Below are 115,343 nucleotides of genomic sequence, written 5' to 3'. Positions count from 1 at the left end.
GGACTTCGCCGTACAAAAGAATATAACAAACTTCTAAATAATCAGCGTTATTCGCTAATTGGTCGATTGGGTAGCCACGGTGAAGCAGCACGCCTTTATCGCCGTCAATATAAGTAATTTGAGATTCACATGATGCAGTGGCTAGAAAACCTGGGTCGAATGTGAAGTAACCGTTAGCGCCAAGTTTACGCACATCGACTACATCTGGCCCTTGTGAGCCCCCGAGAATCGGCAGTTCGACTGGTGCTTCCCCTTCAATGTGAAGAGTAGCTTTCTTGTCTGCCATAACAATCTCCTTTGCTTTTTTATAATCCTAATCCAAAGCGGATGTGCATTTGTTGTACCGATTGAGACGCCATTTGTCAATTTTTGTGCCTGTTTGTGTGCGCTTGTTAATAACTTTGGTTGAAAACGTGCAAAATTTCCAAATCGTGTTAGAGGTCATGTAACGGGATTTGTAATTGGTTGTTACGGGGCGTATACTCGCCGCAGGTCTCTGGTTCTGCAGCTGCCAGGAACGAAAGCTTAAGTTGTCAGCAATATTAGTCACTTAGGTTGCGTTTTGTTTTTAGGTCCCCGTTAAAACATTATTGCAACCAAAGGTTACAAAGATGTTAAGTTTGTATTTTCTGGCTTAAGCGGATCGGAGAATTCTATAAAAAAATAAAATGCTTCAATGGAGCTGAGTGGGCAAACCGTGAAAGTAAATAAGCCAAGACCTGTCAACCTCGACCTACAGACGATTCGCTTTCCTCTGACGGCGATTGCGTCAATCCTGCACCGTGTATCAGGCGTGATCACATTTGTTTCTGTTGCCATCCTACTTTGGCTATTAGGCCTTTCCCTTTCCTCCCCAGAAGGTTTCGCAAGTGCTGCCAACATTGTTGACAGTTTTTTTGTGAAGATTGTTTTGTGGGGTGTACTGACAGCATTGTTCTATCACATTGTGTTGGGCGTGCGTCACTTGATGATGGACATGGGATATTTTGAAGAGATGGATTCCGGTATTGCGAGCACCAAAGTGAGCTTCGCAATCGTAGCGGTTCTAGCTATCTTCGCTGGAGGCCTAGTATGGTAAACAACGTATCGACAATCGGCCGTAATGGTATACACGATTTTATTCTGATTCGCGCAACGGCAATCATTCTAACCCTTTACACCATTTACATGGTCGGATTCTTCGCCTTTGGCCCGGATCTAAGCTATGAAACATGGACCGCGTTTTTCGGCAAGCTGAGCACCAAGGTTTTCACCATGCTGGCGCTGCTGTCGGTTCTGATCCATGCCTGGATCGGTCTGTGGCAAGTGCTGACTGACTATATTAAACCTGCCGCCCTACGAGCAGGTATTCAGTTTGGTGTTGTAGCTGTCCTTTTTGTCTACCTGTTTTCAGGTTTCTTCATTGTGTGGGGTGCGTAAGTGAGCATTGCAGTTCGTGAGTTTGATGCCGTAGTAATCGGTGCTGGTGGTGCAGGTATGCGTGCCGCACTACAAATTTCTGAACAAGGCCTGAAATGTGCCCTGTTGTCTAAAGTTTTCCCTACCCGTTCACATACCGTGTCGGCACAGGGCGGGATTACCGTTGCGCTAGGTAATTCGCACCCGGATAACTGGCAGTGGCATATGTATGACACTGTGAAGGGCTCTGACTATATTGGTGATCAGAATGCCATTGAATATATGTGCCAGAACGGTCCTAAATCGGTGATCGAGCTGGAGAAAATGGGTTTGCCGTTTTCTCGTTTTGATAACGGTACGATTTACCAGCGTCCGTTTGGTGGCCAGTCCAAAGAGTTCGGTGGCGAGCAGGCGGCACGTACTGCCGCGGCGGCTGACCGTACCGGTCATGCCTTGCTTCATACGCTTTATCAGCAGAATGTTAAGCACAAGACCACGATTTTCTCTGAGTGGTATGCATTGGATCTGGTGAAGAATCAGGATGGAGCGATTCTGGGCTGTACTGCGCTTTGCATGGAAACCGGTGAAATTTGCTACTTCAAGTCGAAGGCCACTATCTTGGCTACCGGTGGTGCAGGCCGTATTTATGCCTCGACCACTAACGCCCACATCAATACTGGTGACGGTGTCGGTATGGCACTGCGTGCCGGTGTACCGATGCAGGATATGGAAATGTGGCAGTTCCACCCGACAGGTATTGCCGGTGCCGGTGTACTGGTGACCGAAGGCTGTCGTGGTGAAGGTGGTTATCTGCTGAACAAAGACGGCGAGCGCTTTATGGAGCGTTATGCGCCGAACGCCAAAGACCTTGCCGGTCGTGACGTTGTTGCCCGTTCGATGATGGTCGAAATCCGTGAAGGCCGTGGCTGTGACGGACCATGGGGGCCACACATCAAGCTGAAACTGGATCACCTTGGCAAGGACGTACTGGAATCTCGTCTGCCGGGGATCTGTGAGCTGTCGCGTACCTTTGCCCACATTGACCCGGTGAAAGAGCCTATTCCGGTGATCCCGACCTGCCACTACATGATGGGTGGGGTACCAACTCAGGTATCCGGACAGGCAGTGAAGCAAAATGCTGCTGGTCAGGATGAGGAAGTCCAGGGCTTGTTTGCTTGTGGTGAGATAGCCTCGGTATCGGTTCACGGTGCCAACCGCCTGGGTGGTAACTCGCTGCTTGACCTTGTGGTATTCGGCCGTGCAACGGGTCTGCACCTTGGTGAAACCCTGCTGGCACAGGCTGAAGCCCGTCCTGCAACCGAGTCTGACATCGAAGCTTCCCTTGAGCGTGTTAACCGCTGGAACAGCACTCAGAAGGGTGAAGACCCTGTTCAAATTCGTAAAGATCTTCAGTCGTGCATGCAAAACAACTTCTCGGTATTCCGTGAAGGTGATGCTATGGCAACAGGCCTGGAAGAGCTTAAAGTTATCCGTGAGCGTCTGAAGGAAGCCCGTCTGGATGATACCTCTACCGAGTTCAATACCCAGCGTATTGAATGTCTGGAGCTGGAAAACCTGATGGAAACGGCCTACGCAACGGCTGTTGCAGCAAATTACCGTACCGAAAGTCGTGGTGCCCATGCCCGGTTCGACTTCCCTGAGCGTGACGATGCAAACTGGTTATGTCATTCAATTTACAATCCTGAGACAGAGCAAATGTCGAAGCGTGATGTAAATATGTCACCTGTTCATCGAGAGGCGTTCCCGCCTAAAGCACGTACTTACTAAGGGAGGGATGAAAGATGAATTTGAATTTCTCGATTTACCGCTATAACCCAGATGTAGACAGCGCCCCCCACATGAAAGGCTACACCCTTGAGGTGCCTGAGGGGTCAGACATGATGGTATTGGATGCATTGATCTTGCTGAAAGAGCAAGACCCGACACTTGCCTTCCGTCGCTCATGCCGCGAAGGTGTCTGCGGCTCGGACGGCATTAACATGAACGGCAAGAACGGCCTGGCGTGTATTACACCGTTATCGGCACTGACAGGCGAGAAGACCATAGTGATCCGCCCGCTGCCCGGCCTGCCGGTTATCCGTGACCTGATCATCGATATGGATCAGTTCTACTCTAACTATGCCAAAGTGAAGCCGTTCCTGATTGATGATGATGCACTGCCGCCGTCACGTGAGAACCTGCAGTCGCCGGAAGATCGTGCCCATCTTGATGGCTTGTATGAGTGCATTATGTGTGCGTGCTGTTCGACATCATGCCCATCGTTCTGGTGGAACCCGGATAAATTTATCGGGCCGGCAGGTCTGCTGGCAGCCTACCGTTGGCTAATTGACAGTCGTGATACTGCAACAGATGAACGATTATCAGATCTTGACGACGCTTTTAGTGTTTTTCGTTGCCATGGCATCATGAACTGTGTAAATGTTTGTCCTAAGGGATTAAATCCAACGAAGGCGATAGGCCACATTAAATCAATGTTGCTAAAACGCGCGGTATAAATTAGTCGAATTATCGATATGCTGGCTTCTTGACTCGCTATCGGAAGCCAGCTTTAAAGCCCGGGCTAGAGACCGGCGCAAATGGCGATAACTAGTGGTTAAGGGAAAAAAATGCAGAACGGCGTTATGAAGGCTTGGCTTGAGTCTTCACACCTGGCTGGCGCCAATGCAACTTATGTAGAAGACCTCTACGAGTTGTATCTTAGCGACCCAGAATTAGTCGACGAAAAATGGCGTCACGTATTCAGTGATTTGCCTGTGGTGAGTGAAGTTGCTGTCGAGCAACCGCATTCGCGTGTTCGTGATTACTTCCGACGTCTGGCTAAAGAGACAACCCATCTAAGTGCTACCGTCAGCGACCCAGATGTTGATGCGAAACAGGTTAAGGTATTGCAGCTTATCAACGCATACCGTTTCCGTGGCCATCAGCATGCAAACTTAGATCCGTTAGGACTATGGCAGCAGGAGCGAGTGCCTGATCTCGAACCTGAATTCCATAACCTGACCGCAGAAGATTTCAACGAAACTTTCAATGTCGGCTCTTTCGCTATCGGCCAAGAGACGATGAAGCTTTCTGAAATCTATGATGCGCTGAAAAAAACCTATTGTGGTTCGATTGGTGCTGAGTACATGCACATTACCAATACTGATGAAAAGCGCTGGCTTCAGCAGCGTCTGGAATCGGTAGTGGGCCAAGGTGCATTCTCGAAAGACGAAAAACTGACTTTCCTCGATGAGCTAACAGCTGCCGAAGGTTTGGAGCGTTATCTGGGAGCCAAATTCCCGGGTGCCAAGCGTTTCTCCCTGGAAGGTGGGGATGCGCTTATTCCGATGGTGAAGGAACTTATCCGATACGCCGGTACCAACGGCGCCCGCGAAGTGGTCGTCGGTATGGCGCACCGTGGCCGCCTGAATATGCTGGTTAACGTGTTGGGTAAAAAGCCGCAGGACTTGTTTGACGAATTCGCCGGTAAGCACGGTGAATCTTGGGGAACCGGTGATGTAAAATACCACCAGGGTTTCTCTGCGGATTTTGCAACGCCAGGTGGTGATGTACATTTAGTTTTGGCATTCAACCCATCTCACCTTGAAATTGTGAACCCCGTGGTTGTCGGCTCTGTGCGTGCAAGACAGGATCGCCTTGGCGACAAAGACGGCTCGCAGGTCCTGCCGATCACCATTCACGGTGATTCCGCAATTGCTGGCCAGGGCGTGGTCGCTGAAACATTCAACATGTCTCAGTCACGAGGTTACCGAGTCGGTGGTACGGTTCGAATTGTGGTCAATAACCAGATTGGTTTTACGACCTCGAATCCGAACGATACCCGCTCGACGCAGTACTGTACTGACATTGCGAAAATGGTCCAGGCACCAATTTTCCACGTCAATGCCGATGATCCTGAAGCGGTAGCCTTTGTTACTCGTATTGCACTCGACTTCCGAAACACCTTCAAGCGTGATGTTGTGATTGATCTGGTCTGTTACCGCCGCCATGGCCACAACGAAGCTGACGAGCCTAACGCCACTCAGCCGTTGATGTACCAGAAGATCAAGAAGCATCCGACTCCGCGTAAGATCTATGCCGATGCGTTGACAGACAACGATACCGTTGATCTGGAAACAGCGACATCACTGATCAACGAATACCGTGATGCACTGGATCGTGGTGAGTGCGTAGTGAAAGAATGGCGTCCGATGAAGCTTCACTCTGTCGATTGGGCTCCGTATCTGGGTCACGACTGGACGGTTGAATGGCCTAATACCATTGAACCATCTCGTCTCACAGAACTTGCCCAGCGTGTCTGTCAGTTCCCGGAAAGCCATAAGCTGCAAAGCCGGGTCCAGAAACTGTATAACGACCGACAGGCCATGATCGCCGGTGACAAGCTGGTTGATTGGGGGATGGCTGAAACATTGGCCTACGCTACCCTGGTTGATGACGGAAACCGTATCCGGATCACCGGTCAGGATTCGGGGCGTGGTACTTTCTTCCACCGCCATGCTGTTTTGCATAATCAAAGTGATGCCAGTACCTATGTTCCGCTTGCCAATGTTCACGATAAGCAGGGTGCATTCCAGGTTTTTGACTCGGTATTGTCAGAAGCTGCGGTATTGGCCTTCGAATATGGCTATGCGACGGCTGAGCCTGGTGGCTTGACGGTTTGGGAAGCGCAGTTTGGTGACTTTGCCAACGGTGCCCAAGTGGTCATTGATCAGTTCATCAGCTCCGGTGAGCAGAAGTGGGGCCGTATGTGTGGCCTGACGATGTTGCTACCTCACGGCTATGAAGGCCAGGGGCCGGAACACTCGTCTGCACGCCTTGAGCGTTATCTTCAGCTTTGTGCGGAACAGAACATGCAGGTGATTATCCCGTCGACACCTGCGCAGGTTTATCACATGCTTCGCCGTCAGGTGCTTCGTCCGATGCGCCGTCCGCTGGTTGTAATGTCGCCGAAGTCTCTGCTTCGTCATCCTCTGTGTGTTTCGACGATGGATGATTTGGCTATCGGTAATTTCCTACCGGCGATTCCAGAAATTGATGACTTGGATCCGAAGCAAGTTAAACGCGTGGTGTTCTGTTCCGGTAAGGTTTACTTCGACCTGCTAGAACAACGCCGTAAAAACGAGCAGACAGATGTAGCTATTGTTCGTATCGAACAGCTATACCCATTCCCGAAAGAAGACGTTGAAGCCGCGTTGGCTGATTACCAGCACGTGACAGACTTCATCTGGTGTCAGGAAGAACCGCAAAACCAAGGTGCCTGGTATTCAAGCCAGCACAACTTCCGTTCGGCAATACCGCAAGGTGCTGCCTTGAACTATGCGGGCCGTCCGGCATCTGCTTCACCGGCTGTAGGTTACATGTCGGTTCATTTGAAACAACAAAAAGCGCTCATCGAATCAGCGTTGACCATAGATTAACAAGAACTGGAACAATAAGGACAAAACCGATATGACGATCGAAATTCTGGTTCCCGATTTACCTGAATCAGTTGCAGATGCGACAGTGGCAACTTGGCACAAGCAGCCTGGTGATGCCGTTACGCGTGATGAAGTTCTGGTTGATATCGAAACAGACAAAGTGGTGCTGGAAGTTCCGGCACCTGAAGACGGTGTTCTGGAAGCAATTCTAGAGACAGAAGGCACTACTGTATTAACCAAGCAGTTGATTGGTAAAATTAAAGCCGGTGCTGTTGCCGGTGAACCTACGGCCGATGTTCCTGCTGAAGCAGAAGCCTCGCCTAACAAGCGCAATACTGCATCACTGTCTGAAGAAACGAACGAAGCACTGAGCCCGGCGGTTCGCCGTCTGCTTGGCGAGCACAGCATCAATGCTGCTGACGTCAAAGGTACCGGTGTTGGCGGGCGCATCACCCGTGAAGATGTCGAAGCGTTTGTCAAAGAGGGTAAAGCACAGGCTCCTGTTGCGGCACCTGCACCTGCTGTCGAGGCTAAGGCAGAAGCGCCTCTGGCTCATCGCAGTGAAAAACGTGTTCCGATGACCCGCCTGCGTAAGCGTGTGGCAGAGCGTTTGCTAGAAGCGAAAAACAGCACAGCGATGCTGACTACCTTCAACGAAGTGAACATGAAGCCAATCATGGACCTTCGCAAGCAGTACAAAGACATTTTTGAAGAACGTCATGGCATTCGCCTGGGCTTCATGTCTTTCTATGTCAAGGCTGTTGTTGAAGCGCTGAAGCGTTACCCGGAAGTGAATGCATCGATTGATGGTGATGACATTGTTTACCACAACTTCTTCGATGTGAGCATTGCGGTATCAACGCCACGCGGCTTGGTGACTCCAGTCCTTCGTGACTGTGACAAGCTTAGCCTGGCGGAGATCGAGAAAGGTATTCGTGAGCTCGCTATCAAGGGCCGTGACGGTAAGCTAACCGTTGATGAGTTGATTGGTGGTAACTTTACTATCACTAACGGTGGTGTGTTCGGTTCGCTGATGTCTACCCCGATTATCAACCCGCCGCAATCAGCTATTTTGGGTATGCACAAAATTGCTGACCGCCCAATGGCCGTTGACGGCAAGGTTGAAATCCTACCTATGATGTACCTGGCATTGTCTTATGATCACCGCTTGGTTGATGGTCGTGAGTCGGTTGGGTATCTGGTAACGATTAAAGAACTTCTAGAAGACCCGACACGTCTGCTACTGGACGTTTAATACTTAAAGCTAAGCCGGGCAAGGCTCGACGCCCGGCTTGAACACGGCTTTAGGTATCATTGACGAAGAAATACCCAAGAGTATTTCAGATGGAATAACAAGTCCCAAAGGGATATAAAACGGATAGAACATCATGAATCTGCATGAATATCAGGCAAAACAGCTGTTTGCTGAGTACGGTCTGCCAGTTCCAGAAGGCTATGCTTGTGATACACCACAAGAAGCTGCTGAAGCTGCCGGTAAAATCAGTGGTGACAAGTGGGTCGTTAAGTGCCAGGTCCACGCTGGTGGTCGCGGTAAAGCGGGCGGTGTTGAGCTGCACGATACCAAAGAAGGCATTAAAGAGTTTGCTCAGAAATGGTTGGGTAAAAACCTGGTGACTTACCAGACAGATGCCAATGGTCAGCCGGTAACGAAAATTCTTGTTGAAGAAGCCTCAAATATTGCCAACGAACTGTACCTGGGCGCGGTTGTTGACCGTGGTACTCGTCGCATTGTGTTCATGGCATCGACTGAAGGTGGTGTTGAGATCGAGAAAGTTGCGGAAGAGACACCGGAGCTTATCCATAAAGCCGCAATTGATCCCTTGGTCGGCCCTCAGCCATACCAAGGCCGTGAACTGGCATTCAAACTGGGTCTTAAAGGCGACCAAATCAAGCAGTTCACCAAGATCTTCCTGGGCCTTGGCAATATGTTTGCCGATTACGATTTGGCATTGCTTGAGATCAACCCGTTGGTTATCACTGGTGATGACAATCTGCTGTGTCTTGACGGCAAAATTAATATCGATTCAAACGCGATGTACCGTCAGCCTAAGCTACGTGAAATGCACGATCCTTCGCAGGAAGACGAGCGAGAAGCACATGCGGCGCAGTGGGAACTGAACTACGTTGCCCTGGACGGTAGCATCGGTTGTATGGTTAACGGCGCAGGCCTGGCGATGGGTACGATGGATATCGTAAACCTTCACGGTGGCCAGCCAGCCAATTTCCTGGATGTCGGCGGCGGCGCAACCAAAGAGCGTGTAACCGAAGCATTCAAGATCATTCTCTCCGACAGCAATGTAAAAGCTGTATTGGTTAACATCTTCGGCGGTATCGTTCGCTGTGACCTGATTGCTGAAGGTATTATCGGCGCCGTTGAAGAAGTGGGTGTCGAGGTACCGGTTGTTGTCCGTCTTGAAGGTAACAATGCCGTACTGGGCGCAGAGACACTGGCTAAGAGTGGCCTGAATATTATTGCTGCGACTTCCCTAACTGAAGCAGCGGAAAAAGTAGTTGCTGCAGCGGAGGGTAAATAATGTCAGTTCTAATTAATAAAGATACCAAAGTAATTTGTCAGGGGTTCACCGGTGGTCAGGGGACTTTCCACTCTGAGCAGGCGATTGAGTATGGAACGCAGATGGTTGGCGGTGTCTCGCCTGGCAAAGGCGGTACCAGCCACCTTGGCCTGCCTGTCTTTAATACCGTGCGTGAAGCCGTTGAAGCGACTGGCGCAACAGCAACCGTAATCTATGTACCGGCACCGTTCTGTAAAGATGCCATTCTTGAAGCGATTGATGCAGGTATCGAGCTGATCGTGACGATCACCGAAGGTATTCCGACGCTTGATATGCTGGATGTCAAAGTACGTCTGGACGAAGCTGGCGTGCGTATGATTGGTCCTAACTGCCCGGGTGTGATCACGCCGGATGAATGTAAGATCGGTATCATGCCGGGTCACATCCATAAAGCCGGTAAGGTCGGTATCGTGTCGCGTTCAGGTACCCTGACTTATGAAGCCGTTAAGCAAACCACAGATGAAGGCTTCGGCCAGTCAACTTGTGTTGGTATCGGTGGCGACCCAATTCCTGGCGCAAACTTTATCGATGTTCTGGAAATGTTCGAGAAAGATCCAGCGACTGAAGCCATTGTCATGATCGGTGAAATCGGTGGTACGGCTGAAGAAGAAGCGGCTGCCTACATCAAAGAGCATGTCACCAAGCCTGTAGTTTCGTACATTGCTGGTGTTACAGCGCCTCCGGGCAAGCGTATGGGCCATGCTGGTGCAATCATCTCCGGTGGTAAAGGTACCGCTGATGATAAATTCCAGGCGCTTGAGTCTGCCGGTGTTAAAACCGTGAAGAGCCTGGCTGATATCGGTAAGGCACTGCGCGAAGTTACTGGTTGGTAATATTCGCTGCAAAGATAATGAAAACCCGCCATCTGGCGGGTTTTTTTGTTTGGTATTACCCTCAAGTTTGTACAAGCTTGGAAATAAGCGAAGAGGGTAGGCATAAATGAAGTGGCTGAGCAGTATTATCGTTATTGCTGTTAGCTTGCACGTCGGTGCGAAAGAAGATAAGGCCGGGTATGAAGATTGTGTACTGGCGCATGTATCCGGAACCGAGGATGCGCTGGCAGCCAACTTGATGACCTGCGCTTGTCACCGCCTATATATCGATAATTTTATGCTGTCCGAGCAGGATCAGGGCTATTATCAGTGCCTGCTGGACTACATGCCTGATGCCAAGAAAGCTGAGATTACACTTCAAATAAAACGCACCTGTAACGACAAGCACCGAAGCTTGTTTCGTTAATTGATTTTAATAATACTAAAAAGCCTGCAGAGACTGTCTGCAGGCTTGATAATGGTCGTGATGAATGTAAGCCGGGTTAGCCGTCGGCTCGTTTAAACTGGCTGAGCATAAACATCGCGGCGGCGGCAACCACCACGGAAGGGCCGGCAGGTGTATCGTAATGCCAGGACATGGCAAGACCGAGCATCACTGCAACGGAGCCGATAGCAGATGCCAGACCGGCCATAAACTCCGGGCTATGGGAGAACCGCCTTGCTGTTGCGGCAGGAATAATCAGCAGTGAAGTAATAATCAGTGCACCGACAAACTTCATTGCCACCGCAATCACCATACCGACCATCAGCATCAGCATCAGACGCATCAAATCGACATTGACGCCTTCTACCTGGGCAAGCTCTTCATTGATCGTCATTGACAGCAACGGACGCCATAGGAAAACCAGCAAGCCCATCACTACAGCGCCGCCACCATAAATCCATAACAAATCGGTCGTGGTTACTGCCAGTAGATCACCAAACAGGTAGGCCATTAAATCGATGCGAACATGATCGAGGAAGCTCACGGCAACCAAACCGAGTGACAAGGCGCTGTGGGCGAGGATCCCCAGCAGGGTGTCGGTTGCGACATACTTTTGTTTCTGCAGGCTTACGAGGATCACTGCCAGTGCCAGGCAGCAGATCACCAGGGCCAGATTGAGGTTGATATTGAACAGAAAGCCGAGGGCAATACCCAACAATGAGGCATGAGATAGGGTGTCGCCGAAGTAGGCCATTTTGCGCCAGACGACAAAGGAGCCCAGTGGTCCGGCCAGGACGGCAATGCCGATGCCTGCAATCAGAGCCGGGAGAATAAAATCAAGCATTGTGTTTCTCTTGTTGCTCGTGGTGATGGTGCTGGCATGGGCCTACCGGACTGCCTGCAAGATCGTGTTCGTGGTTGTGGTGGTGATGGTAGAGTGCCAGTTGCTCACTCTGCTGAGTCCCGAATAGAGCTACGTATGACGGGTGGCTGGTGATAGCTTCCGGCGCGCCTGAACAGCAGACATGATGGTGCAGGCAAATTACGTTGTCAGTTTTTGCCATGACCAGATGCAAATCGTGCGAGACCATTAAAATGGCACAATTGAGCTTATCGCGTAGCGATTGGATCAAACTGTACAGCTCGAGCTGGCCGTTGACATCCACACCTTGTACCGGCTCATCAAGTACCAGTAGATCCGGGCTCTGGAGCAGTGCTCGCGCCAGTAGGACACGTTGCATTTCCCCACCGGAGAGTGAATGCATATTACTGTGGTGCAAATGCGTACCACCGACCAGTTTGAGGGCCTCGATCCGGTCGTTATTGCTATATCGGCCGGCCAGTCGCATAAAGCGATCTACGCTGAGCGGCAGTGATGCGTTCAGTTGTAATTTTTGCGGCACATAGCCTATCCGGAGTCCTTTCTTACGAATGACCTTTCCTGCTGTGGGTTTGCGCAGACCGGTGATGACTTTTACCAGGGTCGATTTGCCTGCACCATTGGGGCCGATCAGAGTTGTGATCTGGCCTCGTTCAAGTTTGATTGAAACTTGATCAAGCACGTGCCGCTCCGAAAAAGTCACGGTAACAGTCTGTAATTCAACTAAGGTTGTCATAAAAAGTGCTTCAAGGTATTTGCCAAAGTGAGATGTTATAATATAACATTTCCACTCTACTTGTAATCAATTATTATTTCGGAAACCATTATGCGCCGTTTGTTTCTTTGCCTCTGCTCTGTTGCATTGCTGTTCTCATCAACCCTTTCTGCTAGCGAGTTTAAGGTAGTGACAACCGTTAAACCCCTGAACTTAATTGTACAGGAGTTAACTGACGGCGTCGCAACCACTGAGACCTTATTGCCGCCAGGCACATCCCCTCATGATTACGCATTGCGCCCGTCAGATGTCAAAAAACTAAGAGACGCGGATCTGGTTGTTTGGGTTGGACCTGAGCTGGAAATGTTTCTGTCAAAAGTGCTGGATGCGAAAGGTAACAGCTTGGCACTGACAGAACAACATACAATCGATCTTCGCTCGTATGAAGAGGGGGCTGAAATTGACCACGGTGATCACAGTCATAGCCATGACGGGGTTGATCCGCACCTGTGGCTGGGGCCAAAGCAAGCGATTCAGGCGGCGAAGGTGATTTCTGAGGCGCTTATCAAATTTGATCCATTGCATAAAAATAAATATGAAGATAATCTTTCTCGGTTCGTGTCTGAAGTGGAACTGGCCATTGAAGAGCTGAACACTGAGCTGAAGCCACTAGCCAGTCGCGGCTATTATGTTTTCCATGATGGTTACGGCTATTTTGAAGCACAGTTCGGACTCAATAATCTCGGGCACTTTACCGTTGACCCTGATCGTCGTCCGGGCGCGAAAACATTAGTTTCTATCCGTCGAGCATTACAAGACAAGCAGGCACAGTGTGTATTCAGTGAGCCGCAATTTTCACCGGCGGTAGTAAAGAGTGTCGTTAGTGGCACAGAAGTCAATATTGGAACCCTTGACCCGATGGCAACGGAGATTGCAGAGGAAAAGGGAGGTTATGTCCGATTTTTGCAAGAATTGGGGCAGAGTTTTACCAAGTGTCTTAAATAATAATGAAAATATTCAAGGTTGCGGCCTTAACAATTAAACAATTACCCCGCCAGCATCGAATTGCTTTAGCCTCAACCTCATTGATCGTCGTGGCTGCCTTGGTATGGCAGCCTTCATCGCCGCTTCAGCAGGCTGTAACCTATCAGTCTGATCAACGTATTGACGTTGAGCTCCCGCTTGAAGAGTTAGATGTCCTGTCTGAGCAAAACAGCGAGCCGATGGGCGCTGTGCTTGATCCCGAAGATCCGGAATTTCTGGCGCCGAAAGATGAGCTGGAGCAACAACTCGAAGAAGTGGTTGATATCGCCCATAACCATAAGGTGGCTTCTGGCGAGACATTAGGCGCGATTTTCTCGCAGTACGCGTTGCCCCTGGCTGATATGTACCGTTTGATCAAGGTGAACAAGTCGATCCAGAACCTCCGCGTGGGCCAGATGATTGAATGGTCTGTCGATGATGAGGGCCGGGTCAAAGAGTTCAGTATTAAGCGCAGTGCAAAATTGACTGACTTATATACGCTTGCTGGGCCGGGTTATGAGTTCAAGCAGCTGGAAGAGAACGGCGAAATAAAGCCGGTGATGCTGACTGGACGGATCTCCGGCAGTTTTTATCAGTCAGCTCGCGCCGCTGGCCTGACGCCCAACCAGATCCAAACCGTGGTTCAGGCCCTGCAGTGGCGGTTTGACTTCGGCCGGGAGGCACGTAAAGGCGACCGGTTTGCTGTTTCTGTCGAGCGTGAGTTTATTGATGGCAAAGCGGTAACACGGGGCGATGTGAAATCGCTTTACTATTTGAGTGGTTCTCGCGAAGTGTTCGTGATGCGCCATGAGGACGGCTTGTTCTACGATGCCGACGGCAAGAGCCTGAATCGTGCGCTGCGCCGGATACCGTTAGCCAAGCGTTACCGAATCAGTTCGTCGTTTAACCCAAGGCGTAAACACCCGGTTACCGGGCGAATATCTCCCCACAACGGAACAGATTTTGCCACACCGGTAGGCACGCCCGTGCTTGCTGCCGGTGATGGCGTGGTCGTCAAAGCAAGAAAACACCCGCTAGCCGGCAATTATGTGGTAATTAAGCATGGCCGGGAATATATGACTCGTTATCTTCACTTACATAGATTGCTGGTGAAGGTTGGTGACAAAGTGACTATGGGCCAGCGTATTGCGCTGAGTGGCAATACCGGGCGGTCAACCGGACCTCACCTTCACTACGAGCTGATCAAGAAAAATCGTGCGGTAAATGCGATGAAGGTTCCCTTGCCACAGGCCGAGCCTGTCTCGTCAAAACAGCGAGGTCGTTTTGTTCAGCTTGCCAGCGACGAAAGACAGAAGCTACTGGCGGTAATGCCGGGCTGATGAAAAAGCGCACAAAAGTGCGCTTTTTTTATGTCTCACCACTCATTTTATAAAATCATTCTTATACAACAAGTCAACTTACTTCATAATGTTTCGTTACGCTGTTGTGAGTTATTGCAGGGATACGCTGTACCAATAGTTCCTGGTTGTTATGAATAAAGCCTTTTTCATATTTTCCTTCTGCCTGTCAGTACTGTTGCACTGTAGTTTTGCTACAGCAGAAAACAGTCATGCCTTTTATCCGCTTCCTCATCAGGAACGTGGAAGCTTTGTGGCAGCACAAAAGGTCATTGCCAATACCAACGGCGGACTGTGGTTCGTTGATGCTCAGGGATCGCTGATTTTCTATGACGGAGAGCGGTTAGACAGGGCGGTAGACCAAACCGGCGAACCGATCACCGGTGTCACAGACGCTGTTATGCAAGGGCAGACGATGTGGCTGGTAAAAGACGGCTATGCCTATCGCTTCCTCCCTACAACTGCCGAGCTAAAGCGGTTGAAGTGGCAATCGGCGCCGCTTAGATATGTTATCAGCCATCAGGCCGGCATCTGGTTTGCCAGCAGCGAAGGTTTATATACCCTTACAGATGAACACCGCCAGCCGGAATTTGTGCCGGTTCCAGAGCCAGCCTCGGTTACTGGTCTCTATAGCGTGGGCGATTCAATATTTGTTGCTGGGGAACTGGGCATCTATGAGTTTAGAGATCGCCAGTTCTTAACCCCGCGTTTGTATCCGCGGCACAGAGTCACAGCGGTTTTCGAAGACAGCACAGAGCAGTTATGGTTCGGAACTCGGTCCGGCTTGTTTTTATCCCGCCAGGCGCGCCCCGTTCTTTCTTCTCAAGATTCATCAAGACATCAGCTTTCGGTTTCAGCGATTGCTGAAACAAAATCCGGTATCTGGGCGGGGACTGCGCAGGGGCTTAAGCTGATTGATAAGGCGTCATTGGCCGTGAGCCATTATCGTGCTGACGCTGAGGATGAATATACGATCAATAACAACCGCGTGATGGCACTGCTTGGGGATGAGAAGTACGGACTGTGGATAGCCACCGAGAGCGGTATTAATTATTTACCGGCCTCCACGTCGGCCTTGAAAAGGTTTCCTTATGGCTCCGGGGGAAATAATGCAGTAAAGATAGGTCGGACTAATCAACTTCAGCAGATTGAAGATGGCAGCATCTGGCTTGCGACCGACAAAGGGCTGACAGAGCTTGATGATCGTTTGGAGATTGTGCGCCAGCTAGCTTTATCGGGAGGCGTTGACTCTTTTGCTTATAAGAAGGGGACTTTCTGGCTTGCAACCAGAACGGGCCTGAAAGCCTATTCGTTAGTAGATAATGAGTGGCTGGCACTAAATCTGCCGAGCTGGTTTGATGGTCAGGCGATCACAAGCGTGATGGTTGATCACTACAATTCGGTCTGGATAGGTATGGAGTCGCATCTTTACCGTTACTGGCCAAAAACGTCAGAGCTTAATTCGTTTGGTAGTCATTGGTTTCAGGCTCCTTACGGCAGCGAGGCTGTCACTGTCTTGTTCGAAGACAGCCATCACCATATTTGGGTCGGCACGGATTACGCTTTGTACCAGTTTGATACCGGGCTGCTTAGTATGGTTGAGAAAACGGCTAGTCTGGGCGGCGTGATCGACATTTATGAAGATATACTGGGCCAGCTATGGGTGGTAAATAACCATAGCCTTCAATATTCACCGAAGCAGGACAAGTTGCCACTTGAGCCGATTGTTCTCAATGGAGCCTATGCCAAGCCATATTGTATCGATGGTGACAATGGCGGGAGTTGGGTGACAACGAGCCAAGGGCTGTCGTACTACTCGCTATCCGCACAGCTGAGGTTGCACCTTCCGCCCTTGGTCGGCGGGGTTGAAAAAGAATCGTATTCACAAGCGTGTGAAATCTTGCGATCAGGAAAATTATTGCTCGGGGGAAAGAAAGGACTGCTTGAAATTGATCCGAAGAAGTTGCTTGCTTCGGAAAAGCAGCAGTTTTCTATTATTGTTGGCAATATTCAGATAGATAATCAGCTGGTACGTTTGGCTGGTGGATCTGAAACCTTGCTTACCGTGTCGTACGGTTCATCGGTCAGTTTTGATATTGGCGTGCTGCCGTTTTCCGGATATACCAAGTTGCAATATCGCTTGATAGGGGAGCGGGAATCGCCTTGGGCAAGCGTTAGTCATTCCTCATTGTTTTTTGACAACTTGAACCCCGGTGATTACCTGCTGGAACTGCGCTTTGATGGCGAAAACCCGCAGGATCAACCCGAGATACGTTATCCTTTCCGAGTATCTGGCCCCTGGTACCTATCTTACTGGTCAACCTCGTTGCTGGTTGCGTTATTGATCCTGCTGCTGTTTCTCTTGATTGGCTGGCGAGCACGCGCTTATCACCGCCAGAATTTAGCGCTCAAGCAGGCGGTTTTTCGCAGTACGGCCAGAATAGAACTGCATAAAAAGCAGCTCTACGCCAGTAACAAACACCTGCAGCGTATATTGCATATGCGGCAGAATTTTATGGCCCAGCTATATAGTGAGCTGCGATCGCCTTTGTCTTTGATCCTCGGGCCTATTCGGAAGATGCAGGCAACCAGCCATGGCGAAGAGAATGAACAGCTTCACCTGGTCGCCAACAACATAGAACGCTCGCTGCATTTGGTCGAGCAGCTACTTACTCGCGATGCGCAAGCTTTTATCGAGCCTGAAAAGCGATGTGAACAATGGATCAGCCCGATCATCCAGGCCTGTTGCCTGAGTTGGCAGCTAGAGGCCGAGCAGCGGGGGATTGCGCTCTGCCTGGAGGATGAGACTGACGGGGTGAGTGTGAAGGTGGCCCCGTATCACCTTGAAATTATGCTCGGTAACTTGTTATCCAATGCCCTGAAATACACCCCCCAGCACGGCTGCATCAATGTGGCGGTGAAGAGTGTCGATCACAGGCTGGTGGTGTCGGTTAGTGATACCGGCAAAGGGATGTCAGAAGACGTCAGGGACAACATTTTTGATAGCTACTTCAAAGAGGACACCGACTTTAACCCTGAGGCCGGCTTTGGCCTGGGGCTGAGTACCGTCAAGCAGCTTGTCGAGCTATATGAAGGCGAGATTTCCGTTGTTAGCTACCCGGGAGTCGGCAGTGAATTTGTGATAACCCTGCCTTTGTACCGTGAAGGCTGTATGAGAACCTTGGCTGGTGAAGACAATCCGGAGGTATCTGCTGCGCCACAGGACGATCTGCCCAAGCTGTTGGTAGCCTCGACGGACGAGGAGGTTGTAGCATGCCTGACGGCCTTGCTTGAGGAATACCCCCTGTTAGTTGCAAGCGACGGTTATGAGGCGGTTTTTTTAGCGAAGGAAAATCAGCCCGACATGATTTTGTGCGACTTGGACTTACCCGGGCTTGGCGGGCTTCAGGTACGTGAAAGGCTGCAGGAAGAGCCGAGAGAGTGCCAGCCTGCGTTTATACTCATGGTTGATAATAGCCCTCAGGAGCATATAGCAGCGGGCGTTGACTCAGTACTTACTAAGCCTTTTGAGCCAGATGCTGTCCTTAATCATATCCAGTATTTGCTCAACGGTGAGTGTCCGCCGTTTCAGGCACTGCTCTCCAGCCAGGCCGGGCTTCCTGCTGAGGTTGTTGAAACCTCCTGGCGGCAGAGTGTGATGAGCTTGGTTGAGGAGCAATTTGATCAGGCGAACTTCGGTACCGCCATAGCAGCCAATGCCCTGTATATGTCGGAGCGTAGCTTACAGCGGAAGTTTAAGCTGGAGTTTGGTATGTCGTTTAAAGACTATGTTAGTCAGTTCCGTTTTGAGCAGGCCAAGCGGAAGCTTAAGCAGGGGGAACGAGTTTCGGATGTGGCGCTTTCCTGCGGCTTCAATGATCCGTCATATTTCAGCGCACGCTTTAAAGGTAACTTTGGTATCACACCTTCCCAATATGCAGCCCAGTATCAGCACTGATAGCCGATGACGGTACCTCTGACGTAAAGATCCCAATACTGAAAAAAGAACGTGATATGGTCAGCCCGACCATATCACGGGTACCAATGGCACCTTCGCTTGCTGCCGGCAATATGACGGGCGCCATATTGCCTTAGGAATAGGAGCAGGCCTCATTGCCTGTTGGTGGCGCACTATACCGCTGTTGATACTAGGTAGCCATGAGATATGCGACATAATGCATTGATAGTGCGCCAATACGCCAAATGCAGGGGGAGCAGCTGCTGCGTTAAAAACAGCGAGTGGGTGTTAACAACGTCAATTTCGTCATTTTCATGATATTTCAAAATGTGATAGGCCGGTATTGATAGCCTTAATAGACATACAAACACCATGGTTTTTTGATTTAAGACAATACGCAAGATGTTTCAAATTGTGTAATATCGCGTATAGGAATAAAAATAATTCTTATTAAGGTGTGAAAATGAAACTGTCCGAGTTGTCGTGCGGTGCTAACGGAATCGTAACCAGCTTGTCTGAGCTTCCTTCCGCAACGCGCAAGAAGCTAATGGTTATGGGGATGTTGCCTGAAACTCAGGTGACTGTTGTTCGTTTGGCACCGTTGGGTGATCCCCTACAGGTGCGTGTCCGTGGTGTCGATATTGCTCTGCGTAAGCAGATTGCGGCCAATATCGAAGTGGAGGTACGCTGATGCAATATAATATTCTGACTGTTGGTAACCCAAATAGCGGTAAAACAACATTGTTTAACGGTCTGACAGGCGCCAAGCAGCATGTGGGTAACTGGGCGGGTGTGACGGTCGAAAAGAAAACCGGTAACTACCAGTGTGCCGGTGACGACTTTGCCCTGACGGATCTGCCGGGGATCTACAACCTGGACAGCGCCAACGATGCCAACAGTTTAGATGAGGCCATCGCTTCTCGCGCCATTTTGACCATGCCGGCAGATGTGATCATCAATGTGGTTGATGCCTCTTGCCTGGAGCGCAGCCTGTACATGACCTTGCAGCTGCGTGAGCTGGGTCGCCCGATGATTGTCGTACTTAATAAGATGGATGTACTGCAACGTCAGCGTCAGGTGCTGGATATCAAGGCTCTGGAAAAAGCGCTGGGTTGCCTGGTACTGTCCCTGTCTGCAAACAACCTTAAGCAGGTACAGGAGTTCAAGACCCAGCTTCACAAGATGCTGGCACAGGGGATCGCGGTTAACGATCTCAGCCTGAACTACGGCGATCAGTTCGAGACTGCGATTGGCGAGCTTGAGTCAATGTTTGGCAGTGAAACATTGAATGTGCGTGCCCAGGCGATCCGCGTACTTGAAAACGATACGCTGGTGATTAACGGTTTGTCTGAAAATGAGAAAAACAAGGCGTGTAACATCCGCAACAAGCTGATGGTTGATGTCGACCCGGATATCCAGGTTGCCGATGTCCGTTATACCTATCTTCACCAGTTATGTCAGAAGGTACGTCGTCAGGAAGGTAAACTAAGCCGTAGCCTGAGTGACAAGATTGATCGGGTCTTGTTGCACCGCGCTTTTGGTATCCCATTTTTCTTTATTGTCATGTACCTGATGTTTATGTTCTCCATCAACATCGGTAGCTCGTTCATTGACTTTTTTGATATCAGTGCAGGGGCTCTGTTGGTTGATGGCGGTCATTACCTACTCGATGATCATCTGCCGGTTTGGTTGGTAACGATCATAGCCGATGGTATCGGTGGCGGTATCCAGACAGTAGCCACCTTTATTCCTGTGATTGCCTGTCTGTATCTGTTCCTTGCGGTATTGGAAAGCTCGGGTTATATGGCGCGAGCCGCTTTCGTACTCGACAAAGTGATGCAGAAAGTCGGCCTGCCGGGCAAAGCGTTTGTCCCGTTGGTGCTGGGTTTCGGTTGTAATGTTCCTTCTATCATGGCAACCCGTACCTTGGAGCAGGAGCGTGAACGTAAGCTTGCGGCAGCAATGGCACCGTTCATGTCATGTGGTGCACGCCTGCCGGTATACGCGTTATTTGCAGCAGCGTTCTTTCCTGAAAGCGGTCAGAATGTCGTGTTTGGACTCTACCTGCTAGGTATTTTCGCCGCTGTAATGACCGGCATGATCCTGCGCAGTACGCTGTATCCGGGAACGAGTGACAGTTTCATTATGGAGATGCCGGACTACGAATTGCCGACAATGCGCAATGTGGGTATCAAAACCTGGCAGAAACTGAAGAAGTTTGTCTTGGGGGCCGGTAAGACAATTGTTGTCGTGGTTGCTTGCCTGAGTTTCTTTAACTCGCTGGGGGCTGATGGCTCGTTTGGTAACGAAGATACCGAAAATTCGGTACTGTCCAAGGCTGCTCAGGTGGTGACACCGGTATTGGCGCCAATTGGTGTGAAGGAAGATAACTGGCCTGCAACGGTCGGTATCATCACGGGGATATTTGCCAAAGAAGCCGTAGTCGGTACGCTAAATAGCCTGTATGCACCGTCAGAAGGCGAAGAGGGCGGTGAGTATGATCTGCTGGCAAGTCTGCAAGAAGCGGTTGAGACGATTCCTGCTAACCTGGCTGATCTGAGTTATTCTGATCCTCTGGGGATCGAAGTTGGCGAGCTGACGGATCTTGACGCTGTTGCAGAAGAGCAGGAAGTCGAAGCATCAGTATTCGGCAATATCCAAGCGCACTTTGTGAGTTCGTCGGCGGCGATGGCTTATCTGGTCTTTATTTTGCTGTACACACCTTGTGCCGCTGCGATGGGGGCCTATGTGCGTGAGTTCGGTCAGAAGTTCTCGGTCTTCATTGCCGGCTGGACGATGTTGTTAGCCTATACCTTCGCGACAGTCGTGTATCAGGTGGCCCATTTTGCAGAACATCCTGTCACCAGTATGCTGTGGATTGGCTTCTTTGCCCTGATTAATGTTGGCCTGTATATCTTGTTTAAGCGTCAGGGACAGAAACAACCGGAAGAGGTGTTGGTACTGTGATCCTTCAGCAACTGAAACAGTATATTGAGCAGCATGGCCGTTCCAGCAGAAAGGATCTGGCCCATCACTTCGGCATGAGTGAGGACGGGGTTGATACCATGTTGGATGTCTGGGTACGCAAAGGTACAATCAGCAAAGAGCTGATAGGCTGTGGCAAAGACATTTGTTGTCAGAGTGCCGAAGACGTCTGGTACCGAAGCCAGAAGGCCGATGAGCTGTCGGTGACTGTTTTGCGTTGATGAAAATACAGAGGCAGCCCTTGGGCTGCCTCTGTTTTATTTACCTGAGGGCAAATGGGTTCCGCTAAATAGCCGTAAACCCGTCAATATTGGCAAGCTCGTCCCGGAGCTCTTCTGCCAGTGCTACCTGAATTCCGTCTTCTCGCTGCGTCCCGTCAGTATTCCCCCATATTGGACCTGGCCAGGCAATGTCCGACTGAAACCTGGCAATATGGTGAACGTGCAGCTGGGGAACCAGGTTGCCCAAGGCACCGATGTTGATTTTATCTGCCTGGTAGTCGGTTTCCAGCAGGCTGGCAACCGCGCTCGATTCGCGCATCAGCTGAAGCTGATCCTGTTCGGGCAGGTGATGAATTTCGGTGATCTCGTCCCTGCGCGGAACCAATATCAGCCAGGGACCCAGTGCTTCTTTTGACAGTAGCACCCGGCATAGTGGCAAGTCGCCGAGAACCGTGGTATCTGCTGCCAGTCTCGGATGGAGTGAAAAATGCATCGCTGTATTCCTTAAATGTATTGTGCGGCTCACATGCTGGAATATTGTTCATCGTTATCAGTGGAGGCTGCTGTATGCTGGTAGTGCCACAGAAGGATAAACAGTCTTCTAACTACTCATGTCATGGTAATACCAATTGAAATAAAGACCAGTATTGATAACCACAGATTGATGAAATTGGTGGTAGTTGGGCGGTGGCGAACACATTGAGCGTGCGATAACCGTTGGGGGGTAAAGTATGGTCGCGGAATATCAGGAAGTCTTGGATTTTTGGTTTGGTGAGCTTGGTGAGGAGGTTCCGGCTACCGATCGAAATTCGCTCTGGTTTCAGGGAGGAGAGGAAACGGATCAGCTTATTGCCAAACGTTTTCAGCCTCTGGTGAGCCGGGCCGGGCTTGGTGAGCTGAGTCACTGGGCGGAGGAGCCGAAAGGGGCATTGGCCATGATTATCTTGCTGGACCAATTTACCCGCAATATCTACCGCGGCCTGAGCGCGGCGTTCCGTTATGACTCCTTGGCGCTGGCAATCTGCAAGCGAGGGCTGGCCAACAACTTCGATGAGCAGCTGAGCCCTATTGAGCGCGTTTTTTTCTATCTCCCGTTAGAGCATTCGGAAACGGTAGAAGATCAGGAGGAGTGTGTGTTTCGTTTTGACCGTTTGCGCCAGTCTGTCTCGCCGGCACATGCCGTTGTTTTCGAAGGGTTTTACCAATATGCCGTGAGTCATCACGATGTGGTTAAACGCTTCGGTCGTTTTCCGCATCGCAATGCGGTTCACGGGCGACTGTCTACTCAGGAAGAGCTTGACTGGCTCCATGGCGGGGGCCAGCGCTTCGGGCAGTAAAAAGCGGCCATTCAATAACACCACCACACCTGGAGATACTAGGGAGAGGGTGGTGTTTTTGTTTCAATCTGCTGTCGGGGGGAAACAATAATCAGTTGATGGGAAGTACCCGGTTTCTTCCCAGTTGCTTGGCTTGATTGAGGTGGCTGTCGGCGCGAGCAATGACATCGGCGGTGGTTTCGTCTTCCTGCTTGGTGGCAATACCAAACGAGGCGGTAACAGAGTTGATCCGCTGGCCTGATTTTCTATCCAGCACCGATATTTTTTCGATGGCGCGACGGATAGTTTCGGCCTGCTGCCTTGCCGAAGACAGTGTTTTGTGCGGCAAGATGACAATAAACTCCTCACCACCAAAGCGATAGGACTGTGCATAGTCACGGCTGCATTCAATTAGCCGGCGGGCCACGATTTTGAGGACCTGATCACCGAGCAGGTGGCCGAAGTTATCATTGAAGTCTTTGAACTTGTCGATATCCATAATGATAAGGCTGTAAGGAATTTGGTTATCGGAATAACTGTGGATATCTCGCTCAAAAGCCCTTCTATTGTTAAGACCGGTCAGGGCATCCTGGTTTGCTTCTTTTTGGCTTTCACTCAAAGCTTCCCTTAGCGCGGCAATCTCTTGCTGGGCATTACTTAGCTGGCCTTTAAAGGTGCCGGTTGTTAGCTGGATCTGACGGGATTCCCGAATTAGCTCGCGCACCAGTGTCATGGTGTCTTCCAGTGACAGACCTTCTCTTTCGGCCGACTCCAGCTTGTTGAAAGTATGGCTCAACGCCCCTTGGAATGTCTCGGCGTTAGACAGCGTATCTGACATCGTACTGGTTAGCTCCTGCATCATTGCCGTCAGGCTTTGCTTGAGCTGAGCCATGTCCTTATCGGTCTGGCTGGCCAGGTGTTCCTGATACAGGCTGTCACACAGCGTCGGCGTGCAGTGCCCTAATGCCTCGATTCCTTGATCAACCGCGTGGTTGAGCGTCGGTTGTTGCTGAGTCGCATAGGTATACCAGAGCGCATAGTTGGTCGGGGTCGTTGGTACTTTGTGTTTGATCATCAGGGGAACCGTTTTTTTCAACGTTTCCGTCGATTCCACAAAGCTGTCTTTGCTCATACTTTGAATTCCATTTTTGTCGCAAATACAAAAGCAAACTGATTGAATGCTGGTAGCATAAAAAAAGCCTTCTAAGGATACCCTAGAAGGCTTCGGATTTTTAGTATGTAACAGGTTATTTCTTTGAATGAAATAGCAAAAATTACATACGTTCTAGTGTTTCGATACCTAGCAGATCAAGACCCTGCTTGATAGTGTTAGCTGTTAGTAGAGCCAGTTTCAGACGGCTTTGCTTCACTGCTTCCTCGGCATTGAGGATTGGGCAGGCTTCATAGAAGCTAGAGAACTTGCCGGCAAGCTCGAACAGGTAGCTACACATTACGTGTGGGTGACCTTCGCGAGCAACGGTCTGAACGGCTTCCTCGAACTGAAGCAGGGTGGACAGAAGTGCCTGCTCCTTTTCTTCGTTAATCACAACAGGGTGCGTCAGATCAGCAAGCTTAACATCGGCACGTTTGAAGATAGAAGCAACACGGGTGTATGCATACTGCATGTATGGTGCCGTGTTACCTTCGAAGGCCAGCATGTTGTCCCAGTCGAAGATGTAGTCAGTGGTACGGTGCTTGGAAAGATCTGCGTATTTAACTGCAGCCATCGCAACAGTCTTGGCAATGTTTTCTTTTTCCGCAGCATCCAGATCGGGGTTCTTCGCTTCGATTAGCTTCGCTGCGCGCTCTTCTGCTTCGTCCAGAAGATCGGCAAGGCGAACGGTACCACCCGCACGGGTCTTGAACGGACGACCGTCTTTACCCAGCATCATACCGAAGGCGTGGTGCTCCAGGGTAACTTCTTCTGGTACATAGCCGGCCTTACGAACAATCGTCCATGCCTGCATCAGGTGCTGGTGCTGACGTGAGTCGATGAAGTAAAGCACACGGTCAGCGCCAAGCTGCTCGTAACGGTATTTGGCACAGGCGATATCGGTGGTGGTGTATAGGAAGCCGCCATCACGCTTCTGGATGATAACACCCATAGGCTCGCCGTCTTTGTTCTTGTATTCCTCAAGGAAGACAACCTGTGCGCCGTCGTCTTCAACCGCCAGACCTTTTTCTTTAAGGTCGGCAACAATGCCTGGTAGCATGTCGTTGTACATGGATTCGCCCATGACGTTATCACGGGTCAGGGAGACATTCAGGCGATCGTAGTTATGCTGGTTTTGGACCATAGTAACGTCAACCAGCTTCTTCCACATTTCAGCGCAGTACTCGTCGCCGCCCTGTAGCTTAACAACGTAGTTACGTGCGCGCTTTGCGAACTCTTCGTCTTCGTCGTAAAGTTTTTTGGATTCGCGGTAGAAGGCTTCAAGGTCGGACAGCTCCATCGACACTTCGCCAGATTCTTGCTGAACACGCTCCAGGTTGGCAATCAGCATACCAAACTGAGTGCCCCAGTCACCGATGTGGTTGGCACGCACGACTTTGTGGCCCAGGTGCTCAAGGGTACGAACAACAGCATCACCAATGATAGTTGAACGCAGGTGGCCCACGTGCATTTCTTTGGCAACGTTCGGCGCTGAGTAGTCAACAACGATAGTTTTCTGCTCTTCTTTGGCAACGCCAAGACGTTCGTCAGCCAAAGCTTCTTCCGCACGCTCGGCCAGCCAGGTTTTGCTTAGGAAAATGTTGATGAAGCCAGGGCCTGCGATTTCAACTTTCTCTGCGATACCGTCAAGATCCAGTACGTCGATAACTTTTTGTGCGAACTCGCGAGGGTTAGTGCCAAGCTTTTTGGCTACGCCCATGACACCGTTAGCCTGGTAGTCACCAAACTGTGCTTTCGCAGACTGGCGAACCGCTGCTGGGCTACCTGCTGGTGCGCCTGCGGCTTCTAATGCCTGAGATACTTTATCGTTAATTAGTGCTTGAATGTTCACACGCTTATCCTTTAAATCATTTAGTTCGCCAGTAGACTGATTGTACTGGCGAGGCAAAAACGTCACGGTATTCAAGAGCTGCCAGAAGCAAAACCGTCAAAAATAATCACGCAAGCAGGCCACATCAATTGCAGCATAATGAATGCTGGTGGGGATCACATGAGTATTTTTGACGGGACACTCTCTTGGATCAGAGGTGTTATCTTGAATACGTACATTGCATTGCCTTAATAATACCCACAAAGTTAGGTGTTTTGGCAACCCGAAAAAGGCATTGTTTGCGATTTTTTTTTCGTTTTGGATAGAACGTGAAAATTATGCACAAATCAAGCAGCAACAAGGCCTGTCGTCACCTTAGACGGGGTTTCTCTCAACCTAAAACTATGGATAATTATGCGTTCGTTTCCCGATGCAGTAATAACTGGAGAAAAAACATGCAGAAGCTAATTGATGACGGTCTTCACCCCGAACAAATGCTGGCCGGGCTGCCTGCTTTTGTCGCGCGTATCGAGTCACTGGCACAAGAGATGAATATATCGCTGTCTGGCTACCGGGCTGATCATATTGCATTACGGGTTAATGACCTTGAAGTGGCCAGGGCGTTGCACCAGGCCTGGCTGGAATACGGCGAGGAATGGTCGAACAATGAAATCAACGGGCGACCGATTATTGTGATCGGTTTTCACCAGCCGCTTGAGGTAGGGTGTTGGCGTGTAGAGGCTCTGGAATTGCCGTATCCGGGCGATAAGATCTACCCGCAACAAGGCTGGGAGCATATTGAGTTTGTTATTCCGACCAGGGCAAGCACTACCGATGAGCTTAAAGTCAGACTGGATGAGGCGTTTCCGCTGTTGCCGTGGGATAAACTGGCAGAGCAAGATATTAAGGTGAAGGTCAGCATGCCGTCGGGCGAGAAAGAGCGCCTGCCAAATCCGACCTATGCCTTTAAAAAGGAAGGGGTGTGTATCAAGCTGCATCCGTGCTCGCTAAAAGAGGTGATTGACAGCGAAGAAGAGTCGGGGGAATAGATTCCAGGAACAACAGGTCTTAGCTTCCAGGGTAAGCAGGAGATCGACTCTACCGTGAGGTTTTGGGTCCTGCTTGCAGAACCCAAAAAATCTATTACAAAATCACCGTTCGGTTGCCATGTACAAATACCTTGTCATCCACCACTAAGCCAAGTGCCTTGCTCAGAACTGATTTCTCGACATCACGTCCCGAGCGGGCCATGTCGCTGGCACTGAAGTTATGATCAACGTTGATGACATTCTGGGTAATGATCGGGCCTTCGTCTAAATCGTTGGTAACAAAGTGGGCGGTCGCCCCGATGATTTTCACCCCGCGCTCAAAGGCCTGCAGATAAGGCTTGGCTCCGATGAAGGCCGGCAGGAAACTGTGGTGGATATTGATGATCTGGTGCGGGAACTGGGCGACAAAGTTTGGCGTCAGGATCCGCATATACTTAGCCAGTACGACATAGTCGGGATTGTACTGCTTGACGGCCTCAAGCATTTTTTCCTCATGGGCCTCGCGGCTCAGCCCTTCGTGGCAGACGTGATGGAACGGGATATCAAATTTCTCGGTTAGCCCGGCCAGCGTATCGTAGTTGCCGACAACAGCGGCAATTTCAACATCTAAAGTCCCATCAAAGGCTTTGACCAGAATATCGCCCAGACAGTGTGCTTCTTTGGTGACCATAATCACAATGCGTTTGCGGGCGGAGCTGACCAGGCGGCGGTAGCTGCCTTCTGGGAGAGCGCGATCAAGATCAAACAAAAAGGTTTCGTCATTAAATACGCCTTCCAGTTCTGTGCGCATAAAAAAGCGGGTATGGGAGTGATCAACAAATTCATTGTTATGAATAATGTTTAGCTGGTGTTTGTAACAGATGTTAGTGATTTTCGATATTAAACCCATTGCATCTGGGCAGTCGGTGAGAAGGGTTTTGGTTTCCATGTGCTTCCTTGAACTACTATATTTATATTTCCATTCTCTTTTATTTACCGCGTATTTATTTCAGGGTCAAAACAAAATTCGAATTAGTTTCAGTGATAGTTGCCATTTGAGCAAAAACCTAACTAATGAGTAGCATTATCTAGGAGGAAGCTATGTTGTCACAACGGCTGACATATTTTTTGAAAACCCTTTTGCTCACCCTACCGTTGCTTGGTATCGGATTCGCCTATGCTGACAGTCATTCCCAGGACACCAAGTCGTTGTATACCCGGCTGGGGGGGCTGCAGCCTATTTCGGTTGTCGTCAGCGATTTTATCGATGTGATAGTGGTCGATGACACTCTTAATGCCAACCCGGCAATTGATGCGGCACGAAAAGTGGTTCCGGCGCCCTACCTGAAATATCAGGTCACGGCGATGGTTTGTAATGCCACCGGCGGCTCGTGTAAATATCAGGGGCGGTCAATGAAAGATGCCCATGCCCACTTGAACATTTCGGAGAATGACTGGCAGCAGATGGAGGTCTTGCTGAAAGGGGTACTGGACAAACATGGCGTGCCGGAAAAAGAACAGCAAGAGTTGATGGAAATAGTTGGCTCGACTAAAGCTGACATTGTTACAGCACCCTAATTAGCATCTCTGGTTGCTGATATGGCAACCAGAGATCTGCTCGTCTAACTCACTGGCATCCCGGGTATAAATAACCGTAGTCGCAGGCTGGCAAACTTGGCATAATGTTGTTTCTCTACTGTATATATAACCAATAAGTTCGTTGGAATGATTGCCAAGTTTTTCGCCTCAGGTGGCGCACTCGACAAAGCCATACCCGGTTTCCAAGCTCGCCAGCCGCAGATTGACATGGCTCAGGCTGTCGATGATGCAATTTGTGAACAGACCCAACTGGTGGTGGAGGCGGGGACGGGTACCGGCAAGACCTTTGCCTATTTAGTCCCGGCGTTGGTTCGCGGTAAAAAAACCATTATCAGTACCGGCTCGAAGAACCTGCAGGAGCAGCTTTTTCACCGGGATCTACCTTTAATGGCCGATGCCCTGGGCTTTACCGGGTTGGTCTCCCTGCTGAAGGGACGGGCCAACTACTTGTGCCTCGACCGTTTGAGCCGCCAGATCACCGAAAGCCATGGCACGCATGTCGATCCTACCTTGTTGAGCCAGTTGGTGAAGGTCCGCAGCTGGTCTTCGACCACCCACACTGGCGATCTTGGCGAGTGCGAAACGATTGCTGAAGACAGTCCGGTGATCCCGATGATCACTTCAAACAACGACAATTGCATCGGCCGGGAATGCCCGTCCTATGAGGATTGCTTTGTTGTCAAAGCGCGCCGCAAGGCGATGGAAGCGGATGTCGTCGTCGTGAATCACCACCTGTTCCTGGCGGATCTGGCTATCAAGGAAACAGGGTTTGGTGAATTAATTCCTGAAGCGGAAGTCTTTATCTTCGATGAGGCTCACCAGATGCCGGATATTGCCAGCCAGTATTTTGGCCAGAGCCTGACCAGCCGCCAGGTGCAGGAACTGGCAAAAGATGTCGAAATTGGCTATCGCACTGAAGCCAAAGACATGCGTCAGCTGCAGAAAACGGCCGATAGGTTGGCCCAGTCGGCCTCTGATTTACGTATCGTGCTGGGCGAACCCGGTTTTCGAGGCAACTGGCGCGAAGCGGTAACCAGCCCGGCGATTCAGCGTGAGCTGACCCGGTTAAATGACGCGCTTGATCTGACCCATGAGGTGCTCAAGCTGGCCCTTGGGCGCAGCCAGTTACTCGATGCGGCTTTCGAGCGGGCGACCTTGCTAAAAGCTAAGTTGGCCAGACTTTCCGATACCTCTATCACCGGCTATTCCTATTGGTATGAATGTACCCCGCGTCATTTCAGCCTGAATATCACCCCGCTGTCGGTGGCGGAAAAATTCCGTGAACAGATGCAGTTGCAGCCGGGAGCCTGGATATTTACCTCAGCCACCCTGGCGGTCGATGATGATTTTAGCCATTTCAGCCACCGCCTTGGGTTAGAGCCCAAGCAGCAGTTTGCGCTGGAAAGCCCGTTTGACTATCAGCAGCAGGCCCTGCTGTGCGTGCCCCGTTTTCTTCCCGAACCCAATAGCTTTGGTATTGCCGACAGGCTGGTGGAGATGCTGGCTCCGGTTATTGAGGCCAACGATGGCCGCTGTTTCTTCCTATGTACCTCGCATCAGATGGTCCGTGAGCTGGCAGAAGGGTTTCGGGCGGTACTGGATTTGCCGGTACTGGTTCAGGGGGAAACCACCAAGCAAAAGTTGTTGGCGGAATATCTGGAGCGTGGTAATGCCTTGTTGGTAGCGACGGGGGCATTTTGGGAAGGCGTCGATGTTAGAGGACAAGCCCTCAGCTGTGTTATCATCGACAAATTGCCCTTTACAGCACCGGATGATCCGTTGCTGAAAGCGCGAATCGAGGATTGTCGCCTGCGTGGCGGGGACCCCTTTTCGCAAGTTCAAATACCCGATGCAGTGATCACCCTGAAACAGGGTGTTGGGCGTCTTATTCGCGATAAGCAGGATAAAGGCGTGTTGGTCATCTGCGATAATCGTTTGGTAACGCGTCCGTATGGCGCGGTATTTTTAAGAAGCTTGCCACCAATCCCACGTACGCGGGATGTTGATGGTGTCGGGCAGTTTTTGTCTGCAGTGAACGGAAACGCGAGTACTGTTCAGTGTGACGACCAGCATTCAGAGGCTTGAATGAGCACCAAAATCCTTGCAGTCGATACTGCAACCGAAAATTGTTCTGTTGCCCTAATGGTAGGCAACGATGTCATTTCACGTTGTGAGTATGCCCCGCGTGAGCATACGACGAAGATTCTGCCGATGGTGGATACCGTTCTGGCCGAAGGCGGCCTGAAGCTCAACCAGCTAGACGCACTGGCCTTTGGTCGTGGACCGGGCAGCTTTACCGGTGTCCGTATCGGTATTGGCATTGCTCAGGGTCTGGCCTTTGGCGCAGACTTACCGATGCTTGGTGTCTCGACGTTGGCCGCTATGGCTCAGGGATCCTATCGCCTGCATCAGTCTGAGCAGGTACTGGCGGCCATTGATGCCCGTATGGGGGAGATCTACTGGGGGCAGTACCAGCGCCAGGCTGATGGCGACTGGCGCGTCGTTGACAATGAGTTGGTGATTCGTCCTGAAGGGCTGCTTGAGCAGTTCCGCGCTGAGAATGGCCCTTGGTTCACAGCCGGTACAGGTTGGGAGAGTTACGCTGAACCTCTCGCTGAGCTGAAGGTCCAAATGGAGAAAGGAACTGTTTTATATCCGGATTCTCAGGATATGGTTCACTTGGCGAAATTTGCGCTGGCTCGAGGCGAGGCCGTTGATGCCGAGCATGCCAGCCCGGTTTACCTGCGTGACACGGTTACCTGGAAGAAGCTGCCGGGCCGTGAGTAATAACTAGAATTTGGGTGCCGGGCTTCGAAAGCACAGCACCCTGATCTTAAGTGCCGGAATGAGCCCTGTCTGGCTCCTCTGACGGCCTTTGCAATCAGCTGAAGGATCCACACTGCCGATAGGTATTGCATTATGGTTTCAATTCAACGTTTACCAACATCAATACATTCCCCGCACAAGCCCCGGGTCAATAAACCGGTACAGGCACCTGTGGCTGCCGAACAGACGGTGGTCGCAAAGGCGGTGGCCAAATCGGTCCGTGATCCGGAGCTGATCCAAGATGCCCATTCCAAAATTCAGTATGACGAACCTGAGGGCAAGAACCGCCAGGCCCTCGATTCCTACATGGGTGTAATGTACCAAAATCGTAAGGAAGAACTGTCCTCCCTGGTTGGTGTCGACGTCTACGTTTAGCCTGTCTGACAATCTGTAAAGTTGACTGGATAATGAGCATTTGTCTAGGAGTATCTGATGTTTAGAGTGCTATTTCTTGGGCTGTTAACGGTCTTTATGGTAGGCTGCGCCAGCGTGCCTGAAAGCTTGCGCACTCAGTCAGAGAGTCCCATCACCGACTTTATGCTTATACGCGATAATCCTGCGATTGCTCAGGAGCAGGAAGTTCGACTCGGTGGCGTTATCGCTGCTATCCACAATGAGAAGCGACGTACTCGGATCGAGATAGTCAGCCTGCCTTTGACCAGCGACGGCAGACCCAAGATAGATGCGAAACCGCAGGGGCGCTTTGTCGGATATGCCGAAGGATTTATCGAACCGTTGGAGTATCGCCCCGGTCGGCTACTGACCGTGGTCGGCAAAGTCAGCGGTCAGGAGCAGGGGACTGTGGGCGACTTTGACTACCAGTTTCCTGTCGTGGATATTTCCGGTCGGCAGTTATGGCAGGTCAAACAGGAAATTCGGATTGATGATTTTGCCCGCTACCATGACTGTATCGGTACACGATGCTCGTTTATGAGCTATGGCGTGGGCTTTACCCGGGGCGAGGTCACGCAACGGGTGACCAAGTAGATTGAGAGTGTTGTGTCGAGTGTAATGTACAATACACGCTTCCGGCTGGCGGAGATAACGCTGGCAGGATTGTGTTCATTTCAGCATCCGGGCGAGATTGTTTCACCTTCATCGCCGCTGTCCTACCCGTGTGATCAAAAGCCGATATTACTGTTCTTGCATGGTTGGCAGGATAATGCCGCCAGCTTTGACGCCTTGTTTGTGACATTGGCTGAAAAGTGTCATTTGATTGCAATTGATTGGCCGGGCCATGGTTATTCTCAGCCTAGGAGCAAGGATAACTATTACCATTTTGTTGATTATATTGACGATCTTAATCAGCTGATGGCTTTGTTGCCAGACCGGGAGGTTTTTCTGGTCGGGCATTCGCTGGGGGCGTTGGTTGCCGGTTGCTATGCGGCTGTCTTTCCGGACAAGGTTGCCGGGGCTGTGCTGATTGAAGGGCTTGCCCCGCTGCATGAGTCGTCGGAGCTGGCGGTACAGCGCCTGCGTGACGGGATTGCCAGCAGGCAGCGCTACCGTCGTCGGGCCGAGCGATGGGGAAAGGGCAGGGGAATGTCGTCGTTCCAGGAGGCCTTGCAGTTACGCTGTGTGGTCAACCACCTGTCGGCCGAACAACTTGCCCCTTTGGTGGCGAGAGGCACCTATCAGGACGGTTCGAGCTGGTATTGGCGCCATGATAATAAATTGCGTTGTGACTCCCTGTATCGCATGGCCAAAGAGCACGCCAAGACATTGGCGTCACAGATCCAATGTCCGGTGCTGTCGATTCTCGGCCAAAGCGGATTTGAAACCCTGAGCCAGCCAGCTGGCGGGAGATATTGGTTGCAAAATGGCTCTCAGGTAGTCGTTGACGGTGGTCATCACTGTCATATTGAAAGCCCACAGGTGGTTTGTGAACACATAGTGGTATTCACATCAAATTTCAAATAACTGGTCCAATCAGTTGTTGTTAATTCTTTGTTAATTGTGTTGTAATGGCGGTAACAAACACTTGTTTGAATGAGTCCCCCTACAACAAGCATTGGGCGATGACGCCAGAAAAAATAAGGAGAGTGCAAAGTGGATAAGGTTTGGCTTAACCGCTATCCGGAAGATGTACCGGCAGAAATTAACCCGGACTTGTACCCGTCTCTGGTAGAGATGTTTGAGCAATCTGTACAGAAATATGCAGATCAGACAGCCTTTATCAATATGGGGCAGGTCATGACCTTCCGCAAGCTGGAAGAGCGCAGCCGTGCGTTTGCTGCTTATTTGCAAAATGAGCTCAAGCTGAAAAAGGGTGACCGTGTTGCAGTGATGATGCCGAACCTGCTGCAGTATCCGATTGCCTTGTTTGGAATTTTGCGTGCCGGTTGTGTGGTGGTTAATGTTAACCCGCTTTATACCCCGCGAGAACTTGAGCATCAGCTAAACGATTCCGGTGCCAAAGCGATTGTTATTGTTTCGAACTTTGCACACACTCTAGAAAACGTGGTGAAAAACACCGGTGTCCAGCACGTTGTCCTGACAAGGCTGGGCGATCAGCTCTCACGGCCGAAAGGTACGCTGGTTAACTTTGTCGTGAAGTACATTAAGAAGATGGTGCCGAAGTACCACCTTCCTCATGCTACCTCCATGCGCTCGGCGCTGAGCAAAGGCCGCCGGATGCAATACGTCAAGCCGTTCATGTCCGGCGACGATACCGCCTTCCTGCAATATACCGGTGGGACAACCGGTGTCGCCAAAGGGGCGATACTGAGCCATCGCAATATGCTGGCCAATGTGATGCAGGCCAAAGGTGCCTACGGACCGGTACTGACCGAGGGGCGCGAGCTGATTGTGACGGCACTGCCGCTTTATCATGTCTTTGCGCTGACGGTGAACTGTCTGCTGTTTATTGAGATGGGCGGTCGAAATCTACTGATCACTAACCCGCGTGACATTCCGACTTTTGTCAAAGAGCTTCAACGTTATCCGTTTACCGCGATCACCGGGGTCAATACGCTGTTTAATGCGCTTGTGAACAATGAAGACTTCCACGAACTTGACTTTAGCAACCTGCGCCTGTCGGTGGGCGGTGGCATGGCCGTACAGCGAGCCGTGGCTGACAAGTGGAAGCAGATGACCGGCAATTACTTGCTGGAAGGATACGGTTTGACGGAATGTTCTCCGTTAGTGGCTGCTTACCCGTATGATCTGGTTGATTACAATGGTTCAATTGGCTTGCCGGTACCGTCTACTGAAGTGAGAATGGTAGATGACGAAGGCAATGTGCTGGGTAACGATCAAACTGGCGAGCTGCAGGTGCGTGGTCCTCAGGTTATGCAGGGTTACTGGCAGCGTCCGGAGGCGACTAAGGAAGTACTGACGGACGATGGCTGGTTGTCCACCGGTGATATCGTTCGCTTTGACGAAGACGGTTTCCTGCATATTGTTGATCGCAAGAAAGATATGATTCTGGTGTCGGGTTTTAACGTTTACCCCAATGAGATTGAAGATGTTGTTGCTCTGAACAGCAAGGTGCTGGAAGTGGCCGCGATTGGTCTGCCGCATGAAGTCTCCGGTGAAGTGGTGAAGATTTGCGTGGTCAAGCGGGATCCGAGTCTGACGCGCGATGAGCTTCTGATGCACTGCCGCGAGCACCTGACCGGGTATAAAGTGCCGAAGGTTGTCGAGTTCCGTGACGAGCTGCCGAAAACCAATGTCGGTAAAATCTTGCGCCGAGCTTTGCGTGAAGAATCGGATAAGCAGCCGCAAGAAGCATAAGCTGTCAATTCAGGTTACAATGAGATTAATTCGAGTGCCGGCTATAACGCCGGCACTTTCTTTCGGTTAGTCATAACTGATAAAAAAGGTTTGCTGTGAATTTTGAAATCATAACAACAACTGAGCGGTTGGAAATTGTCTGCGAGCATGCCCGCACCAAGGCGGCAGTCATGCTTGATACGGAATTTGTCCGCACGCGCACCCTGTACCCCAAGCTCGGATTGATCCAGCTGTTTGACGGGGACAGTTTGGCTTTGATTGATCCGCTGGAAATTGATGATCTAGAGCCGCTATGGGCCCTGCTCCGCGACCAGTCAGTCACCAAGGTACTGCATGCCTGCGGCGAGGATCTGGAAGTCTTTCAGCATTACGCCGGCTGCCTGCCGACACCAATGATCGATACCCAGGTGATGGCTGCGTTTCTCGGCTATGGCGTCTCTGCCGGTTTCGGAACCCTGGTTAATGACTTTCTGGGGATAGAGCTGGATAAAGGCGAAGCACGCACTAACTGGCTGGCTCGTCCGCTATCGGCAAAACAGCTCGACTATGCTGCGGCAGATGTGTTTTATCTGCTGCCGCTGTACCAGAAGCTCTCGGCACAGGTTGAAGAAAAAGGGTGGCAGGACGCATTGGTGCAGGAGTGTGCTGCGCTGATGCTTAAGCGCATTAAGCCGGTTGATCCCGAAAAAGTGTATCTGGATATCAAGAATGCCTGGCAGCTTGAGCCCAAGCAGCTGGCCGTGTTGCAGAAAGTGGCCAAGTGGCGTTTGCTGGAAGCCCGCAAGCGGGACTTAGCCCTGAACTTTATTGTCAAAGAGCTGCACCTGTGGAAGCTGGCGCGCTATAACATCCGCTCCAAGGCCGTTATGGCCAAAGAAGGTTTTGATAATATGGAGATCCAGCGCCATGCCAATCGCCTGCTGAAAATGGTGCACGATGTTGATGATATGCCTCCTCAGCAGTATCCGGAAAAAGTTGTTCGGCTTGTTGATCTGGCTGGCTACAAGCAGCTGGTGAAGCGGATAAAGGATGAAGTCGCGAAAGTTGAGAAGGAAACAGGTCTTGCCCCGGAGTTTCTGGCCTCCAAGAAGCAGGTCAACCAGCTGATTTCATGGGCGTGGAAAAAGCAAAGGCCTGACGATGATCGTCCCGATATGCTCAAGAACTGGCGAAAAGAGCTGTTCGAAGCGCGTGTTCTCCCTTTGTTGGACAGATAAAAAAAGCCCCGGTTGTAGTAACCGGGGCTTTTATTTTGAATGACGGTTATTTTTCTTCTTCCGGCAAGGTGACATTGAGCTCCAGAACAGAGAGATCTTCTTCTTTCTGATCCAGGTTGACACTGACTTGGTCCGGAGTGATCTCAACATATTTGCGGATCACCTCAAGAATGTCTTGTTTTAGCTGCGGCAGGTAGCTAGGCGTGCCTTGGTTGGCCGTACGCCTTTCGGCAACGATGATTTGTAGCCTTTCTTTGGCTACGCTCGCCGTTGTTGGTTTCTTGGGGCGGAAGAACTCTAGCAAAGCCATAGTGAATTAGCCTCCAAACAAACGTTTAAGGAAGCCTTTTTTCTCTTCCTCTAGGAAACGGAACGGGCGTTCTTCACCCATTAGACGGCCGACGGTATCTTCATAGGCCATACCTGCGTCGGATTCCTTGTCGAAAATTACAGGCTCACCTTTGTTGGAGGCATTCAGTACCGCCTGACTTTCAGGGATCACGCCCAACAGCGGAATGTGCAGTATCTCCTCGACATCACCGACACTGAGCATTTCCCCCAGTGTCACGCGAGCAGGATTGTAGCGGGTCAGAAGCAAGTGCGTTTTCACCGGCTCCAGCGAGTTTTCCGCGCGGCGCGATTTAGAATCGAGAATACCCAGGATACGGTCGGAATCTCGGACCGAAGAAACTTCCGGGTTAGTCGTTACAATCGCTTCATCGGCAAAATACAGTGCCATCAGCGCACCGGTTTCAATACCTGCCGGTGAGTCACAGATAATAAAGTCGAAGCCCATCTCATCCAGATCATTGAGTACACGTTCGACACCTTCACGGCTGAGGGCGTCCTTGTCACGTGTCTGGGAGGCTGGCAGCACGAAGAGGTTCTCGACGCGCTTGTCTTTGATCAGTGCCTGGTTGAGGTTGGCTTCACCGTTGATCACATTGACAAAGTCATATACGACACGACGCTCGCAACCCATGATCAGGTCAAGGTTACGCAGGCCGATATCGAAATCAATGACTGCAGTTTTTTTGCCGCTTAAGGCAAGGCCCGATGCGATAGCTGCACTGGAGGTTGTTTTACCAACGCCACCTTTCCCCGAGGTAACAACGATAATACGTGCCATCTATAAATTCCTTATCAAACGTTATAAAGCCAAATGCTCTATGTTTAAATTATTTTCAGCAAGTGAGATAACGACACCTTTACCCCAGAACTCAGCTTCAATTTTATCACTTAGCCAGTAGTTTCCGGCAATGGAAATCAGTTCAGATTGCAAATTTTGACAAAAAATACGCGCCTGTTGCTGACCGCTGGCCCCGGCAATTGCCCGGCCGCGCATTGTACCGTAGATATGGATACAGCCATCGGCAATAATTTCCGCACCGGCACTGACATGGTTCATGACTACCAGATCACAGTTTTTGGCATAGATTTGCTGGCCTGAGCGTACTGGTGTGCGAATAATCCTGGTTGGCTCCATGGCCGTTTCGGCCGCTTTAGTTTGTCGTGCAGCATTCATGATAGCAAACCCGGCGCGCTTTGCCTGACTTTGCAATTGAGTATCTTTACAGCCACTTATCCCTACAGGGATCATTCCTGCCTTTTGCACTTCCGATTTTAACGTACTGAAGTCGATGTTGTTGCCGGCTTGGCTAATGTCGATGACGACGGGTGCAGCGGCGAAGAAATTGGGCGCCTGACTGACTTTCTCTTTTAAGAAGTCCGTCGCCTTTTCGATGTCCCCATCAACAAGATGCAGGGCCGAGAGCGTGAAAGAGCTCCCTTTCAGTTCTGCTGGTTTTGTCATACTCATTTAATGACTGTCGCTTAATTAGCCGTTAAGGCTCGTTATCACATAGATACTTGCATGTTATATTCCCAAGGGTATATCAGCAAGCTATCCTTGCTTTAGCGTTGGAAATTCAGACAAGCGTCCCATCTGTGCCGTCTTAGACTGGCTATTCGAGGGAATGATTTCGCAAAATCGCGGTCTGAATGAGATGAAAGCTTTAACGAACAGGCTATTTTTAATGTTTTGTGCAATCTACAAAAGCCCTAAGAAAGAAAACACATATCTATATATCAATACTAAAGATGACTTCTCAGATGTTCCTGAGAGTCTTATGGCAACCTTTGGTACCCCGCAGTTTGTGATGGTACTTAAGCTTGATAATGGACGTAAATTAGCACTGGCTGATGTGGAGAAGGTAAAAGAAGCTCTGGCGACAGTTGGTTATTACCTTCAGGTTCCACCGCCAGTTACGAATTTGCTTGAGAAATATAAGGCCGACAAAGTCGGAAAAGATGCAAAAGGGTAACTATGCGTAAGAGATTGATGTCGGCCCTGGTGGCCTTAGGTTTAGGGATCTCGTCATCGGCCTTTGCGGCCGATGCAGGGTTTGACGAATATGTACTCGGGCTGAAAGCTGAAGCCCGGGAAAATGGAATTTCAGAGTCGATAATCAACTCTGCTTTTGACGGTATTACATTTACTGAGCGTGCCGTTAAGGCTGATAAAAACCAGCCTGAAAAAAAGCTGACCTTAGATGAATATATCCCTCGGGCTGTTCCTGAATGGAAAGTTAAGCAAGCAAACCAGTTATATCGGAAGCACAAAACGGCATTGGATAAAATTGGTCGGCAGTTGGGGGTACAGCCAAGGTTTATTGTCGCCCTGTGGGGCGTAGAAAGTAATTTCGGTCGTCTGATGGGAAATTACAATGTGATTGAAGCGCTCTCTACATTAGCTTATGAAGGGCGCCGAGAAGCTTTTTTCCGTGGTCAGGTGATGGCGGCGCTAGAAATTTTGGATGCCGGACATATCACCCCAGCGAAGATGAAAGGTTCCTGGGCGGGAGCAATGGGGCAGCCTCAGTTTATGCCGACGTCATTTTTAGCCTATGCGGTCGATGGAAATAATGATGGTCGTATTGATATTTGGAACACGGAGGCAGATGTATTTGCTTCAGCAGCCAATTATCTGAGCAAGTCAGGCTGGGATGATAAATATACCTGGGGGCGGCAGGTGAAAATACCGAATGGTATAGGTGAGTCACTTCTGGGTATTGAAAAGGATAAAGGTCGCCCTCTGGCAGAATGGCAACAGCTAGGTGTCAGAAGATTAAATGGGCAGTCTTTACCCAAGGCTGATATTAAAGCTTGGCTTATTCAACCCGATGATAATCATGGCAGGGCATACTTGGTATACGGAAATTACCAGACGTTGCTAAAGTGGAATCGATCACATTATTTTGCGCTCGCCGTCAGCCACCTGGCTGATCAAATACGATAAGGTTGAAAAGAAAGCCAGACATTATGTCTGGCTTTTTTATCTCTGATAAAACACGCTGAGTACTCTCGTCAGAGTTATTTATTCACTGAATGGTATTTGCTTTCCGCCCAGCAGCTAGCCCTTTATAGGGAGGCCTGACAGGCATGTCTTTGAAGGCCAGATACAAAAAAGCCCGGAATTATTCCAGGCTTTTGTCAGCTTATATTCAGCGATTATTTGATTTCGAAATCTTCTAGAGATTTGCCTTCATCAAGTGCTTTCTTCAGTGCACTTGGTGTACGGCCTTGACCTGTCCAAGTCTTTTCTTCGCCGTTTTCATCAAGGAATTTATATTTAGCAGGACGAGCAGCACGTTTTGCTTTAGGAGCTTTGCTTAGTGTTGCCAGTAATTCTTCTGGGTCGATGCCGTCAGCTAGAAGCATTTCACGGTACTGAGCCAGTTTCTCGTTACGTTCATTTTCTTTTGCACGTTCTTCAGCTTCAGCTTCTTCACGTTCAGTAACGACAGTTTGTAGTTTCTCAAGAGCTTCTTGAAGTTGTTCTAGAGTATATTCACGAGAAAGAGCGCGAAGGCTACGTAGGTTTAACAGCGCTTTCATTGCATCAGACATTTTTAATTTCCTGTTGGCCTAAAACTATTTTAAATAATAATAGCAGTCTCAAATCAATAATTGCAATAATAATACTTTTAATACCCTGATGCCAAATAAAATATCCACTCTCTATTTGAATTTTTTCTAATTGGGTTCAAATAATCTCATTTGTAATAACATCTAATCCATGCTGTTAGTGCAATTAATCAAGAGAATAGTGGTATTGATCAGAATAATGAAGTGCGTGCTATTTCATATTGAGGCAATATAGAGGCTCGATAGTTGGTTGTTTTTTCGGCATGTAAGCAAGATTATTCACTATTCGTGTTAATTTTTTCACTTGAAGTTGTTGCAAATGAATCACTATCCCGTAGAATTAGCCATTCCTTGACTAAGGGTAGAGGCGCATTGTCTATAAGTAGCAGGTTGGAGGGTGATTCCAATGATGATCTGCAAAAGGAGCCAGTGCCGAAGTAAGTAAGGATTATCACTCCTTCTTGCTGGGGTTGTCACCGAATAGGGGCAACACTGCCATAGTATATAATTACATTAACTATGGAGCGCTACTGTGGGGTCGGAAAAGGTAACATCCTCTTCTTATGCTCTTTTCTCGCGACATTGTCGTGTTCAGCAGTAGATCTCCAACCAAAATCGGTTGTTATTGAGATCATGAACATTGTAGATTTTTCCCATTCTTCTATTTCGCTTTTACCGCCACTGGTGGCGTTAGGTCTAGCGATTTTAACTCGCCGCGTTTTGATTTCATTAGGCGTTGGTGTCCTTCTTGGCTCATTGTTATTGACTGACTTCTCCTTTGGTGCAACGGCAGGATATGTCGGTACTACAGTGAAGGGACTCTTCATTGATGACGGAGCAATTAATAGCTGGAATATGAGTATCGTCGCCTTCCTTATTTTACTGGGGATGACGACGGCATTATTGACGCTCTCGGGCGGTACCCGTGCGTTTGCCGAGTGGGCGCAGACTAAAATTAAAAGCAAACGTGGCGCTAAGCTGCTGGCTGCTTTCCTGGGTGTATTCATTTTTGTCGATGACTATTTTAATAGCTTGGCAGTCGGCTCGATTTCCCGTCCGGTAACTGACCGTTTTTATGTGTCCCGTGCAAAACTGGCCTATATTCTCGATTCAACGGCTGCGCCGATGTGTGTGCTGATGCCGGCATCCAGCTGGGGTGCTTATATTATTACTCTGATTGGCGGTATTCTGGTTTCACATGGCATCACTGAATATTCAGCATTAAGTGCATTTATTCAGCTTGCTCCAATGAACTTCTATGCCGTCTTTGCACTATTAATGGTATTTGTTGTCGCCTGGTTCCAAATGGATATCGGTGCAATGAAAAAGCATGAACTTCAGGCGAGCCATGGCCATGGTTTTGACGAAGGCGATGATGACAGCCAGGCAAAAGATCTGAATGACGAGCTGGAAATTGAAGAAAGCGACAAGGGCCGTGTATCCGATTTGATCATGCCAATCGTTGCCCTGATCTTTGCAACCTTCTTCTTTATGATTTTCACTGGTTACCAGGCACTGGCTGCCGATGGTATTGCCTTTAATATTCTGGGCGCGTTTGAAAATACCGATGTTGGTATGTCGCTGGTATACGGCGGTATTGTCGGTCTGCTGGCTGCGCTAGTATCAGTATTGCGTCAGCGTCTGCCAATGGCTGATGTTGCCAGTACGATGTGGATTGGTGCGAAGTCAATGTTTGGGGCCATCCTGATCTTGTTGTTTGCCTGGAGTATCGGTAGCGTGATCAGCGATATGGCAACGGGTAAATACCTCTCGACCTTGGTGCAGGGCAATATCAATCCGATGCTACTTCCGGCAATCCTGTTCCTGCTGGCTGGCCTGATGGCGTTCTCGACCGGTACCTCTTGGGGGACATTCGGTATTATGCTGCCAATCGCCGGTGACTTGGCGGGAGCGACTGAGATTGCTCTGATGTTGCCGATGCTGGGCGCAGTACTGGCCGGTTCGGTGTTTGGTGATCACTGTTCGCCAATCTCGGATACGACAATTCTGTCTTCGACCGGTGCACGCTGTCACCATATTGACCACGTTTCAACGCAGCTGCCATATGCTGTAGCCGTGGCGGTAGTATCAACAGTCGGCTTCCTGGTGCTGGGTTTGACCAGCTCGATGGCTGTGGCATTTATGGCAGCAACTATTACCTTTATCCTGGTTTGTCTGTTGCTGATGTGGCTGTCTCGTCGCCCTTCAGCGCTGGCCGCTAATATGAAAAGCTAATAAATTCCAGACTCTGTTTTGATGAAAAGCCTGCAATGTGATTGCAGGCTTTTTTCTTATCTTCCGCTCAGCATTTGTTACCTTTTCATTGATGCTGACGCTTTTAATTCGGTGCCGTTTTCTGTAGCATTTCGGCAGTTTTTTTGCGCTTGGACGGGGAGCCTTATGGCCCAGATGTATTTCTATTACTCGGCAATGAATGCGGGTAAGTCAACGACGTTATTACAGTCATCTTTTAACTATCGTGAGCGTGGAATGACTCCAGTGATCTTTACCGCTGCTATCGATGATCGCTATGGCAAAGGAAAAGTCAGTTCGCGTATCGGGCTACAGGAAGATGCTGAACTGTTTAATTCGAAGGATGATTTGTACTGTAAGCTTCAGGATATTCATGCAACGAATAAAATCGACTGTGTATTAATTGATGAGTGCCAGTTCCTCACCAAAGAGCAGGTATATCAGTTGACCGAGGTAGTGGATAAAATGCATATTCCTGTCTTGTGTTATGGCCTTCGCAGTGATTTCCGTGGTGAATTGTTCGAGGGAAGCAAATACTTGTTGTCATGGGCCGATAAGCTGGTCGAGCTGAAAACTATTTGCCACTGTGGCCGAAAAGCCAATATGGTGATCCGACAGGATGAAACCGGCCGTGCCATAGCCGATGGTGATCAGGTCGAAATTGGCGGTAACGATCGATATGTGTCTGTTTGCCGCAAACATTATAAAGAAGCGCTTGGCCGCTAATTCCCGTAGAAACTGGCGGTCGATTCGAAAAAGCCTGAGTCATGGACTCAGGCTTTGTTGTTGTGCGCCGCTAACGGAACTCGTTCGGCAGGGCTTCGTTTATCTATAGCTCCGGCTTATTTATGGCGTTCTTGCAGTTTGGCCGTGACATCAGACAAGGAGAGTCCTTGGTCCTGAAGCAAGACGATCAGGTGGTAGATCAGATCCGCCGACTCGCAGACTAGCTCCTTCTTGTCACCCGACGTTGCCGCAAGCGCGACTTCAACGCCTTCTTCGCCCACTTTTTGCGAAATACGCTTGGTACCACGGGCGTAGAGGCTGGCGGTGTAAGAGGAGTCAGGATCGGCATCTTTACGAGCAGCCAGAACTTGTTCAAGTTGATGAAGGAACACCAGGGCAGGTTGTTCGTCCTGTCCTTCGATGGCGTTATCGCTGTCGAAACAGGTGGTGGTACCCAGATGGCAGGTCGGGCCGACAGGATTTACCTTAACCAGCAGGGTATCCTGATCACAGTCTAGCTTGATGCTTTTTAGCTCCAGCACGTTGCCAGAGGTTTCTCCTTTGGTCCACAGGCGGCTCTTGGTACGTGACCAGAAGGTAACCTGCTTGGTTTCCAAGGTTTTATTCAGTGCCTCGTCATTCATATAACCCAGCATCAGCACCTGGCCGCTGGTATTGTCCTGAACAATGGCGGGGACCAGTCCGTCTACTTTTTCCCAGTTAATACTTGTTGTTAGGCTCATAGTCGGATCTCCACGTCCTGTTGTTTCAAATACTGCTTAAGTTCACCGATATTGATGACCTGTTTGTGGAAGACAGAAGCGGCTAGGGCACCGTCTACATTGGCTTTGTTGAAGGCATCGGCAAAGTGAACCATTTCACCGGCGCCACCAGAGGCGATAAGCGGGACATGGCACACTTCGCGCACCATATTAAGCTGGGTCAGATCATAGCCGTTTCTGACGCCGTCCTGGTTCATCATGTTAAGGACAATCTCGCCGGCACCGCGTCGCTGGACCTCCTGTACCCAGTCGCGGGTTTCCCACTGGGTCGCCTTGGTGCGCGTCTCGTCACCGGTAAACTGGTACACCTGATACTTGCCGGTATCGGCATCGAAGTAGGAGTCAATGCCGACAACGATGCATTGCACGCCAAATTTATCGGCCAGTTCGGTGATCAGCGCCGGGTTGGCCAGAGCCGGTGAGTTGATAGAGACTTTATCGGCGCCAAATTGCAGGATGCGGCTGGCATCTTCTGCTGACTTAATGCCGCCGGCGACACAGAACGGGATGTCGATAACCTCGGCTACCCGCGCCACCCAGCTTTTGTCGACCACCCGGCCGTCGCTTGAGGCGGTGATATCATAGAACACCAGCTCGTCAGCCCCTTCTTCGGCGTAGCGCTTGGCCAGCGGTACAATGTCACCGATGATTTCGTGGTTGCGGAACTGAACGCCCTTTACCACCTGTCCGTCACGGACGTCTAAACAAGGAATGATTCGTCTTGCTAGCATACTGTTACTCCTTGTCTGTTAGCTGTTCCAGCACTGAAAAGCTTCTTCAGCGCTGAACTTTCCGTCGAGCAGCGCACGGCCGACAATCACCCCGGCGACTCCGCTTCCCTTGAGGGCTTCGATATCTTCAAGACCGCCGATGCCGCCCGAAGACTGGAACTGCACTTGCGGATACTGGGCACAAAGATCGACATAGAGTTCGACATTTGACCCGGCCAGTGTGCCGTCACGGGAGATATCGGTACACAGCACATGCTTGAGGCCGACGGTGAGGAAGTCATCCAGCAGGGCTTCGATACTGACCCCTGAGTCTTCCTGCCAGCCCGAAATGGCGACATGGCGGTTGCCGTTTTCGTCGATGTTGACGTCGAGCGCCAGAACAATATGCTCCGGGCCATATTTTTCCATCCAGCCTTTGACCAACTCCGGCTGTTTTACTGCTGTCGAACCAATAACCACACGCTGGGCACCGGCTGCCAGCAGATCAGCGACGTCCTTTTCGGTTCTTACTCCGCCGCCAATCTGAATGTTGGCAGGGGTACTGGCGAGCAACTGGCTGATCAGATCCAGCTGACGCGCCGAGGTGTCTTTGGCCCCGGTGAGATCAACCAGGTGCAGCCAGTTGGCCCCGGCCTGGTTATAAAGCTTGAATTGCTCGGCAGGGTCGACTTTGTATTCTGTGACTTGGCCGTAGTCGCCCTGAAAAAGGCGAACAACCTGGCCGTTAATTAAATCAAGTGCGGGAATAATCATCCTAAGTCCTTTTGATGTGTTTTAGCTCGCTGAATTAACAAGTCACATCTCTAAAAAGTTTTTAATGAGCTGGGCACCGGCTTTGCTGGAGCGCTCCGGGTGGAACTGTACGCCATAGTAGTTCCCGCTCTGTACAGCTGCCGTAAAAGGCTGCCCGTATTCACAGCGGGCAATGGTATAGCCGCCTTGCTCTGCCTCTTCGGCCGAAACCGGCATCGCATAGCTGTGAACAAAATAGAAATAGCTACCGGCTGGAATGTCCTTAAACAGCGGGTGTCCTTCCGCAGGCGTGACAGTATTCCAGCCCATGTGCGGTAGCGGCAGCGAGCCGGTTTCCAGCTTTTTGATCGGGGCATCACACAGTGCAAGACACGGGACGAGCTCGGTGCCGCTCTGGCCCTGCTCCTCAGAGAAGGCGCCCAGTAGCTGCATGCCGAGACAAATGCCCAGCAAGGGCTTGTCGACCTGTTTGACAAGCTCGACCAGGTTACGTTGCTCCAGGTTGTTCATTGCCTCGCTGGCGGTGCCGACGCCCGGTAAAAACAGCTTGTCGGCGGCCAGTACAATGCTTGGCTCCTTGCTGACGGTGACGCTGTAGCCAAGGCGCTCGATGGCAAACCGGACCGATGACACATTGGCGCAGCCTGTATCAATAATGACGACTTTCTGGTTCTCGCTTACCATTACAGTACTCCTTTACTGCTCGGTAGTTCGGTCCCTTCAACCCGGATAGCCTGGCGCAATGTGCGGCCAAACGCCTTGAACAGGCTCTCGACGATGTGGTGATCGTTCTCACCCGTCGAAGATAGGTGCAGGGTACAGGCCAGGGTATCGGTGAGTGAACGGAAGAAGTGCGACACCATCTCCGTCGACAGATCGCCCACTTGCTCGCGACCGAAATCGGCATCGAATTTGAGGAACGGGCGGCCGGAGAGATCCAGTGCGCATTGTGCCAGGCACTCATCCATCGGCAGGCTGAAGCCGAAGCGGCCAATTCCGCGCTTGTCGCCGAGGGCATCTTTCAATGCCTGCCCGAGCGCCAGTGCGGTATCTTCGACACTGTGGTGATCATCAATGTGCAAGTCTCCCTTGACGGTCAGCTCCATGCGGAAACCGCCATGGGTGGCAATCTGATCCAGCATGTGATCGAAGAAGCCAAGACCGGTTTCGATCTTGTTGCCGCCAGTCTCATCCAGGTTAACCTTGACCCGGATGTCGGTTTCCTTGGTGGTACGAACGACCTCGGCGATCCGAGGGTTGGTGGTCAGATCTTTAACGATCTGTTGCCAGTTCATGCTTTTCTCGTTTAAGGGATTAGGATTGTACTGGATCCCGCGAATGGCCATATTCTCGGCAAGTTGCAGATCGGTCTGGCGATCGCCGATGACCGCCGAGGTGGCGAAATCCACACGGCCTTGTTGCAGATACCCCTTAACAAGCCCCAGCTTTGGTTTGCGGCAGCTGCAGTTGTCTTCGTCGAAGTGCGGGCAGATCAGGACATCATCGAATTTGACGCCCTGTGACTCGAAGATTTCCATCATCATGTTGTGCGGCGCATCAAAGTCCTGCTGGGGATAGCTGTCTGTGCCCAGTCCGTCCTGGTTGGTTACCATGACAAGTTTATAACCCGCATCCTGAAGCTGAAGCAGCGCCGGGATCACGAAGGGCTCAAGCTTGAGCTTATCCAGACGGTCAACCTGAAAATCTTCGGGTGGCTCGACAATCAGGGTGCCGTCGCGATCAATAAATAAAATCTTTTCCTTGCTCACAATGTTCTTCCTTTAATACTTAATTCTGGGCCAGCTGCTCGCGGATAAATGCCAGCGTCTTTTCACATTCATCGCGGTTGCCGATACTGATGCGAATACAGTTTTCAATCGGGGAACGTCGCAAGATAATGCCGTGGTCCCACAAGGCTGCGAACAGAGCGTTGGCATCCGGGAATTTCACCAGCAGGTAGTTGCCATAGCCGTCGTAGACCGTGACACCTTCGAGCATGCTCAATCCGGCCTGCAGATAGGCACGGTTGGCATTAAGATCGAGCACCTGGAATTTGGTTTTTGCCAGTCCGGCAGGCGAGAGGGCCTGCACGGCGATGTCCGTCACGGGGACAGGTACCGGGTAGGGAGCAATCACTTTGAGCAGCAACTCGATAATGTCCGGGTTGGCCAGCGTAAATCCACACCTTAGCCCTGCCAGTGCAAAGGCTTTTGACAGGGTGCGCAGGATGACCAGATTCGGATAGCGATCCAGCAAATCGACTGTGGATGCTTCGGGGCAGAAATCAATGTAGGCCTCGTCCACTACAACCAGCGCATTGTCTGCCGCCATATCAAGCAGCGCCTCAATATCCTGACGGTCAAGCAAGTTGCCGGTCGGGTTGTTCGGGCTGCAGACAAAAATCAGTTTTACACCGTCGAGGTTGTCGCGGATGGTGGCGAGATCCAGCTGCCAGTCGGCGGTCAGTGGGACCGTTTTTGCGCTGACATCAAATGTCTCGGCACTGATCGCATACATACCATAGGTCGGCGGGCAATATAGGATGCTATCCTGATTTGGTTCGCAGAAGGCACGGATCAGCAGCTCGATGCCTTCGTCTGCCCCGCGGGAAGTGAGCACCTGCTCTTTCTTTATTCCTGCGTAGTCGGCATAGGCCTGGATCAGCTCTTCTGGCTGGCAGGTACTGTAGCGATTGAGGCGATCACATTTGATGTTGTATTCATTGGCGAAGGGAGACTCGTTGGCATTGAGCCAGATATCACCGCTGCCACCGAGGCGGCGGGCTGACTGATAGGGTGTCAGCTCCCGGACTGTTTTTCTCGCTAGCTTTGAAACTGTCATACCTATGCTTCCTTTGCTGCTGTCTGGGCGGCTTGCTGAGCCTGTAGTTTCTCGACCCTGATCGTGACGGCACGTTTGTGGGCATCGAGGCCTTCTGCTTCGGCAATCGTCACCACTGTCGGTGCCAGTTGCTGCAGGCCGTCGGCACTGAGTTCCTGTACGGTCATGCGCTTGGTGAAGTCGGCCAGTCCCAAGCTGGAGTAGGTTCGAGTATAGCCGTATGTTGGCAATACGTGGTTGGTTCCTGATGCATAATCACCGACAGATTCCGGTGACCAGTCGCCGAGGAAGATTGAGCCCGCATTGTCTAACAGTGGCACCAGTTCACGCGGATTCCGAGTCTGGACAATCAGGTGCTCGGGGCCATAGTAGTTTGAGATAGCAATACATTGGGTCAGGCTGTCGGCCACAATCAGCAGACTTGATCCGAGTGCCTGGCGGGCAATCTCAGCCCGTGGCAGTTCGGCCAGCTGTTTCTGGATAGCATCGGCAACGCGATCGGCGATACTTGGTTCCGGAGTAACCAGTACAACCTGGGAATCAGGACCGTGTTCGGCCTGACTGAGCAAATCAGCAGCAATAAAATCCGGGTCGGCGGTATCGTCGGCAATCACCAGCACCTCGGAAGGGCCAGCTGGCATATCGATCGCCGAGCCGCGGAAGTCGTTGCTGACCTGGCGCTTGGCCTCGGTCACAAAGGCATTGCCCGGACCGAAGATTTTATCCACTTTGATAACCGACTCTGTGCCGTAGGCCATTGCAGCGACAGCCTGGGCTCCGCCGACATTGTATATTTCGCTAATTCCGCACAGCTTCGCCACATACAGAATTTCATCGGCGATAGGCGGTGGCGAGCACAGAACTGCCTGGCGGCAACCGGCAATTTGTGCCGGCACACCGAGCATCAGCACCGTGGATGGTAGCGGCGCACTGCCGCCGGGAATATACAGGCCGACAGTGTTAATCGGACGCGTTACCTGCTCGCACACAACGCCTGGTTGGGTTTCTACCCGCAGTGTCGGTTGTTTTTGCGCTTCGTGGAAGGTTGCGATGTTGTCATAGGCTTGCTTGAGGGCCTGCTTCATTTTGTCGCTGAGGCGTTCTGCTGCCGCTTCCACTTCTAGGTTGCTAACCTTGATTGATTCCGGGCGGATCTTGTCGAATTTTTCGGTCAGCTCCAGCAGGGCTTCATCGCCGCGTTGGCGGACATCCGCAATCACGTCAGAGACGATCGCCGTGATATTGGCCCCTTCGGTGATCGCCGGACGCTGGAGCAGGGATTCCTGCTGGTTATCGCTTAAAGATTGCCACACAACCGTCTTCATGGCTTACTCCATCATCTTTTCAATTGGCAGGACAAGGATTGAGCTTGCGCCAAGCTCTTTAAGCTGTTCCATGGTTTCCCAGAACAGGTTCTCTGAGCTGACAAGATGGATGGCAACACGGCTTTTATCAGCAGCAAGCGGCAGCACGGTCGGGTCTTCGGCACCTGGCAGCAGTGCCGTAATTTGGTCCAGGCGATCTGTCGGAGCGTGTAGCATGATGTACTTCGACTCTTTGGCCTGGATAACACCCTGCATACGGGTAAGAATACGTTCGATGAGCGCCTGCTTGTCTGCGCTGAACTCTCCCGTACGCTGGATCAGAACCGCCTTGGAGCGCAGAATAACTTCGACTTCCTTTAGGCCGTTGGCCTCGAGGGTAGCGCCGGTTGATACCAGATCACAGATAGCATCGGCCAGACCGGCTCGTGGTGCAACTTCGACTGATCCGTTTAACATACAAGGGCTAAACTCGACACCCTGCTCGTCCATATAACGCTTGACCAGCTGCGGGTAGGTGGTGGCAATACGCTTGCCTTGCAAATCTCGCGGGCCGGTATATTGCTCGTCCTTGTCGATGGCAATCGACAGGCGGCAACCACCAAAATCAAGGCGGCGCAGTTTGGTGTAATCGCACGGCTCGTTAAGGGCGGCACGCTCAAGACCGACTTCCTCAAGCTCGTTTTCACCGATGACACCCAAATCTACCACGCCATCCATGATCAGGCCCGGGATATCATCATCGCGGACCAGCAACAGGTCGATAGGCATGTTTTCGGCGTGTACGACCAGGCGCTCACCCATCAGGTTGAATTTAATGCCGCAGCGTTTGAACAGGTCCTGGCACTCTTTGCTCAGGCGTCCTTTCTTTTGAATTGCGATTCGTAGTCGTTGAGTCTGCATCGTTGTGTTCCCTGTATCGATTATTCTTAAAGCCTGAAAACGAAAAAACCCTCGGAAGTGAGTTCTTCCGAGGGTCTGAATTCTGTTATTTCTAATGACCGCTGGAAGAGTTTTTGTCCGTCTTCCAGAGTGAGGCGTATCCTCCCGAAAGACTAGTCAGGATGATGATGGTGATGTAGTTTTACCATTGGGATACGCATAATTATGTACTCTGTTTAAATCGTTATTAACTCGTTGCTTGCTATTCACACTAACCAAGCTAATTTGATTTTGCAACAGTATTTTTACCGAAATATTGATTTATTAAAAAAAGGTAAATAAAACAGGTGAAAAAGGCTCAGGGCCAGTGAGTTATCGAATGGATGGCCCTGAACAATAATATTAAATATTTAACATTTGCCGCTACTGGTTGGCATAAAAGCTAAACATAAATATCAAGCAGACCTTTGGGCGGGCGTTTTTTGGATTGCTCCCTGGGAGGATCCTGCTTGTTGTCTTCGCTTTTGGCTTCGACTTTTTGTTTGCGTTCATCAATCAGTGATGCCTGGGTGACTTTCTTTAGCTGTTTATGAGCGTTCAACGGCAGATTGTTGTTGGGGTTTATCATGTCATTGCCTCATTTCTTTAAAGAGTTGTGGTCAATTTATCGACAATGAGGGGTGTAAATTGAGTGTTTTTTGTTCGTTGTGTCTGTGTTGTTAGACAGATTGTGACCTTGGTCAAACTGTTACTGAGAATCGTAACACTAATTCGTAGAAGCTGATCAGACAGCAGTGAGGAGGGGAAAAAAGAAGCCCGATAATTCGGGCTTCGGACAGGCTTACCGGTTAGCCGCAGCACTTTTTGAATTTTTTGCCGCTACCGCACGGGCATGGGTCATTACGACCGACTTTATCGCTGATGGCTGGTGTCGGTGCTTCAATTGGCTGTTCTTCTGTCAGTTGCGGGTATTCCCCGTCGATATAAAACCACTGGTTTTCCTCGCCGACAGGCTCGCGCAGGAAGCGTGATTTTTCTTGCAGGCAAAATTCATCGTCGCCTTCTTGGTAATAGGCCTTGAATTCCACATACCCTTCACCGTTTTCGGCAACTTCGCTGCTGATAACCTCCAGGCCCAGCCAGTGAGAATGTACTGATTCGGCAATGGCCTCGCGGTACTGCTCTGCCTCGCAGCTTGGGTGGTAGGTGGCAACGACAAAGTCAACAAGGCCAAGGACATGCGCACTGTACCTGGCGCGCATTAACTGCTCCGGGTGCTGGGCTCGTGATGGCTGTTGATGGATGGGCTGGCAGCAAGTTACCAGTGTTTTCTTGCTGCCGCACGGGCATTGCTGGTCTGGCGTAGGCATGGATTAATCAGTCGCTGTATGTTCAAAATAAGAAGACCATTTTAAAGACTCCAGATACAGTTCTGCAACGTCTGATTCATTGATTTGGAGTTGTTTGCTCAGCAGGCTAACGGCTTCCCACTCGGCTTTGTCATACGCTGTGATTAACTTGAGAATATGCCCCAGCGGACCGGTTTGGTGCACCAGTGCCTGCTGGACTTGCTTATCCAGAGGAAGCAGGGTGATCACCTCTTCTATCGGCTGGTCGAGCAGGGAGTCCAACAGCGAGAACAGTCCGGTCAGGAAGGCCTGGTTCCCGATGATGTCGGTTCTTGCCAGATTGCTCAGGCGCTCGCAGAAATGGGCTCGCTGCAGCGACAGGCTATAGAGTGACTGCGGTTTTTTTTCGGTGGCATGGGCCGTGGCGACGAAGGTAACAAATCGTCTCAGGCGCTCTTCACCGAGATAGACCAGCGCCTGTTTGAACGAGGAGATCGGTTTGGCCCGGGTATATGTCAGGTTGTTGACATGGCGTAGCAGCTTGTATGACAGCGAGACATCGGTGGCGATGATACTTTCGATGGTGCCAAAGTCGACGTCGGAAAGGGTAATCTCCTTGTACAGGCGCAGCGTGGTCAACGCACATGGAGTCAGTGTCTTGCGCTGCAACATTTCCGGCTGGCTGAAGAAAAAGCCCTGGAAAAGGTCAAAACCTGCTTCGCAGGCTTCGGTGAACTCGTCGTGCGTTTCTACTTTCTCTGCCAGAAACAGGATCTTGTTCGTCTTGTCCTTATGATGGCGGATAAAGAAGCGGGCCTTGGCAATAGGTACCGTGCGAATATCAAATTTAATGATATGGATATACGGCAGGAAACGCTTCCACTCTGCACTGGGAACGAAATCATCCAGCGCAAGGGTATAGCCTTTGCTGTTGAGTTCGATCACCGCTTCGAGTAATTCGTCACTGGGATCGCAGGTTTCAAGGATCTCGATGATAAAGCTTTTCTTAGGGAACATCAGCGGGGTGCGCTGAATGAGGCTGGTATAGGGAAAATTGACGAAGGCTTTCTTCCCCGATGTAGCTTCTATTGCCCCCGAGGTAAAGAAATTATCAGCTAACAAACGATTGGTTGCGTGTTCGTCACCAACATCCGGAAAACAATTATTAGGGCCATCACGGAACAGCAACTCGTAACCAACGGTTGCTTTGTCTCTGTTTAAAACAGGTTGTCGAGCAAGATATGAGTGCATGAAATCTGACGTAATCTATTGATATTGTAATTAATGAGCCGTCCGGCACCAGAGTTTGCTTGGCAGGCGATAAAACGCTTTATCAGGCCGCCTTGAAGACAAAATACTATAAATGATGATGGTTTCACAGAGTGCATCCAATAGCAAATCACGTCTGTGACCAGTAGCATAGAATTAATCACTAAGTTAATCCACAATATAGTCCCTTTTGAGAAAATTTTGTGCAAAATATGACGGTCTTTACAGTCATACAAGCTGGATTGCTTGTAGGTGGAGGCATTTTTGTTGTCATGCTGCTCAATGCGTGGCGCAAAAATCGTAAGCAGGAAGCGCAAACTAAGATTTTTCCGATTGGCCTTATTGGCGGCTTTGCCAATTTTTGCGATACCCTTGGAGTGGGTAGCTTTGCAATTAAAACGGCCGGGTATAAACAATTCAAGCTCGTTGATGACAAGCTCCTGCCCGGCACCCTGAACAGTCAGGCTGTTGTTGCGACGGTTGCCCAGTCACTGATCTTTTTAACCGCGGTTGATGTTGACGAAGTCACCATGGTTAGCCTGGTTCTGGCTGCCTGTCTTGGGGCGACGGTTGGCGCTCGGCTGGTATCCGGCTGGGATCGCCAGCTGATACGGTTGGCGATGAGTGCGGCGTTGCTGGTGGTTGCCACCCTGATGCTCGCCGGTCAACTGGAGCTGTTTCCTCTTGGCGGATTAGCCCTCGGGCTGAGCGGCTGGAAGCTGGGGGTTGCTATTGCCGGTAACTTCTTGTTCGGGGCGCTGATGACGGTGGGAATTGGCTTGTATGCACCGTGTATGACCATGGTGTACCTGCTGGGTATGCACCCGCTGGCAGCCTTCCCAATCATGATGTGTTCCTGTGCATTCTTGACGTTCTTCTCGGCTGGCAGTTTTATCAGGATGAACCGTATTAACAGCCGGGCGGCCCTGGTGGTGGCAATTACCGGACCGATAGGAGTGGTGATTGCGGCATACCTGGTAAAGTCGCTAAATCTGCAGTTGTTAGCCTGGTTGGTGATTGGCGTTGTACTCTACACTTCGTTCTCGATGTACCGCTCATGGGCCGGTGAACGTGCAAAACTGAGCTCTGCGCAATCACTATCCTAGCCGTGAGAGTAAGGTAACCGGTAGAACCTGTCGCCATCACAATAAAAAAGGTACGCTATGGCGTACCTTTTGAGTGATGAGCTAGTGAGTAATGAGCAAGAGGCCCGGCTGAACCGCTAGCGGTCAGGACGACAGGGTAAAGTCGCGCGTTTCCAGCTGGCAGCCGTCAGATGTGCAGATCAGTACCGAGCCGTGATCATACCAGTCACCCAGTACCGTCCTCGATGCAGGCAGGCTGCCGACATTCAGGTGATGAATTGCCGGGCGATGGGTATGGCCGTGGATCATGGCCGTCACCTGGTACTGTGCCATGATCTTTTCCACCTCATCCGGGGTGACATCCATGACATCCTGCGCTTTTTCCTGGTTCGTCATGCTGCTGTTACTGCGCATCTTGTTACCGATTTTCTGTCGATAGGACAACGGCAAGCGGAAAAATAACCATTGAATGAAGCGGTTATGTACTTTTCTCCGGTAGCGTTGATACTCTTCGTCCAGGGTGCACAGTGTATCGCCATGGAGGATCAACGTCGGCGTACCATACAAGTCGATCACGCTATGCTCCGGCAGTAGCTGGACCCCGGTTTCCCGGCTAAATCGCTTCCCGACCAGAAAATCACGGTTGCCGTGAATGAAGTAGCAGGGGATCCCCGAGTCTGTCAGTTGCCTGAAGGCCGACTTGATTTGCTGGTGGAAGGGAGAGTCGTCATCGTCGCCAATCCACATTTCGAATAGATCACCCAAGACGTACAGGGCATCGATCCCCGTAGTTTCTTCCTTCATGAAAGTAAGAAAACAGTCGGTGATATCGGTACGCTCGGCACTGAGGTGCAGATCAGAAATAAACAGTGTTGTCATAAGGAAGGGAGGGCAGCCATAAGGCCACCCTGAGAGTATGGATTACTCTTCGATAGTGACGCTGTTGATGACCACTTCTTCAACAGGTACGTCCTGGTGCACATAGCCCCAGTTACCGGTAGAAACCGCTTTGATCTTGTTAACAACGTCCATGCCTTCAACAACTTCTGCAAATACACAGTAGCCCCAACCGTCAGGTGTTTCTGATTTGAAGTCCAGGAACTTGTTGTCGTTTACGTTGATGAAGAACTGAGAGCTTGCAGAGTGCGGCTCCATAGTACGCGCCATTGCCAGCGTACCGACTTTGTTGCTTAGGCCGTTGTTCGCTTCATTTTTGATTGGCGCGCGAGTTTCTTTCTCTACCATGCCAGAAGCCATGCCGCCGCCCTGGATCATGAAACCATCGATAACACGGTGGAATAGTGTATCGCTGTAGAAACCGTCACGGCAGTATTGCAGGAAGTTTGCACACGTTTCAGGCGCTTTTTCTGTGTTTAGCTGAATCTTGATGTCACCAAAAGTAGTGTGAAGCGTTACCATGAGCTTGTCCTTTAATGGATGTTTATTGCTTTAAATACCGGATTTTATATTACTAAGGAAAGGCGTCAACATGATCTCTCATCATTCTCCGTCTATGGTGAAATAAGATGATTATTTCACCGAATTTCATGCCAAACCAATAAGTAACCACATTGGTATAACTATAGGTGAACCGCGATGAAAGCGGGAAATCAATTACCCTGCGATTACGGACTTTCCGGCACAGTGGTTGTTTTCTCCCCCAGGCCGGTATAAACCGCGTCCTGAGCGTATTTTTCCTTGCCTTCATTAGTTATTAGAGGTGTAATTACTCCTCTTAAAGTAACCCCATAAAATGAGTAACTACGAGACATGTTAAAGATCTATAACTCGCTCACTAGACAGAAAGAGGAATTTACACCCATCCAGCCTGGTAAAGTAGGCATGTACGTCTGTGGGGTTACCATTTACGATTTGTGTCACATCGGTCATGGCCGTACTTTCGTTTCGTTCGACGTGGTTTCGCGCTACCTGCGCTATTCCGGTTATGATCTGACCTTTGTACGTAATATCACGGATATCGATGACAAGATCATTAAGCGTGCGGCAGAAAATGGCGAAAGTTGTGACTCGCTGACCGAACGCCTGATCGGTGAAATGCACGCCGACTTCGACGCGCTGGGCATGAAGCGTCCGGATATTGAGCCTCGTGCTACGGACTACATCGATGAAATTATTGCCATGTGTGAGCGCCTGATCGAGCGTGGTTTTGCCTACGTCGCAGACAATGGCGATGTGATGTTTGAAGTCAGCAAGTTTGACGAATACGGCAAGCTGTCTAAGCAGGATCTTGAGCAGCTGCAGGCCGGTGCCCGTGTTGATATCGAAACGGCCAAGCGCAGCCCGCTGGATTTCGTGTTGTGGAAAATGTCCAAGCCGGGTGAGCCGACGTGGGAATCACCGTGGGGCGCAGGTCGTCCGGGCTGGCATATTGAATGTTCGGCAATGAACTCGGCGATCCTGGGTGATCATTTTGATATCCACGGCGGCGGTTCTGATCTGCAGTTCCCGCACCATGAAAATGAAATTGCCCAGTCATGCTGCGCAACAGGCTCGCAGTATGTGAATACCTGGATGCACAGTGGCATGGTAATGGTTGATCGCGAGAAGATGTCCAAGTCCCTGGGTAACTTCTTTACCATCCGTGACGTACTGGGTTATTTCGATGCCGAAACCGTACGTTACTTCCTAATGTCCGGCCACTACCGTAGCCAGCTTAACTACAGCGAAGATAACCTGAAGCAGGCACGTTCTGCCCTTGAGCGCCTGTATACCTCGCTACGCGGTCTGGATGCCGACGCACCAGCAGCTGGTGGCGACGAGTTCGTAACTCGCTTCAAAGAAGCGATGGATGACGATTTCAATACGCCGGAAGCTTATTCTGCACTGTTTGATATGGCACGTGAAATCAACCGCCTGAAATCGGATGATCTCGCTACGGCATCGGCACTGGGCGCACGTATGCGTGAGCTGGCTGATGTTCTTGGCCTGTTGGCACAGGAGCCGGAAGCCTTCCTGCAAGGTGGTGCCGGAGAAAGTGATGACGTGGCGGAAATCGAAGCGCTAATCCAACAGCGCCTTGATGCACGTGCAGCGAAAGACTGGGCGGCAGCCGATGAGGCCCGTGACAAGTTGCTGGCAATGGATATCATCCTTGAAGATGGTCCTCAGGGCACGACATGGCGCCGTAAGTAGTTGTATGTAACAACTGCCCAATAGATTGAAAACCGGAGTCTTTTGCTCCGGTTTTTTTATATCTGACGGTGACGTGCCTGAGCTTGAGAGGAAAGTGCAGGTATACCTGTACAGATTGACGGACGAGGTAACACATTTCGAACGAGTATGGAAATGGACCCAATATCACTATTCGAAACTATTATGTGGTTATTCGAATGTATTTGATCACGTTTAGAGTAAAAGTTCAGAAATTGTCATCCAATAGTGCTTATTATGATTGCCGTTGTATAAGCCGGTATTGGCTTTGCTTCCCCAGATAAGAGCACCGAACGTTAAGGATTGATAATAATGAAAAAAATATGTCTTGCCGCAGCTATTGCCAGCACTTTGCTTGCTGCTCCTGCTTTCGCTCAATCAGCTCCTGACTCAGACAAGATAGTTGTCGCCCACCGTGGCGCTTCTGGATACCTGCCAGAGCATACTCTACCGGCCAAAGCGATGGCATACGCAATGAAGCCTGACTATATCGAGCAGGATGTGGTCATGACTAAAGATGACCGGTTGGTGGTACTGCATGACCACTATCTGGATCGTGTTACCAACGTGGCTCAGCTCTTCCCTGATCGTGCCCGTGATGACGGTCGCTATTATGCGATTGATTTTACCTTGCCTGAAATTAAACAGCTGAGCGTAACCGAAGGTTTTAATATTAAAGATGGCAAGCAGGTTCAGGGTTTCCCTGAGCGTTATCCGATGTGGCAGTCGGACTTCAAAGTACCGACTTTCGAAGAAGAAATCGAGATGATCCAGGGGTTGAACAAGTCGCTGGGCTATGACATCGGTATCTACCCTGAAATTAAAGCGCCATGGTTCCACCGCCACGAAGGCAAAGACATCAGTAAAGCGGTGCTGAAGGTGCTTAAAGACTATGGCTACACCAGCAAGGACAGCAATGTCTTCCTTCAGACGTTTGATTTTAACGAGCTAAAGCGCATTCATGACGAGCTGATGCCGGCCATGGGCATGGATGTTAAGCTGGTGCAGCTACTGGCCTACACCGACTGGAACGAGACCATGGTTTATGACGGCAAAGGACAGGCCCAGCCTTATAGCTATGACTGGATGTTTGCCAAGGGCGGAATGGAAAAAGTGGCCAAGTACGCCGATGGTGTAGGTCCTTGGAAGCCAATGGTGGTGTCTGATCAGTCAACCAAAGGTAACATCAAGCTAACCGGTTTGGTGAAAGCCGCTCATGAGCAAGGTATGCAGGTTCACCCTTACACCTTCCGTGCAGATACCGGCCGCATTCCAGCTTATGCCAATGATTTCAATGATATGCTGGATATTTTCTACAATACGGCAAATGTAGACGGTGTCTTTACCGACTTCCCGGACAAGGCTGTGGGCTACTTGTCGTCCAAGGACAGCAAATAAGGGATGTGACTGCGGATATAGGGCCAAACTGGCTCTTTAGTCCAGCAGCGGAAAGGTGATTTAAGAGAAGGCGATCTAAGTGATCGCCTTTTTTTTTGGAGTCATTACACCGTTTGCACCAAAGCTGTATGCTCGGGAGTGTCATTAATCCATAAGGTTGAGAAGTCACACCAACCAACGTGATTGACCTCGAGCCCCTGGAGTTTGATCGGAGCGGTGATCGAGAAGCCCTTGGCGTTCAGACGACGGATAACCTTGATCTCCTCCAGCCAGTCGAGCAGGCCAACGAGTTTATCTAGCGCTTTCTTTTCGACAGGCTGAAGCTGGGTTTCGAGCAGCTTGTTTCGAAAGAGCTGGTACTCGTCTTCTGTCAGAATTGCCTGCCAGTTCATATCGCACTGGAAAAAATAACGCAGGCTGGTGATTTTACAGCCTTCAGTTCTAATCGCCCCGAGCAGCACATCTTCGTTGTTGTTGCTATCGTTGATGCAGCGAGAAGAAAACGTCAATTCAGAACCGTTATCCTGCGCCGCTTTGATTTCTTCGGCCTGCTTACGGCCGTCATTATTGTTCTCGACCGCAATGTGGATATTTCCTTTTATCGGCTGATCAGCCGGATTGCCGAGTAGCAGGTTGCCGATGTCAGCGATAACCGGGTTGTCTCGGCATTCCCTATTTGTTGTCAGCATATAGAAGATGCCGCCGCCCGAACGACTGACGGTGTAGACCGGTTGATGCTGCTCAAGGAAGATAAGGTGCTCCCGGCATTCTTTCAGATCTTCCCACTCGTTGTGAAACCATATTTCGATCACTGGAGCGAGAGCAAGTTGCCCGACATAACTGGGGTTGCGCTTTAGCCTCAGCATCCTTGTCGATACGACATCGGGGTAGAAAGGTCCGGAGCCGACGGGGCCATCTTGTACCGTGGCCGTCTTGATTGTAGCTGAACTCATGATCGAGGCTTCCGGTCTGGCAAGCAGCCGGGGCAGGTACCAGTCAGGATGCGACAGCCTGATCGTCACGGTGGTCGAGGAAATGATATCGATGCCGGTGATGTGACCGTAAAGTTGTTGCCAAAACGGGCGCCTTGCCAGCCATAACAGACTGGCTTTAATGTCTTTGGCACTCAGCTCGCTCTGGTTATGAAAGAAGACGGAAGGGCGCAGATGGAATGTCCATTCATCGCCCGTTGAGTTTGACTGCCAGTGGTGGGCAAGATCCGGCATGATCTTGTCATTTTTATATTGCGTCAGGCGCTGGAAAATTTGCAAGATCAAATGGCGTTCGGTGCGCTCGAATGCCAAATGGGGGTGAAGCGATTTTAACTGGCGATGAAAAGGGATCCGAATGGCGGTCTGGCTTCTGTCGAGAGACGAGGCCAGAAAATGCTGAAGCTCGGTAGACAGTTTGCGGTCATTGAAATCCATTAGCTTGATCGCGGCTTCCGTTTTTCCCTGTGCCATCAACTGGTCGACAAGCTGATAACAGGCATCGGTGGGCTCTATTTTGCATGTTATCTTGGCCCGTTTGCCCCGACCGGGAGCTGCCTGCCAGTCAATCCAGTCCATATCGGTGAGCTGGTGCAGCAGGTTTCGCGCATGGCGTGGTGAACAGAAAACAATTTCGGCTACGTCTGAAAGCTGCGTGTCGACACAGCAGGGACCAAAGCGTCTGAAAAGTCGCTCGTAGTTCTCGAGTGCGCGCTTGTAGTTCATTGAGGTGGTGCTTTCCTTATTCCTGTGGACTTGCAGCAGTAGATGCTGCTAGGGCGATCAGGTTCCCTCTCATCCGCCTGTTTGAATCCAGTATTCTGGGTTGGTTACAAGCGGAAAAATAGAGAAGGAAATGAGTAACAGTTCCGTAAATTGATACATGCGTCAGAGGCATCAGAATGACTGGCTTGCGACTAGGGATGCTGTGGCAGTTCGGCCCCGCATTTTTTACAGTAATTGGCGTCCGCCTCATGTCCGCTGGTGGCACAGTTCAGGCAGCGGATAAGATCACGCTGGGTCTTCATTTCCTGGCTGAGCTCTGCTGTGATAATGCCTGTCGGTACGGCCAAGATGGAGTAGCCAAGCAGCATGGTAAAAGCGGCCAGCGTCTTGCCAAGATCCGTCTGCGGTACGATGTCACCGTACCCGACGGTGGTGATCGTGACGATAGCCCAGTAGATACTGGCCGGAATACTGGTGAAGCCGTTTTCCGGCCCTTCAATCGCGTAAAGCAAAGCACCCAGTACGGTAACCAGGATGGCGACGGTGCTGAAGAAAACCAGGATCTTGCGTTGCGCCATTAACAGTGAGCGCAACAGGATATTGGAATCTTTGAGAAAGCGGGCCAGTTTCAGGATCCGGAATATGCGCATGACCCTGATTAATCTGACGATCAATAGATAGTTCGAGCCCGGGAACAAGAAGGCGATATAGCTCGGCAGAATTGCGATGAGGTCTATAACACCATAAAAGCTTTTGGCGTAAGCCCAAGGGCGTGGGGAGCAGTAGAGCCGGGCGATATATTCGACGGTAAATAACAGGGTAAAAAACCATTCCATAACGAACAGAAGGTTGGAGAACTCTGTCGCCACACCTTCGAGTGACGAGAGGATGAGGACAAGCTCAGAGCACAAGATTGCAAGGATCAGCACGATGTCAAAGTACTGTCCGGCTTTGGTTTGGGTGCCAAATATAACTTGATAGAATTTTTGCCGAGTGTTGAGCGTAACCATAAAACCCTGAAATAAAAATAGAAGCACTACCCGTAGGATAATGAACATTAAAGGGGGTTACCAGTTGGCGGCAATAAGCACCTCTCCAAAATGAGATGGAGAGGTACAATTGTGCGGAGACTCCGTGGAGAGTGTGTTAGGCGAGACCCGGAAATAAGGCGCGAAGGCCGTTGGCAATGAACTCAATGCCCAGGGCTGCCAGGATCAGACCCATAATACGGGTGATAACGTTGATGCCGGTTTGACCCAAAAAGCGTACGATAATCGGTGCTGCACGAAACAGCATCCAACAACAAAAGGCAAACGCCGCGATTGTGGCAGCAATTCCCAGCGTACTGGTCATGCCTGGGTAACGTGCGCTGTACACAATTGTCGAACTGATAGCACCCGGACCGGCCATAAGCGGCATAGCCAGCGGGACAACGCCAATTTGCTCCCGGCTAACTGATTCAGATTTTTCCTGTTTGTTCTGTTTATCCTCACCCAGTTTACCGCTCATCATCGAGAAGGCGATAGTCAGCAGCAGCAAACCACCGGCAACGCGGAACGAGTCGAGGGAGATACTGAACATATCCAATAAAAACTGTCCGGCCAGCAACGAGACAATAAGGATCACGCTGACGGCGAGGCTGGCGGTATAGGCTGTTCTGTTTCTCTCCTCGGTGTTCATGTGGCCGGTAAGAGAAACAAAGATAGGCATAATACCGATCGGGTTGACGGCTGCGATCAGACCGACGAAAAACTGTAAGAAAATGGCAATTTCGATTGTTTGCATTGTGGGATCATCTAACAAACGTAAAAAACAAGAAGCTAACTTCCTCCTCTTTAACAGGTTGCCACGTAATATCTGAAGGGGCTTAGAAAAAAGGCGCAAAAAGCAGTGCGTGAAAAGTGCTGCCTTGGGGCCAGAGTTGCGACGATACTGGGTGGCTTCCTGTTATTTGGCGCTACTTTAAGCTAAAGCTTAACGTCAGACCAATTAAAAATAGTTATCTCTACCCTTATTAATAATTATCGGTAAATTATGTGTTACACCCCTGTAAAAAGCCGGTGTTTTGGATTACTCTTTATGGGCACTCGGCGTGCCACACGCAATGTAATTAAGGTAACTGTATCCGGCTAAGCCTGTGATTTACTTCGCATTAAGTGTTGAAAGCAGCCAATTATGTATGTTTGTTACGTAATATTTGTTACTTGAAATGTCGCTTTATGAAGTAATCTGATACAATTTCAACCTTGCCGGTCACATTATGAACTTTCAAGCCTTTGAATTAACATGACGCAGCTCGGATTTTGACAAAAAGTACTCCTATAGGGTTACAAGTGATCTAAATCAATTTTTTTCGGGGTGTGAAAGAATATAATCAGTTTTGAAAGCAATTTACTAAGTATGTGTGTTGTCGGGGCGTTAATAGCAGGGCTTCTCTGGTACCGATAAGTCGAAAGTTGCGACGACAGATTCTTACTAAAAAGTTTTTAATATTAAGTTAGGAGTTAACTATGCCTGTAACAAATATGGCTGAACTAGATGCAATGATTGCTCGCGTCAAAGCTGCTCAGAAAGAGTTTGCGACTTTCTCTCAGGAGCAAGTTGACAAGATCTTCCGTGCAGCCTCTCTTGCTGCGAACAACGCGCGTATTCCTCTAGCTCAACAAGCTGTTGCTGAATCTGGTATGGGTATTGTTGAAGATAAGGTTATCAAAAACCACTTCGCTTCAGAATTTATCTACAACAAATACAAAGACGAACCAACTTGCGGTATTTTGGAAGAGAACGAAGAGTTCGGCACCATGACTATCGCAGAGCCTGTAGGTATCATCTGCGGTATCGTACCAACTACGAACCCAACATCTACTGCAATCTTCAAATCTCTTATCTCTCTTAAAACACGTAACGCGATTATCTTCTCGCCACACCCACGTGCTAAGAACTCAACTAACGATGCTGCTAAGCTAGTACTTGATGCTGCTATCGCTGCCGGTGCACCAAAAGACATCATCGGTTGGATTGACCAGCCTTCAGTTGAGCTTTCAAATGCCCTAATGAAGCACGATGACATCAACCTTATCCTTGCGACTGGTGGTCCAGGTATGGTTAAAGCGGCTTACTCTTCAGGCAAACCAGCTATCGGTGTCGGTGCGGGTAACGTTCCTGTAGTTATCGATGAAACTGCTGACGTTAAGCGTGCGGTTGCATCTGTGCTTATGTCTAAAACGTTCGATAACGGAGTAGTGTGTGCTTCTGAGCAGGCAGTAATCGTAATGGACGAAGTTTATGACGAAGTGAAAGAGCGTTTTGCCTCTCACAACGGTTATGTACTAACTAAGTCTGAAGCTGACAAAGTACGTAAAGTACTGCTTATTAACGGCAACCTAAACGCAGATATCGTTGGTCAGCCAGCGACTAAGATTGCGGAAATGGCAGGCGTTAAAGTACCGGCTGATACGAAGATCCTTATCGGTGAAGGTGTTGAAGTTAAGTACGAAGATGAGTTCGCTCACGAGAAATTGTCCCCGACTCTAGGTATGTTCCGTGCGTCTTCTTTCGAGAACGCTGTTGAGCAAGCCGTGACAATGGTTGAAATCGGTGGTATCGGCCACACATCTGGCCTATACACAAACCAGGATGTTAACCAAGACCGTATCAAGTATTTCGGTGACAAGCTGAAAACTGCACGTATTCTTGTAAACATCCCGACTACTCACGGTGGTATCGGTGACCTTTACAACTTCAATGTTGCACCTTCTCTAACTCTTGGTTGTGGTTCATGGGGTGGTAACTCTATCTCTGAGAACGTAGGTCCTAAGCACCTGATCAACAAGAAGACAGTAGCGAAGCGAGCTGAGAATATGTTGTGGCACAAACTACCTAAATCTATCTATTTCCGTCGTGGCAGCCTTCCAATCGCGCTTGGTGATCTTGAAGGTAAGAAGCGTGCATTCCTGGTAACTGACCGTTTCCTATTCAACAACGGCTATGCAGATGAAATTGTAGCGTTGCTTAAAGCACAAGGTATCGAAGTACAGACATTCTTCGATGTAGAAGCGGATCCAACGCTATCTGTTGTTGAGAAAGGCGCAGAAGCAATGAACAGCTTCCAGCCTGACGTAATCCTGGCTCTTGGTGGTGGTTCACCAATGGATGCTGCGAAGATCATGTGGGTAATGTACGAGCACCCAGAAACAGAGTTCGCAGACCTGGCTATGCGCTTTATGGATATCCGTAAGCGTATCTACAAGTTCCCTAAAATGGGTAAGAAAGCAGAGCTTGTATGTATCACAACAACATCTGGTACTGGTTCTGAAGTTACTCCATTCGCGGTTGTTACCGACGACACTACTGGTGCTAAGTACCCACTGGCTGACTACGAACTAACGCCTCAAATGGCTATCGTTGATGCGAACCTGGTTATGAATATGCCTAAGTCGCTAACAGCATTCGGTGGTTACGATGCAGTAACTCACGCACTGGAAGCTTACGTTTCTGTTCTTGCTAACGAATACTCTGACGGTCAGGCTCTTCAGGCACTTAAGATGCTGAAAGAATACCTACCTTCAAGCTATGCGAACGGTGCGAATGACCCAATCGCTCGTGAGAAAGTACACAACGCTGCAACTATCGCGGGTATCGCATTTGCGAATGCCTTCTTGGGTGTGTGTCACTCAATGGCTCACAAGATCGGTAACGCATTCCACTTACCACACGGCCTGGCTAACGCACTGCTTATCTCTGACGTGGTACGTTTTAACGCGAACGATAACCCAACGAAGCAAACTGCATTCTCTCAGTACGACCGCCCACAAGCACGTCGTCGTTATGCTGAAGTTGCTGACCACCTGGGTCTGTCTCAAGCGGGTGACCGTACAGCTCAGAAAATTGAGCGTCTGCTGGGATGGCTAGACGAGCTGAAGGGCGATTTGGATATTCCACGCTCTATCCAGGCAGCAGGTGTTTCTGAGTCTGACTTCCTTGCGCAACTTGACACGCTATCAGTTGATGCGTTCGATGACCAGTGTACTGGTGCGAACCCACGCTACCCACTGATCAGCGAGCTGAAAGATGTACTGACAGCGTCCTACTACGGTAAAGCTTACGTTGAAGGTGAGACTTTCGAAGGTACGACTGTTATCAAGAAGTCTGAGAAAAACTCAGTAGCTGCTGAAAAGCCATCGAAAGCAAAGAAAGAAAAAGCTGAAGCATAATCATTTGTTATAGCTAGCGCACTTTAAGCCCGCCATTTTGGCGGGCTTTTTCGTTTTACCAAATATAAAGTGCGATTCAGAAACCAGACCAGCGGCCTGTATTCCCCTTATCCCACTTCGGCCTCTATCATCCGGCCATTAAAATAGTCGTTGGCAACAATGTACTCGGCGCTTCTGACAATTTCGTACTGGAGCGGCTGGCTGAGCAAGTTGCCGAGCGGAGGGTGGTCATCCTCGTGGGCAAAGCTTAATGGAACAACGCCCCCGACCCGGATATTGAACTCAGCCAGTTCTTTGGCCCAGCTCTGGGTCAGCCCCGAAATCATGGCTTTCGAACCGTTGTTGATGGGCTGGTGGGTGTTTATCAGATTGGCCGCCAGATTGACGATAACCCCCTCGCAGTGATGTACCCGCATGTAGTTGGCGGCCTGTTTGCCAAAAATGAAGAAGGGGGTTGCGCCTTCTGACATGGAGCGGCAAAACTGATCGACAGAGGATGGGCTGAACAAAGTGGGCAGATCTGAGCCGAACCAATAGTTAATCAATACATCAATGGTGCCAAACCGTTGATGAACCCTATCGATGAGGTTGGAAATCGATACCTCATCTTGGCATTCCAGCAAGAAGGGATGAGAGTTCCCTCCTGCTGCCAGGCAGGCTTGCTGAGTTTGCTGCAAGCGGTCAGCTTCGACATCTACAAGGGCTAGCTTGGCCCCTAATGAAGCGAAGTGGAGTGAAATCGCTTTGCCCATTGGGCTGCCAGCGGCAGTGATTACAATGACAGATTGCGCGATATTCATAACTCGTTCTTTCCCCCGTTTGTACCGGATGGTGCGCTGCTTGGTAGCAGTTTCTGGGCACTTCGAAAGTGAAAGTCTTCAATTTGGCACTGTTGGGATGTTGTGTTTTTTATTGCCAAATTTATCCAATTCCAAAGTTACGCACCTGGCCGATAAATCGATCATCAAGTAAACGAAAAAGATAATTCTATAGTGAAGCCTTGGGCGGGGATTAACTGTGAAAAAGCGCCCAATTTGCCCCAAACCGCCACTAAATGTTAGTGAATTGTGAGCAGTGTGCTGCCGGGAAATAACAAAGCTATGATGGTTGTCACGAAAATACAAATACTGTGAGCAACGGGGGAATTTGGCTGCAATTTAGGCAGTTTGATACATTTCGGCAAAGCGTTTGGCGTGGATCAGTGACAGGTACAAATCCTGTGGCGATGCCTTAATGGTTGCGTCTTCCTTCGGGGGGAGCATCCGGCGTTCATGACCGGACAAGTTGTGGTAGACCTCCTCGGGCATGCCCTTAGTACCCTGCGGCGGAAAGTTGAGTGCCGTCGGCTGCAATTCATGGAGCAAACGGGCGTCTGCAATCCCGCTGCTATGAAAGGCCTTGGCTTGCGCGGCCCCGTTATCATAACAGTGCTCGGTAGTGCTAAGCGGTTGTGGATCCTGCAGTTCGAAGTAAGCACGCAGTTCCGGTTCTGTCTTGCCGGGCTTGGGCAGAGCGTCAACCGGGATAGTTTCCAGATGATCCGGCGACAACATGGCGAGCATCAATGCAAAGTCAGCACGGCGACCACCTTCAACCGCATGGTTGAGGTTATTGCCGAGCTGCACTTCATTAATGAGCTGCGCTTTGTCTAACGTATGGATCTGCATTGTCTGAGAAAATAGGTTCCCGGTTTGTATTACTCCTTTTATCGGATTTAACTGTCAGAACTTTAGCAGTATTTTTATTTCGTTTTATCTAATGCCTCAATGGCGGTCCGCATTCGGCGCAGCCCTTCGTCCAGCGTATTGCTCCGGCAGGCAAAATTAAGTCGGACAAAGCGGGAGTTGCCAAAGTCAGCCCCGGGTGACAGGCCGATACCGGCTTTCTCGAAGAATTTGAACGGACTGGTTACCGGCAGTGCCGAGGCGTCTATCCAGGCAAGGTAGGTGGCTTCAATCGGGTGAAGCTTGAGATACGGCATCGCATTGATTTCCAACTCGACTTTTGCTTTTTGCTGACGAAGAAAATCAAGCTGCTGATCGAGCCAGGGCTGACAGTTCTCGTAAGCTGCCTGTGCCGCCGTATAAGCCAATACATTAACGTCCGGGACAATGCCGGCCTTGGCACGGATAAACCGCCTGCGCAGGTCCGGATTCGGTATGATGGCCATCGAAGCGCCAAGACCGGCAATATTGAAGGTTTTGCTCGGGGCGATAAGTGTCACCGAGCGCTGGGCAGCATCTTCGTTCAGGCTGGCAAAAGGAATATGTCGGGCGGTGTCATCGAGGATTAAGTCACAGTGAATCTCATCGGAGCAGACGTAAAGATCATGTTTCTGAGCAAAATCAGCCAGCGCTAGCAGTTCATTACGGCGGTACACGGTCCCGCCTGGGTTCAGCGGGTTGCAAAACAACATCAGTTTGGAGTCTGGAGTCATTTCAGCCTGCGTTAAATCCATCAGCCAGCGATTGTTTTGCAGGGTAACCGGGGCGACAGACAATGGGCGTTTGGCCAATCTTACGGATGACATAAACGGTGGGTAAATAGGCTTGGGGCTGATCACGCCCTGATTATGCTCGGTCAGTGATCTGACGGCGAGATTGAGTCCGCAAACAAGTCCCGGCAGGTAGACTATCCAGTCGGGGACGATATCCCAGTCATAGCACTGCTTCATCCGCTCGACAAGCAGCTCGGTAAGACGTTCAGGAGCCTGCCCGTAGCCAAATATACCGTGCTCAATATGTTGGTGCAGTGCGAGCGTAATGGCTTCCGGCACGCGAAAGTCACTGTCGGCTACCCACATTGGCAGAATATCCCGGCCTTTGTATTTGTTCCACTTTACGCTGTTGCTGTCGGTACGGTCGATAGGCTGCTCGAAGAGCGGGAAAGGGGAGTGCGTCATAGTGAGTCCATTCATGATGCTGTTGGTTGAGTATTATCTTATACCAATTAAGTTAAGTATTTGATTTTTGATTAGCATCGCTGCAAATTAGAGTAAAAAAAAGCCCTGACAGCGAGATCAGGGCTTTCGTTTTTAGCGGTAAACTCAGAACGCAGACTTGGTGCCGAACTGCTTGGCTGCGTAGGCCACACGCTCTTCCGGTGTCGGCGGGGTATTCGGCGTACCGAGGTTTTCGATATGGTGCAGACGGGGTAGCAAGCCACAGCCGTTGGCTGTCTGGATAGCCAGTCCGGGACGGGCATTGAGTTCCAGTACCATTGGTCCCTGTATTTTATCCAGCACCATGTCGGTTCCCATGTATCCCAGTCCGGCCATCTCCCAGGCACTGGCTGCTAGTGTCAGCAGCTTATGCCAGTTAGGCACTGCGAGCTCGCTAAGCAGTTTGCCGGTGTCCGGATGGCGTTCAACCGGCTGATCGAACTGAACGGCTCGGATTGCCTTGCCGGTGGCAATATCGATGCCGACGCCAACAGCCCCCTGGTGGAGGTTTGCCTTGCCATCCGAGGCTGCTGTCGAGCAGCGCATCATGGCCATCACCGGATAGCCCTTAAAGACGATGACTCGGACATCGGGCACCCCCTCGTAGCTGAAGCCGTCAAACACGTCATCAAACTGGATCAGGTTTTCGACCATGGCGACGTCATTCTTGCCACCGAGCGAAAAGAGGCCCGCCATGGTGTTGTTGATATGGCGCTCTACGTCCTGCTTGTTGATTTCCGCACCCGACGGTTTGATGTAAACCCCGTCTTTGTGCTTGACGACAACCAGGATCCCTTTGCCCCCAGAGCCCTGGGCAGGCTTGATCACAAAGCCCGGCCAGTCTTTTACCATATCGTGGATCTTTTTCACGTCGACCTGGCTGTCAATAACCCCAATCAGCTCGGGAACAGTCGCCCCCGCCCGTTGGGCGATATGCTTGGTCTTCAGCTTGTCATCCACCAGCGGATACAGGCTGCGGTCATTGTAGCGGCCGATGTAGCTGTGGTTGCGCTGGTTCATTCCCATGATGCCGCGCTCACGAAGCTTGAACGGAGAGGTAAACTGTGAAAATAGGGACATAGTTTAGCTCTCCGCGAGTGGTTTAAAGCGACGAAGCTCACTGAGACGGTAGCCTGTGTAGTTACCCAGCATCAGGATCAATGCCAGAATAATTAGCTGGATACCGATAAAGTTAAACGTCAGGTGGCGAACCAGGCCATTGGTCATCGCCAGGTAGACCAGAACTGCGGTAAGCAGTGAGCCGCCACCCTGGATCAATACTTCCTTGGCGCCTTCTTCTTCCCACAGTATCGACATACGCTCGATGGTCCAAGACAGGATGATCATCGGGAAGAAGGTGATGGACAAGCCCTCAACCAAGCCGATCTTGAAGGCCACGACGGTAAAGACCGAAATGATCATGATAACCGTGATGATCACCGCGGATATTCGGGCAACCAGTAGCAGGTTGAGTTTCGACAGGTAGCTACGGATAACCAGGCCGGTGCCGACAATCAGCAGGAAGCCGAGAATACCGGTGACCAGCTGAGTCTGAACGAAGGCAACCGCAATCAGAACCGGCATAAAGGTACCGGATGTTTTCAGGCCGACAATGATCCGCAGGAAGACGACAATCAGGGCACCGATCGGAACCAGCATGATAGTTTTGAACATCGCCTGCTCTTCAACCGGCAGACTGTGAATGGAGAAGTTTAGCAGATCTTCCGCCTGGACTTTTTCCCGTGTCGCCTGCTGAGGGGTGATGTCCTGGGCGATGATCGAGAAGCTGATGTTGGAATTGCGACCGCCAATGACATCCAGCAACGAGTGGCCCTGCTGGTTCCAGACAAGTACGTCATCAGGCTTGCCTTCCTGTCCGGTCTGGAGGTTAAACAGCTGCCACTTGGTACCGTCCCAGACTTCTACCATCGGGTTGATGCTCTGACGGCGGCGGCCGTCTTCAAGCAGCAGGCCCCCGACAATACGCGCATGGATGTTTTCCAGCGACAGCAGGTTGATGATGGCCTGCTCGCGGCTCAGGCTGTTGAGCAGCAGCGAGGCATTCTGGTTCGTCTTGTCGTTGAACTGCTTGATGAGTTCGCGGGCGAGGGTGATATTGTCGGCAGACAGGCTACGCGCCTGACCAATCAGAGCTGTTGCTGCTGTCTGTTGTGGGTTATCCAGGCTGACAGAGACCGTGGCGCCTTTTGGAGGTTCGGAAGAGTAGGTAGCCTGCTGGTCAACCAGCATCTGGGTCTTGTAATAGAGGATTTGCTTGCCGGTGGCTTCACGGATCGACCACTCGGCACGGCGGCCCATATCGGTATCAATCAGGGCCACACCATAACCTGGTGACGATGTGCTCTCGTCAATGAGGGTAAAGCCCTGCTGGGTTTCCGGTGCCGCCATCGAGACTTTGACCGGATCGCCGATAGCATCAAACTCGATACGCGCTTCCAGTTCCCATAACGCGCGCTCTTCGCCTGGCGTCCACGGTACACCGTAGACGTCATGACGGTACATGCTCAGCGCAGCCCCGGCAATGACGAGCAAGGTGATTAAGAAATAAAACGGGATTCTTGACGTCATGGCATCCTCATCAATTAATTAGTCGTTGTTTGTATTTGTTGCTCATTCATTCCCTGAACGAACTTTTTGCCGACATCGACCAAGGCGATATCTTTGAAGAACTCGCGGCCAAGCAACACCGGGTAGGTCATGTGGCTACGATCAGCCAGCGTGAACTGGGCTTTTTCGTGCAGTTGTCCAAGTTTGACCCAGGCTTCGATAACTGGCCGGCGTTCTGCCTGTTCCGCTGTCGACTGACGAACTTTTACCCAGCGTACAACCGGGGCTTCGACAATTTCGCTGTTATCACCGTTTCCTTCAAAAGCATGGCTTAGATTGAAACGAGCCCACTCTTTTCCATCACGTTCGAAGATCTGAATATCGACTGCATTGAGAGAGGATGTCGTTGCACCAGTATCGATTCTGGCTTTGAAGAATGACTGTATTGAGTCTAGCCAAACCCATTCTTCCTCGCCCAATATGACTTTACCGTGAGCCACTTTGGTATCAATAACCGGCTCGGCAGCGGCAATGGCTTCCTCTTCTTCAACCATTGTCTCGACTGCCGGGGCAACATGTACCGGCGGTCGTGACAATTCTTCAGAAATCGATGATAACTCTTTTTCTAGATTAGCAATATATTCATTTTGTTCATTAATTTGCTGAATCATTGTCGCAAATTGAAAATTAACACGCTCTTCCATCGTATTGATGGCGTTCATTGTTTTTTCATGATTGGCTGATTGCGTGAGAGTGCAGCCGGAAAGTAAAGCAATAGTGAGTAATGGCACACAGCGGCGAAGCATTATGTCTCCTAGAAGTACTTCTTATTTTTCTATAGGCGGCAATATTTTAACGTACAAAAAGGGATGCGAATAGCATCCCTTGTCAATAGTTAGTCAGGATTTCTGGCCACCAGGACCGCCCGTTTGGGTGCTGGGTAGCCTTCTATTGTCAGGCTTGGGTTCTGCGGGTCTAAATATTCAGGGAGTGAATTGTTGGTCATCCAGTCAGTCGACCTTTGCTCGTCGGTTGTGGTGACACATTCGTCTACAATGCGAACGTCCTCAAACCCACATTTCTCCATCCACACCTTGAGTGCTTTTGCCGACGGGAAGAAGTAGACATTGTGCATCTGGGCATAGCGGCCGGTTGGTACCAAGACGTCATTTTCATCACCCTCGATAACCAGTGTTTCAAGAATAACTTCGCCACCTTTGCGCAGTTGGTTCTTTAGCTGAATGATATGATCCAGCGGAGAGCGGCGGTGATACAGCACACCCATGCTGAATACCGTGTCAAAGGCTTTCAGCTCCGGCAACTGCTCAATGCCGAGCGGCAGCAGGAATGCACGGTTATCCTGGCCCATCAGGCGGCGAATGGCCTCGAACTGGATCAGGAACAGATTAGACGGGTCGATACCCACGGTCAGCTTGGCGTCTTCACCCAGCATGCGCCACATGTGGTAGCCGTTGCCGCAGCCGACATCAAGCACCGTCCGGCCTTTTAGTGGCGAGATATGTGGCAGGACGCGATCCCACTTCCAGTCCGAGCGCCATTCGGTGTCAATGTGGATGCCGTGCATGTTGTACGGCCCTTTGCGCCAAGGATGCAGCAGGCGAAGCAGGCTTTCCAGGCGTTTCTGTTCGCCATCGGCAATCCCGTCTTCATAACGGACACTGACTTCATTTTTCAGATCGATGATGTCTGGCTTGGCTGTCGGGAATTTTTGCAGTGCGCGCATCCAGCGGCCCATGTCGCCATGCTCGGCCGCTTCCCAGTCACTCAGCTGCTTAGGCAGTGTATTGAGCCAGGGACGCAGTGTTTCATGTTGGGCAATGAGTTGATAAAACTCAGAAAAACTAAACATAGTGGAACGAAATACCTTATTTAATGGCGAACATAGAGCCGAAGTTGAAGCATTGGAACCAGACTTCAGAGCTGCTGAAACCGATATCGGCAAAGCGCTGCTTATGGGTGTCGATGCTATCAGGGCGCATGACATTTTCAATGGCACTGCGCTTTTGGCTGATTTCCAGCTCGCTGTAGCCATTGGCGCGTTTGAAATCGTGGTGGAGATCGATCAGCAGCTCGTGGGAGCGCTCATCGTCAAAAATGTACTTTTCAGACAGGATAAGGATGCCGCCGGGACGCAGGCCGGCAAAGATTTTTTCCAGTAGCGTCTGACGATCTTCCGGTACCAGAAACTGCAGAGTGAAGTTCAGTACCACAACCGAGGCATCGCTGATGTCAATGTCACGGATATCGGCCTCGATAACCTGCACCGGGGTATCAGAGCGATAGGCATCAATATGCAATCGGCAACGTTCAACCATGGCCGCAGAGTTGTCAACGGCAATGATCTCGCAACCTTCCTGGTTGATGTGGCGGCGCATAGACAAGGTTGCGGCGCCCAGGGAGCAGCCCAGATCATAGATTTTGGAGTGTGGCTTGGCAAAGCGCTCGGCCAGCATGCCGATTGCAGAGATGATATTGCTGTAGCCAGGTACAGAACGTTGGATCATATCCGGAAACACTTCAGCAACGCGTTCATCAAATGTGAAATCGCCGAGCTTTTCAATTGGCGCAGCAAAAATGTTGTCGTGGCCTGCCATTCTCACGAACCTCTTATCATGTATAAAGAACTGGGATCCTGATGTCATGGGTAATTATTGTCTTACCCTCGGGTGATCCTTCACCGCCTGAAAGGCCGCGTATTGTAGAGAAAATGCGGCCATTTGTCTTTAGTGATTTGCGACATTGGTTGGTTTGCCTGTTCCTGGCATTGGTATGCGCCTTGCTCGCATCATTGCATTTCGTGATAAGCCAGCCACATGGAGGCAGATAGAATCGATAACAACAAGCGATAATTAATAGGCTGGCCAAGTTGAGTTTTATTTAATTTTCCACATGATGGTTTTAATATTAATAATATGAAGTAGCAGGAATATTATGCAAATATATGTTCATTGGCCGTGTTGATTAATATAGGTGTAATACAACGCCAACTCTATGATACTTATTTGGTATTGTTGGCTGATATATTTTTCATTACTTTGAGGACTGTCAACTTTATGACTACTGTCATAATTTTGTTGGTTCTGTTTTCGTTATTAATCGTTACAGTGGTTTTGGTCGAATAGTAAAGAAAGGAAGTTCAATGAAACTACAACAACAATTAATAAGTGGCTTTGGCTTACTACTGATCTTATTGCTTGCATTATCTATTTCATCATTCTTTCGGTTCAGTACGACATTGGATGGGTTTGTTGAATACCGGGGGCTGGCAAAATCGAGTGTTTCCTCTGGCCGGATTCAGGCCAATATTTTAGAGGCGCGATTAGCAGCGAATAAATATATAAAAAACCAGTCAGACGATCTGAAGCAAGCGATTAACAATCGTATCGATACCGCCATGGGGCTGTTGGACCAGGAGCTGGCGGTTGAGTTAGAGCCGGAACTACGGCGTCGCTTCCAGGATATCAAAACGGGAGTTGAGAAGTATCAGCAAGGGTTTACTCAAGTAGAAGCATTAATAAAAGAGCGTCATCAAACCGTCGCTAACAGACTTGATCCTAATGGTTTAACCATGCGGAAAATGCTCACTGATATTGCACACACTGCATATGATGATGGTGATTTAGAAGCGGCTTTCTATTCCGGTGAATTGCAGGAAAGTGTCATGTTAGCACGGCTATATGTGACGAAATATTTGGTCAGCAATGAAATTGAAGACAAAGATCGAGCATTAGCTGAATTTAAAAAAATTAAACGTCGCGCTGGCTCGTTAATAAATCAAATTCAAAACCCTAAGCGAGTTGAGCTATTTAGAAAGTTTGAGAATGCCTTTTCTGCCTACCAGGTAGCATTTAACGATACGTCAGACATTATCGAAAAAAGAAATAGTTTGGTTGCTGAAGTTTTGGATGTGGTTGGCCGAGAATCGGCTGCCTCAATTGAAGAAATTAAATTGGAAGCTAAGAAGCACCAGGATGAAATTGGCCCGACACTGCAGAGTGATATCGTTAATGCCAAATATATATTAACTATTTTATCTATAGTCTCTGTCATTATTGGTTTGTTATCTGCTTTGTATATCTACAAAGGCGTGATGCGTGTTGTGGGTGGCGAACCGAGCCAGATTGCAGAGATGGTGAAGAAAGTCTCGGAAGGGGATCTCACCTCAGACTTTACCGTTAGCGGGAAAGAGACCGGCATTTATGCCAATACTATTGCTATGCACCGTGAATTGAAGCGAATAATTGCAGGCTTTCACTCCATTTCTGACAATGTCTCTTCGGCATCGGTTGAGCTGACGGCAGTGATGGCGGAGTCTAAAGCCAATTCGGAGCAGGAACTTGCCCAGGTTGAGCAGGTTGCTACGGCGGTAAATGAGTTATCCAGTACCGCGGCTGAGGTCAGTGCCAATGCTGCCAGCGCTGAAGAAGCGGCGAATGTGGCGGGAAGAAATGTTGCTGATGGCCAGCAGGCCCTGCAGCGTTCGGATAAGATTTCGGAACAAATTAATAGTTCGGTGCAAGAGTCGACACAAATTGTCAATCAGCTCAAAGACTACTCGAATGAAATTGGCAGTGTGGTTGATGTGATTAATGGTATCTCCGAGCAAACAAACCTCTTGGCACTGAATGCGGCTATTGAGGCGGCTCGGGCCGGAGAGCAGGGACGTGGGTTTGCTGTGGTCGCTGATGAGGTACGCTCGCTAGCGGCCAAGACGCAGCAGTCGACCATTGATATTCAAGAGATTATTTCCCAGCTTCAAAGTCAGGCTCAAAAAGCGGATGACTTTATGCAGTCCAATGCCGAGCTGATTGCAGAATCGCTGGTTATTACTCAGCAAGTCGGTGAGGCGTTTAGCAGTATTTCCAGCTCCGTCGCCCAGATATCGGAGCTCAATACCTTGGTCGCGACAGCTTCTGAAGAGCAGTCTGGCGTGACGAAAGAGATCTCCGAGAACGTTGAAACGACGTCTGAGATTGTCCATCAGAATGTCAGCGGCATTACCCAAAGTACCCATGCAAGCGAAGAGCTATCGCGTTTGTCCGAAGAGCAGAAGTCGCTGCTGGCGTACTTTAAGGTGTAGCTATTGAGCGCACTTGGTTGTCGCTAATAGCCACGATACTATGTTTAACCATTTGACGAGTAGCTCCTGCCATTGGCATGGGCTACTTTTTTGTGAGTGACTATATCGCCGCTAAAGGTGTTGATCGTCGCAACGCCTTGTTATTCCCGGTTATAACAAATCAAACTGCGGGTTGGCCTCGGCCTGCGGGGGAAGCTTGTGAGCCGGCAACCGGAGTGAACCGGACATCTGTTGTTGTAGTTGTGCGTAGAGACGGACGGCCAGTTCCGGAGCATGGTTGTTGTCGGGGGTATGGATAAACAGATAGGGCTGCTTGCCATTTTCCAGCCATGCGGGCAGGCGCTTAAGCCAGTTGGCAAAGAACGCATCATTGCTGGGATCGTCTGGATGGCCGATAAATCGGATCATCGGGTTTTCGGCTGTCGCAATGGCGTGTACCGGTACCCGCGGCTTTTTCTGATGGGCATCAATGACGGCCTCGGACGTTGGCAGGGCGGCAAAGACCGGGCGGCTGTCCATAATAATGCGGTTGGCCTTGTTATCGACCAGCAGCCGATTCAGCGCTGTTTCTTCTTGCCCTTTGGCAAAGAAAGCCGGATGGCGAACCTCGACACCACAGGTAAAGCGGGCAGGCAGTTTTTGCAGGAACTTTTCAAGTGCCGGCAGAGCCTGCGGGCCGAAGTGAGCAGGCAGCTGAATTTTCCACAGCCCGATCTTTTCTTCAAGCGGGCTCATCACCGTCAGAAAATCTGCCAACAGCTGATCACAATGCATCAACTGGTTCTGGTGGGTGATGGCTGACGGCAGCTTGAAGGTAAAGCGAAAATCATCCGGTGTCGCGTCATGCCATTTTCTGACTGTCGTGATGGCCGGCGTCGCGTAGAAAGTGGTATTGCCTTCAACGGTATCAAAGGTCTCTGCATAGCGGGCAAGACGCTCGCCGGTCTTGCAGCCTGTACCATACAGGCTTTGTTGCCAGTGGCTGTGGGACCACATGGCCAAACCAAGACGCAGCGGGCGGGCAGAAAGTACAGGCATAATCAAAACCGTGTATTTGGTTGAAATTGAATCAATGGCTGAGACGTCGAAATGCTGTTAATGATTCATTGTGAATAGTTTGTTTGCGATAAGTCAATCATCGCCCAAAAGAATAGGGGATTTTTGCTTGATTTCGGGGCGCTATTTTTCCTACAGTGACGTTTTTGCTTTATAATACCTCGTTATTTTTGCCTCTCGGCCAGTGTTAATCCCCTATTTCGGATAAAGATTGAGCATTCTGGGCCGGGATTGAATCAGCCTGTGAAGGAAAGTGACTAGCAAATCTAGTTCACCCACAGGATAGTAAGTAAACAGATCGGGAATTTCATATGCGCACCCAATATTGTGGTCACCTGAACAAGTCCCTAGCAGGACAAACAGTAGAGTTATGCGGCTGGGTTAATCGTCGCCGTGATTTAGGCGGTCTTATCTTCATCGATATGCGAGATCGTGAAGGTATTGTTCAGGTAGTTGTCGACCCGGATATGAAAGACGTATTTGAGGTGGCTAACCACCTGCGCAACGAATTCTGTATCCGCCTGACCGGTGAAGTACGTGTTCGCCCTGAAAGCCAGGTCAACAAAGACATGGCGACGGGTGAAGTAGAAGTCTTGGCTAGCGGCCTGGAAATCATCAACCGTTCAGATGTGTTGCCACTGGATTTTAACCAGAAGAATACTGAAGAGCAGCGCCTGAAGTATCGTTACCTTGATCTTCGTCGTCCGGAAATGAGTGATCGCATCAAGCTGCGCGCTAAAGCGTCTAGCTTTGTTCGTCGTTTCCTTGATGACAACGCGTTCCTGGATATCGAAACGCCGGTACTGACCAAAGCGACACCGGAAGGTGCCCGTGACTACCTGGTACCGAGCCGTGTTCACAAAGGCAGCTTCTACGCACTGCCACAGTCTCCGCAGCTATTTAAGCAGCTGCTGATGATGTCTGGCTTTGATCGCTACTACCAGATCGTAAAATGTTTCCGTGATGAAGATCTTCGTGCTGATCGTCAGCCTGAGTTCACCCAGATCGATATCGAAACGTCATTTATGTCTGCCGAGCAGGTACGTGACGTAACTGAGCGTATGATCACTGAAATGTGGCAGGAACTGCTGAATGTCGATTTGGGTACTTTCCCAATTATGCCATTCGAAGAAGCAATGCGTCGCTTCGGCTCAGACAAGCCGGATCTACGTAACCCGCTTGAGCTGGTAGACGTTGCTGATCTTGTTAAAGACGTTGACTTCAAAGTGTTCTCTGGCCCGGCTAACGACGAGAAAGGCCGTGTTGCCGTGATCCGTGTACCAGGCGGTGCTTCTCTGTCTCGTAAGCAAATTGACGAGTACGGTAAGTACGTGGGTATCTACGGTGCCAAAGGTCTGGCATGGATGAAGGTGAACGATCGCGAAGCGGGCTTCGACGGTGTTCAGTCTCCGGTTGCCAAGTTCCTGAGCGAAGATGTGGTTGCGGGTATTCTTGACCGTACCCAGGCGCAGACTGGCGACATCATTCTGTTTGGTGCTGACAAGAAGCGCATCGTTGACGAAGCGATGGGTGCACTACGTCTGAAGCTAGGTACTGATCTTGAGCTGACAGATACGTCTGCATGGGCTCCGCTATGGGTTGTTGACTTCCCGATGTTCGAAGAAGACGACGAAGGCAACCTGCATGCGATGCACCACCCGTTCACCTCTCCACTAGGCGTTAGCCCTGAAGAGCTGAAGGCAAGCCCGGCAACAACCAACTCCAATGCCTACGATATGGTTATCAACGGCTATGAAGTCGGTGGTGGTTCGGTACGTATCCACAACGCTGAAATGCAGTCGGCGGTATTTGACCTTCTGGGTATTGAAGCCGATGAGCAGAAGCTGAAGTTCGGCTTCCTGCTAGATGCGCTGAAGTTCGGTACACCTCCTCATGCTGGTCTGGCATTCGGTCTTGACCGTCTGGTGATGCTGCTGTGCGGTACCGAGAACATCCGTGACGTGATTGCATTCCCTAAAACAACAGCAGCATCTTGCCTGCTGACAGATGCGCCAAGCCTTGCTAACCCAGCGGCACTTGAAGAGCTGGCTGTGACAGTATCTGTTGCGAAAAAAGAAGAAGCGAACCAGGAATAATTGATTCGCATACTGGCCAGCCTTTGTCACCTTCAACGGTGGCAGGCTGGCCAGATTTATTTTTGTGAAACTTGAAGCCACTTAGACTACATATACGGAGCGTGTTATGGCAGGTCATAGTAAATTCGCCAACATCAAACACCGTAAAGCAGCACAGGATGCTAAACGCGGTAAGATTTTCACCAAGCTTATTCGTGAAATAGTCGTCGCGGCCAAAGAAGGCGGCGCAGAGCCAGAAAATAACCCGCGTCTGCGTGCCGCAGTCGATAAAGCGCTGTCAAACAACATGACGCGCGACACCATTAACCGTGCGGTTAGCCGCGGTGCTGGCGGCGAAGGTGACGAAGGGGTCGAAACTGTTATCTACGAAGGCTACGGCCCGGCAGGTACGGCAGTGATGGTTGAGTGTATGACAGACAACCGTAACCGTACGGTTTCAGGTGTGCGTCATGCATTTAGCAAGGCTGGTGGCAACCTGGGTACCGATGGTAGCGTAAGTTACCTGTTCGACAAAAAAGGGGTGATTTCTTACGCCCCGGGTCTGGACGAAGATGCGATTATGGAAGCAGCGCTGGAAGGCGGTGCTGATGATGTCGAAACCAATGATGATGGCTCAATCGACGTATTCACGACACCTGCAGATTTCGGTGCAGTGAAAGATGCGCTGGATGCAGCGGGTTTTGAAGCGGCCAATGCAGAAGTAACCCTTGTGCCCTCCACCAAGGCCGATCTGGATGCAGATACCGCACCTAAGCTGCTGCGCCTGATTGACGCGTTGGAAGATCTTGATGACGTTCAGGAAGTCTACCATAACGGTGACATCTCTGATGAGGTTGCAGCGCAGCTATAAGTTCATAAGAACTTTAGGCTTGCAGCAGCTTCCTTGCAAAGGAGCGTGACTGAATGTCAGTCATCCTAGGGATTGACCCCGGTTCGCGAATTACCGGTTACGGCGTAATTCGGCAAGTCGGGCGACACCTCGAATATCTCGGCAGCGGGTGCATTCGTACCTCTGTCGAAGATATTCCCGGCCGGTTAAAACAAATTTATGCCGGCGTATCAGAAGTTATCACTCAGTTTCAGCCTGATTTTTTTGCCATTGAAGAAGTGTTCATGGGCAAGAATGCCAGCTCGGCGCTTAAGCTCGGCCAGGCCCGCGGGAGCGCAATTGTTGCTGCCGTGAATGCCGACTTGCCGGTGAGCGAGTATGCCGCACGACTGATCAAGCAGGCGGTGGTTGGCAGCGGCGGGGCTGATAAGGCCCAGGTACAACATATGGTGTGTTCGGTATTAAAGCTGCCGGGCAAGCCCCAGGCGGATGCCGCCGATGCCTTGGCTGTGGCTATTTGCCATGCCCATACACACAAAACATTGATTGCGATGTCCGGTCAGGCACGCGGTGCTCGTCGTGGACGCTATCGATAATAAGTGTGATAACAAAGTGTTATCGATGTACTATCTCAGTTGCATAGTGATATCTTGATCAAAAAAGCAGCCATTGGCTGCTTTTTTCTTTTGTTAATTTATTGTTTCATGGCATATATTGGTCGGAGGTCATACTAGTGGTAATATTATTGATAAGGATGTGATAAATGACCCCACTGGCGATATGGCGAGCCATGTTCTTGCCCTCTTCGCATAGCTGGCAGGGAGAACACGCCCGCTATGTCGATACCCTTCTATTCTTCACCCTGTTGTCCTTCTTTGTTGGGTGCTACAGCTTACTAAAATGGTTTAATCACGATCACTCTCTGCTGGTCATGACATCAATGTTGCTTATCGGCTGCGAGCTGATGGCTGGTGTGATTTTACGCCTCGTACGTTCACCAGTTCTGGCCCTGAACATCGGCTTTTTCGGCATGGTTGTCCATGCGATGAATATTGTCTATCAGAGCGGCGGCATTGTGGTATCGACACAGTCATTCTGGATGCCGCTGTTGATTGTTGCCTTTTTTCTTGCGGCCAAGCCGATTATGGCAGCGATTTGGAGTATTACTGTGGTGATTGCATCGGCCTGGATGATTGGCCAGCACTTGTCCGGCTATGCTTTTCCGCACCTGGAACTGACCGAGGCGGCCGCGGCTGTTGAGGTGTGGTCAGGTATGCTGATGCCGCTGGTGGTGATTGGTATTGCACAGGCTTATACCGTCAGACAGCGGCAGGCTGCGATTCAGTCATCCGAGCAGGCCCAGCAGTCAAGCCAGTTGCTTGCCGAGCAGGCCCAGCAGGGGGAGCATCAGCTTTCCTCGGTATTGGCACAGGCCACAGACAACGCCACTCAGCTTGGTCGGGTTGCCGAGCAGTTAGAACAACAGTCGGGCAGTCTCCATCAGCAAGTTACTGATCTGAATCTAAACTGTGACTCGCAGGCCAGTGCGGCTGAGCAAATGAGCCAGCAGTTGGCGCAGATGACCTCAGGGATAGATGAGTCAGACCGTTTTGTCGGTGAGCTGAAAAATCGCAGCGAGACCATTCGTGCCCAGGCCGAGAAGAGTTCGACCTCGCTGAGCGCATCTACCGAGGCGATAGCCCAGATCCTGCGCAGTAACGACGAGATCATGTCGGTTGCCGATCTTATTACATCGGTGGCGGAGCAGACCAACTTGCTGGCACTTAATGCTGCCATTGAAGCCGCGAGGGCCGGTGATCAGGGCCGGGGCTTCGCCGTGGTTGCCGATCAGGTGCGTGAGTTGTCCGCTAAAAGCAACAGCTCGGCTGTCGAGATCCGCACCTTGCTGGATAAAAGCCGGCAGGAAGTCCAGCACGGACAGGCGGTGATAGAGGCCAGCGCCAATGAACTGTCTGGGATCATCGAACAGGTGGGGAGCATCTCGGGCGATGTGAACAAACTGGCAGAAATTATCGGCCATCAGGTCTATGCCCTGAAAGAACTCAATACGGCCAGCAGCAATGTCGCTAATGGTGTGGTGGAGACCAATCAGGTTTCCGACTTGGTTGCCACGCAGGGCACCCAGTTGACCGAGTTGGTGGAAACACTAAAGACACTGGCAGATAGCCTCAATGCGGTGGTGTCTGTAAAGCCCCAAGCGTACTGATCCTCGCCGGGATAACCTGAAAAAAGAGCTGGATATATATCCAGCTCTTTACTATCCTAAAGCCTATTTTGTGAATCAATAAAGAGATGTTGCTGTGATAGGCCGACTACGTGGAACGATTTTAGAAAAGCAACCGCCTGAAGTACTGCTTGAAGTGGGTGGTATTGGCTATGAAGTACAGATGCCGATGAGTTGTTTTTATGAACTGCCGGAAGTTGGTCAGGAAGCGGTGATCTCCACGCATTTTATCGTTCGTGAAGATGCCCAGCTACTTTACGGCTTCAACAAAAAAAGCGAGCGAGAACTGTTCCGTGAAGTGATAAAAGCCAACGGTGTCGGGCCCAAGCTGGGACTGGCTATTTTGTCGGCGATGACCGCCAGCCAGTTTGTGCTTAGTGTGGAAAATGAAGACATCACGACTCTGGTGAAGATCCCGGGCGTGGGCAAGAAAACTGCCGAGCGTCTGGTGGTTGAAATGAAAGATCGTCTGAAAGGCTGGGGCGAGGGTGACTTGTTCACACCAGCTCTTGATTCGGCAGCATCTAATGCGCCGGTTGAAGATCATTCGGCTGCCCGTGCAGAAGACGAAGCGGTGAGTGCGTTGATTGCGCTGGGTTATAAACCTCAGCAGGCATCGAAAGTGGTGTCTCAGATCGCACAGCCAGACATGACTAGCGAAGCGATAATCCGCGATGCACTGCGCTCCATGGTTTAAGGTGTAATATCTGATGATTGAAGCCGATCGACTCGTTTCGAATGATTTTCCGGTTAGTCGCGAAGATGACATTATTGATCGCGCGATTCGCCCCAAGCTGCTGGATGATTATCAGGGGCAGGATCATGTCCGTGATCAGATGGAAATCTTCATCAAAGCGGCCAAGCTTCGTGATGAGGCGCTGGATCACCTGTTGATCTTTGGCCCTCCCGGGCTGGGTAAAACAACATTGGCGAACATTGTTGCCAATGAGATGGGGGTGAGTATCCGGACGACCTCTGGCCCGGTTCTGGAAAAGGCGGGCGATCTTGCGGCATTGCTGACCAACCTTGAAGAGAACGATGTCCTTTTCATCGATGAAATCCACCGTTTGAGCCCCCAGGTCGAAGAAGTCTTATATCCGGCGATGGAAGATTACCAGCTGGATATCATGATAGGCGAGGGGCCGGCAGCACGTTCAATCAAAATTGACTTGCCGCCTTTTACCCTGATTGGTGCGACAACACGTGCAGGCTCGCTGACGTCACCGCTGCGTGACCGTTTCGGTATCACCCAGCGGCTTGAGTACTACAAGGTTGACGATCTGAAAGACATCGTTCGGCGCAGTGCCAACTGCCTGGGTCTGTCGATGGAAGAAGCAGGTGCGATGGAGATGGCGATGCGTGCTCGTGGTACACCACGTATAGCCAACCGTTTGTTGCGCCGTGTCCGTGATTATGCAGAGGTTAAAGGCAATGGCCATATCTGCCCGGATATTGCAGCCAAGGCACTGGATATGCTGGATGTCGACAGCAGTGGCTTTGACTACATGGATCGTAAGTTACTAATGGCGATTATCGATAAGTTTATGGGCGGTCCCGTCGGTTTGGATAACCTGGCGGCAGCGATTGGTGAAGAGAAAGATACCATTGAAGATGTGCTGGAGCCTTATTTGATCCAGCAGGGCTTTTTGCAACGTACTCCTCGTGGGCGCATTGCGACCCAGCGTGCGTATCTGCACTTTGGTTTGGATCTTCCCGAAACGCGTTAATCCTATCTACTGAACTGTTGATATAGAACGAGGCCCGGTGGCCTCGTTTTTGTTCTCATCGTATGTGGTTACAACTGAGTAAAGCCTGCTGCACGCTACTTATTGACGGCAGCGTCGATGATTTTATGGAACAAAGGGGCGTCGGAGTAATATACCCAAGCTACCTCAAGATGCTCGTTTCAGCGAGAATTACTTGGCTTGTAGGCTAGGCACCGATTAGAAAATCTAGTGGCTCTAAATTAATAATCGGTAACAACGCATAGAAGCCCCTATCAATTTAATAGAACTGGAACTCGCCCTTTGGGAGTGAGCCAGCGAACCCATTTCTGTGTCAAATAACGTTGAAAGGGAGAAGCTATTCCTACCGTCATTTTCCTTGAACTGAGCTCGCTGGTCTCACTCTGAATCCTGCATCTTGAGGTAGCTTGGGTATACTTCACAATAAATGGAGCTCATGGGAAAATCACTGCAACGAATCCGAGTCAGTCGATAGCCAGAGGTAGAAGGATGGTTATGCAATATATTCCGGCAAAAGCAGGGACAGTGCTTGATATGATGGGCAGTCTGTATGAGAGCCTGACTCCATCAGCAAGACGTATATCTGATTTTGTCTTGGCCAATCCTGCTGAAGTCACCAAGTTGTCCATTGCGGAATTGTCTCAAGCGGGCAATGTCGGTGAGGCGACGATTATTCGATTTTGCCGGACGCTTGGTTTTAAAGGGTTTCAGGACTTTAAGATGGAGCTGGCCATTGAGCTTTCCAGCCAGAGCAAAAACGAGAAATCGATTCGTGATACCGATGTTACCGCAGAAGATGATGCCGAGCTGATCGGACAGAAACTGCAGACCACGATAAACAGTGTATTAGCCGAAACACTTAACTTGCTCGATTTTACGACGTTAGAGAAAGTGGCTGAGCAAATTCGCGCCTCCCGGGCTGTTTATTTCTTTGGTGTCGGCTCGTCCGGTATTACGGCAGAGGATGCCAAGAATAAATTTATGCGGATTGGCTACAATGTGGATGCACTGACCAATAATCACTTCATGTATATGAAGGCCGCGTTGCTGCAGCCCGATGATTTGGCAATAGGTGTGAGCCATTCAGGTAGCTCTGCCGAAACCGCCAAAGCGCTGAAACTGGCAAAAGAAGCCGGTGCCAAGACCGTTGCGATAACCCACAATCCGCGCTCGACCATTACAGAGCATGCTGACTGGGTGCTGGTGAACGGTAACCGCCAGGGCAAACTGCAGAGGGACTCCATTGGTACCAAGATCTCTCAGTTGTTTGTATTGGATTTGGTGTATACGCTGCTGGTCAGAGATGACGTTTCCGGTGGTCAAGGTACATAAAAGTTTATTGGCCGCCAGTGCATTGGGATAGCCTTTTATCTTCTGTGAGCCGGTTGGACTACAGCGAGCAGGCATAAAAAAACGAGGCCCGATGGCCTCGTTTTTTGTTTTTGCTAATCCCAGAGCATATTAATCGCTTAACGTGTTCCTGTTCCGTTTACATTACGTTGACAATTCACACAGTGGCCTTGAGCCCTTCGAGTTTTGCCAAGTGAGTTAACGGCGATTAATGGGGCGTTTTTAGCCCAATTTAATGATTGCTTTTGTACAACTCGGCAAAGCTTGGTTGGTACAGGGCAATCACTTTTTCAAAAATACGAGCCATAACTACTTCCTCAATCTAAAAACAATTCTGATGGGGAAACAGCTTACAACCCGCCTAAAAGACGTCTTTTACTGTCTGGGCGGCTTAATCTGTTTCTGACGCTGATTATAGATATTTATTTGTCATGCAAAAGCGAGATAAATTCTGTTTTGGCATTAATTTTTCTAATCTGAAATATTATGCCTATGTTCTCGCATATTCATGTTTTATAGCTTTTATAGAGAGTTGCCTGAGTGATTTATTGATACTGTGATCTCGATAGGCCTGTTTTTTCTAAGCCATTTTTCTGATGAATATGACGATTTAAAACAGATTGTGACCATGTATTAACTGGTCGTTTTTAGTATGAAAGATCGTGTTTTTTCCTATTCACAGAGAGATTTATCTAGTTGAGGCTTTAGTTGATCTAAATCAAATAAAATTGACGTGTATAAATATTGAGCAGTGTTTCTTGATATTTATCAAAGCAAATTGTGAGATAAATAGATTGAGCAGGGCGAATAATATCAGTAATATTAGCAATGACTTTATTAGCTGTAGCTTAACAACAAATTAACTAATTTGGCACATGACTGCAACATAGAAAGGAAGCCATTGATTCATAAAAAAATGGCTACCAGGAAGGTGACCTAAATAAGCGGTTTGTAAGCTACATTTTGCTAGCCCAACCATTGGTACACAGTGTAGTACTGTCGTCAGTCAGCCTGGCGAAAAAAGGAGTTCTCAATGTTCACTGATATCGTCGAACTATCGCGGTTACAGTTCGCATTAACTGCGATGTATCACTTTTTGTTCGTCCCCCTGACTCTTGGTATGGCGTTCCTGCTTGCCATCATGGAGTCGGTTTATGTAATGACCGGAAAGCAAATCTACAAGGACATGACTAAGTTCTGGGGTAAGCTTTTCGCCATCAACTTTGCCCTGGGTGTATCCACGGGTCTAACCATGGAGTTTCAGTTCGGTACGAACTGGGCTTACTACTCCCACTACGTAGGTGATATCTTCGGTGCCCCGCTGGCTATCGAAGCGCTGATTGCCTTCTTCCTTGAATCTACTCTTGTCGGCCTGTTCTTCTTCGGCTGGGATCGCCTGTCTAAGCGTCAGCACCTTGCTGTAACTTGGTTGGTGGCTCTTGGTTCCAACTTCTCGGCATTGTGGATCCTTATCGCAAACGGCTGGATGCAGAACCCTGTGGGTGCAGAGTTCAACTTCGAAACCATGCGTATGGAAATGGTGAGTTTTGCCGAAGTGGTGATGAACCCCGTTGCCCAGGTGAAATTTGTTCACACCGTCGCGTCTGGCTATGTCTGCGGTGCAATGTTCATCATGGGTATCAGTGCCTACTACCTGCTGAAAGGGCGCGATATTCCGTTTGCTCGCCGTTCTTTCGCAATTGCCGCTTCTTTCGGTATGGCGTCAATTCTGTCGGTTATCGTGCTGGGTGACGAATCTGGTTATGAGCTGGGTGACGTACAGAAAACCAAGCTGGCTGCTATCGAAGCCGAATGGCACACAGAAGAAGCCCCGGCAGCGTTTACGCTATTTGGTGTACCTAACCAGGAAACCATGGAAACGGACTTCGCGATTAAGATCCCTTATGTGATGGGGATTATCGCTACGCGTTCTTTTGACACCGAAGTGACTGGTCTTCGCGATCTTAAGGACGAGCACGAAGTGCGTATCCGTAACGGTATGGTCGCCTACGGTCTGCTAGAGAAGCTGCGTGCCGGTGAGAAGACACCTGAGAACATTGCAGCCTTCGATGAAGTGAAGCATGACCTGGGTTATGGCCTGCTACTTAAGCCGTACGCTGACAATGTAGTTGACGCGACAGAAGCCGATATTGCACAGGCGGCAGATGATTCAATCCCGACAGTTTGGCCGCTATTCTGGAGCTTCCGTATTATGGTGGCTTGTGGCTTTATTATGCTGGGTATTATTGGTGCCGCATTTATTCAGACTTGCCGTCATAAGATCACGGGTAACAAGTGGGTACTAAAAGCTGCACTTTTCGGTATTCCGCTACCTTGGATCGCTATCGAAGCGGGCTGGTTCGTTGCTGAATATGGTCGTCAGCCTTGGGCGGTGGGTGAAATTCTGCCGGTATCAATGGCCGTGTCGAACCTTCAGGCCTCTGACATCATTACTTCCATGTTGGCTATTATCGCCTTGTACACCGTGTTCCTGATCGCTGAGATGTACCTGATGATCAAGTTCGCTCGTCTGGGTCCAAGCAGCCTGAAAACAGGTCGTTACCACTTTGAAACAACCGATGCACCGCAGAATGTGGTATCGCGTCAGGTTGAAGCGTAATCAGGGAGAATTAGGCAATGTTTGAATATGAAGTATTGCGATTTATCTGGTGGGTGCTGATCGGTGTGCTATGCATCGGCTTTGCAGTCACGGATGGTTTTGACATGGGTGTTGGTGTTCTGTCCCGAATCATTGGTAAAACAGACACTGAGCGCCGAGTAATGATTAACTCGATCGCCCCGCACTGGGACGGTAACCAGGTTTGGCTGATCACCGCGGGTGGTGCGCTATTTGCGGCATGGCCACTGGTTTATGCAACGGCATTTTCTGGCTTCTATTTTGCCATGATCATCACGTTGGCTGCACTTTGGCTACGTCCGATTGGTTTCGATTACCGTTCGAAAATTGAAAACCCACAGTGGCGTGAAACATGGGACAAGGCGATCTTTATCGGTAGCTTCGTACCACCTGTGATCTTCGGTGTAGCTTTCGGTAACCTGCTGCAGGGTGTTCCGTTCGAGCTAAGCGATCTGTTGATCCCTACCTATACCGGTTCGTTCTTCGCGTTGCTTAACCCGTTCGCACTATTGTGCGGCATCGTGAGCATCCTGATGATCACCACCCAAGGCGCAGCGTACCTGCAGATGAAGACATCTGATGCGATCCGTGAGCGTGCTCGCCGCGTCGCAATGATCACTTCGATCGGTACAGCAGTGTGCTTTGCAATTGCCGGCTTCTGGGCTCAGAGCATTGAAGGTTATGTGATCACCTCTGAGATCATGACCAATGCGCCATCTAACCCTCTGACCAAAGAAGTAATGCGTCAGTCTGGTGCACTGTTTGCTAACTTTGATGCCTATCCGTTGCTATGGATTGCGCCGGCACTGGCGGTATTCATGCCATTGCTGACAGTACTGGCTTCACGTGCGAACAGCGGTGCGCTGGCATTTATCACCTCTAGCCTGACAATGGCGGGGGTGATTCTGACAGCAGGTTTTGCACTATTCCCGTTCATCATGCCTTCAAGCACGGTTCCTAACCACAGCCTGACAATGTGGGATGCGACGTCATCTGAGCTGACGCTGAACATCATGACGGGTGTTGCGGCGGTAATGGTACCGATTATCCTGGCATACACCTCATGGTGTTATTACAAAATGTTTGGCCGTCTTGATAATAAATATATCGAAGACAACAAGACTTCACTGTACTAAGGAGACAGACTATGTGGTATTTCGCTTGGATTCTAGGTGTTCTGCTAGCCTGCTCTTTCGGTATCATCAATGCCCTGTGGCTTGAGACAACCGAAAATATGGATGAGAACGGTGAGTAAAGTTAATCACTGGGTGAAGGGTACTCACCTGTTATTGGATAACGGGCTATTGCGCCTGGTATCCATGGTGCTGTCATTATCGGCGGCAGGTCTGGTGATATGGGAACCCACACTCTTTGCCCAGGCGATTGGTGGATTCGGGCCGGTGATCTCACCAGCCCTGATATGGGCGACATGTACAGCAATGATTTATGGTGTGGGTTTCGTACCGCGCCGTTGGTACTGGCAGGTGTTCTTCACTCCGTATCTGGCATTGCCGATTTTGTCCTATATCATGTGGTTACGTCTGTTTCCTTCGGTGTAATCGCCGAAACAGACAGATAACGATAATTCACACAATGAAACAGCCCATTACAAAACAGTAGTGGGCTGTTTTTTTATACGTCTGTTAGTGTTTGTTGCCCAGATAAGTGTGCAAAATGCATATACTGACACGAATTATGCAGTGTTGCCGGTAACGAAATGACAAGCTTGTCAAAAAATCATCGCTTTTGTGAGTGTTAGTAAATGTGGCGTTTTATAAAGCTGCGCAACTTCGGTATAGTAAGCGATTATTTGAAGACCGGGCGAGTACCTGACGGGTACTGGCTGTCATGTGATTGCATGGATATCTGATGACCGAAGAAAGTGCCTTTGAGTGGCCAATCACTATTTATTATGAAGATACCGATGTAGGTGGGATTGTTTACCATGCCAACTACCTGAAATTCTTTGAGCGGGCGAGAACGGAACTCTTCCGCAGTCATGATGTCAGTTTACAGGCATTATTTGCACAGAATGTTAGCTTTGTGGTGCGCCATATGGATATTGACTTCCTGAAAGGCGCCAAGCTCGATGAACGGCTGGTGGTCAGGACATGGCCGGTTAAAATTCGCCGGGCCTCGATCGTATTTTGTCAGGTTTTAGTTAACAATGCCGGCCAAACCTTGTGCAAAGCGATGGTTCAGGTAGCCTGTGTGCATCCTGAATCCATGAAACCTATTCAGATCCCAGAAAATATTAAGTCGGAGATATCTAAGTGACTGCTGAACTATCGATTTTAGATCTTTTTTTACAGGCCAGCCTGCTTGTTAAGATCGTGATGCTTATCCTGCTAGGTATGTCTGTCGTTTCCTGGGCGATGATCATCAAGCGCTCATCGGTTCTGTCGGATGCCGCCTCCAAGGCTGAACGCTTTGAAGACCGTTTCTGGTCGGGCATTGATTTGTCACAGCTTTACCAGGAAGTGCAGGCAAGAAAAGACAACCTGACAGGCTCAGAGCAGATTTTCCACGCCGGTTTTAAAGAATTCGCCCGTCTGCACCGCAGCAATGGCAAAGTGCCTGAAGCGGTGATGGAAGGAACGGGACGTGCAATGCGTGTTGCCCTGTCTCGTGAAGTGGATGATATGGAAACCAATCTGCCGTTCCTGGCAACGGTGGGTTCAATCAGCCCGTATATCGGCCTGTTCGGTACGGTATGGGGTATTATGCACGCCTTTATTGCGCTGGGCGCGGTAAAACAGGCGACACTGGCCATGGTGGCTCCGGGTATTGCTGAGGCCTTGGTGGCAACGGCAATGGGCTTGTTTGCTGCAATCCCTGCGGTGATGTTCTACAACAAGTTGACCAACCAGGTGTCGAAGCTAGAGCACACCTATGCCACTTTCATGGAAGAGTTCTCAAGTATTCTACACCGCCAGGCATTTGCCGCTGCGCAGGAGTAATAAGCAATGGCTTATCAACCGAAAAAGCGCAAAATGACGGCGGAGATCAACGTCGTACCTTATATCGATGTGATGTTGGTACTGTTGATCATCTTCATGGTAACAGCCCCTTTCGTGACTCAGGGGGTCGATGTCGAGTTGCCGTCCACCCAGACGGCGAAGACAGCAGCTGAGCTGGTCGGTGATGAAAACAGCAATGCACCGATCATTGTTGAAGTCGATCAGGATGGCAATCTGGGCCTGAGCGTCGATAACGGCGACATGCTTCGCGGCCTCAGACTGAATGATCTGCTTACCCGGGTCAGGGCTGAGCTTCAGCTGAATCCAAAATCGACCGTCCTGGTCGGCGGTGACAGCCGTGCACCTTACTCTTACATTATTGAGACGCTTGATGCACTGAATCAGGCCGGAGTAGGTTCTGTAGGTTTGATGACCGAACCTTTAGAGAAGTAGGCAGGCTTGCGGATGAAAAACAATAATTACAGCGCTGCCGTCATTATATCGTTACTTCTTCATGGTTTATTGTTAGCGGCTTTGTTATGGGGAACGGATTTCACCATGGACAAGCCAAAGACATCGGGTAATACGATCAAAGCGGTTGTTGTCGACCCGGCGTTGGTGAATCAGCAGGCCAAGCAGATCCGCCAGCAACGTGATGCGGCGAAAAAAGCCGAGCAGGATCGCCTGAAGCGACTTGAACAACAGGCTGCCGCGCTAGAACAGCAACGCCAGGCTGAAGAGAACAAGTTGCGCCAGCTGAAAGCTGACAAGCTCAAGGCTGAAAAAGAGGCCCGTGCTGCAGAAGCTGAACGCAAACGTGTTGCTGCCGAGCAGAAGAAAGTGGCTGCGGCAAAACGCAAGGCGGAAGAAGAGAAGCGCAAAGCTGACGAAGCAGCCCGCATCTCTCGGGAGAAAGCGGCCAAAGCGGAAGCAGAGCGTAAGAAACAGTTAGCCCAGCAGCGCAAGGCCGAGGAAGCCAAACGCAAAGCTGAAGAGCAAAAACGTCAGGCGGAAGCCGCTGCCCGTAAGGCAGAAGAAGAGCGTCAGGCAAAACTCGCCGCCAAGAAAAAAGCGGAAGAGGAAGCCCGCAAAGCTGAAGAAGAGCGTAATGCGAAAATAGCAGCGAGGAAGAAAGCCGAAGCTGAAGCTCGCAAGGCAGAAGCTGCCCGTAAGGAAGCCGAGCGTAAAGCGGCGGAAGCCCGCGAGAAACAGAAACAACAGGAAGCGGCCCTCAACGATATGTTCGCGGGGCTGGAAGCCGAAACTGAGCAGCGCGGCGGTGCCCGAGGCCAGTTTATTAACGATGAATCCCAGCGTTATGGTGCTATCTTCAAACAAATGATTGAACAGAACTTGCTGGTTGATCAGACCTTCATTGGTAAAGAGTGTGTAATTCGCATGCGTTTATCTACTAATGGTCTGGTACTGGATGCCTCAAATGATGGCGGTGACGCAGCGTTATGCCGTGCAGCCAAAGCTGCTGTGGTAAAAGTGAGCCAGTTCCCGATGCCGGAAGACCCGGCTGTGATTGAAAAAGTTCGCAGTATTCGATTAACAGTAAGCCCACAATGATGAAGGAGTAGTTATGAAACGTTGGATTATGGGCTTGTGTATTGCTCTTCTGAGTTTTAGCCAAGTCGCACAAGCAGAATTGGAATTGGTGATCACTGAAGGTATTGATTCTGCCCGTCCGATAGGTGTGGTGCCGTTCCAGTGGGAAGGCGAAGGCAAAATGCCGTCGGATATTTCTGCGGTAATTGCATCGGATTTGCGCCGCAGCGGTAAATTCAGCCCGGTCGCGACCAGTAAAATGCCACAGACGCCATATAGCGAAGATCAGGTCGATTATAATGCCTGGACATCGCTAGGGGTTGATGCGCTGGTAACAGGTAAAGTTAGCCTGAATGCCGACGGCAATTATGTGATTAACTACCAGCTGGTAGACGTGGTGCGAGGCCAGTTGACCAGTGGCGAAAGCCGAGGTCTGGAAAATGGCGAACTGGTACTGACCAAAGATCATTTGCTGGTCAATAACCGTGCGACTGTTAAAGAGAGCCGTCTGCGTCAGTACGCTCACCGAATTTCTGATGTTGTCTATGAAAAACTGACAGGCGAGAAGGGTGCATTCTTGACTCGTATTGCTTATGTGGTGATTGACGATAAGGCCAAGTATCCGTACCAGCTACGTATTGCCGACTATGATGGTTTCAACGAGCGTTTGGTACTGAAATCACAGCAGCCGCTGATGTCACCATCATGGTCGCCGGATGGCAGCAAGCTGGCCTATGTCAGCTTTGAAAACAAGCAGGCACAGATTTTCGTGATGGACATTTATAAGGGTAGCCGCGAGATGGTTGCGTCTTTCCCGCGTCACAATGGTTCACCACGTTTCTCGCCAGATGGCAAAAAACTTGCCATGGTGCTGTCTAAGAGTGGCAGCTTGCAGATCTACATTTTGGATCTGGAAACGAAAAAAATGACCCAAGTTACCCGTGGTCGGGCCAATAATACCGAGGCATTTTGGGATCCAAATGGTCAGTCTATGATCTTTACCTCAGACAGAGGTGGTAAACCCCAGATATATCGAGTAAATTTAGCAGATGGTTCGACCGAACGCCTAACTTGGCAAGGAAGTCAGAATCTGGGTGGTCAATTGACGCCTGATGGACGGTTCCTGGTAATGGTACACAGATCAGACTCTGGGTATAACATTGCCAAACAAGATCTGAAAACAGGTGCGCTTCAAATTTTAACGAAGACATTTTTGGATGAGTCGCCAAGTATTGCACCGAATGGCGGTATGGTGATATACAGCTCAGTTAATGATAAATCCAACGAGCTGTCGTTAGTGTCGATTGACGGGCGCTTTAAGGCACGATTACCTGCGACGAACGGGCGGGTTCGGGCTCCATCCTGGGGGCCGTTCCTCTAACGTTCACCGTAATTAGCGATATAAAAGGAAAAAAATAATGCAACTGAACAAAGTTCTAAAGGGGCTGGCAATTGCGCTGCCAATGATCACTCTTGCTGCGTGTAGTTCAACAGAAAGCACTGATAGCTCAGCTGCGTCTGAGTCAACTACTGGTACAGGTACTACTGCTACTGAGCAAACTACAGTTGCAACACCAGTAGAATCAGGTTCTGCAGCAATGTCTGAGCAGGAGCTACGCAGCCAGCAGCTACGTCAGGAGCAAACTGTATACTTCAAGTTTGACAACGCTGAAATTCAGCCTGACTACCAGGAAATGCTAACGGCTCACGCTGATTACCTGCGTGACAACACAGCAGTTAAAGTGATTGTTGAAGGTCATGCTGATGAGCGCGGCACGCCAGAGTACAACATTGCACTGGGCGAGCGTCGTGCGGCAGCCGTTGCTAAATACCTTCAGGCTCTAGGTGTTTCTGCAAGCCAAATCTCAATTGTCAGCTACGGTGAGGAAAAGCCTTTGGTACTAGGCCACTCTGAAGCTGACTATGCTAAGAACCGTCGTTCGGTTCTAGTTTACTAATTTATAGGTAAACACGATGAACAGTAACAAAATGCGGACCCTCGCGTTGACGTTGCTGGTTGGTGCGGCGACCCAGGTGGTCGCCGCACCTGCTCCTGTTACCGAACTAAACGGTAACAGTGCACAGGGCGGAGATAATAGCCTTGCGCGTTTGGAGCGTATGATTGAGGCGCGAAACCAGGTGCAGATTGATATGCAGCGTCAGCTGGATCAGCTTGCATCTGAAATGGATGAACTGCGCGGTCTTGTCGAGCGCAATAGCTATGACCTGAGTCAGATGCTTGAGCGACAGCGAGAATTGTACCGTGAGGTTGATGCACTTAGCCGCCAGCCTCAGAAAGAAGTCGACGAAACGTCAGATTCCACTCCGGCTTCTACTGAGACGTACACCAGTAACGTGAGTGAAAACGAAGCCTATGAAAGCGCCGTTAACCTGATCCTCAAGGAAAAAGATTATCCTGGTGCGGTCAAGGCATTTCAGGCGTTCTTGTCGGCTTATCCTGAGTCTGTGTACAAGCCCAATGCCCACTACTGGCTAGGTCAGCTGTACTTTACTCAAAGTCAGCTGAAAGAGGCTGGTGAGCAGTTTACGGCTGTGGCCAGTTTCAGTGACTCTAACAAGCGGGCTGATGCCATGCTGAAGCTTGGCGTGATCGCCGAGCGGAGCAAAAAGCCGGATGAAGCCAAGAAGTATTACCAGCAGGTAATTGAGCTTTACCCTGGCTCGACCAGTTCCCGCCAGGCTGAGAAAAACCTCAAGGCGCTTGCTAAGTAGCCATGGTGCAGTCATTGATAAAGGCCAGTTTTTACTGGCCTTTTTTGTATCTGTAACGAAACAGTAACAGTGTGATTGCCAGAAAGGTGATTATTTCGATGTTTGCGGTGTATAATGCTCGGATTAGTAAGGACGAGCTGATAGAGCAATCGAGAAATGAGCCTGACATTTGATCCCTCAGAAATGGTGTATCCGTTTCCACCGAAGCCAACGCCGCTGACTATTGATGAGCAGCTGGCATACAAAGAGAAAATCAAAGCCCTGTTGAAGGAAAAAGACGCGGTTTTGGTTGCCCATTATTATACTGACCCTGAAATCCAGGCACTGGCCGAAGAGACCGGTGGATTTGTCGGTGACTCTTTGGAGATGGCCAAATTCGGTAACCAGCATCCGGCGAAAACCCTGGTAATTTGCGGTGTTCGTTTTATGGGAGAGTCGGCAAAAATTTTGACACCGGAAAAGCGGGTGTTGATGCCGACGCTTGAAGCCGAATGTTCTCTGGATCTTGGTTGCCCGGCAGACAAGTTTACCGAGTTTTGCGATGCCCACCCTGATCATACAGTGGTTGTCTACGCTAACACCTCTGCGGCGGTAAAAGCGCGTGCCGACTGGGTTGTTACCTCTAGTATTGCGCTGGAGATTGTCGAGCATCTCGATAGCGAGGGCAAAGACATTATCTGGGGCCCGGACCGCCACCTTGGTTCTTACATCCAGAAGCAAACAGGCGCTGAAATGCTCTTGTGGCAGGGCGAGTGCGTGGTTCACGATGAATTCTCGTCCAAAGCGCTGCGTGATATGAAGAACCTATACCCAGATGCGGCTATCTTGGTTCACCCTGAGTCACCAGCATCTGTTGTGGCGCTGGCTGATGCGGTTGGCTCGACAAGCCAGCTGATCAAGGCGGCGAAAACCTTGCCGAACAAGCAGCTGATTGTGGCAACCGACAAAGGTATCTTCTTTAAGATGCAGCAGATGGTCCCTGACAAGGAATTGATCGAGGCACCCACTGCGGGGGCCGGTGCAACCTGTCGTAGCTGTGCCCACTGTCCGTGGATGGCAATGAACGGTCTTCAGGCTATCGAGCAAGGTCTGCGTGAAGGCGGCGAGCAACATGAAATTTTTGTTGATGAGTCACTGCGTGAAAAATCACTTATCCCGTTGAATCGTATGCTGGACTTTGCTGCTGAGCTGCAATTGAAAGTGAAGGGCAACGCGTAATATTATTGCAGAATAATTAAGATGAGAATGGCGACCTTATGGTCGCCATTTTTATCGGCTATAGTTCGACAGTTATTAAGACTGGTATAACAAGGATAAATAACAATGAGCCAGACAATGTTAACAGTGGCATTGCCGATTGCCCTCGCATGGATGATGTATTGCGTCGGGCTGACCCTGTCTACCGCTGACTTTAAGCGGGTCGGGCAATATCCTGGTCGGGTATTTATGGGGCTGCTAGCCCAGTTGCTAGGGCTGCCGTTACTGGCATACATTATTATTACCCTGTTTGCCTTGCCAGAGCCGGTAGCTATAGGCCTATGGTTGCTCGCATTGGCGCCGGGAGGTGCCTCGTCAAATGCGATAACCCATATGAGCGGCGGTGACTCGGCGCTTTCTATCAGTATGACGGCGGTCAGTAGCCTGATCATTCCGTTCAGCCTGCCGCTGATGCTGCTTTTGGTTGTCCCGGATGCCCAGCTTGTCTTCCCGCTGAAAACGGCTATTTTGCAGCTCACTGCGGTCACGCTGGTTCCCGTATTGCTGGGCATGGTGACTCGTCATTGGGCTAAGGGTGACTGGTTCGCACGGTTCTCTCATTTTGCCGGCCGTTCGTCGCTAGGGGCGCTGTTTTTGACTGTCATAGTGACAGTTGCTGCCAATGCCGGTGTTTTTCACCAGCTCTTTTCGGTGGCATCGGTAGCGGCGCTTAGCCTGTGTGTGACGGGTATGCTGTTGGGTGCCTTCGTGGCTAAAATGCTGCGTGGTGATAAGGTACTGGCTAAGACACTGGCCATTGAAGTCGGGGTACAGAATGCAGGGACGGCTATCTTTGTTGCAGTGGTGCAACTGCAGCGCCCGGAGTTGGCATTAACGCCATTGCTGTATGGGTTGCTGATGAACTTGCCGGCTTTTGGATTGATCTACGTTTATCAGCGCCGTAAGCTGGCGAGTGCCTGACAGGCCTTAGAGAGAAAGCCAGGGTAGCAGGCTACGAAATGAGACATTAACAGCATTTCGTAGCCAATCATTGTTATTGCTCTTGTACCAGCGCCTGCGCTTTTATTGTCAGGCCGCAAAGCATGGTCGGAACAGATGTGAAGATTTCCTCGAACTGGGCAAGACCGTCAGCACCTTCCTGAGACAAGGCTTCCATCGCATTTTCAGGATCATAAAGCAGGCTGAAACACAGCAATACACCACCTAGCAGTGCATTGTCCTCACTGCCTTCCGGCATGATGGTATCCCAATCGTCACGGGAAAGCTGCCAGCCTTGTAACATACCTTCTGCCAGCTCACGGGTTGCTTCGGTAACCAGCTCCTTGTCGTCAAGCGTGCAGCCTTCTGGCCAATGCCATTGGCCTGTCAGCAAGTCCTCGCGGCTTTGGTTCCACATATTGACGATTTCATTGGCATAAGCTTCAAGCTCTTCGTGGCTCTCAAATGGTGAGGTTTCATCGCCTCCCCACAGAAAAGCCAGCCACTCGGACGGATCAATCAGGTGTGGCGCTGCTGCCATCGCGGAAACAAAACCGCGGGTCTGGGCTTCGGACAACAGTTGCTCGGCTAGCTGTGGGTTTTTCAGTAACTCACTTAGCGGTGAAGACATAATACAATCTCAGTTCGGTTGTATGTTTTCCCTCTACGCCGACATACGCTGGCATAAAGTGTTAACAGTAATAGATAGAATGGTTGCAATGCTGGCTATTGTAGCAGCCTGGGGTGCTCAGCACAGCTTAAGTACTCTTTTTATCGTCGCGATGGCCAATACCGTCGTAAAAATAGACATCTGACAGCCTAAATATTGATTTTTATTGACCTTCCACCGCGAGAGCACTATAGTAGCGCTCCGTTGAGAAAATAGCAGCTTGCTCCTATTGCTCAGCAACAAGATGGTGAGGTGTCCGAGTGGCTGAAGGAGCACGCCTGGAAAGTGTGTATACGGCAACGTATCGAGGGTTCGAATCCCTCCCTCACCGCCATCAAATTCAGAGAAAACCCGTTGATTTTCAACGGGTTTTTTCGTATCTGAAGCTTATCAAATTGCCAGATTCCAGGGCTATTCTCCCCAGGCCTATATCTTTCCCCGTTTCAAATTATGTTATGTCTGTGGCGTAATTGAGAAAAAACGCAATAGTCTCCCGTTTCGTACTCTATTCTGCTAGAGAAGAGCGCCCGAATTAAGGCGTGCCGGCGTTGCTACTGAACAGGGGGGAGGATATGAACCAGCAAAGTGCGACCTATATTTTAACGGCGAGCTGTCCGGGCCAGTCGGGGACGGTGGATGTTGTTACCCGTTTTCTGCGGGAGTTTGGTTGTTACATCAATGAGCTGAATTCCTTTGATGATGCGTTGAATCACCGTTTTTTTATTCGTACGGTGTTTCGTGTCGAGGATAATACGCCACTTGACCAATCGGCATTCTGTACCCGCTTTGCCGAACGGGCCAAGGCGTTTGATATGGAATGGGCGCTGACGCCATCGGATTACTGGCCTAGAGTGGTGATCATGGTGTCAAAATATGATCACTGTCTAAACGACCTGTTATACCGCTACCGGACCGGCAACCTTCCGGTAGATATTCGCGCCGTGATTTCCAATCATCCAGATCTGCAGTCACTGGCCGAATGGCACGATCTCCCGTATTACCACTTTCCCATTACCGCTGACACCAAGCCGCAACAGGAGGCCCAGGTGCAAGCGGTCCTGGACGAAACAGGTTGTGAATTGCTGATACTTGCTCGCTATATGCAGGTACTCTCTCATGACATGTGTGTTCGCTGGTCAGGAAAGGCCATCAATATTCATCATTCGCTGCTACCGGGCTTCAAAGGGGCTAAGCCATATCATCAGGCCTATAACAAGGGGGTCAAGATGGTAGGGGCCACGGCGCATTATGTCAGTGATGATCTGGATGAAGGGCCGATCATTACTCAGGGGATGGAAACGGTCGATCATACTTATTACCCCGCGGATTTGGCACGAAAGGGGATGGACGTAGAGTCCCTGACATTGGCGAGGGCCATTCATTATCACGTCGAGAAACGGGTATTTTTGTTTAACGACAAAACGGTGGTGTTTGAGCGCTCGTGAACAACTATAAGGCACTGTGTCAATTGCCTGTATTGTTGCAGTGCCTGTTATATTCTTCAATTTATGTAATTTAATTACAGCCCTTAAGACTCAACTCGTAGCAGCCGGTATGGTGCGAGTAATAGGTTTCTTGCAATATCCATCATGAATCGCATCAATGTTACGGATAAAAGTTAGCCAATAGTATCAAGTTCGATCATGTGTACGGCGAATGGTAGTGGGCTGGAATAAATGTATTGAGTTGTCGCGGTATATGAGCCTTATGATTGGTTTTTTATTAATATTCTGAGACTTTATTCTGTTCGGTTGTTTTCTTTACGACTAAAATTAATTTCTTTTAATTCAGCTATTTAGGTTTAATTTTGTCACTGTTTTATCTGTTGGTTGTTTTTTAACCTTGCATTTTTCAAGGTTTAAACTGACTGTTGATGCTAATTCTCTTCTTTCTTTCCTTTAGCGTTCATATTTCAGCTAAAACTGTAAACTTTAGTGTGTGTTTTGAATCTACTTTCTACCAAAATTTAACATGCAGCACGGCATTGCCGCTTTTGTGGTGATTTGTGCCAATTTGTATGTCAAAAGTAGTTGTAAGTTTACCAGTTTATTAGATCTTTGGTGATTAATTCTGGTTAAAACCTGTTCTAATACGCAAATCAACTGGCTTATTGCTTTTTAGCCAGTGAAAGAGTCTTTTAATTCTGTTTTTTCTGGCCTTATTTTCTATTTTGGAGGTTTGCGGTATGTCTGTTAAAGGTCAATTCAATGTGCGTAATGCGGCTGCTGATACATTTGCTATGGTGGTTTTCAGTTTTGTGACTGGCATGTTGATTGAGGTGTTCGTGTCGGGGATGACATTTGAACAATCTTTAGCATCGCGAACCTTATCTATCCCGGTCAATATTGCGATTGCCTGGCCATATGGGCTTTTTCGTGACTTTGTGATCCGCTCTGGTTATCGTTTTTCACCAACTAACGGGATGAAAAGCCTGTCTGATATGGTTGCCTATGTCCTGTTTCAGTCGCCGGTCTATGCAGGCATCTTGTTTGTTGTCGGGGCAGATTTCGATCAAATCGTTACGGCTGTAACCAGTAATGCATTTGTATCAGGTGCTCTGGGCGTGGTGTATGGCCTGTTCCTGGATAGCTGCCGTCGTATGTTCCGTGTACCTGGCTATTACCATCAGCAAGCCTAACAGGCTATAACAGCACAGTGTCAAAAAGCTCCTACGGGAGCTTTTTTCGTATCTGGACAGTAGATATTGTTAGTAAACATGATATGCAACCAGTTATGTAATCTGGTACCGAAATGGAAATACCCCCGCATGTAGCAAAATATCCTGAATATATCGGTATGGTAGCGGAACTATTTGATAGTGTTCAATATTTGAACTTCGTCAAGGTTTTGAGTTATACCGTATTCGGTTATGCCTTTCTTTCAATATTCCATTAGTTTGTGTGCCTATACTTCAGTATTCCATCTGGGAACATTATGTATTGAATTTGGCAGCGGGGCTTTATGGAAAGAAGCCGTTTTTTATGGGTACCTGTAGGACTGTCCAGTGTTGCGGCAACTGGGGTCCTTCTGGTAGGCGAAGTCAGTGATCTGTCTTGGGTAATAGCTGGCGGACTTATCGTCATCAGCTATTTTGCTGCACGTTTTTTGCTTGCGGGCTATGACAGAGCGGTGGCAGATGTTCGTGACCGGCAAAATAACGAGATGCTGTATAAACAGCAGCATGCTAAGCAAGAACTGAAACAGTTGGTCGATCTGTGCCTGCAGATATTGCCTATCTGGCAGAGGCAGTTATGTACCGTTAGGGTGCAAACCGAAACGGAAGTGACTGCTTTGTCGCAGCGCTTTTCAGAAATCATCAGTGAATTGGATCAGGCTGTTACTGAGTCCCAGAATGTTGCAGGCGGCGGGCCCGATCAGAGTGACAATGGCGTGTTTGCTGTACTCAACGACAGTGAGCAGCGGCTGGATCAGGTTGTCGATCTGCTCCGTTCGGCAATGCAGGCCAAGGAAGAGATGCTGTCTCAGGTCCGCCATCTGGCAAGTTATACCGAAGAGCTCGACAGTATGGCGGTTGATGTTGCCAAGATTGCCGAACAAACAAACCTGTTGGCCCTGAATGCGGCTATCGAGGCGGCAAGAGCGGGTGATCAGGGCCGCGGCTTTGCGGTTGTTGCCGGCGAGGTGCGCAAGCTATCGCAGCTATCCGGTGAAACAGGGAAACATATCCGAGACAAGGTGTCGCTGATTAATCAGGCCATGGACGATACCGTCAATATCGCTGAGCAGAGCGCACGTCAGGATGCCCAGGCTGAGGCGGCGTCAGAAACCAATATTGAATCAATCCTGGCAAACTTCAAGCAACTGGCCTCCGAACTCACTGACTCGACCTCATTACTGCAAGATAAAAACCTGGATATTCAGCGTGAGATTTCCGGCGTGATCGTGTCGCTGCAGTTTCAGGATCGTGTCAGCCAGATCATTACTCAGGTAGAAAAAAACCTGGACAAGCTGCAGGCAGAAATCACTGATTACGAGTCAGAGCAGCATAGTGATGACGAGGCACATCGCCTTGATGTGACCAACTGGCTCAATGAAATGAAGCGGGACTATGTTGCCCAGGAGCAACACCATAATCATGAGAAAGGCGAGGCGACGACAGCTTCTTCTAAAGATAGCGAGATAACTTTCTTTTAACCCTCGGAGAGTACTATGGCTAAGACAATTTTGATTTTGGATGATTCGGCGCCGATCCGTCAGGTCGTTGGAATTGCCCTCAGAGGAGCTGGCTATGAGGTGATTGAAGCGAATGATGGTGTTGACGGGCTGGGTAAACTCGATGGCAAGAAGGTGAACCTGATCATTACCGACGTCAATATGCCGAGGATGGACGGGATCACCTTTGTCAAAGAGGTCAAAAAGCTGCCTCGTTATAAATTCACTCCCATCATTATTCTGACGACAGAGTCACAGGACCACAAGAAACAGGAGGGAAGGGCTGCGGGAGCCAAAGCCTGGGTGGTCAAACCTTTCCAGCCTCCTCAGTTACTCGATGCCGTCTCCAAATTGATATTGCCTTGAGTGGGAGCAGCCAATGGACATCACGATAGCACAGGAACAAGCGGGTACGCAGTGCAGGCTAAGCCTCTGCGGGGAAATGTCTATCTATAACACCGCTGAGCTAAAGCCTCGATTGTTGACCTGTTTACAGGATGCAGAATCACTAGCTATCGATCTTAGCGAGATCAGTGAGCTGGATACCGCCGGTTTGCAGCTGTTATGGCTTTGCCAGCAAGAGGCAGCCTTGACAGGCAAGATATTCACCATCACCGCGACCAGTACAGCGGCAATGGAGTCCATTGCCTTGCTGCGGCTCGAGCCGTTATTCAACCTACCGCCTATGTAGCCGCCGGGTTTCATTGCCCCATGATCAAGGAGCGAAAATGGAAGAGATGGAACATGCCCAAGAGATGTTTGTCGATGAAAGCCTGGATCTGCTGCAGGAGATGGAATCGGCTTTAAACAAGTTGAAGGCAGCCCCGGAAAATATCGAGATGATCAACTTGGTATTTCGTGCTGCACATACCATCAAGGGGGCGGCAGGGCTGTTTGGCTATGACGGCATTGTTGCCTTTACCCATACGGTTGAAAATGTTCTGGAGAAAGTCAGAGCCGGTGAGCGTCATTGCGATGATACGCTGATTGCCGTGTTGTTAGACTGTCGGGATCATATTGAAAGTCTGATTGAGCAACTGGGCAATCAGGATGCCTCGAGCGGGCAGGAGCTGGCGGTGCAAGGTCAGGCCTTACTGGCGCAGTTGTCGGGCTCGGCGGGTTCTCAGCAACACTGCGGCGTTAATAATCTTTCATCATTGGGTCAATATACCGAGCACCTACCTGGGCGGGATCACAGCAATACCAACCGAGTCGCATTCAACCCCTATTGGCATTTTTCGTTGCGGTTTGGCGAGGGTGTCTTGCGTAACGGTATGGATCCGTTGTCATTTTTACGCTATCTCAGCTCTCTGGGTGACATCGTGGAGCTGGTGCCCCTGTTTGCCTTGCCCGGCAGCAGCCTGATGGATCCCGAATCCTGCTATCTTGGCCTTGAGCTGCAGCTTGATAGTGATGCCGATCAGGTAACCTTGCAGTCGGTTTTTGAGTTTGTAGCCGACGAGAGCCAGATCCACATCATCCCTCCCCATAGTGATCTGCAGCAATATGTCGCGCTAATAAAAGAGCTTGATCAGGAGGCTGACGAACTGGGTCAGTTGCTTATTCAGTGTGGAGCGCTGACTCAAGAGGAACTGGCGTATGTGATGGAGGCGCCCCAGGCTGACATTATCCAGCCTGCTCAGGCTATGCATGATCCTGATTCCGACACCCTGTTACAGCCACAACTAGAGCCACAGTTACAGCCACAATCGCCATCTCAGTCGGATGTTGGGGAGCCAGCGCAGCAGTTATCCCCTCAAGAAGTGACTCCCAAAAAAGCGACGGCGGGCCTGCCAGATCTCAAGCGGCAGGAAAGCCGCAGTCTCCGGGTTGATGCCCACAAACTGGATCAGTTGATTAACCTGGTGGGCGAACTGGTGATTGCCGGTGCCAATACGAGCTTGCTGGCGAAGCAGAACGGCGATCCTGAACTGAGGGAATCCAGCGCGGCAGTTTCTTTGCTGGTTGAAGAAATTAGAGGGCTGTCGCTGCACCTGAGAATGATACCAATCGACGAGACCTTCAAGCGCTTCCACCGTGTGGTACGGGAGATAAGCCGTGATTTGGACAAAGATATCCGGCTGATGATTGAAGGCGGCGAGACCGAGCTTGATAAAGGTGTCGTAGAGAAAATCAACGACCCACTGATGCACCTGGTTAGAAATGCGATTGACCACGGTATCGAGGCCAAGGAAGACAGGCTGGCGAAAGGAAAGCCAGCTACCGGTACGGTGATCCTACGGGCCTATTACGACTCTGGCAGCATTGTGATTGAAGTGTGTGACGACGGGGGAGGCATAGACCCGGTTAAGGTACGGGCCAAGGCGGTTGAGAACGGGCTTATCAGCGCAGAGCAGCCGATGAGCGAGAAAGAAATCCTCCGGCTGATATTGGAGGCTGGCCTGACGACCAAAACCGCGGTGAGCGATCTCTCGGGCAGAGGGGTCGGCATGGATGTGGTCAAGCGTAACATCGAGGCGTTGCAGGGCAGTATAGAAGTCGAAAGCAGGCTGGGTGAGGGCTCTTTGCTGCGCCTTCGCCTTCCCTTGACGCTCTCTATTATCGATGGCTTCGCGGTTGGGGTGGGGGTATCTAGCTACGTTATTCCACTTGATGCGGTTGTCGAGTGTATCGAGTACAGCGAGCAGCACAGCAAAAACGGTAATTACGTCAATCTGCGGGGGGAGATCCTGCCCTTTATCAACCTGAGGCAGCGATTCAAGGAAAGCCATATTGATGTCAAACAACGCAATATCGTTGTGGTACAGAGCGGCGAGCAAAAAGCCGGATTCGTCGTTGACCAGTTACAGGGCGAGCTTCAAACCGTTATTAAGCCGTTAAGCAAGATTTTTTCGCATCTTAGCGGGATCAGCGGATCGACGATCCTGGGCAGTGGCGAGGTGGCAATGATCCTGGACGTCCCGGCTCTGATCCGGGATGCAGAAACACATTGCGCACCGCGTTATATCGGCCATGCAGAGGTAGTGTCATAGCCAGGGTTCAAAACCACCACGGTGTACAGCTCGAAGTCTGAATAAATGGGTATTTAGCCCGGTTGCAGCATATAGAGGGGGGCGCAATGACGCAAAGCCTAGCTCTGGCAGAGTCCAGAGGCCAAGAAGATAAGGACGTAGATATCACACAAGAGCAACAGCAGTTCCTGACATTTGTTCTGCGGGAGGAGCTGTTTGCTATCAATATCCGTCCCATTAAAGAGATTATCGAGTATGGCCAGTTGACTGTGGTTCCCATGGTTCCTGAGTTCGTCCGCGGTGTGATTAATGTACGCGGCAATGTCGTGCCCATTATTGACCTGGCAGTGCGTTTTAGCTGGCCGACCACGAAGGTGACCAAGCGCAGCTGTATTGTGATTGTCGAGGTAGAAAGCGAAGGGGAGCGCATCGAAATTGGTGTGGTGGTTGATGCCGTTAGCGAAGTGCTTGATATCCCGCTGACGGATATAGAGCCTGCGCCGAGCTTCGGTGCCCGGCTCCGGACCGATTTTATTGAAGGGATGGGCAAAGTAAATGATGAGTTCATCGTGCTGTTGAATGTTGGCCGGGTGCTGTCAGTGGAAGAGCTGTCATCGCTTGAGGCGTTGCAGGAATAGCCGTTTAGGTGTGGTTGCTGTTGGTTAGGCTGGCTGCAAAAGCGGGTGATTATTGAATAATTAATAACCGGAATATTAATCCAGGGAGGCGTTATGCTCCGTTTTAGTGACATCAGGATGAGACCTAAGTTGATCGGCCTGTTTTTGCTGGTCAGTCTTATTCCATTGGCTATTGTTGTATTTATTGCCGTAAAAGCGGCTGCAGATGCGTTGACCATGGAGTCTAACCATCAGCTCATCGCCATGCGAGATGTGAAAAAATCTCAGATAGAAGATTATTTCGCGGAGCGTCAGAGCGACTTAGGCGTTTTGGTAGATACCGTCGATACGCTACGGACTAATACGCTCAACAAGCTTCATGCCGCGAAACAGAGTAAGCGCGCTCAAATTGAAGGGCATTTTCGGGCTCTGCAGGATGATATCGTTATTCTGGCGGAAAGTGATGCTGCCTCCGAGGCGTTAATCGGCTTCGATATTGCCTATCGAAATGCCGGTCTGCAAGCTGGCGGTGCTGACTGGCAAGCCGTAGATAGTCAGTACGGATCCTGGCTGAGTCGCTATACCGAGCATTATGGTTTCTATGATCTGTTTTTGGTGAATGTCGACGGTGAAATTGTTTATTCCGTCACGCAGGAAGCCGACCTCGGGCAAAACATAAAATCCGGGCCGTTACGTGACAGTGGTATTGGCCGGCTATTTGGCAAGGCCCAGTCAGGTGTGGCCATTGAAGATTTTTCCCCTTACGCCCCGTCGAATAATCAGCAATCGGCATTTATCGGCGCGCCCGTTATTAGCAAAGAGGAGCTGTTAGGGGTGCTTGTTATGCAGATCCCGACAGAAGGCATTGATGCCATCATGCAGCGTGATGACAACCTCGGGGAAGTGGTCGAGACCTATCTGGTCGGGAACTATTCTGGCAGCAATACCTTGCGAAGTAATTTTGTTGGTACGGACGGGACTGAGCATCAGATTGGTATGCCGGCCAACGATCTTTTTGTCGAGCAGTCACTGACGGGCAAGGTGGTCGATGGGGCCTACACCGATCAGAGCGGAAGGCTCTTGATGGTATCGGCTTCTCCGCTTGATATTTTCGGGCTCAACTGGGCGCTGGTATCGGCCATGGATCTGGAACAGGCCTTTATCAGTATCAAGCCCGGCGAGACAACGGACTTTCTGGCCAGTTATAGCCAGAAGTACGGTTACTACGATCTCTTCCTTATCCATCCAGACGGTGAAGTGTTCTATAGCGTGAACCATGAGGCAGACTATAAGAGCAACATGATGGATGGCAAATATGCTGATTCTAATCTGGGTCAGCTGGTTCGTCAGGTCTTGAAGACGCGCCAGTACGGGATGGTTGATTTTGCCCCCTATGCGCCGAGTAACGGCGAGCCGGCAGCTTTTATTGCCCAGCCGTTGATTGAACATGGCGATATTGAACTGGTGGTAGCCATCCAGTTGCCGCTGGAAGCGGTTAATTCAATTATGCAACAGCGAAGCGGAATGGGGGAAACCGGAGAAACTTATCTGGTGGGGATGGATAAGCGGATGCGATCTGACTCGTTCCTTGATCAGGAAGGGCGGTCGGTGAAAGCCTCTTTTGCCGGTACCGTGGAGCGTAACGGCGTTGATACCCAGGCCAGCACCGCAGCCTTGAGTGGTGAAACCGGGATTCATCGGGGTAAAGACTATAACGGTAACAATGTATTGTCGGCGTATACCCGGGTCGATGTCGGGGATACCCATTGGGCACTGTTGGCCGAGGTGGATGAAGCCGAGGTGAATGCGCCGATCACTAACTTGCTGATGATGGTCGGTATTGTCATTGCTGTTGCAGTTATTTTAATTGTGCTGGTGGCGATGATGGTTGCCTCGACCATTACCCGTCCGCTGGCGACAGCGCTGCACGTTGCCGATGCCATGGCGAATGGCGATCTAAACAGTAAGATTGAAAACAGCAGCAAAGATGAAACCGGCCAGTTACTAAGCCGAATGGGGCACATGAGCAACCAGCTGCGCCAGATTGTGGGTGATGTGAACAGCAATGCCAACGGTTTGGCCAGTGCTTCTGAAGAGATCAGCGCGACTGCGCAGTCCCTAAGCCAGGCTGCCAGCGAGCAGGCCGCCAGTGTCGAGGAGACCAGTGCTTCTCAGGAGCAAATAGCCGCATCTGTGCAGCAAAATGCCGAAAATGCCAAGGTTACAGACGATCGCGCCACCAAGGCATCGAGCCAGGCAGCCGAAGGCGGACGTGCTGTCAGTGAAACCGTGGTAGCCATGAAGGAGATTGCCGAGAAAATCAGCATTATCGAAGACATAGCCTATCAGACTAATCTGCTGGCATTGAATGCAGCCATCGAAGCAGCGAGAGCTGGCGAACATGGAAAAGGGTTTGCAGTAGTGGCCGCTGAAGTGCGCAAACTGGCGGAACGCAGTCAGGTGGCGGCCCAGGAGATCAGTAATCAGGCCGGAAGCAGTGTTCAGGTCGCCGAGCAGGCTGGCCGCTTGCTCGATGAGATTGTCCCCAGCATCACCAAAACAGCTGAGTTGGTGCAGGAGATTGCGGCAACCTCGGATGAACAGGCTAGCGGCGTGACCCAGATCAGCGTGGCGATGGGACAAATGGATCAAGTGACTCAGCAAAATGCCTCGGCGTCTGAAGAGCTGGCATCGACGGCTGAAGAAATGAGTGCGCAGGCCGAGCAGTTACAACAGTTGATGAGCTTCTTTACCATCAATGAGTCGCCTGCTGTTGCCCCGGAGCCACATATAGCAAATGTGGCTGGAAAGCGGACTGTTGTCCCGTCTGCACTCGCACCGAAGAAGCCAGCCAAAAAACTGGAGAATAAGCATCAGGAAATCATTGAGGAGGATTTTGAGGCATTTTAGCCGTAACAAGTACGGTTTCTGACACAGATAGCGCCTTGTCATTGCGATGGCTATCAGCAAGGGCAAGGCGCCTGCCAGGAAAAAGGGAAACAATTGTTGTAATGGCTAAAGGGGAGGACAACATGGAATCAAAACATGCAGTCCAGAAGCTGTCTGGTGAGTTATTCAATCAGGGTGCCATTACAGACTGGGAGTTCGCGCGGTTTCGGCAGCTTATCTTTGATTTGGCCGGTATTACCCTCAGTGAACATAAGAAAAATCTGGTTGCAGTCAGGCTGGCAAGCCGGCTTCGTTATTATTCCTTAACGAGTTTTGCCGATTATTATCGGATGCTGATGAATGATCCCCCGCAAGGGGAGCTACAAACAGTGGTTGATCACTTAACGACCAACGAAACCCACTTTTTTCGGGAACCTCGGCATTTTGGCTTTATCAAGCGGCATATTCTGGACAATATCACATCACAGCGGCCGCTACGCTGCTGGAGTGCCGTCTGCTCAACGGGCGAGGAGCCGTATAGCTTGGCAATGTTGCTGGCAGATCACTGTGGCTATTCACCGGATTGGCGTGTGCTGGGATCTGATATCAACGCTAACGTCTTGGAGCAGGCGCAAAGCGGGTTATACCTAAACTCGAGGCAGGCTGAAATTCCGAAACGCTATTTGCAACAATTCTGTCTGAAAGGGGTGCGCTCCCAGCAGGGGACATTGTTAATCAACAGCAAGGTGCGGGAGCATGTTCGCTTCAAACAGATCAACCTCAATACATCGCTGCCAAACGTCGGTTTCTTCGATCTGATATTGCTACGCAATGTACTTATCTATTTTTCTGCGGAAACCAAGCATGAGGTTGTGTTACGGGTGGTGGAAAAGCTAAAGCCCGGCGGTCACATATTGGTTGGCCATTCAGAGACTATAACGGGGATCAGTGATCAGCTGCGTTTGATAAAGCCCAGTATCTACCAAAAGGTATGATGGAAAATACATCAAGGATTGCATTTTTAGGTAGGTAATATGAAAAGAAAGAAAATAAAAGTGATGGTCGTTGATGACTCGGCTGTGGTGCGCCAGGTTGTCTCCTCTGTCCTGAAGACCGACAGCGAGATTGAAGTGTGTGGCGCTGTTGCAGATCCGCTATTTGCCATGACGAGGATGCGGATGCAATGGCCGGATGTCATTGTCCTCGATATAGAAATGCCGCGGATGGACGGGATTTCTTTCCTCAAGAAAATCATGGCAGAGCGACCGACGCCGGTCGTCATTTGCTCGACCCTGACAGAGCAAGGGGCGGAAACGACGATGCAGGCCATTTCAGCCGGCGCCGTCGAGATCATCACCAAGCCCAAGGTGGGGTTGAAAGGCTTTCTCCATGACTCGGCAAAGGTATTAATCGGTGCCGTCAAGGCGGCCAGCAAAGCCAATCTCAAGCCGATTCAGACAGCCTCGGTTAAGGCTTCAAGCCTGAAAGTGAAGCCTAAACTCAGTGCCGATACCATACTCGCTGCCGGCAAGAACTCGACACTCAAGACCACGGAGCAGGTCGTTGCCATTGGTACCTCGACTGGGGGGACTCAGGCACTGGAACTGGTATTAAAAGCATTGCCGCGGCTGTCCCCGGGAATTGTAATCGTGCAGCATATGCCCGAGAAGTTCACGGCGGCCTTTTCCGAGCGATTAGATAGTTTATGTGAGATCAGCGTTAAGGAGGCCCGGCATAAGATGCGGGTGTTGCCCGGTCAGGCGTTAATTGCGCCCGGGGGAAAACACATGCTGCTCAAGCGGAGTGGGGCGCAATATTATGTCGAGGTGATTGACGGGCCGTTAGTCAGCCGCCATCGTCCTTCGGTTGACGTGCTGTTTCGCTCGGTAGCCCAGTCGGCAGGGGCCAATGCACTTGGGATCATAATGACCGGGATGGGGGATGATGGCGTTAAGGGGATGGTGGAGATGAGACAGGCCGGCGCGTTGACACTGGCCCAGGATGAGGCAAGCTGTGTCGTTTATGGAATGCCCAGGGAGGCCGTAAACCGCGGTGCAGTTGAGCGTAGCCTGCCACTTGTCGAAGTCCCGCAGGCTATATTGGATTACAGCCAGTAGTCGAGTCATTAAGCCAACGTCTTATTCTGAAACGAGACAAGCTTAATGGCTCAGCGGGTGAGCCTGCTTCTTCTTGATCGTCACTTCCAGCTGAGGGTGGGCAATGGTGATATTGTGCTGGATAAACTTGGTTTTTATCCGGTTGTGCAGATCATGGGTCAGGCTTAGTCGGTGAGCGGTTTCTGCCGCATAGGCCCGGACTTCGAAGTTTTGGCTGTCGGCGGTCAGGGTCAGGAAAAAGACCTCAGGCGCCGGGTTGTCGAGTACCAAATCACATTCTTCAGCAGCTTCAAACAGCAGTTTGGTGACCAACTCGCTGTCAGCGAGATATTTGACACTGATAGAAATGGTCACCCGGGTAATGGGGTCGGATAGCGACCAGTTTATAAACTGCTCGGTCACAAATGCCTTATTCGGCACAATCACTTCTTTACGGTCCCAGTCAACAATCGTGGTTGCACGGGTTTTAATTACTGCCACAACGCCGGTCAGCTGGCGGATAGTGACGGTATCTCCGATGCGGATGGGCTTTTCGAACAAGATGATCAGGCCGGAAATAAAGTTGGCGAAGATCTCCTGCATGCCAAAGCCTAGCCCGACACCAAGGGCGGCAACCAGCCATTGCATTTTTGACCAGTCAAAGCCGATAAGCCCCGAGCCGATAATGATCCCGAGGAAAATAGCGACATAGCGGGTCAGCGAGGTAATGGCATAACCTGTTCCCGGCGAGAGATCTAAATGTTGCAGGATCAGCAGCTCCATTGCCCCCGGCATGTCGCGGGCAATGATGGCGGTGAGCCAGAAGGCCAGGATAGCAAGCAATAGACTTTTCAGCGAGATAGCACTGAGTTCGTCGATACCGTCAATGGTGCTGGTTACGTCCCAAAGCGTAATGTCTTCAAGAAAGGTAATAGCCTGATAAAAATCTGACCATACAACGGCCACGACAGACAGGTAGATTAACAACAGCAATGAACGTAGTAGTCGTAATGACTGGGCACTGATTTTTTCAAGATCGACCTCCGGCTCTTCGATTTCAATCTGCATCTCGCTACTGCTGAAGCTGTCTTCTTTCTCTTCTTTCATTTCGGCTAATCGTTGAGCCAGTATCTCTTGTCGTTTGGCCTTGGCCCGGTCAAAAGCCAGTCGTCTTTTCTGAATGAGCATCAGGCGTTTGATCAGGTAGTAAACAAGCAGAGTGACCACCCCAAGAACGGCGGATACTTCAAGTTTGGTCATGACGGACTGGGACGAGGTCAGGTAGCCTTTTAATGCCGTGTAGTTGAGAACCTGAGGGATGATGATCAATACCCACCAAAATAAATTATGGCCGATATGGGCTTTGCCCTCGGGCACCTCACCATAGGTCATGGGGATTTTTTCGTGATATAAGCGCCAGAGGAAAAAACTGATAGCGATGTTGCTAATAACAAAGGCCAGACGGCCCAGGGTAGCGCTGACATCAATATCACTGTAGAGGTTGGCAAAATCCTGTATCACCATCATGGGAAAGTAGACCCACAATAGCCGCCGATAGTGGGCAAAGCAGCGATGGACAAGGCCGAGATCCCAGCCAAAGTGGCTGATGAACAGGCCATCGCTTCGGACAAGCTCGCGAATAAAGCAGAACACTGCCAGTGCTACCGGGATGGCAAGCGCCTGACCAAGGTGATGGACAAACGGGTACTGCCAGGCTGAGCTGAGCAATACACCGACAAGACCAATAATAAAGGGAAACGGCCAGGCCAGGATAAAAGATGCACAAACATTCAAGGTACTGAACCGAAATTTATCCAGTGTGACCTTGCCTATCTGCTGGCTGGTGGAGGCGAGGTATTTTTTCCAGTGCTTTCGAACCCAACTGAATAAAATGATGATGATGCCAATAAAGCTCATTACAAAAATTAGGGTAGATATATCGACAACAGTGGGAACTTTTAGCAGGTTTATCCATTGAAAAGGAGAGAAGAACCATTTCAATTTTTCCCATGTGTTGGTGATCAGGTTTACGCTAAGCGTGTTTGCATTCGGTGCCCAGAACAACCGTTTGTTCGCCTGGCTTCTCAAGTCATTGAGGTTGGTATTGAGGTTTTCATAGGCGACTTTTAAGGTTGCCTGTTGATAGATAAGGGTATCGGATCTGTCGAGCAATCTGTCTATCAGGGTGAGGTTGGTCTCAATCAGTTCCTGTTCCTTTTTTTGCTGCTCAGGCGTTAGCTTCTTGGTACGAGGCCGCAGGGCGAGTTCTTTAAGAGAGTCATACTGTTGCTGGTACTCATATTTCTTGATTTGGTTCTGGGCGATGTCCTTATCAAGCGCTTCGATAGGGGGATTCGACGGTAGCCGGTTAAGCCGGGTCCGGAGGTTTTCGCTAAAGGCGGGACTGAGCTTTAGCCATTCGGCCATTGTCTCTAGGTCATCGGCAGTACTGTTCACCGTTTCGGTTTGCTCGGTGGCGGCCTGTTGCTGTTGTTGTACTTGCTCGGTTTTTTCCGAGATTGTGGCAAGGGCGCGGGTATAACGCTTGTTTTCTTGTAAAAGACGTTTTAGGGCCTTAGGTTGGTCGTCAAGCTCCTCAGGCAGCTCTTCGTTACTCTGGGAGGGTTCGGTGGCATTAGTTCGCATGACACGACTAAGCCTACGTTGCAGGTTGTTGCGGTAGGCCTGACGAGCCTCGATTTCGAGGTTATTGAGCTGGATGCGCTGCTTGGCTAATGTCCGCCGGTTTCCCGCACTGAGCTGTTTGGCCTCAAGGGCGTATAGTTGGCTGACATAATACTGATGGGCGATTTCCAACAGTAGCAGGGCGTCCTCACTATCTGTCTGCTGCTGTTCATGTTTGAGCTGGCTTTCTGCTTCCTTGATTTTGTCGCGCAATTGTTCGGATAAATAGGCAAACTCATCAATACCTTGCTCGACAGCTTGCAGTTCGTTTTTATTATTACTTCGGCTTTGCTCAAGCTGCTCTAGCCTTTTGTCCTGTTCGGTGATCTCCTGGGTCAGCTTTTCTTCTTCCCAGTTGCTGAAATCCGGAAATTCGGTAGTAGAAAAAGCCGATATCTGTTCAGCAAGTGCCTGTGTTTGTTCGCTAAAGTTGGTGACCAGCTCACGGTATCTTCGGGTTTGGTTATGAAACTCAATGGTTTTTTCCAGCTGGTTTTTTGCTTCGGTCAAGGAATCAAGGGCCTTGATGATCTCCGGTGTTTGATTTTGCTGGTGAAGTGCTTCTATTTTCTGGTCGAGCAGTGTCAGGCGAGACTCATTCTCTTCCTGGGCCGCAAAGGTCCACCCCGAGGTGATACTGATTAGGAAGAGTAGGAGTGAAAACCATATTCTCATCACTGATTCCTGTCGCTGGCGAGAAATTGCATCGTGCTTATCTTAAAGAGTGCGATTCTTTGAAGTGTAGCAGCGAATAAAAACAATCGATTGGGCTAAGAATGGAACGAATTGATCCATTCGTCGGCAGTTGTGAATAATTTAACTAAAAGCGCTTGACCCTAAGGCCCGAAGCCATTACATTAGCCGCCGTTGAGACGCACAGCGTCGAACAACAATGTGGTGAGGTGTCCGAGTGGCTGAAGGAGCACGCCTGGAAAGTGTGTATACGGCAACGTATCGAGGGTTCGAATCCCTCCCTCACCGCCATCATCTTTTAAGATGATACAATTCGGAGAGATGGCTGAGTGGTTGAAAGCACCGGTCTTGAAAACCGGCATACGTTTGTAGCGTATCTAGGGTTCAAATCCCTATCTCTCCGCCACATTCGAAAGGCTCGCAGAAATGCGAGCCTTTTTTCGTGTGCGCCGAGCATGGCGTTGTTCTAGGAGGTGAAAGTCCTCTACGGGCTCAGTCGAGCGAGAACCGTTAGCCTATGCAAGGGTGTTCACCGTGAGGTGAAATCTGAAGGAAGCAAATGGCAAAACTTGGTTGTGACGAACAGAAAT

102 protein-coding genes, 3 tRNA genes, 1 riboswitch and 1 other annotated feature (1 of these 107 running past the window's edge) are annotated in these 115,343 nt (G+C 50.2%); of the genes, 67 read left to right on the top strand and 38 right to left on the bottom strand.

Annotated features, from left to right (window positions below; genetic code table 11):
- Positions 1-286 carry the 5' portion of a citrate synthase gene (locus EIZ48_RS09730; protein WP_160650501.1) on the bottom strand. 1,004 nt of this gene lie to the left of the window's left edge, so the window shows 286 of its 1,290 coding nt (coding positions 1-286); the start codon lies at positions 284-286; the stop codon falls past the left edge of the window.
- A gap of 390 nt (positions 287-676) precedes the next feature.
- Between EIZ48_RS09730 and sdhC the strand changes: the two genes are divergently transcribed.
- The 9 genes from sdhC to EIZ48_RS09685 all read left to right on the top strand — a co-directional run bounded on the left by sdhC (position 677) and on the right by EIZ48_RS09685 (position 10,669).
- A complete protein-coding gene (gene sdhC / locus EIZ48_RS09725) occupies positions 677-1,078 on the top strand; it encodes a succinate dehydrogenase cytochrome b556 subunit (protein ID WP_160650499.1) in 402 nt (133 codons plus the stop codon).
- Positions 1,072-1,419, top strand: a complete 348-nt coding sequence (sdhD, locus tag EIZ48_RS09720; protein WP_160650497.1) for a succinate dehydrogenase, hydrophobic membrane anchor protein — start codon at positions 1,072-1,074, stop codon at positions 1,417-1,419. The genes sdhC and sdhD overlap by 7 nt, the downstream gene beginning before the upstream one ends.
- Entirely contained in the window at positions 1,420-3,186 is a 1,767-nt protein-coding gene (gene sdhA / locus EIZ48_RS09715; protein ID WP_160650495.1) for a succinate dehydrogenase flavoprotein subunit, read from the top strand.
- A 14-nt stretch (positions 3,187-3,200) separates the two neighbouring features.
- Positions 3,201-3,914: a succinate dehydrogenase iron-sulfur subunit gene (locus EIZ48_RS09710; RefSeq protein WP_160650493.1), complete on the top strand. Its 714-nt coding sequence runs from the start codon at positions 3,201-3,203 to the stop codon at positions 3,912-3,914.
- Between the two features lie 111 nt (positions 3,915-4,025).
- Complete coding sequence (sucA, locus tag EIZ48_RS09705; protein WP_160650491.1) at positions 4,026-6,836, top strand: 2-oxoglutarate dehydrogenase E1 component; 2,811 nt, start codon at positions 4,026-4,028, stop codon at positions 6,834-6,836.
- A 31-nt stretch (positions 6,837-6,867) separates the two neighbouring features.
- On the top strand, positions 6,868-8,091 hold the full coding sequence (gene odhB, locus EIZ48_RS09700; RefSeq protein ID WP_160650489.1) for a 2-oxoglutarate dehydrogenase complex dihydrolipoyllysine-residue succinyltransferase: 1,224 nt from the start codon (positions 6,868-6,870) through the stop codon (positions 8,089-8,091).
- Positions 8,092-8,224: 133 nt separating this feature from the next.
- Complete coding sequence (gene sucC, locus EIZ48_RS09695; protein ID WP_075768302.1) at positions 8,225-9,391, top strand: ADP-forming succinate--CoA ligase subunit beta; 1,167 nt, start codon at positions 8,225-8,227, stop codon at positions 9,389-9,391.
- Positions 9,391-10,263 carry a succinate--CoA ligase subunit alpha gene (sucD, locus tag EIZ48_RS09690; RefSeq protein ID WP_160650487.1) on the top strand — a complete coding sequence of 291 codons (873 nt, stop codon included), beginning with the start codon at positions 9,391-9,393 and terminating at the stop codon, positions 10,261-10,263. Before sucC ends, sucD begins: the two co-directional genes overlap by 1 nt.
- A 106-nt stretch (positions 10,264-10,369) precedes the next feature.
- The gene (locus EIZ48_RS09685; protein ID WP_160650485.1) at positions 10,370-10,669 is read left to right on the top strand and encodes a VF_A0006 family four-cysteine protein; all 300 of its coding nucleotides are present in this window, start codon (positions 10,370-10,372) and stop codon (positions 10,667-10,669) included.
- Positions 10,670-10,745: 76 nt separating this feature from the next.
- Here the strand turns inward: EIZ48_RS09685 and znuB are convergent, their stop codons facing one another.
- The gene (gene znuB / locus EIZ48_RS09680; RefSeq protein WP_160650483.1) at positions 10,746-11,531 is read right to left on the bottom strand and encodes a zinc ABC transporter permease subunit ZnuB; all 786 of its coding nucleotides are present in this window, start codon (positions 11,529-11,531) and stop codon (positions 10,746-10,748) included.
- Positions 11,524-12,303, bottom strand: a complete 780-nt coding sequence (gene znuC, locus EIZ48_RS09675; RefSeq protein ID WP_160650481.1) for a zinc ABC transporter ATP-binding protein ZnuC — start codon at positions 12,301-12,303, stop codon at positions 11,524-11,526. The genes znuB and znuC overlap by 8 nt, the downstream gene beginning before the upstream one ends.
- Positions 12,304-12,393: 90 nt before the next feature.
- Here znuC and znuA point away from each other — a divergent pair, with 90 nt between their 5' ends.
- The 6 genes from znuA to EIZ48_RS09645 all read left to right on the top strand — a co-directional run bounded on the left by znuA (position 12,394) and on the right by EIZ48_RS09645 (position 21,827).
- Complete coding sequence (gene znuA, locus EIZ48_RS09670) at positions 12,394-13,287, top strand: zinc ABC transporter substrate-binding protein ZnuA (RefSeq protein WP_160650480.1); 894 nt, start codon at positions 12,394-12,396, stop codon at positions 13,285-13,287.
- 2 nt (positions 13,288-13,289) lie between these two features.
- Positions 13,290-14,645 carry a murein DD-endopeptidase MepM gene (gene mepM, locus EIZ48_RS09665; RefSeq protein WP_160650478.1) on the top strand — a complete coding sequence of 452 codons (1,356 nt, stop codon included), beginning with the start codon at positions 13,290-13,292 and terminating at the stop codon, positions 14,643-14,645.
- A 271-nt stretch (positions 14,646-14,916) separates the two neighbouring features.
- Complete coding sequence (locus EIZ48_RS29920; RefSeq protein ID WP_160650476.1) at positions 14,917-18,621, top strand: ATP-binding protein; 3,705 nt, start codon at positions 14,917-14,919, stop codon at positions 18,619-18,621.
- 463 nt (positions 18,622-19,084) lie between these two features.
- A complete protein-coding gene (locus tag EIZ48_RS09655; RefSeq protein WP_160650474.1) occupies positions 19,085-19,312 on the top strand; it encodes a FeoA family protein in 228 nt (75 codons plus the stop codon).
- Positions 19,312-21,588, top strand: coding sequence for a Fe(2+) transporter permease subunit FeoB (feoB, locus tag EIZ48_RS09650; RefSeq protein ID WP_160650472.1), 2,277 nt, complete (start codon positions 19,312-19,314; stop codon positions 21,586-21,588). The genes EIZ48_RS09655 and feoB overlap by 1 nt, the downstream gene beginning before the upstream one ends.
- Positions 21,585-21,827: a FeoC-like transcriptional regulator gene (locus tag EIZ48_RS09645; RefSeq protein WP_160650470.1), complete on the top strand. Its 243-nt coding sequence runs from the start codon at positions 21,585-21,587 to the stop codon at positions 21,825-21,827. The genes feoB and EIZ48_RS09645 overlap by 4 nt, the downstream gene beginning before the upstream one ends.
- A gap of 64 nt (positions 21,828-21,891) precedes the next feature.
- Here EIZ48_RS09645 and EIZ48_RS09640 read toward each other — a convergent pair whose 3' ends face one another.
- Positions 21,892-22,320: an HIT domain-containing protein gene (locus EIZ48_RS09640; protein WP_160650468.1), complete on the bottom strand. Its 429-nt coding sequence runs from the start codon at positions 22,318-22,320 to the stop codon at positions 21,892-21,894.
- Between the two features lie 238 nt (positions 22,321-22,558).
- On the opposite strand from EIZ48_RS09640, the gene EIZ48_RS09635 reads away from it, so the two are divergent.
- Positions 22,559-23,164, top strand: a complete 606-nt coding sequence (locus EIZ48_RS09635) for a DUF924 family protein (RefSeq protein ID WP_075768314.1) — start codon at positions 22,559-22,561, stop codon at positions 23,162-23,164.
- A 91-nt stretch (positions 23,165-23,255) separates the two neighbouring features.
- Here the strand turns inward: EIZ48_RS09635 and EIZ48_RS09630 are convergent, their stop codons facing one another.
- Together EIZ48_RS09630 and argS are read right to left on the bottom strand one after the other, a co-directional pair.
- Positions 23,256-24,275 (bottom strand): GGDEF domain-containing protein, encoded by a 1,020-nt coding sequence (locus EIZ48_RS09630; RefSeq protein ID WP_160650467.1) that lies wholly within the window; start codon positions 24,273-24,275, stop codon positions 23,256-23,258.
- A gap of 142 nt (positions 24,276-24,417) precedes the next feature.
- On the bottom strand, positions 24,418-26,148 hold the full coding sequence (argS, locus tag EIZ48_RS09625; protein WP_160650465.1) for an arginine--tRNA ligase: 1,731 nt from the start codon (positions 26,146-26,148) through the stop codon (positions 24,418-24,420).
- Between the two features lie 434 nt (positions 26,149-26,582).
- On the opposite strand from argS, the gene EIZ48_RS09620 reads away from it, so the two are divergent.
- Positions 26,583-27,176 (top strand): VOC family protein, encoded by a 594-nt coding sequence (locus EIZ48_RS09620; RefSeq protein ID WP_160650463.1) that lies wholly within the window; start codon positions 26,583-26,585, stop codon positions 27,174-27,176.
- 94 nt (positions 27,177-27,270) lie between these two features.
- Here EIZ48_RS09620 and purU (EIZ48_RS09615) read toward each other — a convergent pair whose 3' ends face one another.
- On the bottom strand, positions 27,271-28,104 hold the full coding sequence (gene purU, locus EIZ48_RS09615) for a formyltetrahydrofolate deformylase (protein ID WP_160650461.1): 834 nt from the start codon (positions 28,102-28,104) through the stop codon (positions 27,271-27,273).
- A gap of 152 nt (positions 28,105-28,256) precedes the next feature.
- Between purU (EIZ48_RS09615) and EIZ48_RS09610 the strand changes: the two genes are divergently transcribed.
- The 8 genes from EIZ48_RS09610 (at position 28,257) to rnd (ending at position 36,532) form a co-directional block, all read left to right on the top strand.
- Positions 28,257-28,733, top strand: coding sequence for a group I truncated hemoglobin (locus EIZ48_RS09610; RefSeq protein ID WP_160650459.1), 477 nt, complete (start codon positions 28,257-28,259; stop codon positions 28,731-28,733).
- A 147-nt stretch (positions 28,734-28,880) separates the two neighbouring features.
- Positions 28,881-30,839, top strand: a complete 1,959-nt coding sequence (gene yoaA / locus EIZ48_RS09605) for a DNA repair helicase YoaA (RefSeq protein ID WP_160650457.1) — start codon at positions 28,881-28,883, stop codon at positions 30,837-30,839.
- Positions 30,840-31,541, top strand: coding sequence for a tRNA (adenosine(37)-N6)-threonylcarbamoyltransferase complex dimerization subunit type 1 TsaB (gene tsaB, locus EIZ48_RS09600; protein ID WP_160650456.1), 702 nt, complete (start codon positions 30,840-30,842; stop codon positions 31,539-31,541).
- 132 nt (positions 31,542-31,673) lie between these two features.
- Positions 31,674-31,955, top strand: a complete 282-nt coding sequence (locus EIZ48_RS09595; RefSeq protein ID WP_075768321.1) for a hypothetical protein — start codon at positions 31,674-31,676, stop codon at positions 31,953-31,955.
- A 57-nt stretch (positions 31,956-32,012) separates the two neighbouring features.
- On the top strand, positions 32,013-32,567 hold the full coding sequence (locus EIZ48_RS09590; protein ID WP_160650454.1) for a Slp family lipoprotein: 555 nt from the start codon (positions 32,013-32,015) through the stop codon (positions 32,565-32,567).
- Positions 32,568-32,579: 12 nt separating this feature from the next.
- Positions 32,580-33,500, top strand: coding sequence for an alpha/beta fold hydrolase (locus EIZ48_RS09585; protein WP_338046910.1), 921 nt, complete (start codon positions 32,580-32,582; stop codon positions 33,498-33,500).
- A gap of 129 nt (positions 33,501-33,629) precedes the next feature.
- A complete protein-coding gene (gene fadD, locus EIZ48_RS09580) occupies positions 33,630-35,315 on the top strand; it encodes a long-chain-fatty-acid--CoA ligase FadD (RefSeq protein WP_160650452.1) in 1,686 nt (561 codons plus the stop codon).
- 95 nt (positions 35,316-35,410) lie between these two features.
- Positions 35,411-36,532, top strand: a complete 1,122-nt coding sequence (rnd, locus tag EIZ48_RS09575) for a ribonuclease D (RefSeq protein ID WP_160650450.1) — start codon at positions 35,411-35,413, stop codon at positions 36,530-36,532.
- A gap of 46 nt (positions 36,533-36,578) precedes the next feature.
- Here rnd and minE read toward each other — a convergent pair whose 3' ends face one another.
- Genes minE through minC form a run of 3 tightly spaced genes read right to left on the bottom strand, consistent with a single transcriptional unit; the run spans position 36,579 to position 38,345 of the window.
- A complete protein-coding gene (gene minE / locus EIZ48_RS09570) occupies positions 36,579-36,842 on the bottom strand; it encodes a cell division topological specificity factor MinE (RefSeq protein WP_075768326.1) in 264 nt (87 codons plus the stop codon).
- A 6-nt stretch (positions 36,843-36,848) separates the two neighbouring features.
- Entirely contained in the window at positions 36,849-37,661 is an 813-nt protein-coding gene (gene minD, locus EIZ48_RS09565; protein ID WP_075768327.1) for a septum site-determining protein MinD, read from the bottom strand.
- A gap of 21 nt (positions 37,662-37,682) precedes the next feature.
- Positions 37,683-38,345, bottom strand: a complete 663-nt coding sequence (gene minC / locus EIZ48_RS09560; protein ID WP_075768439.1) for a septum site-determining protein MinC — start codon at positions 38,343-38,345, stop codon at positions 37,683-37,685.
- A 223-nt stretch (positions 38,346-38,568) separates the two neighbouring features.
- On the opposite strand from minC, the gene EIZ48_RS09555 reads away from it, so the two are divergent.
- Positions 38,569-38,856, top strand: a complete 288-nt coding sequence (locus tag EIZ48_RS09555) for a YcgL domain-containing protein (protein ID WP_075768328.1) — start codon at positions 38,569-38,571, stop codon at positions 38,854-38,856.
- A gap of 2 nt (positions 38,857-38,858) precedes the next feature.
- The gene (locus EIZ48_RS09550; protein ID WP_160650448.1) at positions 38,859-39,830 is read left to right on the top strand and encodes a lytic murein transglycosylase; all 972 of its coding nucleotides are present in this window, start codon (positions 38,859-38,861) and stop codon (positions 39,828-39,830) included.
- Positions 39,831-40,042: 212 nt separating this feature from the next.
- Here EIZ48_RS09550 and EIZ48_RS09545 read toward each other — a convergent pair whose 3' ends face one another.
- Positions 40,043-40,441 (bottom strand): H-NS family histone-like protein, encoded by a 399-nt coding sequence (locus EIZ48_RS09545; RefSeq protein WP_075768330.1) that lies wholly within the window; start codon positions 40,439-40,441, stop codon positions 40,043-40,045.
- Between the two features lie 372 nt (positions 40,442-40,813).
- Positions 40,814-40,997: riboswitch (Lysine riboswitch) on the top strand.
- A 95-nt stretch (positions 40,998-41,092) separates the two neighbouring features.
- On the opposite strand from EIZ48_RS09545, the gene EIZ48_RS09540 reads away from it, so the two are divergent.
- A complete protein-coding gene (locus EIZ48_RS09540; RefSeq protein ID WP_160650446.1) occupies positions 41,093-42,694 on the top strand; it encodes a Na+/H+ antiporter NhaC family protein in 1,602 nt (533 codons plus the stop codon).
- Between the two features lie 165 nt (positions 42,695-42,859).
- Positions 42,860-43,438, top strand: a complete 579-nt coding sequence (locus EIZ48_RS09535) for a thymidine kinase (RefSeq protein WP_075768332.1) — start codon at positions 42,860-42,862, stop codon at positions 43,436-43,438.
- Positions 43,439-43,554: 116 nt separating this feature from the next.
- Here the strand turns inward: EIZ48_RS09535 and hisIE are convergent, their stop codons facing one another.
- From hisIE to EIZ48_RS09480, 11 genes are all read right to left on the bottom strand, one after another.
- Entirely contained in the window at positions 43,555-44,181 is a 627-nt protein-coding gene (gene hisIE, locus EIZ48_RS09530; protein WP_075768333.1) for a bifunctional phosphoribosyl-AMP cyclohydrolase/phosphoribosyl-ATP diphosphatase HisIE, read from the bottom strand.
- The gene (gene hisF, locus EIZ48_RS09525; RefSeq protein WP_160650445.1) at positions 44,178-44,951 is read right to left on the bottom strand and encodes an imidazole glycerol phosphate synthase subunit HisF; all 774 of its coding nucleotides are present in this window, start codon (positions 44,949-44,951) and stop codon (positions 44,178-44,180) included. The genes hisIE and hisF overlap by 4 nt, the downstream gene beginning before the upstream one ends.
- Positions 44,952-44,969: 18 nt before the next feature.
- The gene (hisA, locus tag EIZ48_RS09520) at positions 44,970-45,704 is read right to left on the bottom strand and encodes a 1-(5-phosphoribosyl)-5-[(5-phosphoribosylamino)methylideneamino]imidazole-4-carboxamide isomerase (RefSeq protein WP_160650443.1); all 735 of its coding nucleotides are present in this window, start codon (positions 45,702-45,704) and stop codon (positions 44,970-44,972) included.
- A 42-nt stretch (positions 45,705-45,746) separates the two neighbouring features.
- A complete protein-coding gene (hisH, locus tag EIZ48_RS09515; RefSeq protein WP_160650441.1) occupies positions 45,747-46,388 on the bottom strand; it encodes an imidazole glycerol phosphate synthase subunit HisH in 642 nt (213 codons plus the stop codon).
- On the bottom strand, positions 46,388-47,473 hold the full coding sequence (hisB, locus tag EIZ48_RS09510) for a bifunctional histidinol-phosphatase/imidazoleglycerol-phosphate dehydratase HisB (protein ID WP_439126572.1): 1,086 nt from the start codon (positions 47,471-47,473) through the stop codon (positions 46,388-46,390). Before hisB ends, hisH begins: the two co-directional genes overlap by 1 nt.
- Positions 47,474-47,492: 19 nt before the next feature.
- A complete protein-coding gene (gene hisC / locus EIZ48_RS09505; protein WP_160650440.1) occupies positions 47,493-48,545 on the bottom strand; it encodes a histidinol-phosphate transaminase in 1,053 nt (350 codons plus the stop codon).
- Positions 48,546-48,547: 2 nt separating this feature from the next.
- Complete coding sequence (gene hisD / locus EIZ48_RS09500) at positions 48,548-49,870, bottom strand: histidinol dehydrogenase (protein WP_160650439.1); 1,323 nt, start codon at positions 49,868-49,870, stop codon at positions 48,548-48,550.
- A gap of 3 nt (positions 49,871-49,873) precedes the next feature.
- Positions 49,874-50,770, bottom strand: a complete 897-nt coding sequence (hisG, locus tag EIZ48_RS09495; protein ID WP_160650437.1) for an ATP phosphoribosyltransferase — start codon at positions 50,768-50,770, stop codon at positions 49,874-49,876.
- Between the two features lie 39 nt (positions 50,771-50,809).
- Positions 50,810-50,947 (bottom strand) — a sequence feature (His leader region).
- Positions 50,948-51,191: 244 nt separating this feature from the next.
- The gene (locus EIZ48_RS09490) at positions 51,192-51,377 is read right to left on the bottom strand and encodes a hypothetical protein (protein ID WP_160650436.1); all 186 of its coding nucleotides are present in this window, start codon (positions 51,375-51,377) and stop codon (positions 51,192-51,194) included.
- A 220-nt stretch (positions 51,378-51,597) separates the two neighbouring features.
- Positions 51,598-52,119 (bottom strand): YchJ family metal-binding protein, encoded by a 522-nt coding sequence (locus EIZ48_RS09485; protein ID WP_160650434.1) that lies wholly within the window; start codon positions 52,117-52,119, stop codon positions 51,598-51,600.
- 3 nt (positions 52,120-52,122) lie between these two features.
- Complete coding sequence (locus EIZ48_RS09480) at positions 52,123-53,349, bottom strand: EAL and HDOD domain-containing protein (protein ID WP_160650433.1); 1,227 nt, start codon at positions 53,347-53,349, stop codon at positions 52,123-52,125.
- A 230-nt stretch (positions 53,350-53,579) separates the two neighbouring features.
- Between EIZ48_RS09480 and EIZ48_RS09475 the strand changes: the two genes are divergently transcribed.
- Positions 53,580-54,473: a sulfite exporter TauE/SafE family protein gene (locus EIZ48_RS09475; RefSeq protein WP_160650431.1), complete on the top strand. Its 894-nt coding sequence runs from the start codon at positions 53,580-53,582 to the stop codon at positions 54,471-54,473.
- Between the two features lie 123 nt (positions 54,474-54,596).
- Here EIZ48_RS09475 and lpxH read toward each other — a convergent pair whose 3' ends face one another.
- Entirely contained in the window at positions 54,597-55,331 is a 735-nt protein-coding gene (lpxH, locus tag EIZ48_RS09470; RefSeq protein WP_160650429.1) for a UDP-2,3-diacylglucosamine diphosphatase, read from the bottom strand.
- Between the two features lie 42 nt (positions 55,332-55,373).
- Positions 55,374-55,871: a peptidylprolyl isomerase gene (locus EIZ48_RS09465; protein WP_075768345.1), complete on the bottom strand. Its 498-nt coding sequence runs from the start codon at positions 55,869-55,871 to the stop codon at positions 55,374-55,376.
- 351 nt (positions 55,872-56,222) lie between these two features.
- Here EIZ48_RS09465 and cysS point away from each other — a divergent pair, with 351 nt between their 5' ends.
- Together cysS and glpQ are read left to right on the top strand one after the other, a co-directional pair.
- Positions 56,223-57,605 carry a cysteine--tRNA ligase gene (gene cysS, locus EIZ48_RS09460; RefSeq protein WP_160650427.1) on the top strand — a complete coding sequence of 461 codons (1,383 nt, stop codon included), beginning with the start codon at positions 56,223-56,225 and terminating at the stop codon, positions 57,603-57,605.
- Between the two features lie 330 nt (positions 57,606-57,935).
- Positions 57,936-59,021: a glycerophosphodiester phosphodiesterase gene (gene glpQ / locus EIZ48_RS09455; RefSeq protein ID WP_160650425.1), complete on the top strand. Its 1,086-nt coding sequence runs from the start codon at positions 57,936-57,938 to the stop codon at positions 59,019-59,021.
- A 104-nt stretch (positions 59,022-59,125) separates the two neighbouring features.
- Here glpQ and EIZ48_RS09450 read toward each other — a convergent pair whose 3' ends face one another.
- From EIZ48_RS09450 to EIZ48_RS09440, 3 genes are all read right to left on the bottom strand, one after another.
- Positions 59,126-60,736 carry an SgrR family transcriptional regulator gene (locus tag EIZ48_RS09450; RefSeq protein WP_160650423.1) on the bottom strand — a complete coding sequence of 537 codons (1,611 nt, stop codon included), beginning with the start codon at positions 60,734-60,736 and terminating at the stop codon, positions 59,126-59,128.
- 191 nt (positions 60,737-60,927) lie between these two features.
- Entirely contained in the window at positions 60,928-61,746 is an 819-nt protein-coding gene (locus EIZ48_RS09445; protein ID WP_160650421.1) for an ion transporter, read from the bottom strand.
- Positions 61,747-61,882: 136 nt separating this feature from the next.
- Positions 61,883-62,521, bottom strand: a complete 639-nt coding sequence (locus EIZ48_RS09440; RefSeq protein ID WP_160650419.1) for a YchE family NAAT transporter — start codon at positions 62,519-62,521, stop codon at positions 61,883-61,885.
- Between the two features lie 725 nt (positions 62,522-63,246).
- Between EIZ48_RS09440 and adhE the strand changes: the two genes are divergently transcribed.
- On the top strand, positions 63,247-65,949 hold the full coding sequence (gene adhE / locus EIZ48_RS09435) for a bifunctional acetaldehyde-CoA/alcohol dehydrogenase (protein ID WP_160650417.1): 2,703 nt from the start codon (positions 63,247-63,249) through the stop codon (positions 65,947-65,949).
- A gap of 107 nt (positions 65,950-66,056) precedes the next feature.
- Here adhE and EIZ48_RS09430 read toward each other — a convergent pair whose 3' ends face one another.
- From EIZ48_RS09430 to cmoA, 8 genes are all read right to left on the bottom strand, one after another.
- Positions 66,057-66,749 carry an SDR family oxidoreductase gene (locus EIZ48_RS09430; RefSeq protein ID WP_160650415.1) on the bottom strand — a complete coding sequence of 231 codons (693 nt, stop codon included), beginning with the start codon at positions 66,747-66,749 and terminating at the stop codon, positions 66,057-66,059.
- 357 nt (positions 66,750-67,106) lie between these two features.
- A complete protein-coding gene (locus EIZ48_RS09425; RefSeq protein ID WP_160650413.1) occupies positions 67,107-67,616 on the bottom strand; it encodes a VC2046/SO_2500 family protein in 510 nt (169 codons plus the stop codon).
- A gap of 74 nt (positions 67,617-67,690) precedes the next feature.
- Complete coding sequence (locus EIZ48_RS09420) at positions 67,691-68,851, bottom strand: MalY/PatB family protein (RefSeq protein ID WP_160650412.1); 1,161 nt, start codon at positions 68,849-68,851, stop codon at positions 67,691-67,693.
- A 144-nt stretch (positions 68,852-68,995) separates the two neighbouring features.
- Complete coding sequence (locus EIZ48_RS09415; RefSeq protein WP_160650410.1) at positions 68,996-69,970, bottom strand: alpha-L-glutamate ligase-like protein; 975 nt, start codon at positions 69,968-69,970, stop codon at positions 68,996-68,998.
- 3 nt (positions 69,971-69,973) lie between these two features.
- The gene (locus EIZ48_RS09410) at positions 69,974-71,479 is read right to left on the bottom strand and encodes an inactive transglutaminase family protein (protein WP_160650408.1); all 1,506 of its coding nucleotides are present in this window, start codon (positions 71,477-71,479) and stop codon (positions 69,974-69,976) included.
- A gap of 14 nt (positions 71,480-71,493) precedes the next feature.
- Complete coding sequence (locus EIZ48_RS09405; protein WP_160650406.1) at positions 71,494-72,264, bottom strand: ATP-dependent zinc protease family protein; 771 nt, start codon at positions 72,262-72,264, stop codon at positions 71,494-71,496.
- 89 nt (positions 72,265-72,353) lie between these two features.
- Complete coding sequence (gene cmoB / locus EIZ48_RS09400) at positions 72,354-73,328, bottom strand: tRNA 5-methoxyuridine(34)/uridine 5-oxyacetic acid(34) synthase CmoB (protein ID WP_160650404.1); 975 nt, start codon at positions 73,326-73,328, stop codon at positions 72,354-72,356.
- A gap of 16 nt (positions 73,329-73,344) precedes the next feature.
- Positions 73,345-74,073 (bottom strand): carboxy-S-adenosyl-L-methionine synthase CmoA, encoded by a 729-nt coding sequence (gene cmoA, locus EIZ48_RS09395; RefSeq protein ID WP_160650403.1) that lies wholly within the window; start codon positions 74,071-74,073, stop codon positions 73,345-73,347.
- Between the two features lie 545 nt (positions 74,074-74,618).
- On the opposite strand from cmoA, the gene EIZ48_RS09390 reads away from it, so the two are divergent.
- Positions 74,619-76,559, top strand: coding sequence for a methyl-accepting chemotaxis protein (locus EIZ48_RS09390; RefSeq protein WP_160650401.1), 1,941 nt, complete (start codon positions 74,619-74,621; stop codon positions 76,557-76,559).
- Between the two features lie 150 nt (positions 76,560-76,709).
- Here the strand turns inward: EIZ48_RS09390 and EIZ48_RS09385 are convergent, their stop codons facing one another.
- The gene (locus EIZ48_RS09385; RefSeq protein WP_205298582.1) at positions 76,710-77,555 is read right to left on the bottom strand and encodes a DUF72 domain-containing protein; all 846 of its coding nucleotides are present in this window, start codon (positions 77,553-77,555) and stop codon (positions 76,710-76,712) included.
- Positions 77,556-77,926: 371 nt separating this feature from the next.
- Here EIZ48_RS09385 and aspS point away from each other — a divergent pair, with 371 nt between their 5' ends.
- From aspS to EIZ48_RS09285, 20 genes are all read left to right on the top strand, one after another.
- Entirely contained in the window at positions 77,927-79,711 is a 1,785-nt protein-coding gene (gene aspS / locus EIZ48_RS09380) for an aspartate--tRNA ligase (RefSeq protein ID WP_075768362.1), read from the top strand.
- Positions 79,712-79,817: 106 nt separating this feature from the next.
- Complete coding sequence (locus EIZ48_RS09375; RefSeq protein ID WP_160650397.1) at positions 79,818-80,561, top strand: YebC/PmpR family DNA-binding transcriptional regulator; 744 nt, start codon at positions 79,818-79,820, stop codon at positions 80,559-80,561.
- 53 nt (positions 80,562-80,614) lie between these two features.
- On the top strand, positions 80,615-81,136 hold the full coding sequence (gene ruvC / locus EIZ48_RS09370) for a crossover junction endodeoxyribonuclease RuvC (protein ID WP_075768364.1): 522 nt from the start codon (positions 80,615-80,617) through the stop codon (positions 81,134-81,136).
- 167 nt (positions 81,137-81,303) lie between these two features.
- Positions 81,304-82,767, top strand: coding sequence for a methyl-accepting chemotaxis protein (locus EIZ48_RS09365; RefSeq protein ID WP_160650395.1), 1,464 nt, complete (start codon positions 81,304-81,306; stop codon positions 82,765-82,767).
- Positions 82,768-82,861: 94 nt separating this feature from the next.
- Positions 82,862-83,482, top strand: coding sequence for a Holliday junction branch migration protein RuvA (ruvA, locus tag EIZ48_RS09360; protein ID WP_160650394.1), 621 nt, complete (start codon positions 82,862-82,864; stop codon positions 83,480-83,482).
- A 13-nt stretch (positions 83,483-83,495) separates the two neighbouring features.
- On the top strand, positions 83,496-84,512 hold the full coding sequence (gene ruvB, locus EIZ48_RS09355) for a Holliday junction branch migration DNA helicase RuvB (RefSeq protein WP_160650392.1): 1,017 nt from the start codon (positions 83,496-83,498) through the stop codon (positions 84,510-84,512).
- Positions 84,513-85,025: 513 nt separating this feature from the next.
- Positions 85,026-85,862, top strand: coding sequence for a MurR/RpiR family transcriptional regulator (locus EIZ48_RS09350; RefSeq protein ID WP_240152917.1), 837 nt, complete (start codon positions 85,026-85,028; stop codon positions 85,860-85,862).
- Positions 85,863-86,913: 1,051 nt separating this feature from the next.
- Positions 86,914-88,500: a cytochrome ubiquinol oxidase subunit I gene (cydA, locus tag EIZ48_RS09345; protein ID WP_160650388.1), complete on the top strand. Its 1,587-nt coding sequence runs from the start codon at positions 86,914-86,916 to the stop codon at positions 88,498-88,500.
- 17 nt (positions 88,501-88,517) lie between these two features.
- Positions 88,518-89,654: a cytochrome d ubiquinol oxidase subunit II gene (cydB, locus tag EIZ48_RS09340; RefSeq protein WP_160650386.1), complete on the top strand. Its 1,137-nt coding sequence runs from the start codon at positions 88,518-88,520 to the stop codon at positions 89,652-89,654.
- 11 nt (positions 89,655-89,665) lie between these two features.
- Complete coding sequence (cydX, locus tag EIZ48_RS09335; protein WP_075768376.1) at positions 89,666-89,773, top strand: cytochrome bd-I oxidase subunit CydX; 108 nt, start codon at positions 89,666-89,668, stop codon at positions 89,771-89,773.
- Positions 89,766-90,077: a cyd operon protein YbgE gene (gene ybgE / locus EIZ48_RS09330; RefSeq protein ID WP_160650384.1), complete on the top strand. Its 312-nt coding sequence runs from the start codon at positions 89,766-89,768 to the stop codon at positions 90,075-90,077. Before cydX ends, ybgE begins: the two co-directional genes overlap by 8 nt.
- 310 nt (positions 90,078-90,387) lie before the next feature.
- Complete coding sequence (gene ybgC, locus EIZ48_RS09325) at positions 90,388-90,795, top strand: tol-pal system-associated acyl-CoA thioesterase (protein ID WP_160650382.1); 408 nt, start codon at positions 90,388-90,390, stop codon at positions 90,793-90,795.
- Positions 90,792-91,478, top strand: a complete 687-nt coding sequence (gene tolQ, locus EIZ48_RS09320) for a protein TolQ (RefSeq protein ID WP_160650380.1) — start codon at positions 90,792-90,794, stop codon at positions 91,476-91,478. The genes ybgC and tolQ overlap by 4 nt, the downstream gene beginning before the upstream one ends.
- A gap of 6 nt (positions 91,479-91,484) precedes the next feature.
- Positions 91,485-91,931, top strand: coding sequence for a protein TolR (tolR, locus tag EIZ48_RS09315; RefSeq protein WP_075768380.1), 447 nt, complete (start codon positions 91,485-91,487; stop codon positions 91,929-91,931).
- 12 nt (positions 91,932-91,943) lie between these two features.
- On the top strand, positions 91,944-93,050 hold the full coding sequence (gene tolA / locus EIZ48_RS09310) for a cell envelope integrity protein TolA (RefSeq protein WP_160650379.1): 1,107 nt from the start codon (positions 91,944-91,946) through the stop codon (positions 93,048-93,050).
- Positions 93,051-93,063: 13 nt separating this feature from the next.
- Positions 93,064-94,410 carry a Tol-Pal system beta propeller repeat protein TolB gene (gene tolB / locus EIZ48_RS09305; protein ID WP_160650377.1) on the top strand — a complete coding sequence of 449 codons (1,347 nt, stop codon included), beginning with the start codon at positions 93,064-93,066 and terminating at the stop codon, positions 94,408-94,410.
- Between the two features lie 37 nt (positions 94,411-94,447).
- Positions 94,448-94,987, top strand: a complete 540-nt coding sequence (gene pal, locus EIZ48_RS09300; RefSeq protein ID WP_160650375.1) for a peptidoglycan-associated lipoprotein Pal — start codon at positions 94,448-94,450, stop codon at positions 94,985-94,987.
- A 16-nt stretch (positions 94,988-95,003) separates the two neighbouring features.
- Positions 95,004-95,762 carry a tol-pal system protein YbgF gene (gene ybgF / locus EIZ48_RS09295; RefSeq protein ID WP_075768384.1) on the top strand — a complete coding sequence of 253 codons (759 nt, stop codon included), beginning with the start codon at positions 95,004-95,006 and terminating at the stop codon, positions 95,760-95,762.
- A gap of 156 nt (positions 95,763-95,918) precedes the next feature.
- Positions 95,919-96,980 carry a quinolinate synthase NadA gene (gene nadA, locus EIZ48_RS09290; RefSeq protein WP_160650373.1) on the top strand — a complete coding sequence of 354 codons (1,062 nt, stop codon included), beginning with the start codon at positions 95,919-95,921 and terminating at the stop codon, positions 96,978-96,980.
- A gap of 105 nt (positions 96,981-97,085) precedes the next feature.
- A complete protein-coding gene (locus EIZ48_RS09285) occupies positions 97,086-97,940 on the top strand; it encodes a bile acid:sodium symporter family protein (protein WP_160650371.1) in 855 nt (284 codons plus the stop codon).
- Positions 97,941-98,013: 73 nt separating this feature from the next.
- Here the strand turns inward: EIZ48_RS09285 and EIZ48_RS09280 are convergent, their stop codons facing one another.
- On the bottom strand, positions 98,014-98,589 hold the full coding sequence (locus EIZ48_RS09280; protein ID WP_160650369.1) for a UPF0149 family protein: 576 nt from the start codon (positions 98,587-98,589) through the stop codon (positions 98,014-98,016).
- A 285-nt stretch (positions 98,590-98,874) separates the two neighbouring features.
- Between EIZ48_RS09280 and EIZ48_RS09275 the strand changes: the two genes are divergently transcribed.
- The 11 genes from EIZ48_RS09275 (at position 98,875) to EIZ48_RS09225 (ending at position 111,396) form a co-directional block, all read left to right on the top strand.
- Positions 98,875-98,962 (top strand) — tRNA-Ser (locus tag EIZ48_RS09275).
- A gap of 238 nt (positions 98,963-99,200) precedes the next feature.
- The gene (gene purU / locus EIZ48_RS09270) at positions 99,201-100,073 is read left to right on the top strand and encodes a formyltetrahydrofolate deformylase (RefSeq protein WP_160650367.1); all 873 of its coding nucleotides are present in this window, start codon (positions 99,201-99,203) and stop codon (positions 100,071-100,073) included.
- 740 nt (positions 100,074-100,813) lie between these two features.
- Positions 100,814-101,266 carry an L-alanine exporter AlaE gene (locus tag EIZ48_RS09265; RefSeq protein WP_160650365.1) on the top strand — a complete coding sequence of 151 codons (453 nt, stop codon included), beginning with the start codon at positions 100,814-100,816 and terminating at the stop codon, positions 101,264-101,266.
- A gap of 323 nt (positions 101,267-101,589) precedes the next feature.
- Complete coding sequence (locus tag EIZ48_RS29915; protein WP_160650363.1) at positions 101,590-102,783, top strand: methyl-accepting chemotaxis protein; 1,194 nt, start codon at positions 101,590-101,592, stop codon at positions 102,781-102,783.
- A 15-nt stretch (positions 102,784-102,798) separates the two neighbouring features.
- Positions 102,799-103,167 carry a response regulator gene (locus tag EIZ48_RS09255; RefSeq protein ID WP_075768397.1) on the top strand — a complete coding sequence of 123 codons (369 nt, stop codon included), beginning with the start codon at positions 102,799-102,801 and terminating at the stop codon, positions 103,165-103,167.
- Between the two features lie 13 nt (positions 103,168-103,180).
- Positions 103,181-103,492: an STAS domain-containing protein gene (locus EIZ48_RS09250; protein ID WP_160650361.1), complete on the top strand. Its 312-nt coding sequence runs from the start codon at positions 103,181-103,183 to the stop codon at positions 103,490-103,492.
- 37 nt (positions 103,493-103,529) lie between these two features.
- On the top strand, positions 103,530-105,794 hold the full coding sequence (locus EIZ48_RS09245) for a chemotaxis protein CheA (RefSeq protein WP_160650359.1): 2,265 nt from the start codon (positions 103,530-103,532) through the stop codon (positions 105,792-105,794).
- An 86-nt stretch (positions 105,795-105,880) separates the two neighbouring features.
- Entirely contained in the window at positions 105,881-106,411 is a 531-nt protein-coding gene (locus EIZ48_RS09240; RefSeq protein ID WP_160650357.1) for a chemotaxis protein CheW, read from the top strand.
- Positions 106,412-106,504: 93 nt separating this feature from the next.
- Positions 106,505-109,300 carry a methyl-accepting chemotaxis protein gene (locus EIZ48_RS09235; RefSeq protein ID WP_160650355.1) on the top strand — a complete coding sequence of 932 codons (2,796 nt, stop codon included), beginning with the start codon at positions 106,505-106,507 and terminating at the stop codon, positions 109,298-109,300.
- A 122-nt stretch (positions 109,301-109,422) separates the two neighbouring features.
- On the top strand, positions 109,423-110,274 hold the full coding sequence (locus EIZ48_RS09230; RefSeq protein WP_160650353.1) for a CheR family methyltransferase: 852 nt from the start codon (positions 109,423-109,425) through the stop codon (positions 110,272-110,274).
- A gap of 39 nt (positions 110,275-110,313) precedes the next feature.
- Positions 110,314-111,396 carry a protein-glutamate methylesterase/protein-glutamine glutaminase gene (locus EIZ48_RS09225; protein WP_160650351.1) on the top strand — a complete coding sequence of 361 codons (1,083 nt, stop codon included), beginning with the start codon at positions 110,314-110,316 and terminating at the stop codon, positions 111,394-111,396.
- Between the two features lie 42 nt (positions 111,397-111,438).
- On the opposite strand, the gene mscM is transcribed toward EIZ48_RS09225, so the two are convergent.
- On the bottom strand, positions 111,439-114,735 hold the full coding sequence (mscM, locus tag EIZ48_RS09220) for a miniconductance mechanosensitive channel MscM (protein ID WP_160650350.1): 3,297 nt from the start codon (positions 114,733-114,735) through the stop codon (positions 111,439-111,441).
- A 221-nt stretch (positions 114,736-114,956) separates the two neighbouring features.
- Here mscM and EIZ48_RS09215 point away from each other — a divergent pair.
- Both EIZ48_RS09215 and EIZ48_RS09210 read left to right on the top strand, forming a co-directional pair.
- Positions 114,957-115,044, top strand: a tRNA-Ser gene (locus EIZ48_RS09215).
- Positions 115,045-115,068: 24 nt separating this feature from the next.
- Positions 115,069-115,159: transfer RNA gene (locus tag EIZ48_RS09210), tRNA-Ser, on the top strand.
- Positions 115,160-115,343: the final 184 nt, after the last annotated feature.

The organism is Photobacterium alginatilyticum (genome assembly GCF_009910675.1).
Lineage (GTDB): Bacteria > Pseudomonadota > Gammaproteobacteria > Enterobacterales > Vibrionaceae > Photobacterium > Photobacterium alginatilyticum.
Note: the sequence above shows the minus strand (reverse complement) of the source record. Positions and strands in the feature narration are given on the sequence as shown.

Coding starts and splice junctions, on each gene's coding strand:
- sdhC (WP_160650499.1), top strand. CDS start 677: ATGGAGCTGAGTGGGCAAACCGTGAAAGTAAATAAGCCAAGACCTGTC.
- sdhD (WP_160650497.1), top strand. CDS start 1,072: ATGGTAAACAACGTATCGACAATCGGCCGTAATGGTATACACGATTTT.
- EIZ48_RS09710 (WP_160650493.1), top strand. CDS start 3,201: ATGAATTTGAATTTCTCGATTTACCGCTATAACCCAGATGTAGACAGC.
- sucA (WP_160650491.1), top strand. CDS start 4,026: ATGCAGAACGGCGTTATGAAGGCTTGGCTTGAGTCTTCACACCTGGCT.
- odhB (WP_160650489.1), top strand. CDS start 6,868: ATGACGATCGAAATTCTGGTTCCCGATTTACCTGAATCAGTTGCAGAT.
- sucC (WP_075768302.1), top strand. CDS start 8,225: ATGAATCTGCATGAATATCAGGCAAAACAGCTGTTTGCTGAGTACGGT.
- sucD (WP_160650487.1), top strand. CDS start 9,391: ATGTCAGTTCTAATTAATAAAGATACCAAAGTAATTTGTCAGGGGTTC.
- EIZ48_RS09685 (WP_160650485.1), top strand. CDS start 10,370: ATGAAGTGGCTGAGCAGTATTATCGTTATTGCTGTTAGCTTGCACGTC.
- znuB (WP_160650483.1), bottom strand. CDS start 11,531: ATGCTTGATTTTATTCTCCCGGCTCTGATTGCAGGCATCGGCATTGCC.
- znuC (WP_160650481.1), bottom strand. CDS start 12,303: ATGACAACCTTAGTTGAATTACAGACTGTTACCGTGACTTTTTCGGAG.
- znuA (WP_160650480.1), top strand. CDS start 12,394: ATGCGCCGTTTGTTTCTTTGCCTCTGCTCTGTTGCATTGCTGTTCTCA.
- mepM (WP_160650478.1), top strand. CDS start 13,290: ATGAAAATATTCAAGGTTGCGGCCTTAACAATTAAACAATTACCCCGC.
- EIZ48_RS09655 (WP_160650474.1), top strand. CDS start 19,085: ATGAAACTGTCCGAGTTGTCGTGCGGTGCTAACGGAATCGTAACCAGC.
- feoB (WP_160650472.1), top strand. CDS start 19,312: ATGCAATATAATATTCTGACTGTTGGTAACCCAAATAGCGGTAAAACA.
- EIZ48_RS09640 (WP_160650468.1), bottom strand. CDS start 22,320: ATGCATTTTTCACTCCATCCGAGACTGGCAGCAGATACCACGGTTCTC.
- EIZ48_RS09635 (WP_075768314.1), top strand. CDS start 22,559: ATGGTCGCGGAATATCAGGAAGTCTTGGATTTTTGGTTTGGTGAGCTT.
- EIZ48_RS09630 (WP_160650467.1), bottom strand. CDS start 24,275: ATGAGCAAAGACAGCTTTGTGGAATCGACGGAAACGTTGAAAAAAACG.
- EIZ48_RS09620 (WP_160650463.1), top strand. CDS start 26,583: ATGCAGAAGCTAATTGATGACGGTCTTCACCCCGAACAAATGCTGGCC.
- purU (WP_160650461.1), bottom strand. CDS start 28,104: ATGGAAACCAAAACCCTTCTCACCGACTGCCCAGATGCAATGGGTTTA.
- EIZ48_RS09610 (WP_160650459.1), top strand. CDS start 28,257: ATGTTGTCACAACGGCTGACATATTTTTTGAAAACCCTTTTGCTCACC.
- yoaA (WP_160650457.1), top strand. CDS start 28,881: ATGATTGCCAAGTTTTTCGCCTCAGGTGGCGCACTCGACAAAGCCATA.
- tsaB (WP_160650456.1), top strand. CDS start 30,840: ATGAGCACCAAAATCCTTGCAGTCGATACTGCAACCGAAAATTGTTCT.
- EIZ48_RS09595 (WP_075768321.1), top strand. CDS start 31,674: ATGGTTTCAATTCAACGTTTACCAACATCAATACATTCCCCGCACAAG.
- EIZ48_RS09590 (WP_160650454.1), top strand. CDS start 32,013: ATGTTTAGAGTGCTATTTCTTGGGCTGTTAACGGTCTTTATGGTAGGC.
- minE (WP_075768326.1), bottom strand. CDS start 36,842: ATGGCTTTGCTAGAGTTCTTCCGCCCCAAGAAACCAACAACGGCGAGC.
- minD (WP_075768327.1), bottom strand. CDS start 37,661: ATGGCACGTATTATCGTTGTTACCTCGGGGAAAGGTGGCGTTGGTAAA.
- minC (WP_075768439.1), bottom strand. CDS start 38,345: ATGACAAAACCAGCAGAACTGAAAGGGAGCTCTTTCACGCTCTCGGCC.
- EIZ48_RS09555 (WP_075768328.1), top strand. CDS start 38,569: ATGTTTTGTGCAATCTACAAAAGCCCTAAGAAAGAAAACACATATCTA.
- EIZ48_RS09550 (WP_160650448.1), top strand. CDS start 38,859: ATGCGTAAGAGATTGATGTCGGCCCTGGTGGCCTTAGGTTTAGGGATC.
- EIZ48_RS09545 (WP_075768330.1), bottom strand. CDS start 40,441: ATGTCTGATGCAATGAAAGCGCTGTTAAACCTACGTAGCCTTCGCGCT.
- EIZ48_RS09540 (WP_160650446.1), top strand. CDS start 41,093: ATGAACATTGTAGATTTTTCCCATTCTTCTATTTCGCTTTTACCGCCA.
- EIZ48_RS09535 (WP_075768332.1), top strand. CDS start 42,860: ATGGCCCAGATGTATTTCTATTACTCGGCAATGAATGCGGGTAAGTCA.
- hisIE (WP_075768333.1), bottom strand. CDS start 44,181: ATGAGCCTAACAACAAGTATTAACTGGGAAAAAGTAGACGGACTGGTC.
- hisF (WP_160650445.1), bottom strand. CDS start 44,951: ATGCTAGCAAGACGAATCATTCCTTGTTTAGACGTCCGTGACGGACAG.
- hisA (WP_160650443.1), bottom strand. CDS start 45,704: ATGATTATTCCCGCACTTGATTTAATTAACGGCCAGGTTGTTCGCCTT.
- hisH (WP_160650441.1), bottom strand. CDS start 46,388: ATGGTAAGCGAGAACCAGAAAGTCGTCATTATTGATACAGGCTGCGCC.
- hisC (WP_160650440.1), bottom strand. CDS start 48,545: ATGACAGTTTCAAAGCTAGCGAGAAAAACAGTCCGGGAGCTGACACCC.
- hisD (WP_160650439.1), bottom strand. CDS start 49,870: ATGAAGACGGTTGTGTGGCAATCTTTAAGCGATAACCAGCAGGAATCC.
- hisG (WP_160650437.1), bottom strand. CDS start 50,770: ATGCAGACTCAACGACTACGAATCGCAATTCAAAAGAAAGGACGCCTG.
- EIZ48_RS09490 (WP_160650436.1), bottom strand. CDS start 51,377: ATGATAAACCCCAACAACAATCTGCCGTTGAACGCTCATAAACAGCTA.
- EIZ48_RS09485 (WP_160650434.1), bottom strand. CDS start 52,119: ATGCCTACGCCAGACCAGCAATGCCCGTGCGGCAGCAAGAAAACACTG.
- EIZ48_RS09480 (WP_160650433.1), bottom strand. CDS start 53,349: ATGCACTCATATCTTGCTCGACAACCTGTTTTAAACAGAGACAAAGCA.
- EIZ48_RS09475 (WP_160650431.1), top strand. CDS start 53,580: ATGACGGTCTTTACAGTCATACAAGCTGGATTGCTTGTAGGTGGAGGC.
- lpxH (WP_160650429.1), bottom strand. CDS start 55,331: ATGACAACACTGTTTATTTCTGATCTGCACCTCAGTGCCGAGCGTACC.
- EIZ48_RS09465 (WP_075768345.1), bottom strand. CDS start 55,871: ATGGTAACGCTTCACACTACTTTTGGTGACATCAAGATTCAGCTAAAC.
- cysS (WP_160650427.1), top strand. CDS start 56,223: ATGTTAAAGATCTATAACTCGCTCACTAGACAGAAAGAGGAATTTACA.
- glpQ (WP_160650425.1), top strand. CDS start 57,936: ATGAAAAAAATATGTCTTGCCGCAGCTATTGCCAGCACTTTGCTTGCT.
- EIZ48_RS09450 (WP_160650423.1), bottom strand. CDS start 60,736: ATGAACTACAAGCGCGCACTCGAGAACTACGAGCGACTTTTCAGACGC.
- EIZ48_RS09445 (WP_160650421.1), bottom strand. CDS start 61,746: ATGGTTACGCTCAACACTCGGCAAAAATTCTATCAAGTTATATTTGGC.
- EIZ48_RS09440 (WP_160650419.1), bottom strand. CDS start 62,521: ATGCAAACAATCGAAATTGCCATTTTCTTACAGTTTTTCGTCGGTCTG.
- adhE (WP_160650417.1), top strand. CDS start 63,247: ATGCCTGTAACAAATATGGCTGAACTAGATGCAATGATTGCTCGCGTC.
- EIZ48_RS09430 (WP_160650415.1), bottom strand. CDS start 66,749: ATGAATATCGCGCAATCTGTCATTGTAATCACTGCCGCTGGCAGCCCA.
- EIZ48_RS09425 (WP_160650413.1), bottom strand. CDS start 67,616: ATGCAGATCCATACGTTAGACAAAGCGCAGCTCATTAATGAAGTGCAG.
- EIZ48_RS09420 (WP_160650412.1), bottom strand. CDS start 68,851: ATGACGCACTCCCCTTTCCCGCTCTTCGAGCAGCCTATCGACCGTACC.
- EIZ48_RS09415 (WP_160650410.1), bottom strand. CDS start 69,970: ATGTCCCTATTTTCACAGTTTACCTCTCCGTTCAAGCTTCGTGAGCGC.
- EIZ48_RS09410 (WP_160650408.1), bottom strand. CDS start 71,479: ATGACGTCAAGAATCCCGTTTTATTTCTTAATCACCTTGCTCGTCATT.
- EIZ48_RS09405 (WP_160650406.1), bottom strand. CDS start 72,264: ATGCTTCGCCGCTGTGTGCCATTACTCACTATTGCTTTACTTTCCGGC.
- cmoB (WP_160650404.1), bottom strand. CDS start 73,328: ATGTTTAGTTTTTCTGAGTTTTATCAACTCATTGCCCAACATGAAACA.
- cmoA (WP_160650403.1), bottom strand. CDS start 74,073: ATGGCAGGCCACGACAACATTTTTGCTGCGCCAATTGAAAAGCTCGGC.
- EIZ48_RS09390 (WP_160650401.1), top strand. CDS start 74,619: ATGAAACTACAACAACAATTAATAAGTGGCTTTGGCTTACTACTGATC.
- EIZ48_RS09385 (WP_205298582.1), bottom strand. CDS start 77,555: ATGTGGTCCCACAGCCACTGGCAACAAAGCCTGTATGGTACAGGCTGC.
- aspS (WP_075768362.1), top strand. CDS start 77,927: ATGCGCACCCAATATTGTGGTCACCTGAACAAGTCCCTAGCAGGACAA.
- EIZ48_RS09375 (WP_160650397.1), top strand. CDS start 79,818: ATGGCAGGTCATAGTAAATTCGCCAACATCAAACACCGTAAAGCAGCA.
- ruvC (WP_075768364.1), top strand. CDS start 80,615: ATGTCAGTCATCCTAGGGATTGACCCCGGTTCGCGAATTACCGGTTAC.
- EIZ48_RS09365 (WP_160650395.1), top strand. CDS start 81,304: ATGACCCCACTGGCGATATGGCGAGCCATGTTCTTGCCCTCTTCGCAT.
- ruvB (WP_160650392.1), top strand. CDS start 83,496: ATGATTGAAGCCGATCGACTCGTTTCGAATGATTTTCCGGTTAGTCGC.
- EIZ48_RS09350 (WP_240152917.1), top strand. CDS start 85,026: ATGCAATATATTCCGGCAAAAGCAGGGACAGTGCTTGATATGATGGGC.
- cydA (WP_160650388.1), top strand. CDS start 86,914: ATGTTCACTGATATCGTCGAACTATCGCGGTTACAGTTCGCATTAACT.
- cydB (WP_160650386.1), top strand. CDS start 88,518: ATGTTTGAATATGAAGTATTGCGATTTATCTGGTGGGTGCTGATCGGT.
- cydX (WP_075768376.1), top strand. CDS start 89,666: ATGTGGTATTTCGCTTGGATTCTAGGTGTTCTGCTAGCCTGCTCTTTC.
- ybgC (WP_160650382.1), top strand. CDS start 90,388: ATGACCGAAGAAAGTGCCTTTGAGTGGCCAATCACTATTTATTATGAA.
- tolR (WP_075768380.1), top strand. CDS start 91,485: ATGGCTTATCAACCGAAAAAGCGCAAAATGACGGCGGAGATCAACGTC.
- tolA (WP_160650379.1), top strand. CDS start 91,944: ATGAAAAACAATAATTACAGCGCTGCCGTCATTATATCGTTACTTCTT.
- tolB (WP_160650377.1), top strand. CDS start 93,064: ATGAAACGTTGGATTATGGGCTTGTGTATTGCTCTTCTGAGTTTTAGC.
- pal (WP_160650375.1), top strand. CDS start 94,448: ATGCAACTGAACAAAGTTCTAAAGGGGCTGGCAATTGCGCTGCCAATG.
- ybgF (WP_075768384.1), top strand. CDS start 95,004: ATGAACAGTAACAAAATGCGGACCCTCGCGTTGACGTTGCTGGTTGGT.
- nadA (WP_160650373.1), top strand. CDS start 95,919: ATGAGCCTGACATTTGATCCCTCAGAAATGGTGTATCCGTTTCCACCG.
- EIZ48_RS09285 (WP_160650371.1), top strand. CDS start 97,086: ATGAGCCAGACAATGTTAACAGTGGCATTGCCGATTGCCCTCGCATGG.
- EIZ48_RS09280 (WP_160650369.1), bottom strand. CDS start 98,589: ATGTCTTCACCGCTAAGTGAGTTACTGAAAAACCCACAGCTAGCCGAG.
- purU (WP_160650367.1), top strand. CDS start 99,201: ATGAACCAGCAAAGTGCGACCTATATTTTAACGGCGAGCTGTCCGGGC.
- EIZ48_RS09265 (WP_160650365.1), top strand. CDS start 100,814: ATGTCTGTTAAAGGTCAATTCAATGTGCGTAATGCGGCTGCTGATACA.
- EIZ48_RS29915 (WP_160650363.1), top strand. CDS start 101,590: ATGGAAAGAAGCCGTTTTTTATGGGTACCTGTAGGACTGTCCAGTGTT.
- EIZ48_RS09255 (WP_075768397.1), top strand. CDS start 102,799: ATGGCTAAGACAATTTTGATTTTGGATGATTCGGCGCCGATCCGTCAG.
- EIZ48_RS09250 (WP_160650361.1), top strand. CDS start 103,181: ATGGACATCACGATAGCACAGGAACAAGCGGGTACGCAGTGCAGGCTA.
- EIZ48_RS09245 (WP_160650359.1), top strand. CDS start 103,530: ATGGAAGAGATGGAACATGCCCAAGAGATGTTTGTCGATGAAAGCCTG.
- EIZ48_RS09240 (WP_160650357.1), top strand. CDS start 105,881: ATGACGCAAAGCCTAGCTCTGGCAGAGTCCAGAGGCCAAGAAGATAAG.
- EIZ48_RS09235 (WP_160650355.1), top strand. CDS start 106,505: ATGCTCCGTTTTAGTGACATCAGGATGAGACCTAAGTTGATCGGCCTG.
- EIZ48_RS09230 (WP_160650353.1), top strand. CDS start 109,423: ATGGAATCAAAACATGCAGTCCAGAAGCTGTCTGGTGAGTTATTCAAT.
- EIZ48_RS09225 (WP_160650351.1), top strand. CDS start 110,314: ATGAAAAGAAAGAAAATAAAAGTGATGGTCGTTGATGACTCGGCTGTG.
- mscM (WP_160650350.1), bottom strand. CDS start 114,735: ATGAGAATATGGTTTTCACTCCTACTCTTCCTAATCAGTATCACCTCG.